This window comes from Stenotrophomonas sp. AR029 (genome assembly GCF_047520695.2).
Classification (GTDB): Bacteria; Pseudomonadota; Gammaproteobacteria; order Xanthomonadales; family Xanthomonadaceae; genus Stenotrophomonas; species Stenotrophomonas sepilia.
Genome location: NZ_JAXBQQ020000003.1, coordinates 92,153 through 205,926, shown reverse-complemented (window position 1 = coordinate 205,926; position 113,774 = coordinate 92,153). Strand labels below are relative to the sequence as shown.

At 67.7% G+C, this 113,774-nt stretch carries 97 protein-coding genes and 2 pseudogenes; 42 read left to right on the top strand and 57 right to left on the bottom strand.

What is annotated here, in order from left to right; genetic code table 11:
- The first annotated feature begins 76 nt into the window (after positions 1-76).
- On the top strand, positions 77-349 hold the full coding sequence (locus tag ACM0PB_RS13185; RefSeq protein ID WP_005420910.1) for a hypothetical protein: 273 nt from the start codon (positions 77-79) through the stop codon (positions 347-349).
- A 158-nt stretch (positions 350-507) separates the two neighbouring features.
- Positions 508-1,194 (top strand): murein L,D-transpeptidase, encoded by a 687-nt coding sequence (locus ACM0PB_RS13180; RefSeq protein ID WP_139726589.1) that lies wholly within the window; start codon positions 508-510, stop codon positions 1,192-1,194.
- Between the two features lie 15 nt (positions 1,195-1,209).
- On the opposite strand, the gene arsH is transcribed toward ACM0PB_RS13180, so the two are convergent.
- Positions 1,210-1,938, bottom strand: a complete 729-nt coding sequence (gene arsH, locus ACM0PB_RS13175; RefSeq protein WP_065185559.1) for an arsenical resistance protein ArsH — start codon at positions 1,936-1,938, stop codon at positions 1,210-1,212.
- Positions 1,939-1,955: 17 nt separating this feature from the next.
- Here arsH and ACM0PB_RS13170 point away from each other — a divergent pair, with 17 nt between their 5' ends.
- The 5 genes and pseudogenes from ACM0PB_RS13170 (at position 1,956) to ACM0PB_RS13150 (ending at position 5,146) form a co-directional block, all read left to right on the top strand.
- Positions 1,956-2,285: an ArsR/SmtB family transcription factor gene (locus tag ACM0PB_RS13170; RefSeq protein WP_065178712.1), complete on the top strand. Its 330-nt coding sequence runs from the start codon at positions 1,956-1,958 to the stop codon at positions 2,283-2,285.
- A 1-nt stretch (position 2,286) separates the two neighbouring features.
- A pseudogene (arsN2, locus tag ACM0PB_RS13165) lies at positions 2,287-2,706 on the top strand (arsenic resistance N-acetyltransferase ArsN2); the annotation flags it as partial.
- Between the two features lie 36 nt (positions 2,707-2,742).
- Positions 2,743-3,246 (top strand): arsenate reductase ArsC, encoded by a 504-nt coding sequence (locus ACM0PB_RS13160; protein WP_065178735.1) that lies wholly within the window; start codon positions 2,743-2,745, stop codon positions 3,244-3,246.
- A gap of 13 nt (positions 3,247-3,259) precedes the next feature.
- Positions 3,260-4,291 (top strand): ACR3 family arsenite efflux transporter, encoded by a 1,032-nt coding sequence (gene arsB / locus ACM0PB_RS13155; RefSeq protein WP_414604828.1) that lies wholly within the window; start codon positions 3,260-3,262, stop codon positions 4,289-4,291.
- Between the two features lie 480 nt (positions 4,292-4,771).
- Positions 4,772-5,146 (top strand): hypothetical protein, encoded by a 375-nt coding sequence (locus ACM0PB_RS13150; RefSeq protein ID WP_053497779.1) that lies wholly within the window; start codon positions 4,772-4,774, stop codon positions 5,144-5,146.
- 60 nt (positions 5,147-5,206) lie between these two features.
- On the opposite strand, the gene ACM0PB_RS13145 is transcribed toward ACM0PB_RS13150, so the two are convergent.
- Entirely contained in the window at positions 5,207-5,881 is a 675-nt protein-coding gene (locus tag ACM0PB_RS13145) for an Ivy family c-type lysozyme inhibitor (protein ID WP_235649691.1), read from the bottom strand.
- A 136-nt stretch (positions 5,882-6,017) separates the two neighbouring features.
- Here ACM0PB_RS13145 and ACM0PB_RS13140 point away from each other — a divergent pair, with 136 nt between their 5' ends.
- Entirely contained in the window at positions 6,018-6,473 is a 456-nt protein-coding gene (locus ACM0PB_RS13140; RefSeq protein WP_414604827.1) for a YybH family protein, read from the top strand.
- Between the two features lie 143 nt (positions 6,474-6,616).
- Here the strand turns inward: ACM0PB_RS13140 and ACM0PB_RS13135 are convergent, their stop codons facing one another.
- The 5 genes from ACM0PB_RS13135 to ACM0PB_RS13115 form a co-directional block, all read right to left on the bottom strand.
- Positions 6,617-7,642: an NAD(P)H-dependent glycerol-3-phosphate dehydrogenase gene (locus tag ACM0PB_RS13135; RefSeq protein WP_005420929.1), complete on the bottom strand. Its 1,026-nt coding sequence runs from the start codon at positions 7,640-7,642 to the stop codon at positions 6,617-6,619.
- A gap of 20 nt (positions 7,643-7,662) precedes the next feature.
- On the bottom strand, positions 7,663-8,181 hold the full coding sequence (gene secB / locus ACM0PB_RS13130) for a protein-export chaperone SecB (RefSeq protein ID WP_005407596.1): 519 nt from the start codon (positions 8,179-8,181) through the stop codon (positions 7,663-7,665).
- Between the two features lie 100 nt (positions 8,182-8,281).
- Positions 8,282-8,719, bottom strand: coding sequence for a rhodanese-like domain-containing protein (locus ACM0PB_RS13125; protein WP_049416566.1), 438 nt, complete (start codon positions 8,717-8,719; stop codon positions 8,282-8,284).
- A 57-nt stretch (positions 8,720-8,776) separates the two neighbouring features.
- Positions 8,777-9,202 (bottom strand): hypothetical protein, encoded by a 426-nt coding sequence (locus ACM0PB_RS13120; RefSeq protein ID WP_061479368.1) that lies wholly within the window; start codon positions 9,200-9,202, stop codon positions 8,777-8,779.
- A gap of 32 nt (positions 9,203-9,234) precedes the next feature.
- The gene (locus tag ACM0PB_RS13115; protein ID WP_005407593.1) at positions 9,235-9,702 is read right to left on the bottom strand and encodes a YiiD C-terminal domain-containing protein; all 468 of its coding nucleotides are present in this window, start codon (positions 9,700-9,702) and stop codon (positions 9,235-9,237) included.
- A 35-nt stretch (positions 9,703-9,737) separates the two neighbouring features.
- Between ACM0PB_RS13115 and ACM0PB_RS13110 the strand changes: the two genes are divergently transcribed.
- The 3 genes from ACM0PB_RS13110 (at position 9,738) to ACM0PB_RS13100 (ending at position 12,932) form a co-directional block, all read left to right on the top strand.
- On the top strand, positions 9,738-10,547 hold the full coding sequence (locus ACM0PB_RS13110; RefSeq protein ID WP_414604826.1) for a uroporphyrinogen-III synthase: 810 nt from the start codon (positions 9,738-9,740) through the stop codon (positions 10,545-10,547).
- Positions 10,548-10,652: 105 nt separating this feature from the next.
- Entirely contained in the window at positions 10,653-11,630 is a 978-nt protein-coding gene (locus ACM0PB_RS13105) for a uroporphyrinogen-III C-methyltransferase (protein WP_065178706.1), read from the top strand.
- 6 nt (positions 11,631-11,636) lie between these two features.
- Entirely contained in the window at positions 11,637-12,932 is a 1,296-nt protein-coding gene (locus ACM0PB_RS13100; RefSeq protein WP_414604825.1) for a heme biosynthesis HemY N-terminal domain-containing protein, read from the top strand.
- Positions 12,933-13,094: 162 nt separating this feature from the next.
- Here the strand turns inward: ACM0PB_RS13100 and ACM0PB_RS13095 are convergent, their stop codons facing one another.
- A complete protein-coding gene (locus ACM0PB_RS13095; RefSeq protein ID WP_005420942.1) occupies positions 13,095-14,390 on the bottom strand; it encodes an acetyl-CoA C-acetyltransferase in 1,296 nt (431 codons plus the stop codon).
- A 93-nt stretch (positions 14,391-14,483) separates the two neighbouring features.
- Between ACM0PB_RS13095 and ACM0PB_RS13090 the strand changes: the two genes are divergently transcribed.
- Positions 14,484-15,371, top strand: coding sequence for a hypothetical protein (locus ACM0PB_RS13090; protein WP_065178704.1), 888 nt, complete (start codon positions 14,484-14,486; stop codon positions 15,369-15,371).
- 121 nt (positions 15,372-15,492) lie between these two features.
- Here the strand turns inward: ACM0PB_RS13090 and ACM0PB_RS13085 are convergent, their stop codons facing one another.
- The 11 genes from ACM0PB_RS13085 to glnA form a co-directional block, all read right to left on the bottom strand.
- Entirely contained in the window at positions 15,493-16,119 is a 627-nt protein-coding gene (locus tag ACM0PB_RS13085; protein ID WP_065195985.1) for a superoxide dismutase family protein, read from the bottom strand.
- A 32-nt stretch (positions 16,120-16,151) separates the two neighbouring features.
- On the bottom strand, positions 16,152-16,721 hold the full coding sequence (locus ACM0PB_RS13080; RefSeq protein ID WP_049439225.1) for a superoxide dismutase family protein: 570 nt from the start codon (positions 16,719-16,721) through the stop codon (positions 16,152-16,154).
- 93 nt (positions 16,722-16,814) lie between these two features.
- On the bottom strand, positions 16,815-18,263 hold the full coding sequence (gene ntrC / locus ACM0PB_RS13075) for a nitrogen regulation protein NR(I) (protein ID WP_111127186.1): 1,449 nt from the start codon (positions 18,261-18,263) through the stop codon (positions 16,815-16,817).
- The gene (locus tag ACM0PB_RS13070) at positions 18,256-19,317 is read right to left on the bottom strand and encodes a two-component system sensor histidine kinase NtrB (RefSeq protein WP_005420952.1); all 1,062 of its coding nucleotides are present in this window, start codon (positions 19,315-19,317) and stop codon (positions 18,256-18,258) included. Before ACM0PB_RS13070 ends, ntrC begins: the two co-directional genes overlap by 8 nt.
- Before the next feature lie 171 nt (positions 19,318-19,488).
- Positions 19,489-21,534 carry a TonB-dependent receptor gene (locus ACM0PB_RS13065; protein ID WP_235649686.1) on the bottom strand — a complete coding sequence of 682 codons (2,046 nt, stop codon included), beginning with the start codon at positions 21,532-21,534 and terminating at the stop codon, positions 19,489-19,491.
- Between the two features lie 104 nt (positions 21,535-21,638).
- A complete protein-coding gene (locus ACM0PB_RS13060) occupies positions 21,639-21,953 on the bottom strand; it encodes a hypothetical protein (protein WP_005420957.1) in 315 nt (104 codons plus the stop codon).
- Positions 21,954-22,060: 107 nt separating this feature from the next.
- Complete coding sequence (gene mltA / locus ACM0PB_RS13055) at positions 22,061-23,227, bottom strand: murein transglycosylase A (protein ID WP_171956316.1); 1,167 nt, start codon at positions 23,225-23,227, stop codon at positions 22,061-22,063.
- A 67-nt stretch (positions 23,228-23,294) separates the two neighbouring features.
- Positions 23,295-24,041, bottom strand: a complete 747-nt coding sequence (locus ACM0PB_RS13050) for an N-acetylmuramoyl-L-alanine amidase (protein WP_053497808.1) — start codon at positions 24,039-24,041, stop codon at positions 23,295-23,297.
- A gap of 142 nt (positions 24,042-24,183) precedes the next feature.
- On the bottom strand, positions 24,184-25,614 hold the full coding sequence (amt, locus tag ACM0PB_RS13045) for an ammonium transporter (protein WP_065178700.1): 1,431 nt from the start codon (positions 25,612-25,614) through the stop codon (positions 24,184-24,186).
- Between the two features lie 22 nt (positions 25,615-25,636).
- Positions 25,637-25,975 (bottom strand): P-II family nitrogen regulator, encoded by a 339-nt coding sequence (locus tag ACM0PB_RS13040; RefSeq protein ID WP_004134334.1) that lies wholly within the window; start codon positions 25,973-25,975, stop codon positions 25,637-25,639.
- A 341-nt stretch (positions 25,976-26,316) separates the two neighbouring features.
- The gene (gene glnA, locus ACM0PB_RS13035) at positions 26,317-27,726 is read right to left on the bottom strand and encodes a type I glutamate--ammonia ligase (protein WP_414604912.1); all 1,410 of its coding nucleotides are present in this window, start codon (positions 27,724-27,726) and stop codon (positions 26,317-26,319) included.
- A gap of 223 nt (positions 27,727-27,949) precedes the next feature.
- Here glnA and ACM0PB_RS13030 point away from each other — a divergent pair, with 223 nt between their 5' ends.
- From ACM0PB_RS13030 to ACM0PB_RS13020, 3 genes are all read left to right on the top strand, one after another.
- Positions 27,950-28,744 (top strand): undecaprenyl-diphosphate phosphatase, encoded by a 795-nt coding sequence (locus tag ACM0PB_RS13030; protein ID WP_065178699.1) that lies wholly within the window; start codon positions 27,950-27,952, stop codon positions 28,742-28,744.
- A 74-nt stretch (positions 28,745-28,818) separates the two neighbouring features.
- Positions 28,819-29,646, top strand: a complete 828-nt coding sequence (locus ACM0PB_RS13025; protein ID WP_065185550.1) for an META and DUF4377 domain-containing protein — start codon at positions 28,819-28,821, stop codon at positions 29,644-29,646.
- A 143-nt stretch (positions 29,647-29,789) separates the two neighbouring features.
- A complete protein-coding gene (locus ACM0PB_RS13020) occupies positions 29,790-30,248 on the top strand; it encodes an META domain-containing protein (protein ID WP_065185549.1) in 459 nt (152 codons plus the stop codon).
- A gap of 176 nt (positions 30,249-30,424) precedes the next feature.
- Here the strand turns inward: ACM0PB_RS13020 and ACM0PB_RS13015 are convergent, their stop codons facing one another.
- The 9 genes from ACM0PB_RS13015 to ACM0PB_RS12975 all read right to left on the bottom strand — a co-directional run bounded on the left by ACM0PB_RS13015 (position 30,425) and on the right by ACM0PB_RS12975 (position 39,401).
- Positions 30,425-31,036, bottom strand: coding sequence for a YbhB/YbcL family Raf kinase inhibitor-like protein (locus ACM0PB_RS13015; RefSeq protein WP_065185548.1), 612 nt, complete (start codon positions 31,034-31,036; stop codon positions 30,425-30,427).
- Positions 31,037-31,046: 10 nt separating this feature from the next.
- Complete coding sequence (locus tag ACM0PB_RS13010; RefSeq protein ID WP_065185547.1) at positions 31,047-33,116, bottom strand: tetratricopeptide repeat protein; 2,070 nt, start codon at positions 33,114-33,116, stop codon at positions 31,047-31,049.
- Between the two features lie 56 nt (positions 33,117-33,172).
- Complete coding sequence (locus ACM0PB_RS13005) at positions 33,173-34,162, bottom strand: YheT family hydrolase (protein WP_050562730.1); 990 nt, start codon at positions 34,160-34,162, stop codon at positions 33,173-33,175.
- A 52-nt stretch (positions 34,163-34,214) separates the two neighbouring features.
- A complete protein-coding gene (locus ACM0PB_RS13000; protein WP_065185546.1) occupies positions 34,215-35,006 on the bottom strand; it encodes a lysophospholipid acyltransferase family protein in 792 nt (263 codons plus the stop codon).
- A 118-nt stretch (positions 35,007-35,124) separates the two neighbouring features.
- The gene (locus tag ACM0PB_RS12995) at positions 35,125-35,559 is read right to left on the bottom strand and encodes a hotdog fold thioesterase (protein WP_049414459.1); all 435 of its coding nucleotides are present in this window, start codon (positions 35,557-35,559) and stop codon (positions 35,125-35,127) included.
- Between the two features lie 10 nt (positions 35,560-35,569).
- Complete coding sequence (locus ACM0PB_RS12990; protein WP_065185545.1) at positions 35,570-37,627, bottom strand: phospholipase D family protein; 2,058 nt, start codon at positions 37,625-37,627, stop codon at positions 35,570-35,572.
- The gene (locus tag ACM0PB_RS12985; protein ID WP_005420984.1) at positions 37,624-38,241 is read right to left on the bottom strand and encodes a YceI family protein; all 618 of its coding nucleotides are present in this window, start codon (positions 38,239-38,241) and stop codon (positions 37,624-37,626) included. Before ACM0PB_RS12985 ends, ACM0PB_RS12990 begins: the two co-directional genes overlap by 4 nt.
- 4 nt (positions 38,242-38,245) lie before the next feature.
- The gene (locus tag ACM0PB_RS12980) at positions 38,246-38,722 is read right to left on the bottom strand and encodes a SixA phosphatase family protein (RefSeq protein ID WP_005420985.1); all 477 of its coding nucleotides are present in this window, start codon (positions 38,720-38,722) and stop codon (positions 38,246-38,248) included.
- 49 nt (positions 38,723-38,771) lie between these two features.
- Complete coding sequence (locus ACM0PB_RS12975; RefSeq protein WP_005420986.1) at positions 38,772-39,401, bottom strand: nucleotide-binding protein; 630 nt, start codon at positions 39,399-39,401, stop codon at positions 38,772-38,774.
- Between the two features lie 123 nt (positions 39,402-39,524).
- On the opposite strand from ACM0PB_RS12975, the gene ACM0PB_RS12970 reads away from it, so the two are divergent.
- Positions 39,525-41,009 carry an AAA family ATPase gene (locus ACM0PB_RS12970; protein ID WP_005420987.1) on the top strand — a complete coding sequence of 495 codons (1,485 nt, stop codon included), beginning with the start codon at positions 39,525-39,527 and terminating at the stop codon, positions 41,007-41,009.
- A 624-nt stretch (positions 41,010-41,633) separates the two neighbouring features.
- On the opposite strand, the gene ACM0PB_RS12965 is transcribed toward ACM0PB_RS12970, so the two are convergent.
- Positions 41,634-42,269, bottom strand: a complete 636-nt coding sequence (locus tag ACM0PB_RS12965) for a tetratricopeptide repeat protein (protein WP_014035497.1) — start codon at positions 42,267-42,269, stop codon at positions 41,634-41,636.
- Between the two features lie 172 nt (positions 42,270-42,441).
- On the opposite strand from ACM0PB_RS12965, the gene ACM0PB_RS12960 reads away from it, so the two are divergent.
- Positions 42,442-46,128 (top strand): indolepyruvate ferredoxin oxidoreductase family protein, encoded by a 3,687-nt coding sequence (locus ACM0PB_RS12960; RefSeq protein WP_414604888.1) that lies wholly within the window; start codon positions 42,442-42,444, stop codon positions 46,126-46,128.
- A 72-nt stretch (positions 46,129-46,200) separates the two neighbouring features.
- Here the strand turns inward: ACM0PB_RS12960 and ACM0PB_RS12955 are convergent, their stop codons facing one another.
- Positions 46,201-46,815 carry a DUF938 domain-containing protein gene (locus ACM0PB_RS12955; protein WP_005420993.1) on the bottom strand — a complete coding sequence of 205 codons (615 nt, stop codon included), beginning with the start codon at positions 46,813-46,815 and terminating at the stop codon, positions 46,201-46,203.
- Between the two features lie 695 nt (positions 46,816-47,510).
- Here ACM0PB_RS12955 and ACM0PB_RS12950 point away from each other — a divergent pair.
- The 9 genes from ACM0PB_RS12950 to ACM0PB_RS12910 are packed head-to-tail and all read left to right on the top strand — an operon-like array spanning position 47,511 to position 59,862.
- On the top strand, positions 47,511-49,142 hold the full coding sequence (locus ACM0PB_RS12950) for a TldD/PmbA family protein (RefSeq protein ID WP_164230202.1): 1,632 nt from the start codon (positions 47,511-47,513) through the stop codon (positions 49,140-49,142).
- Positions 49,143-49,172: 30 nt separating this feature from the next.
- Positions 49,173-50,807: a TldD/PmbA family protein gene (locus tag ACM0PB_RS12945; protein WP_065185542.1), complete on the top strand. Its 1,635-nt coding sequence runs from the start codon at positions 49,173-49,175 to the stop codon at positions 50,805-50,807.
- Between the two features lie 21 nt (positions 50,808-50,828).
- Entirely contained in the window at positions 50,829-52,163 is a 1,335-nt protein-coding gene (locus ACM0PB_RS12940; protein WP_065178690.1) for a TldD/PmbA family protein, read from the top strand.
- On the top strand, positions 52,163-52,870 hold the full coding sequence (locus ACM0PB_RS12935) for a DUF4159 domain-containing protein (RefSeq protein WP_005421001.1): 708 nt from the start codon (positions 52,163-52,165) through the stop codon (positions 52,868-52,870). The genes ACM0PB_RS12940 and ACM0PB_RS12935 overlap by 1 nt, the downstream gene beginning before the upstream one ends.
- A 16-nt stretch (positions 52,871-52,886) precedes the next feature.
- The gene (locus tag ACM0PB_RS12930) at positions 52,887-53,870 is read left to right on the top strand and encodes an AAA family ATPase (RefSeq protein WP_065178689.1); all 984 of its coding nucleotides are present in this window, start codon (positions 52,887-52,889) and stop codon (positions 53,868-53,870) included.
- 7 nt (positions 53,871-53,877) lie between these two features.
- The gene (locus ACM0PB_RS12925; RefSeq protein ID WP_065178688.1) at positions 53,878-54,774 is read left to right on the top strand and encodes a DUF58 domain-containing protein; all 897 of its coding nucleotides are present in this window, start codon (positions 53,878-53,880) and stop codon (positions 54,772-54,774) included.
- Positions 54,771-55,892, top strand: coding sequence for a BatA domain-containing protein (locus tag ACM0PB_RS12920; RefSeq protein ID WP_164230200.1), 1,122 nt, complete (start codon positions 54,771-54,773; stop codon positions 55,890-55,892). The genes ACM0PB_RS12925 and ACM0PB_RS12920 overlap by 4 nt, the downstream gene beginning before the upstream one ends.
- A complete protein-coding gene (locus ACM0PB_RS12915; protein ID WP_164230198.1) occupies positions 55,889-58,057 on the top strand; it encodes a hypothetical protein in 2,169 nt (722 codons plus the stop codon). Before ACM0PB_RS12920 ends, ACM0PB_RS12915 begins: the two co-directional genes overlap by 4 nt.
- Entirely contained in the window at positions 58,054-59,862 is a 1,809-nt protein-coding gene (locus tag ACM0PB_RS12910) for an amino acid adenylation domain-containing protein (protein ID WP_164230196.1), read from the top strand. The genes ACM0PB_RS12915 and ACM0PB_RS12910 overlap by 4 nt, the downstream gene beginning before the upstream one ends.
- Before the next feature lie 110 nt (positions 59,863-59,972).
- Here the strand turns inward: ACM0PB_RS12910 and ACM0PB_RS12905 are convergent, their stop codons facing one another.
- Together ACM0PB_RS12905 and ACM0PB_RS12900 are read right to left on the bottom strand one after the other, a co-directional pair.
- On the bottom strand, positions 59,973-60,647 hold the full coding sequence (locus ACM0PB_RS12905) for a hypothetical protein (protein WP_065178684.1): 675 nt from the start codon (positions 60,645-60,647) through the stop codon (positions 59,973-59,975).
- Positions 60,648-60,687: 40 nt separating this feature from the next.
- On the bottom strand, positions 60,688-61,206 hold the full coding sequence (locus ACM0PB_RS12900) for a hypothetical protein (protein WP_065178683.1): 519 nt from the start codon (positions 61,204-61,206) through the stop codon (positions 60,688-60,690).
- 215 nt (positions 61,207-61,421) lie between these two features.
- Between ACM0PB_RS12900 and ACM0PB_RS12895 the strand changes: the two genes are divergently transcribed.
- From ACM0PB_RS12895 to ACM0PB_RS12885, 3 genes are all read left to right on the top strand, one after another.
- On the top strand, positions 61,422-63,911 hold the full coding sequence (locus tag ACM0PB_RS12895) for a DEAD/DEAH box helicase (RefSeq protein WP_139726570.1): 2,490 nt from the start codon (positions 61,422-61,424) through the stop codon (positions 63,909-63,911).
- Positions 63,908-64,936 (top strand): ribonuclease H-like domain-containing protein, encoded by a 1,029-nt coding sequence (locus tag ACM0PB_RS12890; RefSeq protein WP_065178681.1) that lies wholly within the window; start codon positions 63,908-63,910, stop codon positions 64,934-64,936. Before ACM0PB_RS12895 ends, ACM0PB_RS12890 begins: the two co-directional genes overlap by 4 nt.
- Before the next feature lie 80 nt (positions 64,937-65,016).
- Positions 65,017-65,331 (top strand): I78 family peptidase inhibitor, encoded by a 315-nt coding sequence (locus tag ACM0PB_RS12885; RefSeq protein WP_053497987.1) that lies wholly within the window; start codon positions 65,017-65,019, stop codon positions 65,329-65,331.
- Positions 65,332-65,371: 40 nt separating this feature from the next.
- On the opposite strand, the gene ACM0PB_RS12880 is transcribed toward ACM0PB_RS12885, so the two are convergent.
- The gene (locus tag ACM0PB_RS12880; RefSeq protein ID WP_414604514.1) at positions 65,372-67,363 is read right to left on the bottom strand and encodes a M56 family metallopeptidase; all 1,992 of its coding nucleotides are present in this window, start codon (positions 67,361-67,363) and stop codon (positions 65,372-65,374) included.
- A 3-nt stretch (positions 67,364-67,366) separates the two neighbouring features.
- On the bottom strand, positions 67,367-67,753 hold the full coding sequence (locus ACM0PB_RS12875) for a BlaI/MecI/CopY family transcriptional regulator (RefSeq protein WP_005421039.1): 387 nt from the start codon (positions 67,751-67,753) through the stop codon (positions 67,367-67,369).
- A 188-nt stretch (positions 67,754-67,941) separates the two neighbouring features.
- Between ACM0PB_RS12875 and ACM0PB_RS12870 the strand changes: the two are divergent.
- Positions 67,942-69,002, top strand: a pseudogene (locus ACM0PB_RS12870) (serine hydrolase domain-containing protein).
- Positions 69,003-69,079: 77 nt separating this feature from the next.
- On the opposite strand, the gene ACM0PB_RS12865 reads toward ACM0PB_RS12870, so the two are convergent.
- The 4 genes from ACM0PB_RS12865 to ACM0PB_RS12850 form a co-directional block, all read right to left on the bottom strand.
- Positions 69,080-70,324, bottom strand: coding sequence for an HlyD family secretion protein (locus ACM0PB_RS12865; protein WP_065178678.1), 1,245 nt, complete (start codon positions 70,322-70,324; stop codon positions 69,080-69,082).
- Positions 70,321-72,441 carry a peptidase domain-containing ABC transporter gene (locus ACM0PB_RS12860; RefSeq protein WP_414604513.1) on the bottom strand — a complete coding sequence of 707 codons (2,121 nt, stop codon included), beginning with the start codon at positions 72,439-72,441 and terminating at the stop codon, positions 70,321-70,323. Before ACM0PB_RS12860 ends, ACM0PB_RS12865 begins: the two co-directional genes overlap by 4 nt.
- 489 nt (positions 72,442-72,930) lie before the next feature.
- Positions 72,931-73,092 carry a hypothetical protein gene (locus tag ACM0PB_RS12855; protein WP_155760601.1) on the bottom strand — a complete coding sequence of 54 codons (162 nt, stop codon included), beginning with the start codon at positions 73,090-73,092 and terminating at the stop codon, positions 72,931-72,933.
- 235 nt (positions 73,093-73,327) lie between these two features.
- Entirely contained in the window at positions 73,328-74,434 is a 1,107-nt protein-coding gene (locus ACM0PB_RS12850; RefSeq protein ID WP_414604512.1) for an SDR family oxidoreductase, read from the bottom strand.
- Between the two features lie 196 nt (positions 74,435-74,630).
- Between ACM0PB_RS12850 and ACM0PB_RS12845 the strand changes: the two genes are divergently transcribed.
- Positions 74,631-74,939, top strand: a complete 309-nt coding sequence (locus tag ACM0PB_RS12845; RefSeq protein ID WP_065178674.1) for a hypothetical protein — start codon at positions 74,631-74,633, stop codon at positions 74,937-74,939.
- On the opposite strand, the gene ACM0PB_RS12840 is transcribed toward ACM0PB_RS12845, so the two are convergent.
- On the bottom strand, positions 74,927-75,985 hold the full coding sequence (locus ACM0PB_RS12840) for a DNA topoisomerase IB (RefSeq protein ID WP_065178673.1): 1,059 nt from the start codon (positions 75,983-75,985) through the stop codon (positions 74,927-74,929). The genes ACM0PB_RS12845 and ACM0PB_RS12840 overlap by 13 nt on opposite strands.
- A gap of 111 nt (positions 75,986-76,096) precedes the next feature.
- On the opposite strand from ACM0PB_RS12840, the gene ACM0PB_RS12835 reads away from it, so the two are divergent.
- From ACM0PB_RS12835 to ACM0PB_RS12825, 3 genes are all read left to right on the top strand, one after another.
- Positions 76,097-76,486, top strand: a complete 390-nt coding sequence (locus ACM0PB_RS12835) for an I78 family peptidase inhibitor (RefSeq protein ID WP_032954733.1) — start codon at positions 76,097-76,099, stop codon at positions 76,484-76,486.
- 173 nt (positions 76,487-76,659) lie between these two features.
- Positions 76,660-81,114: a glutamate synthase large subunit gene (gene gltB, locus ACM0PB_RS12830; protein WP_414604511.1), complete on the top strand. Its 4,455-nt coding sequence runs from the start codon at positions 76,660-76,662 to the stop codon at positions 81,112-81,114.
- Positions 81,115-81,199: 85 nt separating this feature from the next.
- Positions 81,200-82,645, top strand: a complete 1,446-nt coding sequence (locus ACM0PB_RS12825) for a glutamate synthase small subunit GltD family protein (RefSeq protein ID WP_065185527.1) — start codon at positions 81,200-81,202, stop codon at positions 82,643-82,645.
- Here the strand turns inward: ACM0PB_RS12825 and ACM0PB_RS12820 are convergent.
- Positions 82,631-85,039, bottom strand: coding sequence for an ATP-binding protein (locus tag ACM0PB_RS12820; RefSeq protein ID WP_414604515.1), 2,409 nt, complete (start codon positions 85,037-85,039; stop codon positions 82,631-82,633). The two genes, ACM0PB_RS12825 and ACM0PB_RS12820, sit on opposite strands and share 15 nt — an antisense overlap.
- A gap of 167 nt (positions 85,040-85,206) precedes the next feature.
- Here ACM0PB_RS12820 and ACM0PB_RS12815 point away from each other — a divergent pair, with 167 nt between their 5' ends.
- Entirely contained in the window at positions 85,207-86,073 is an 867-nt protein-coding gene (locus tag ACM0PB_RS12815) for a methylglyoxal synthase (protein WP_065178669.1), read from the top strand.
- Between the two features lie 297 nt (positions 86,074-86,370).
- Here the strand turns inward: ACM0PB_RS12815 and ACM0PB_RS12810 are convergent, their stop codons facing one another.
- From ACM0PB_RS12810 to ttcA, 3 genes are read right to left on the bottom strand one after another with little or no spacing between them, the layout of a single operon-like run.
- Complete coding sequence (locus ACM0PB_RS12810; protein WP_065178668.1) at positions 86,371-87,150, bottom strand: M48 family metallopeptidase; 780 nt, start codon at positions 87,148-87,150, stop codon at positions 86,371-86,373.
- A 59-nt stretch (positions 87,151-87,209) separates the two neighbouring features.
- The gene (locus ACM0PB_RS12805; RefSeq protein WP_005421064.1) at positions 87,210-88,115 is read right to left on the bottom strand and encodes a recombination-associated protein RdgC; all 906 of its coding nucleotides are present in this window, start codon (positions 88,113-88,115) and stop codon (positions 87,210-87,212) included.
- 36 nt (positions 88,116-88,151) lie between these two features.
- Positions 88,152-89,072: a tRNA 2-thiocytidine(32) synthetase TtcA gene (ttcA, locus tag ACM0PB_RS12800; RefSeq protein WP_172412120.1), complete on the bottom strand. Its 921-nt coding sequence runs from the start codon at positions 89,070-89,072 to the stop codon at positions 88,152-88,154.
- 91 nt (positions 89,073-89,163) lie between these two features.
- Here ttcA and ACM0PB_RS12795 point away from each other — a divergent pair, with 91 nt between their 5' ends.
- Positions 89,164-89,367: a YdcH family protein gene (locus tag ACM0PB_RS12795; RefSeq protein ID WP_005421068.1), complete on the top strand. Its 204-nt coding sequence runs from the start codon at positions 89,164-89,166 to the stop codon at positions 89,365-89,367.
- 122 nt (positions 89,368-89,489) lie between these two features.
- On the opposite strand, the gene plsB is transcribed toward ACM0PB_RS12795, so the two are convergent.
- From plsB to ACM0PB_RS12770, 5 genes are all read right to left on the bottom strand, one after another.
- Positions 89,490-92,126 carry a glycerol-3-phosphate 1-O-acyltransferase PlsB gene (gene plsB, locus ACM0PB_RS12790; RefSeq protein ID WP_414604510.1) on the bottom strand — a complete coding sequence of 879 codons (2,637 nt, stop codon included), beginning with the start codon at positions 92,124-92,126 and terminating at the stop codon, positions 89,490-89,492.
- Complete coding sequence (locus ACM0PB_RS12785) at positions 92,126-93,079, bottom strand: hypothetical protein (protein WP_414604509.1); 954 nt, start codon at positions 93,077-93,079, stop codon at positions 92,126-92,128. The genes plsB and ACM0PB_RS12785 overlap by 1 nt, the downstream gene beginning before the upstream one ends.
- A 316-nt stretch (positions 93,080-93,395) precedes the next feature.
- Positions 93,396-94,217 carry a S1 family peptidase gene (locus ACM0PB_RS12780; protein WP_262220133.1) on the bottom strand — a complete coding sequence of 274 codons (822 nt, stop codon included), beginning with the start codon at positions 94,215-94,217 and terminating at the stop codon, positions 93,396-93,398.
- A gap of 218 nt (positions 94,218-94,435) precedes the next feature.
- Positions 94,436-95,161 carry an orotidine-5'-phosphate decarboxylase gene (gene pyrF, locus ACM0PB_RS12775; RefSeq protein WP_005421084.1) on the bottom strand — a complete coding sequence of 242 codons (726 nt, stop codon included), beginning with the start codon at positions 95,159-95,161 and terminating at the stop codon, positions 94,436-94,438.
- Entirely contained in the window at positions 95,158-96,081 is a 924-nt protein-coding gene (locus ACM0PB_RS12770) for a 5'-nucleotidase, lipoprotein e(P4) family (protein WP_005421086.1), read from the bottom strand. Before ACM0PB_RS12770 ends, pyrF begins: the two co-directional genes overlap by 4 nt.
- A 101-nt stretch (positions 96,082-96,182) precedes the next feature.
- On the opposite strand from ACM0PB_RS12770, the gene ACM0PB_RS12765 reads away from it, so the two are divergent.
- Positions 96,183-96,836, top strand: a complete 654-nt coding sequence (locus ACM0PB_RS12765; RefSeq protein WP_414604508.1) for a YceH family protein — start codon at positions 96,183-96,185, stop codon at positions 96,834-96,836.
- Between the two features lie 124 nt (positions 96,837-96,960).
- Here the strand turns inward: ACM0PB_RS12765 and ACM0PB_RS12760 are convergent, their stop codons facing one another.
- Positions 96,961-97,485 carry a GNAT family N-acetyltransferase gene (locus ACM0PB_RS12760; protein ID WP_065178664.1) on the bottom strand — a complete coding sequence of 175 codons (525 nt, stop codon included), beginning with the start codon at positions 97,483-97,485 and terminating at the stop codon, positions 96,961-96,963.
- A gap of 260 nt (positions 97,486-97,745) precedes the next feature.
- A complete protein-coding gene (locus ACM0PB_RS12755) occupies positions 97,746-99,722 on the bottom strand; it encodes a UvrD-helicase domain-containing protein (protein WP_053498020.1) in 1,977 nt (658 codons plus the stop codon).
- A gap of 99 nt (positions 99,723-99,821) precedes the next feature.
- On the opposite strand from ACM0PB_RS12755, the gene ACM0PB_RS12750 reads away from it, so the two are divergent.
- Together ACM0PB_RS12750 and ACM0PB_RS12745 are read left to right on the top strand one after the other, a co-directional pair.
- Positions 99,822-100,493 carry an SEL1-like repeat protein gene (locus ACM0PB_RS12750; RefSeq protein WP_005421099.1) on the top strand — a complete coding sequence of 224 codons (672 nt, stop codon included), beginning with the start codon at positions 99,822-99,824 and terminating at the stop codon, positions 100,491-100,493.
- A gap of 124 nt (positions 100,494-100,617) precedes the next feature.
- Positions 100,618-101,238 carry a thymidine kinase gene (locus ACM0PB_RS12745; protein WP_005421101.1) on the top strand — a complete coding sequence of 207 codons (621 nt, stop codon included), beginning with the start codon at positions 100,618-100,620 and terminating at the stop codon, positions 101,236-101,238.
- A 520-nt stretch (positions 101,239-101,758) separates the two neighbouring features.
- On the opposite strand, the gene ACM0PB_RS12740 is transcribed toward ACM0PB_RS12745, so the two are convergent.
- The 4 genes from ACM0PB_RS12740 to ACM0PB_RS12725 all read right to left on the bottom strand — a co-directional run bounded on the left by ACM0PB_RS12740 (position 101,759) and on the right by ACM0PB_RS12725 (position 105,832).
- Positions 101,759-103,363: an OpgD/OpgG family glucan biosynthesis protein gene (locus ACM0PB_RS12740; protein WP_065179774.1), complete on the bottom strand. Its 1,605-nt coding sequence runs from the start codon at positions 103,361-103,363 to the stop codon at positions 101,759-101,761.
- Positions 103,364-103,468: 105 nt separating this feature from the next.
- Positions 103,469-104,281 (bottom strand): bifunctional DNA-formamidopyrimidine glycosylase/DNA-(apurinic or apyrimidinic site) lyase, encoded by an 813-nt coding sequence (mutM, locus tag ACM0PB_RS12735; RefSeq protein ID WP_005421105.1) that lies wholly within the window; start codon positions 104,279-104,281, stop codon positions 103,469-103,471.
- 19 nt (positions 104,282-104,300) lie between these two features.
- On the bottom strand, positions 104,301-104,633 hold the full coding sequence (locus tag ACM0PB_RS12730) for an EF-hand domain-containing protein (protein ID WP_061480454.1): 333 nt from the start codon (positions 104,631-104,633) through the stop codon (positions 104,301-104,303).
- Positions 104,630-105,832, bottom strand: coding sequence for a DesA family fatty acid desaturase (locus ACM0PB_RS12725; protein WP_188248845.1), 1,203 nt, complete (start codon positions 105,830-105,832; stop codon positions 104,630-104,632). The genes ACM0PB_RS12730 and ACM0PB_RS12725 overlap by 4 nt, the downstream gene beginning before the upstream one ends.
- A gap of 151 nt (positions 105,833-105,983) precedes the next feature.
- On the opposite strand from ACM0PB_RS12725, the gene ACM0PB_RS12720 reads away from it, so the two are divergent.
- Positions 105,984-106,805, top strand: a complete 822-nt coding sequence (locus ACM0PB_RS12720; protein WP_053496707.1) for an ABC transporter ATP-binding protein — start codon at positions 105,984-105,986, stop codon at positions 106,803-106,805.
- A gap of 124 nt (positions 106,806-106,929) precedes the next feature.
- On the opposite strand, the gene ACM0PB_RS12715 is transcribed toward ACM0PB_RS12720, so the two are convergent.
- Both ACM0PB_RS12715 and ACM0PB_RS12710 read right to left on the bottom strand, forming a co-directional pair.
- Positions 106,930-108,132: a DUF4785 domain-containing protein gene (locus tag ACM0PB_RS12715; protein ID WP_414604507.1), complete on the bottom strand. Its 1,203-nt coding sequence runs from the start codon at positions 108,130-108,132 to the stop codon at positions 106,930-106,932.
- 11 nt (positions 108,133-108,143) lie between these two features.
- Complete coding sequence (locus ACM0PB_RS12710) at positions 108,144-109,022, bottom strand: hypothetical protein (protein ID WP_188239573.1); 879 nt, start codon at positions 109,020-109,022, stop codon at positions 108,144-108,146.
- Positions 109,023-109,283: 261 nt separating this feature from the next.
- On the opposite strand from ACM0PB_RS12710, the gene ACM0PB_RS12705 reads away from it, so the two are divergent.
- The gene (locus ACM0PB_RS12705) at positions 109,284-110,129 is read left to right on the top strand and encodes an acid phosphatase (RefSeq protein ID WP_414604506.1); all 846 of its coding nucleotides are present in this window, start codon (positions 109,284-109,286) and stop codon (positions 110,127-110,129) included.
- A 112-nt stretch (positions 110,130-110,241) separates the two neighbouring features.
- On the opposite strand, the gene ACM0PB_RS12700 is transcribed toward ACM0PB_RS12705, so the two are convergent.
- The gene (locus ACM0PB_RS12700; protein ID WP_164230492.1) at positions 110,242-112,512 is read right to left on the bottom strand and encodes a TonB-dependent receptor; all 2,271 of its coding nucleotides are present in this window, start codon (positions 112,510-112,512) and stop codon (positions 110,242-110,244) included.
- Positions 112,513-112,671: 159 nt separating this feature from the next.
- Here ACM0PB_RS12700 and ACM0PB_RS12695 point away from each other — a divergent pair, with 159 nt between their 5' ends.
- Positions 112,672-113,688 carry a TIGR00266 family protein gene (locus tag ACM0PB_RS12695; RefSeq protein WP_171956344.1) on the top strand — a complete coding sequence of 339 codons (1,017 nt, stop codon included), beginning with the start codon at positions 112,672-112,674 and terminating at the stop codon, positions 113,686-113,688.
- The last annotated feature ends 86 nt before the right edge of the window (positions 113,689-113,774 follow it).

Sequence of the window (113,774 nt, the reverse complement as noted above, 5' to 3'; positions counted from 1 at the left end):
TCAGCTGAAAGCGCTTGTCAGCGTGGGGAACAAACGCCGCTATATTCCAGCTTCCCCAGACGAAGGAGGGAGTGCAATGAACCTGAACCCGCAACACATGAAGACGGCCCGCGCACTTGCTGTCGCGCTCATCGCCACCGTGAGCCTTGGCGCTTGTGCCACCTACAAGGACGAGTTCGCAACCATCAACTCGCGCCTCGATCAGCTCGATGTAAAGGTGCAGGGCGCTGCACAGAGTGCCGAGTCCGCCAACCAGTCGGCACAGCAGGCCAACCAGCGCCTGGACCAGATCGAAGGCCGCGTGCAGCAGCTTGAAAGGGCACCCGTCGGACGCAAGCCGCGCGGCTGATCGCTCCCTCACTGTTTGAATTGATCCACCTGTGTATCGGGAACCAGTGGCCCTCGCCGGCCACTGGCGTCCTTCCACCTCAGATCTGCATTGCCAGGAGCCGTCCCATTCGTACCTCCTCCTCCCCTGCACACCGCGCCCTGCACGCCACTCTGGCCGTGGCACTGGCCGTTGCATGCAGCGGCGTAGCCAACGCCAGGGACAAGGACGCACCCGCACCACAGGCGGCCGCCGTTGATGAACTTCCGCCCGACCAGAGCGTCTCCGAAACAGTGATCGAGCTGGCCGGCTGGGTGGTCGCCAGCAAGGACAATCAGGGTTATCCGTTCGCGATCATGGACAAGGCCGCCGCGCAGGTCCTGGTCTTCGGCGGCGACGGCAAGCTGCGCGGCGCCGCGCCGGCACTGTTCGGTTCGGCCATCGGCGATCATTCCGCACCGGGCGTCGCCAAGCTTGCTCTGAGCGCGATTCCCGGCCACGACCGCACCACGCCTGCGGGCCGCTTCATTGGCGCCTATGGCCCCTCCGACGATGCCGGGCGCGTGCTGTGGGTGGACTACGATTCCGCCGTCTCGATGCATCCGCTGCCACCGGGCAGCCCGAAGGAAAAGCGCGCCGAACGACTGGCGACGCCGACGCCGGACGACAACCGCGTCACCCACGGCTGCATCAACGTTTCGCCCGGCTTCTACGAACAGATCGTGCAATCCACGTTCCAGAAGGGCGGTGTGTTCTACATCCTGCCGGACAAGGATTCGATCGCGAAGACGTTCCCGGCGTTCGCGCAGAGCCGTGGCGATGCAAAGGACGAGAACAGCAAGGGCGCGCAGCGCGCGAGCAGGTAGCGCGCGTGCTGGAACTCAGGAAGCCGTCGCCCCTGCAGCCCGCGCCAAGGCCGCGGCGTGCGCGTCGCCCTTCCGCTCGCTGTAGCGGTCCACCAGGTAGTCCGACCGGCCCCGCGTCAGCAGCGTGAACTTCACCAGTTCTTCCATCACGTCCACCACCCGATCGTAGTACGGCGAGGGTTTCATCCGGCCGTCGTCATCGAATTCCTGCCAGGCCTTGGCCACCGACGACTGGTTGGGGATGGTCAGCATGCGCATCCAGCGGCCGAGCACGCGCAACGTGTTGACGGTATTGAACGACTGCGAGCCGCCGCTCACCTGCATCACCGCCAGCGTCCTGCCCTGCGTGGGCCGCACGCTGCCATCTTCCAGCGGCAACCAGTCGATCTGGTTCTTGAACACGCCGGTGACCGTGCCATGCCGCTCGGGGCTGACCCAGACCTGCCCTTCCGACCACTGTGACCATTCGCGCAGTCGCTGCACTTCGGGGTGATTCCTGTCCACGCTGTCCAGCATCGGCAGCGCATGCGGATCGAACACCCGGGTTTCGCACCCCAGGTGGCGCAGCAGCCGCTCGGCTTCCAGCGCAAGCTTGCGGCTGAACGACTGGGGCCGCAGCGAGCCGTAGAGCAGGAGAATGCGTGGCGGCCCCAGATCTGCCGCGGCGAGCTGGTGATGATTGGGCTGGGGCAATGACGATTCCAGCAGGTTGGGCAGGTCCAGGCTTGTGATTGGCTCATTCATTCGACTATTCTAGAAATATGGAAACATCTAATGCAATCACCGCCCTGACCGCCCTCGGCCATGCCACCCGCCTGGCTGCCTTCCGACTGCTGGTGGAGGCGGGCCCGGCAGGGCGCATGGCGGGCGACATCGCCACGGCCCTGCAGGTACCCCCAGCCACGCTCAGCTTCCACCTGAAGGAGCTGGTGCAGGCCGGGCTGGTGGAGAGCGAAAGCCAAGGCCGCCACGTCTGCTACCGCGCCAACTTCGATGCGATGAACGGCTTGGTCCAGTACCTGACGCACAACTGCTGCGCGGGCTCCCCGGATGAGCGGTGCACGGTGAACGAACCGGCATGCAGGTGCTGAGATGAAACCCGATCCGATGATTCGTACCGGCACACGCGACGACCTGTCCTACATCCGGGACCTTCTGCAGCGGGCGCAGTTGCCCGTGGCCGATCTGGAAAGCAGCGAGGTGGCGTTTCTCGTCGCAGACCTCGAAGGTGTTCCCGTGGGTGCCGTTGGATTGCAGATCTTCGGCGCGTCGGCCCTGCTTCGCTCGCTGGTGGTGTCCGACGACCAACGCAATACCGGCCTTGGGCGCGCGTTGCTGTCAGCGGCCGAGGACATGGCCCGCCGCATGCAGGTCTGGGAACTGGTGCTGCTGACGACGTCGGCAGGCCCATGGTTCGCGCGGCACGGCTATGCCGGATGCGATCGCGCGCAGATAGCGGAGGCGATCCGCAGCTCTGCCGAGTTCACTGGTCTCTGCCCGGCCAGCGCGCTGTGCATGTCCAAGCCACTCACTGACCACGGAAGCCACATGACCCGCAATGTCTTGTTCCTCTGCACCGGCAACAGCGCGCGCAGCGTGCTGGCTGAAGCCACCCTGCGCGCCTGGGGCGGCGATCACTTCAGCGCATTCAGTGCGGGCAGCCAGCCCACTGGCCAGATCAATCCCTTCGCGCTCGCCCAGTTGCAGGCCGAAGGAATGCCCATTGAAGGGCTGCGCAGCAAGTCGTGGGATGAGTTCGTGGACGCAGCCCCGATGGACCTGGTGATCACCGTGTGTGACGCGGCCGCTGCCGAAGCCTGCCCTGTGGTGTTCGGTGACTTCATCCGCAGCCACTGGGGCCTGCCCGATCCCGCCGCCGTGGCAGGCAGCGATGCCGACAAGGCCGCGGCCTTCGCACTGGCCCATGCCATCGTGAAAACGCGCCTGCGTGCGCTGCTCGCACTGCCCGAATCGGTGTGGTCCGAACGCGAAGCGCTGCAGCACGCGCTGGACCGGATCGGCCAGCTGCTGCCGACCGACGGCGCACAATGACGGTGCCACTGCCATGAACCTGTTCGAGCGACACCTGACGCTGTGGGTTGTGCTGTGCATTGCGATGGGCACGCTGCTGGGCCACGTCCTGCCCGATGCCTTCGCGGTGCTGGCCTCCGCCGAAGTGGCCAAAGTCAACCTGCCGGTTGCGGTGCTGATCTGGCTGATGATCATCCCGATGCTGCTGAAGGTCGACTTCACTGCGATGCGCCAGTTGCAGCAGCACTGGAAGGGCATCGGCGTGACGCTGTTCATCAACTGGGCCGTGAAGCCGTTCTCGATGGCGCTGCTGGGCTGGCTGTTCCTGCGCCATGCCTTCGCGGACTGGTTGCCTGCAGCACAGATCGACAGCTACATCGCCGGGCTGATCCTGCTGGCGGCCGCGCCCTGCACCGCCATGGTGTTCGTGTGGAGCAACCTGTGCCGCGGTGATGCCAACTTCACCCTGAGCCAGGTGGCGTTGAACGACGCGATCATGGTGGTTGCCTACGCGCCGGTGGTTGCGCTGCTGCTGGGCCTGTCGGCGATCAGCGTGCCGTGGGACACCCTGCTGTTGTCGGTTGGCCTCTACATCGTGGTGCCCGTGCTGGTGGCCGCGTTGCTGCGGCGCTGGATCCTTTCGCGCAGCGGTGAGACGGGGCTGCAGCGTGCGCTTCGACGGCTGGGGCCGCTGTCGTTGTCCGCCCTGCTGCTGACGCTGGTGCTGCTGTTCGGGTTCCAGGGCCAGCAGATCGTGAAGCAACCGCTGGTGATCGCGCTGATTGCCGTGCCGATCCTGATCCAGGTCTATTTCACTTCGGGCCTGGCCTACCTGCTCAACCGCCGCCTGGGCGTGGCACATTGCGTGGCCGGCCCGTCAGCACTGATTGGCGCTAGCAACTTCTTCGAACTGGCGGTGGCCACCGCGGTGGGACTGTTCGGCGTGCATTCGGGGGCGGCGCTGGCCACCGTGGTGGGTGTGCTGATCGAGGTACCGGTCATGCTGTCCGTGGTGCGGATCGTGAACCGTACACAAGCCTGGTACGAGAGACGCGAAGAGCACTGACAGATCAAAGTGTGTGGGAGTCGAATTGCGTTCTTCGCCCCGCACTGTCGTCATCGACTTGGTGGGGTGCCCGTACGCCACGTCATCAACTTCGACCCATGTCGCATATTCCCCATGCCGCTACGGCCGTTGCGGCGCCTGCGTCTGCGACAGCTTAACAGCGTGCAAAAATGCCAAAAGCGTCTTTGATCAAGCGTTGAATGCAACTGTTCTGATTGGCACCGCGCAGCAGCACGCGTACAGATGACGTGCCATCGAAAAAGGATGGCCGGGCTTCGAAAACCCGTGCGCTTGTTTAACAACGCTTGCCCGTCGGCGTCACCCCTCGTGGCGCCGGCGGGCAATCCGTCTGCCGGCTATGGCGGGCGGAGCGTGGAGGCCCTGTGCCTGCCGGTTTCAACAAGCGCCCGGTTTTCGAGCCACGTCTCCGCCCGCCACCTTTGCGTGGCGGCTGCCGTCTGTCCTGCACGGAGCATTGCCATGAGCACACCCGAATCCTCCCGACTACGCACGCAATACGTGCCCGCCAACGCGGACGCGCCTTCGGAAGCACCGCACCAGCAGGATCCTCTCGGTTTCATCGCCACCCTCGACCGCATCGGCAAGGGCGCCGCCGCCGACGGCCAACCCTGGCCCGAACGTCATCAGATGCCGGGCCGCCGCATGGCGCTGGCCGACGCGGATTGCGCATTGACCGGCCTGCGCGTGGCGCTGGAAATGCTGCTGGCTGCCGAGCGCGTGCGCCAGAACGGTCCCGACGAGGAGTACGTGGGCGACCGCGTGATGGAGGGCCTGATGATGGCCAGTCTGTCGCTGACCGCACAGGTCAGCGCACGCATGCGCCCGGAAGGGTGACACGGGGAACAACGCTCACTGCAACGCCGGGCACGGCCCGGCGCTGCGGCGCGCGCCACATCACTCGCAAAGCGCGCTGTCTTCCTTCAGCGCGGCATCCTGCAGTGGCTGGCGCTGTTCGATCTGCTCACGTTGTTCCGCCGTCGGCTCGCCCAGCCACCACACACGGCAGCGCGCGGTAAGACGGCCGACCATCTTCGCCTGCGTGGGTGAGTACAGCATCGCCAACGCGGTGCCGGGGCAGTCGTGGGCCTGGCAGGCGGTGTAGAACCACCACGGCTCGCCCTGCAGCACTACCAGCTCGCCAGGGCCGCTGGGTCCGCTCAACAGGCGCTCGCGCAGCGTGGGAATCTCCTTGTCGCTGGATTCGGCTGCCGCGGTGTCCTTCATCAGCGCGTTGAAGGCCGCCAGCACCTTCGGGTCCTTGCGGCCGCAGTCGTCCACGGTGTTACCGCCCACCAGGGTGAAGAAATGCGTCGCCAGCGGATTGTCCGCGCAGGTGAGTTCGCCGCCGGCGCCCGGGTCTTCCGGCTCGCCTTCGTTGTCCCACACCGCGGGGTCCACACCGTCTTCGACGGACGGTTCCTTTTCGACCACCGTCGCCGCGGCGGCCGGTGCTTCGGTGGTCGGCGCTGGCGCCGCAGCAGGTGCGGTCCCGCCAGTCTTCTCCGGTGCCTGTCCGCAGGCTGCCAGCAGCGCGGCCATCATCGCCATCCCTGTGATTCGCATCTTCATCGCGTGTCCTTGTCTGATCTGCGCTGCATCCACCGAATCGGCGGCCGCGTGATTCTAACCAGCGGCGCGCTAGGATGCGTCTGAAGCCTTCCCATCATCGCCAGGGCCTGGACGCATGCGCCGCACACGACTCGCCATGATCTTCTGCAGTGCCCTGCTGCTGGCATCGCCGGCAATTGCCCACGATGCAGAGAACGCGAAGCCTGCGCAGCCTCTCCCGGATGCAGCCCTGCCCGCACCGCTGGACCGTGTGCTGCGCAACTACGAGCAGGCGTGGCGCGGGGGTGATGCCAGGGCACTGGCTGCGCTCTTCGCCGAGGATGGCTTTGTGCTGCAGAGCAACCAGCCACCCGTGCGCGGGCGCACTGCGATCGAGGCTGCATATGCCGGACAGGGCGGCAGTCCGTTGCGGTTGCGTGCCTTGGCGTATGCGGTGGAAGGGAACACGGGTTACATCGTCGGTGCGTACAGCTACGGCAACAACGTGGGCGATACCGGCAAGTTCACGCTCACGCTGAAGCGTGAGCGTGATGGGCCGTGGCTGATCTTTTCGGACATGGACAACAGCAACGCGCCGCCGCGGGCGCGGTGAGGGATTCCGCAGGGCATGGCCCGGCGCTACTGGGCGCCAACCAAGGTTGGCCGCTACCAGAAGCGGGTTCCGTCCTGGATCCACGCCATGCGTGGATGAGGCGCACAAGAAAAAACCCCGGCACCTGGCCGGGGTTTTTCGATTCACTTGAACAGCGTGTCCGGATACTCCGGTTTCTGTTCCCGCGCCAGCAGTGCGCGCAAGCCTTCTTCGGGGGTCTGCTCGCCATGCAGCACGGCACGCACACCGTCGGAGATCGGCAGGTCGATGCCATGGCGGCGTGCCTGTCGCATCACTTCGTCGGCGGTCTGCACCGACTCGACCACCTGGCCGATCTCGCGCACGGCATCCTGCAGCGTCTGGCCGCGGCCCAGGGCCAGGCCCAGGCGGCGGTTGCGCGACAGGTCGCCGGTGCAGGTCAGCACCAGATCGCCCAGGCCAGCCAGGCCCATCAGCGTTTCCGGCTTCGCGCCGATGGCAGCGGCCAGGCGCAGCATCTCGTTGAGGCCACGCGTGATCAGGCCGGCACGGGCGTTCAGGCCCAACTGCATGCCATCGGCCACGCCGGTGGCCACCGCCAGCACGTTCTTCATCGCGCCGCCCAGCTCGGCACCGACCATGTCGTCGCCGGTGTAGGCGCGGAACGCCGGGCCATGCATCGCCTCGGCCACCGTCTGCGCGAACTCGGGCACGTCGCCGTGCACGGTGATCGCGGTCGGCAGGCCCTGGGTGACTTCCTTGGCGAACGACGGCCCGGTGACGACGGCCAACGGCACGTCCTCACCCAGCACTTCGCGCGCCACTTCATGCAGGAAGCGGCCCGAACCGGGTTCGAAGCCCTTGGTGGCCCAGGCCACGCCGGCACCGGCAGGACGCAGCGGCGCCAGCGCACGCACGGTTTCGCCGAAGGCATGCGAGGGGGTCACCACCAGGATCCAGGCCGCGCCTTCCACCGCCGACGCCAGGTCGGTGGTAGCACGCAGGCTGTCCGGCAGCGGGATGCCCGGCAGGTAACGCGGATTCTCGTGGCGCTGGTCGATGGCCTCGACCACGGCAGCATCGCGCCCCCACAGCACGGTCGGGTGACCGTGCCGTGCGAGCAGGCTGGCCAGCGCGGTTCCCCAGGAACCGGCGCCGAGCACGGCGATCTTGTCAGCGGGAGTGCTCATCCGTGACGTCGCGGCAGGAATCAGGCGTTGCCGGCCGGCTCGGAGTCAGCCAGCGACGGTGCGTCGCCCTGCTCCTGGCGCTGGCGCAGGGTTTCTGCGTACAGGCCTTCGAAGTTGATCGGCTGCAGGAAGAACGGCGGGAAGCCGCCGGCCTGGATCAGGTCGCTGATCAGCTGGCGCACGTACGGGAACAGGATGTTCGGGCACTGGGTGCCGAGCAGCACGTCGATCGACTGCGGGTCCAGGCCGACCAGGCCGAACACGCCGGCCTGCTTCACTTCGGCCACGTAGGCGGTGCGCTCACCGGCCTGGCAGGTCAGGGTCACGGCCAGCACGACTTCGAAGGCGTTCTCACCCAGGCGCTGCACCTGCTGGTTCAGGTTCAGCTGCAGCTCCGGCTGCACCTGGTCATTGAAGATGGTCGGTGCGTTCGGCGACTCGAAGGAGACGTCCTTGACGTAGATCTTCTCGACGGTGAAAGCGGGGCCGGTAGCGGCATCGACCGGCGCAGCGGCGCCGTTGGTGATCTCTTCGGACATTTCCAGTAACTCCAGGTGAATGCAATGAAAACGATGGTCGAACTACTGCGATGGGGGCGGGACCCGGCCCAGACAAGGCCGGATCCGCCACCTGCGGCAATCAGTTGCGGCCCTTGACCAGCGGCAGTTCGGCCTGCTGCCAGGCGGGAATGCCGCCATCGAGCACGTAGACCTTCTCGAAACCGGCCTTCTTCAGCGCCTTGGCGGCGGTTTCCGAAGCGTTGCCGCTGCGGCACACCAGCACCACCGGCGACTGCTTGGCATTGGCCACCAGCTTGTTTTCCGGGCCGAAGGCACTGGCCTGGGCATTGCGGCTGCCGGCAATGTGGCCCTTTTCGAAGTCACCGCTGGCCGACAGGTCGACCACCACCGTGCCGCCCGCGTTGATCAGCTGGGTCAGTTCGGCGGGCTTGATGCCCTTGAAGCCCCGGAACAGGCGGCGGATCTCGGTGACGATGATGGCCACGGTCAGGCCGACCAGGGCCGCGGACAGCATCGGGTTTCGGCCTGCAAAGGCCAGCAACTCTTCGTAATTCACTCAGGTCACGGGTCGATTAAGCGGGCGCCGATTGTCGCACAAGCCGGACGCGGCCCGTCACTGCCCCTTCCACAGGTCCGGCAGGCCGGCGGTCTGCCACCAGCGCTTGGCCTCCGGATCCCAGCGCCAGCGCTCGACCACGACCACGGTGCGCTCGGCCTGGGTGTTCTGGTTGATCACCCCGATTTCGACCCGGCGCTCGACCAGGCCACCGTCCAGCGAGGCGCTGCTGCGCTCGCGATAGGACGACACGCGCAGCTGCGCGTAACGGTTGAGCTCGAACTCGGTCGGCGGCTTTTCCTTGCGCAGCTTGGGGTCGAGGTAGCCGATGGCATCGTCCATGCTGCCCCAGCGGATGGTCGCCCCGTAGGCGATCTGGGTCTCTTCCAGCAGCTTGCGCTGCTTGCGGCTGAGGTCGTCGGCCGAGGCCACGGCACTGGCCAGCAGCAGGGAATACATCAGGAACTGGATGAGGCGGCGCATCGGTGGTTTCCCCAGAACGTCAGCCTGCCATCCTACCCTTTGGCGAAGGCAACAAAGCGACCGCTGAATTCGGCGGCGGGCTTGCCATCGGCACCGGGCTGGGTGGCGATGATGCTGATGCGGGCCTTGCGGCGCTGCCGGAAGGTATTCAGGAAGGCGTCCCAGCCGGTGGCTTCGGCCGCTTCGGCGTGGGCGTGCAGGTCCTCATAGACCGGCGCCAGATAGCGCAGGTTGCTGTCGGCCACATAGACCTCGGCATCGTGGCCGGCCAGGCGCAGGCGCAGGCTGACCAGCGCCCAGCCGGACAGGGTCAGCACCGAGGCCAGGCTGCCGCCGAAGGCGTTGCCCTTGTCGTTGACGTTGGCCGCCAGCGGCGCGGTGATGCGCAGCACGCCATCGGCATAGCCGTCGAGCTGGATCTGCATGGCGCGGACCGCCGGCATGCAGTCCAGCACGTCCTGCAGGGCGGCCAACGAGGAAGTCAGGGCATCAACGGACATCGGAGCAGCGACCACGACAACGAAGGGCCCGCATAATGCAGGCAATGGTCGACCATACGATACCCACTGGCGCCACCCGTTCCGGCCCACGCTGGACCCTGATCTCGCTGCGCCCGCGGGGCCAGAACGTGGCGCTGCGCCGCGCCGTTGCCGGGCTGGGCGGGAATGTCCTGGCCCTGGCGCCCTGGCGCCTGCAGCGCCTGCATGGCACGGCTGTGGTGCGCCAGCTGCAACGCGCGCTGAACTGCGACCGGGTGGTGTTCACCAGCCCGGCCGCCGTTGCCGCAGCCGCGTCCCTGCTGCCGCTGGCCGGCGTGCAGCGCAGCCCGTGGCTGACCGTGGGCGAAGGCACTGCGCGCGCATTGCAGGCACATGGCATCACCGAGGTGCACGCGCCGCAGCGGATGGACAGTGAAGGCCTGCTGGCGCTGCCGGTGCTGGCCGACGTACGCGGCCTGCGCATCGGCCTGGTGACCGCCCCCGGCGGGCGAGGCCTGATCGCTGCGCAGCTGCACGCAGCCGGCGCCACGATCGAACGTGCCGACGTCTACCAGCGTCGCCTGCTGCGACTGCCCCCGCGAACGCTGGCGCGATTGGCGCATTCAGCACAGCCGTGGGTGCTGGCCGTGAGCAGTGGCGAAGCCCTGCAGCATTTCTGGCAACAGCTTCCGCCGGCCGGGCAGCAGCGCCTGCGGGCGTCTGCCCGCGTGGTGGTTGCCAGTGACCGCCTCGGCGAACAGGCGCAGGCGCTCGGCCTGCAGCGCATCACACGCAGCGCCGGCCCCACCGCTGCGCAGCTGGTGGCCGCTGCACACGCCACGCTCACCGTCCCGGCAGCGACCTGAACAGGGACGTGGATCACGCTTGCCGCTGTCGTCGGCAACGGTGATGCTGTGCACAACGCAGCCTGCCGGCACCCCGACCGGCGCCGTTGCCGACAAGGAAGCCCGATGAACGATACTCCGCCCGCACCCCCACCCCGTCGACCCGTGCGCTGGCTGCTGCCGCTGGCCGCCGTGGTCGTGCTCGGCGCGGGCGGCTATGCCGGCTGGTACGTCTGGCAACAGCAACAGAACGAACAGGCAGCGCAGGCACAGACCACCGCCGTACAGCTGAAGGGCCTGGAGGCCACGCTGGATGCGCTGCGCCGTGACCAGCGTGCGACCAGCCAGCGCCTGCAGGACGCGGCGACCACCAACCGCGTGCTGCGCGACGAGATGCTGGGACTTTCGCAGCGCAGCGCTTTGCTGGAAGAGAACCTGGCCAAGCTGGCCGACAGCGCCAACCAGGGCCGCCAGGCGGTGCAGCGCGACGAGGCCGAGCTGCTGCTGACCCAGGCTGCGCAGCGTCTGAACTACGCCGACGACGTGGACGGCGCACGCCGCCTGTATGCACAGGCCGCCACCGCGCTGGCCGATCTGCCCGACGCCGACGGCCTGAACCTGCGCCAGGCGCTGGTGCAGGAGCGCGAGGCACTGGATGCGCTCGGCAGTGGCCCGCGCGTGCAGTCGCTGCAGCGTCTGGATGCTGTGGCCCGGGCGCTGCAGGGCCTGCCCTCGCAGATCACCGGCACGACCGGCAGCAGCACCGCCAAGCCCTGGTGGCAGGCCACGCTGGCACCGTTCGTGGACATCACCCCGAGCCGCCAGAACGGCCCACTGACTGCCGCCGAACAGCGCAACGCCGACGATGCCCTGCAGCTGGAACTGACCTTGGCGCGTGCCGCGATCGAGCGCGGCGACAGCGCGGGCCGAAACACCGCATTGGACCGCGTGGAGCAGTGGGCACAGCGGCGCTGGCCGGATTCACCGGCCCTGCGCGCACAACGTGCTGAACTGAAGGCCCTGCGCGAACTTCCGCTGCAGGCCAGCGACGCTGTTCTTGGCAGCACCCTGCAACAACTGCGCACCCAGACCGACCGGAGGTAAGCCCGCATGAAACCCCTGCAATCCCTGGTCGTGCTGTTGCTGGCCGTGGCCATCGGCGTGGTCGCCGCGCAATGGCTCGGCGCCGATGACCTGAACCGCTTCGGCGAAGTGACCCTGCGCTACGGCGGCTACGACTATCACAGCAACCTGCCGAAGGTAGCGCTGCTGGCAGTGATCACGGTGCTGGTGCTGTGGCTGCTGTGGAGCCTGATCGCTGCACCGTTCCGTGCCTGGGGCCGCTACCGCCGCAAGCAGGGCCGGGTGCGCCTGATCGACGGCCTGCAGGCCTACGAGCATGGCCAGTGGCAGCGTGCGGAGAAGCTGCTGGACGGCGCCGCCAGGGACCCGGAAGTGAGCGCGGTGGCACTGGCCACTGCCGTGCGCAGCGCGCAGGCACGGGCCGACGGCCCCGCCGGAGACGCGCTGCTGCAGCGCCTGGGTGAAAGTGACGCCACCCTGCAGGCACTGCTGCGCGCCGAACAGCTGCTGGCGCGCGATCTGCCGGTCGATGCGATCAACGCGCTGGACGTAGCGGCGATCCAGCCGCTGCCACCACGCGGCCTGTGGCTGCGTACCGAAGCGCTGGCACAGGCCGGCCGCGCCCACGAAGCGTATGGCCAGCTGGGTGCGCTGCGCCAGAGCAAGGTGCTGCCGGCCGACGCGAACAGCGAACTGGAGGCACGCCTGGCCGCACAGGCGCTGCTGGAAGCGGCCGACGTCAACGCGCTGGCCGCACAGTGGGAGGCCACCCCGAAGGCGCTGCGCCCCACCCCGGACGTGGTGGGCGCCTATGCCAGCCGTGCGGTGGCGCTGGACTGGGATGAGCCGGCGCTGCTGGCGCTGGAACAGGCACTGGACCAGCGTTGGAATGACGATCTGGTGGCGCTGTATGGCCGCCTGCCCGCCGAGCGCCTGGCCACCCGCCAGGCCAATCTGGCGCGCTGGCGCAACGTGCACTATGACTCGGCCGCCCTGCGCCTGGCCCAGGGCCGCGTGGCCCTGGGCCAGCAGCAATGGGATGCCGCCGATGCGTTCCTGCACGAGGCCATTGCCGCTGGCGCCGGTGCACCGGCGTGGGAAGCGCTGGGTGAAGTGTTCGCGCAACGTGGCGAACACGCGCTGGCCGCGCAGTGCCTGGCCAATGCGCTGCGCCTGCAGCGCGGCGAGGACAGCGTGGAACTGGTGCGTGGCACCGAGACGCCGCTGCGCGCCACGGTGGAGGAGCAGCCCATCGTTGCACAGCCGCCGGTGTATGACGCCAACGAAGAGCGCGACGAATTCGGCAACCCGCGGTTGCCCTGATGGGTAGTGCCGGCCGCTGGCCGGCATCCACCGGTGAATTTGGCACCCACCAGAGCAACAATCCGAACAAAAAAAAACGCCGCCCGATGGGCGGCGTTTTCAGTTCCAGGAGTGCCGGCCGGATCGTGCGGACCAACGGTCGGCACCCACCGATGGATGCGATCAGCGCTCGACGATCGCCACCACGCCCATGCCGCCGGCGGTGCAGATCGACACCAGTGCGCGGCCACCGCCACGTTCGGCCAGCTGCTTGGCTGCCGTGGCGATCACGCGTGCGCCGGTAGCGGCGAACGGGTGGCCGGTGGCCAGCGACGAGCCCAGCAGGTTGATCTTGTCCGGGTCGATGCGGCCCAGCGGCGCGTCCAGGCCCAGGCGGTTGCGGCAGTAGTCCTCGCTCTCCCACGCACGCAGGGTGCACAACACCTGTGCGGCAAAGGCTTCGTGGATCTCGTAGATGTCGAAGTCCTGCAGGGTCAGGCCGTTGCGCTTGAGCATCTCCGGCACCGCGATGGTCGGTGCCATCAGCAGGCCTTCGCCATGCACGAAGTCCACTGCCGCCACGTGTGCGTCACGCAGGTAGGCCTGGGGTTCATGGCCATGCGCGCGTGCCCACTCTTCGCTGGCCAGCAGCACTGCAGCGGCACCGTCAGTCAGCGGGGTGGAGTTGGCGGCGGTGAGCGTGCCACGCCCGGAAACCTTGTCGAACGCCGGCTTCAGCGTGGCCAGCTTTTCCAGCGAGGTGTCCGGGCGCAGGATGTTGTCGCGCTCGACGCCACGGAACGGTGCGATCAGGTCGTTGAAGAAGCCACGCTCGTAGGCGGCGGCCAGCTTCTTGTGCGACGACACCGCCCACTCATCCTGCGAGTCGCGCGAGATGTTCCACTCCTTCGCCATGTCCTCGCAGTGGTCGCCCATGCTCTTGCCGGTGCGCGGCTCGGCCACGCCCGGGAACTCGGGCTTGAGCTCGGAGAACTTGAAACCGGCGGTGAGCGCACGGATCTTGTCGCCGGTGCTCTTGGCGCGGTTGGCCGCCAGCAGGCGTGCACGCAGTTTCTTGCCGTAGACGATCGGCACGTCGGAGGTGGTGTCCGAACCACCGCCGATGCCCGATTCGATCTGGCCCAGCGCGATCTTGTTGGCCACGGTGATGATGCTGTCCAGCGAGGTACCGCAGGCACGCTGCAGGGTGATGCCCGGGGTCAGCGGCGACAGGCCGGACGACAGCGTGGCTTCGCGGCCCAGGTTCCAGTCGCTGGAATGCTTGATCACCGCGCCCATCGCCACTTCACCCAGCTGCTGGCCATGCAGGCCGAACCGTTCGACCAGCGCACCCAGCGTACGGACCGACATGCCGAGGTTGCCGACATCCGAATACGCGGTGTTCTGGCGGCAGAACGGAATGCGGACGCCACCGAGGATGGCGACGGGACGAGCGTTGGGCATGGAGATACCTGGCATGGATGAGGGTGTCTGCAACATGGCCTGCACGACGGAGCAGGCATAATGGAGCCAAGTGTAGCTGCCGCCCTGTGATGGGCCAACCGTGGAACCATGAGCAAACCCGACCCCGCGATGAATGCCCTTGGCGTGCTGGCCCTGGAACTGGCCGGCGGCGAAATCCCCCGCCAGGCGGTGCTCAGCGCTGAACAGGCCGGTGAACTGGCCGAACGCGTCGGCCGTGACCTGGCCAAGCTGGTGCCACAGGTGGCCGAGCTGGACCTGGTGTTCGCCGCCGCGCATTTCGACCCGGCCGAAGTGCTGCGTCCGGGCTGGCCGATCCATCGCCGCCTGGAAGAACTGCAGATGCGTGCCCCGGGCCGCAACCAGGGCCCGCGCCTGCTGGCCTTCGGTACCGATGCCGAAGGTGACGTGCCACTGCCGTTCCAGGCCGATGCCACGCTGGTGGGCGGTGGCCTGCGCGTGGTGCCGTTCCTGCTGACCGGCAGCGACGTGGCCACCACCAGCGCGGTCGCCGATGCGCTGGAAGAAACCTTGCTGGCCAACGGCATGGCGCACGCCGACACCGCGCTGATGGCGCAGAACACCTTCGGTGCCCGCATCGAGCACGCGCGCTATTTCACCGTGAACGACCTGGCCGCGATGATGTCGATGCAGTACGACAACCAGGGCCTGGCCGCACTGTGGCCGCTGATCGAGACCGCGATCATGGCGCCGGGCGAGGACGAGTGGCTCAATGCCGCGCCCGAGCCGCTGCTGCGCTATACGCATGGCGAAGCACGCATGGCGCTGTTCGACCCGGCCGGTTGGTGCGCGCACTACAGCCACAGCAAGAACGACTGCGATCGCCTGAAGGGCATCTACGAGCAGTTCCTGATGCGCCAGCGACAGATGGCCGCGGTGCTGGAAGCACATGGCGTGCCGGTACTGTTCGTGCACTGCGAGGCCGGGCAGGACGCGCGCGAACTGCTGGCGCGCTGATCCGGGTGATCTGTGGGTAGTGCCGGCCGCTGGCCGGCACCCTCCGGATCTGTGATTGCCGGCCAGCGGCCGGCACTACCCATCAGGAAAAACGCCGGCTTGTGCCGGCGTTCTTTGTTTCTTACGGGGCCTTCTGGATCACCGCACAGGCCAAGCGCGCGCCGGCATTGCCGGTCGGCTGGGTCTTGTAGTCGTCCGCATCGGCGTGGACGATCAGGCCGCGGCCGATGATGTCGAAGTCATCACCCTTGCCGATGTTGACGTTGCTCGACACCGGGCCGTCGATGGTGGCCACGCCCTTGTCGTCGGCCTTGATGTTGGGCATGTCGCCGCCGTGGTGCGGATCGGTGGCGACGTTGCCGTGATCCTGCTTGCCCGGGTTGAAGTGACCGCCGGCGCTCATGCCGTCCGGCGCGCTGCAGTCGCCCTTCTCGTGGATGTGGAAGCCATGTTCGCTGCCCGGCTTCAGGCCGGTGATCTGGCCGGTCACGTGGACCTTGCCATCAACCACCTTGAAGGTGACGCTGCCCTTGGTTTCGTTGCCCTGGGTCGGTGCCAGTTCGGCCGTTGCCGAAGCATCGCCCGTCGGTGCAGCCGCCGGTGCCGGCGCTGCAGCCGGCTCGGTGGTGGCGCCGTCAGCCGGCGCGGCCGGCGGGGTTTCAGTCTGCGGCGCGGCGGGCTGCTGGCTGCAGGCCGCCAGGCCCAGCGCGGCGATGGCCGCAAACAGCGAAGTGTGGATCAGACGCATTGGAATCTCTCCCTCGATGATGCCTGCAGTGATCAGCGGACGACCCGGATCACGCCACAGGCGATGCGGACGCCGGCATTGCCGGCGGGCTGGCTGCGATAGTCGTCGGCGTTGGCATGCACGACCAGTGCGCGTCCGGCGATATCGGTGGCGGCGCCTCCGCCAAGGGTAACCCCCTTGAGGTGGATATCGACGTTGGCGCGGCCCTGGGCATCGGCACGCAGATTGTCCATGTCGCCCAGGTGGTGCTTGCCGGTGCCGGCGCGGCCATGCGCAGCGCCACCGGGATTGAAGTGATTGCCGGCACTGCTGGCATCCACCGCACTGCAGTCGCCGCGCTCATGGATGTGGAAGCCGGCCTGCTGCATCGGCTGCAGGCCACCGACCAGGCCGGTGATGTGGATGCCACCGGGCTCCACCATCAGCGCGATGCGGCCACTGACGATGCTGGCCGAGGCCGGCGCGAGATTGGCCTCGCCCTGCTTCGCAGCACTGACCACGGTCGGCGGTGGCGGCGTGGGTTCGGCCTTCTTCGGTGCACTGCCACAGGCAGACAGCAGCACGGCGGCGGACAACGGCAGGATGGCAAAGGACAGACGCATCGAAGACTCCTTGCAGGTGACACTAAGCATTGCATCGTCCATGAACGATCAACGGTTCGGCAAGCCGGTGCGAGGATCGCGTGCAGGGACCGTTCAATGGCCCCCGCGACGGCGCCCGGCGCCCAGCTTGCGGGTAAGGGTATTGCGGCCGAGGCCGAGACGGGCAGCGGCTTCGGCGCGGCGGCCGTGGGTGATCTGCAGCGCGGCCTCCAGCAGGGCATGGTCGACCCGCTCGCGCACCTGCGCGTGCAGCCCTTCCACGCCTTCGGCCAGCTGACGGCGCGCCCATTCGGCCAGCAGCGCTTCCCACTGCCCCGGATCGGCTGCGCTGGTACTGCTGCGGCGCCCGCGCGCGCGGTTCAGCGCGGTATCGACATCGGCCACGCCGATGGTGTCGGCGGCGGCCAGCGCGGCCATCCGCCAGCACACGTTCTCCAGCTCGCGCACATTGCCCGGCCAGTCGTGCTCGCGCAGCGCCTGCAGGGCCGCGGCGGTCAGGCGCTTCGGCGGCGTATCCAGCTTGCGTGCGGCGGCAGCCAGGAAGGTGCTGGCCAATTGCGCGATGTCCTCGCGGCGCTCGCGCAGTGGCGGCAGCTGCAGGCGCACCACGTCCAGGCGGTGCAGCAGATCTGCGCGGAACTTCCCCTGCGCGACCAGTCCCTCCAGATCCTGGTGGGTGGCGGCCACCACGCGCACGTCGACGCGGATCAGTTCGCGGCCACCGACGCGGAAGAACTCGCCCTGCGCCAGCACGCGCAGCAACCGGGTCTGCAACGGCAGCGGCATGTCGCCGATCTCGTCAAGGAACAGCGTGCCACCGTTGGCCTGCTCGAAGCGGCCGATATGGCGGCGCTGCGCACCGGTGAAGGCACCGGCCTCATGGCCGAACAACTCGCTTTCCAGCAGCTCGGATGGGATTGCAGCGGTATTGAGCGCGACGAACGGACCCTGCGCGCGCGGCGATTCGCGATGCAGGGCATTGGCCACCAGCTCCTTGCCGGTGCCGGTCTCGCCGGTGATCAGCACCGCCAGCGGTGCCTGCGCCAGGCGACCGATGGCGCGGAACAGCGCGCGCATCGGCGGCGTATCACCCACCAGTTGCGGCGGCTGGTCGCTGGGCGCTTCGGTGGCGGGGCTGGGAGCGGCCAGCGCGGGCGCCACCGCCGGCAGTACCCGCTGCGCCAATGCCACCGCATCGTCCAGATCGAACGGCTTGGACAGGAATTCATGCGCGCCACCGCGGAACGCACCGGCCGTGCTGGCGACATCGGTATAGGCCGACATCACCACCACCGGCAGCTGCGGCAGCGCGGCCTTGAGCTTGTCCAGCAGCACCAGGCCATCGTCGCCGGGCATGCGCACATCGGTGAACAGCAGCGCCGGCGGCGCGCCTTCGCCCAGGGCCTGCAGGGCAGCCGCAGCGCTGTCGAAATCGACAACCTGGTAGCCCGCCTCGCGCAGCGCGGTGCACAGCACGAAGCGCACCGCACGATCGTCATCGACCACCCAGATGCGCTGCGCGGTGGTGGGGAACTCAGACATCGCGCGGGGCCTCCTCGGCCGGGGCGGCGCCGTTGCCGATCGGCAACAGCAGGGTGAACACGGTATGGCCCGGACGCGAGCGGTAGGTCAGCGTGCCGCGATGCTCGCGCGCCACCTGCTGGGCGAGCGCCAGGCCCAGCCCGGTGCCTTCGGCGCGGCCACTCACCAAGGGCAGGAACAGGTGTTCGGCCAGTTCCTCCGGTACGCCACGGCCGTCGTCGGCGATCTCCAGGCGCAACGCCAGCGTGTGCAGCTGCTCGGCGATGCGCACGCCATGCTCCACGCGGGTGCGCAGGGTGATGCTGCCGGCACCGGCCTGGATTGCGTTGCGCACCAGGTTCCACACCGCCTGGGTGAGGCGGTCGGCATCGCCATGGAATTCGGGAATGCTGGGGTCGTAGTCACGCTGCAGGCGTACCGCCCAGCCGGCCTCGTTCTCGGCCAGGCGCAGCACGCGTTCGAGCGCGGCATGGATGTTCAGTTCGGCGTGCGGTGCGGCCGGGGCCGGCGACAGCAGCTGGTCGAGCAGGCCGTTGAGACGTTCGATCTCCGAGCCGATCAGCTCGATCAGCTCGCGTTCGCTGGCCTCGCGCTGTGCGGCGCGCCGGGCCAGCAGCTGGGCCGCACCCTTCAACCCGGCCAGCGGGTTGCGCAGCTCGTGGGCCAAGCCCTTCAGCGCCGCGCTGAGCGCGCTGGGCAGGGCCTGGGTCGGGTCCAGCCCGGGGAATTCATCGACCGGATGCGCCTCCAGCAGCCAGCCACCATCGTCGCGGCGGCTCATCCAGCCCTCGGCGAAGCGCGGCGCTTCGCCGGGCACCGCCAGCGCCAGCCGGTTCAGGCGCAGGCTGTCGCGCTCATCGCGGGCCAGGAAATGGGCCAGTGCCTCGCCCTGCACTTCCAGCGCGGCCAATGGGCGACCCAGCAGTCGCCGGGCGCTGACGCCCAGCCAGCGGGCGAACGCCGGATTGCAGCCGGCGATGCAGCCATCGGCCCCGGCCCAGGCCAGCGGCGTGCCCAGGGCATCGAGGGACGGCGGGGGAGAGGGGTCGGACATTGCACCAATGTAGTGCAAAACGCGGGGTTCGGGGTCAGAGCCCTTTCCTCGCGGAAAGGGATCTGACCGCATGCGCTGCGGGGTCCGGGGTCGGATCCCTTTCCGCCTGGAAAGGGCTCTGACCCCTGCCGCAGGTCGAGCAGGCTCGACCACTACCGGGTGCGTGGCCGATTACAGCTTCATGTTCAGGCCGACGAACACGCTGCGGCCCGGCGCCGGCGAGAACATCGGGCGGGCGCTGTCCCAGAAGAAGCTGTCGTACCAGGCGTAGGCGTACTCGCGGCCGGTCACGTTCTTCAGCTGCAGGTCCACGCTGAAACGCGGGGTGAGCTGATAGGCAGCACTGAGGTCGAGCACGGCGAAACCACCGAACTTGCCGGCCACGTTGCGTTCTTCCAGGTAGTAATCGCCCTGTGCACGTGCCTGCAGGCCCAACCGCAGCGCATCACGGGCGCGGTAATCCACGCCCAGGTTGCTGATATGGCGCGGGGTGGCGGCCACTTCGCGGCCCTGCAGTGAAATGCTGGCATCGCGGTCGTCGCGGGTGATCTTCGCTTCCTGGTAGGCGTGCGACGCCCACACCGTCCAGTCTTCGCCCAGCTGCAGGCTCAGCTGCGCATCCACGCCGCGCCGGCGGGTCTTGCCCAGGGTGACCGTGGTGCCGGTGGCCGGCATGTTGGACACCTCGTTTTCCGCGTCCTGCTGCCACACCGCCAGGCGTGCCTGGCTGCCGGCAAACGGCTGGAATTTCAGGCCCAGCTCCAAGCCGGTGTTGGTGGACGGCTGCATCGGTGCCTGCCCTGGGGTGAGGTAGGCCGGTGCGGTGGAGCCGGTCAGTACCTGGAAGGTGCGACCCCAGTTCGCGTAGACATGGGTGGTCTGGCCCAGGCTGTGGATGACGCTCAGCTTGGGCTGGCCGATGCTGCCGTAGTCCTGCAGGCGGCCGCTGACGCCGTTCATCAGGTGCGTGCTGCCACTGAAGCGATCGATACGATAGGCCGGCACGATCTTCCAGGCCTCGACGGGCTGGTAGACGGCCTGCACGTAGGCGCCCCAGTTGTCGAAGCTGTGGCGATCGTTGTTCTGCACCCGCGCCGGCGGCTGGCTGAAATCAGTGGGTTCGGCGTAGGCGTAGCGCTCGCGGAGGTAGCCGTTGTCCTGCTGCTCGTAGTTCAGGCCGCCCTCGACAGTAAGCGCGGGGCTGGCCTGCCAGGTGAGCGTGCTGAGCAGGCCATGCTGCCGCTCGTCCCACACGCGGCGCTGGCGCGGCAGGTTGCCGGTGGGCAGGTCGCTGAAGGTCACGCGGCGGTCGTCTTCGTAGCGGTTGTAGTACAGCCGCGTGCCAAGGGTGAGTGCGTCGGACAATTTCATGTCCAAGTGCGCGGCAAGCTGGCGCATGTCGCGGTCATCACCATCGTTGCCGTTGCGCAGCTCGCTGCCACGGCGGTGCGTGCGCAGCTCGTCGGCGGTCATGAAGCCGGGTTCGTCGGCTTCGTGGTGGTACGCACGGGCGGTCAGGCCCACGCGCAGGCCGTCGTCCAGCGAGCCGTAGAACCACTTGCCGCCCAGCGAATATTTCTTCGAGGTGTCGTGGTCGCGGTAGCCGTCGCTGGCCTGGGTGCCGACGAAATAGTTCTGCGCGAAGCCATCGGCTTCGCGGCCAATCGCCACCTGCGCATCACGGGTGTTGTAGCTGCCGTAGGCCAGGCGCGCATCGGTGTAGCTGCCCCCCTGGCGCGTACCGAAGTTCACGTTGCCGCCGATGTTGTGGAGGCCGTAGCGCGGGTCGTTGGTACCGCGCACCACTTCGATGTAGCTGATATCCAGCGGGAACAGCATGTCGATGAAGCGCTGGTTGCCGCTGTTGACGTTGCTGGGGATGCCATCGATCAGCGTCTTGATGGCATTGAGGTAGCCCTCACCGTTGAAGGCGCGGAAGCTGACCTTGCCCGATTCGGCGCCCTGCCGGGTTTCGGTGAGCTGGATGCCGGGCATCTGCCCGAGCAGTTCCCAGCTGTGCGAGACGTTGCGGTTTTCGATCTGGTCTGCACCCAGGACATCCACCGAGGTCAGTACCTGATGCGCACTGAGCTGGCCTTCGCCGTGCTGGTGCACCTGCACCTTGCCGAGAGTGAGCGCGGCGTCGGCCGACTGTGCGAAGGCTTCAGGGGCGAACGGTGCGGCCGCGAGGGCGGCCACCAGGGTAGGAGTCATCATGGGAAGGGGCGGATACGGTGAAATGTAATCATATAACATTTCACGCGCCCGATTTTTGCGGCGTCGAGCAAGGCTCGGCGTTACAAGGGCGGGTGCCGGGGGGATTACACCGGGTAGCCGGTGGCTTCCCGTGCCTTCTTCCAGGCGGCTTCGAATTCACGCGCGGAAATTTCGTCGTCCTCGTCGAAATCCAGGAACGACACTGGCTGGTCGGCCAGCAGGAAGCGGTCGTCGCTGTGGGCATGCTCGTCGGCCCAGACCATCTTGGTCCCGTAGATTTCCACCTGCCGCACGATCTTCTCGCCGCGCGCTTCCATCAGCACATTGCCCTTGCCCAGGCCCGATTCGGCCCAGTGCTTGTAGTACTTCTTTGCGGCCGATTTCGCGCCGGATTTTGCGGTGTGCTTTGCGTAGGTCATTGCAGGAGCCCTGGCCGCAGGCGCGGCCGGAAATTGCGGAATGGCGCCATTATCAGGCATCCGGGGTCAGAGCCCTTTCCTTTGGAAGGGATCCAACCCTTGCCGGTTCAGTTGGGCAGGGGCACGCCCTTCGGCCACAGCATCCAGATGTTGCCCTTCTGCTTCATGTCGCCAGCCAGCTTGCCGGCGGCATCGCCGCTGCCCCAGTACAGGTCGGCGCGCACTTCGCCGGCGATGGCGCCGCCGGTGTCCTGCGCGGCCACCGGGCGCACCACCGGACTGCCGTCCGGGCGCGTGGTGGAAAGCCACAGCAGGCTGCCCAGCGGCACCACGGTGCGGTCCACCGCCACGCTGTAGCCCGCAGTGAGCGGCACGTTCAGTGAACCCCGTGGCCCCTCCGGGCTGTCCGGGTTGCGCACGAAGAACACGTAGCTGGGGTTACTGCGCAGCAGTTCCGGTACGCGCGCGGGATGGGCCCGGGCCCAGGCGCGGATGGCGTCCATGGTGACGTCTTCCTTCTTCAGCTGGCCCTGGTCCACCAGCCAACGGCCGATCGCACGGTAGGGGTGGCCGTTCTGTTCCGCGTAGGCCAGCCGCACCTGCTTGCCATCGGCCAGGCGCACGCGGCCAGACCCCTGGATCTGCAGCAGCTGCAGGTCCATGGGGTCGGTCAGCCAGGCCAGCACCGGCGCCTTGGCGCCCTTGGCCGCGATGGTGCCGGCGTCGTCATAGGGCTTGAGTACTTTGCCTTCGACGCGCCCGCGCAGGCGCTTGCCCTTCAGTTCCGGGTAGAGGCTCTCCAGCTGCACCACCACCAGATCATCCGGCGTGCCGTACACCGGCACCGTGGCCTTATCGGTACGGGTAAGACTGCCGGGGTAGATCGGCTCGTAGTAGCCGGTAATCAGCCCGTCGGCCTGATGGCCACCGGCACGTAGCGCGTAGGCATCGAGGTCGCGCTGCAGGAACTGGCGGATCGCGGCCGGGTCCTTGTCTGACACCGCGGCGGCGGTGGCGCAGGGTTTGGCCCAGACAGCGTCGTTCTTCAGGCGGGCGCAGCTGCTGCGCCAAGCCACGAAGCCGGCCTGCAGATCAGCATCGGAGACTGCGGGCAGGGCTTTCCAGTCGACCTTGGCGTAAGTGGCCGCCGGCGGCGAGGTCGGCGCGGGCGCTTCGGAGCCTGCGCGCGGAGCGGTGGTGGAGCAGCCTGCGAGCACCACCGCTGCCAACAGGGTCCAGTGCATGCGCTTGAAGAAGGTAGCGGAATCGATCATGCCGCCATGGTGGAGTGCCGGCTGCTGGGCGGCAACCCAGCGCGGGGTCAAGCGTTCATGCGCGGGGTCACGGCATCTGCAGCAGCAACGAATGCAGGATGCGGGCGTCCTCGGCATCCAGCGTCTTCGGCAGGTCGTCGCGGCCACGGAAGCGGCGGTGGAAGGCGGCGACGGTGGCTTCGCGGTTGTCGAGCGGATAACCGAAGCGGGCCAGCGCATTCCACCCATCGAAGCCTTCCGGTGCGGCACCATCGGCCGCGCGCGGCCACACGCCGAACCCGGCCTCGGCCAGCTGCTGCCATGGGAAGAAGCGGCTCGGATCCTGCTTGCGCGTCGGCGCCAGGTCGGCATGGCCGATCACCTGGCGCGGCGGGATGTTCAGGCGCGTGGTGAGATCACGCAGCAGCACGATCAGCGATTCGATCTGTGCCGCACTGAACGGGCTGCGGCCATCGTTGTCGAGTTCGATGCCGATCGAGGCCGAATTGAGATCGGTGATGGTGCCCCAGCGCCCGGCCCCGGCGTGCCAGGCACGGCGCTCATCGGCGACCAGCTGGTAACGATGGCCATCGGCGCCGATCAGGTAGTGCGCACTGACCGGCCCACCGCTGTTGGCCGTGCGCAACGTATGCAGGCTCTGCTGCACCGATTTCTGCTCGGTGTGGTGGATGACGATGATGACCGGCGTGCGCGCGTTCTGGTTGGGTGACGGCACCCAGGTGGCGAGCGGGTTGCGGGTTTCCTGCGGCGTGGAGGCGCAGGCGGCCACCAGCAGGCAGGCCGAGAGCATCAGGGACGTGCGGATCGGGTGCATGGCCCGATTGTGCGCGATCAGGCGCGATGATGCATGCCGCCGTGCGACCAACGGTCGGCACCCACCAGAGCAGGAGCAGTGCCAGGCAAGCCTGGCACCGACCAAACGCAAAAGGCGGCCCCGCAGGGCCGCCCGTCATGCATCAGGCCTCGTAGGCAGACTCGCCGTGCGAAGTCACATCCAGGCCGGTGCGTTCGGCCTCTTCGGTCACGCGCAGGCCGACCACGACCTTGACCACCAGCAGGATGACCGCGGTCATCACCGCCGACCACGCCACGGTCAGGCCGACGCTGACCACCTGCACCCACACCTGATGGGCGATATCCAGATCGGCCTTGGTACCGCCCAGCGACTGTGCACTGAACACGCCGGTGAGAATCGCGCCGACGATGCCGCCGACACCATGCACACCGAACACGTCGGCCGTGTCGTCCACTTTGAGCAGGCGCTTGAGGCCGGTCACGCCCCACACGCAGACCACGCCGGCGACGAAGCCGATCACGATCGCGCCAAGCGGGCCGACCGTGCCGCAGGCCGGGGTGATGCCGACCAGGCCGGCCACCGCACCCGAGGCCGCGCCCAGTGCCGACGGCTTGCCCTTGCCGATCGCTTCCACCAGCGTCCAGCCGAGCACCGCGGCAGCGGTGGCCAGCACGGTGTTGAGGAAGGCCAGCGAGGCCACCGTATCGGCTGCGGCGGCGGAACCAGCATTGAAGCCGAACCAGCCCACCCACAGCAGCATGGCGCCGATGTAGGTAAACGGTACGTTGTGCGGCTTCAGCGCGGTCTGGCCGTAGCCCAGGCGCTTGCCGACGAACCACGCGCCGACCAGGCCGGCCACGCCCGCGTTGATATGGACCACGGTGCCACCGGCGAAGTCGATCGCGCCCAGTTCACCCAGGTAACCGCCACCCCAGACGATGTGTGCCATCGGGATGTAGCTGAGGGTGAACCACAGTGCCGAGAACAGCAGTACCGCACGGAACTTGATGCGCTCGGCAAAGGCTCCGACGATCAGCGCGGTGGTGATGCCGGCGAAGGTCGACTGGAAGGCGACGAACAGGTAGTCCGGCAGGCCCTTGATCGGCGTGTTGCCCACCGAGTCGGGCGTGAAGCCCTTGAGGAAGGCGAATTCGGTGAACGAACCGAAGAATGGATTGCCCGCACTGAACACCGCGCTGTAGCCGTAGGCCACCCACAGCAGCAGCACCAGCGAGAACACCACCAGGATCTGGCTGAGCACCGACAGCACATTCTTCGAACGCACCAGTCCGCCGTAGAACAGGGCCAGACCGGGCACCACCATCAGCAGCACCAGCAACGTGGAGGTAAGCATCCAGGCGACGTCGCCACGATCATAGGCGGCGGCCGCTTCGGCCACGGCCGGCGCAGCGGCGCTGGCGGCCGGATCGTGCAACGGCTCGACCGCCACGCTTTCGCTGGGCAACGGCGAGACCTGGGCCTGGGCGTGGGCGCTGCTAGGCCAGGCGCCGGCGGCCAGCGCGCTGAGCAGCATCAGCAGGCACACCAGGTGGAACCGGGCTTGCCACCCGGTGAGAAGGCGCATCTTCATGGGGGGAATCTCCGGAAGGGGGTTACAGCGCGTCGGCACCGATTTCGCCGGTGCGGATGCGGATGACCTGTTCAACGGCGGTGACGAAGATCTTGCCGTCACCGATCTTGCCGGTGCCTGCCGACGACTGGATCGCTTCGATCACCGCGTCGGCACGCTCGTCGGTGACCACCGTTTCGATCTTGATCTTGGGCAGGAAATCGACGACGTACTCGGCGCCGCGATACAGCTCGGTGTGGCCCTTCTGGCGACCGAAACCTTTCACTTCGGTCACGGTGATGCCCGACACGCCTGCATCGGACAGGGCCTCGCGGACCTCGTCGAGCTTGAACGGTCGGATGATGGCGGAGATCAGTTTCATGCGCATGTCCCGAGGGTGGATGGGGCCAGCGCGCCAGCGCGCGTTGGCATCGGGCAACCACGGGTCATCAGGTGATGACCGTGGCTGTTGCACCGGACACGTACAGGGCCGGGACGGCCGTGCCTCTCTCCTTGCACGACCGACGCGGGAGGGAGGGCGGCCCTGGTCGCGTATCCGGTCTCTCTTGCCCCTGTTTCAGCGGACCGGCAGTCCGCTGTACTGCAGCGGGCCAGCGACCCGCTCTACAACGGCGGGCCTGCGCCCGCCTTGCGGCTCCCCAGCCGCGAGAACGGAAGCGATGGCGGCGGGTGGGAGGGGGGACCCACCGCCATCGCGCCCGGTCAGCTGGCGTAGTACAGCTGGTATTCCAGCGGGTGGGTGGCCGCGCGGAACTTGGTCACTTCCTGCATCTTCAGCGCGATGTAGCCGTCGATGAAGTCATCGCTCATCACGCCGCCGGCCTTGAGGAACTCGCGGTCCTTGTCCAGTGCTTCCAGCGCCTGGTCCAGCGAGGAGCAGACCTGCGGGATCAGCTTCTCTTCTTCCGGCGGCAGGTCGTACAGGTCCTTGTCGCTCGGTGCACCCGGGTCGATCTGGTTCTTGATGCCGTCCAGACCGGCCATCATCAGCGCGGTGAAGGTCAGGTAGCCGGACTGGATCGGATCCGGGAAGCGCATTTCGATGCGGCGCGCCTTCGGGTTGGAGACCCACGGAATGCGGCACGACGCCGAACGGTTGCGGGCCGAATAAGCCAGCATCACCGGGGCCTCGAAGCCCGGCACCAGGCGCTTGTAGCTGTTGGTGCCCGAATTGGCGAAGGCATTGATGGCCTTGGCGTGCTTGAAGATGCCGCCGATGTACCACAGCGCCAGCTGGCTCAGGCCACCGTAGCCGTCACCGGAGAACAGGTTGGTGCCGCCCTTGGACAGCGACTGGTGCACATGCATGCCGCTGCCGTTGTCGCCGACGATCGGCTTGGGCATGAAGGTGACGGTCTTGCCGTTGCGGTGCGCGACGTTCTTGATGACGTACTTCATGCGCAGCAGCTCGTCGGCCTTCTGCACCAGGGTGCTGAACTTGGTGCCGATCTCGCACTGGCCCGCAGTGGCCACTTCGTGGTGCTGCACTTCCACTTCGATGCCGACCTGTTCCAGGATCTTGCACATTTCCGCGCGCAGGTCGTGCAGGGTGTCGGTCGGCGGAACCGGGAAGTAGCCGCCCTTCACGCCCGGACGGTAGCCGCTGTTGGCGCCGTCATACTTGGCGCCGCTGTTCCACGCCGCTTCTTCCGAGTCGACCTTGAAGAAGGTGTTGCCCATTTCGTTGGCGAAACGGACCGAGTCGAAGATGAAGAATTCCGGCTCCGGGCCGAAGAACGCGGTTTCGGCGATGCCGGAGGACTTCAGGTAGGCCTCGGCACGCTTGGCGATGCCGCGCGGGCAGCGGCCATAGGCCTGCATGGTGGCCGGATCGAGGATGTCGCAGCTGATCACGATGGTCGGATCGGCGTAGAACGGGTCGACGTAGGCGCTGGACGGGTCCGGCAGCAGCACCATGTCCGATTCGTTGATGCCCTTCCAGCCGGCGATCGAGCTGCCGTCGAACATCTTGCCTTCTTCGAACAGCGACGGTTCGACGATGCTGACCGGGAAGGTGACGTGCTGCTCGACGCCACGCATGTCCACGAAACGCAGATCGACGAACTCGATCTGGTTGTCCTTGATCAGCTTCTCAACGTTTTCCACGGACATCGGTACGACCTCGGATGGGGATGAATGCCTGCTGAGGTACAGCAATGACCGTGCCAACTTTTCGATACCCGCAAGTCGTTGATTTCAATATAGCTGCCCCGCGCCGGTGCAGAACGGTGCGCACCAAACCGGTGCGCCCGCCAACAGACGCACCCGTTTGGTGCAGCAGGGATCGTCTATCCTCTCGACCTTCTTCCTTCCGCCGCGCGTGCCCGCACCGTCCATGTCCGACCTGCTCTCCGCCCTGCTGCTGGGCATCCTCGAAGGCTTGACCGAATTCCTGCCGATCTCCAGCACCGGCCACCTGCTCATCGCCCAGCACTGGCTGGGTGCCCGCTCGGACTTCTTCAACATCGTCATCCAGGCCGGCGCGATCGTGGCCGTGGTGCTGGTGTTCCGCCAGCGCCTGCTGCAGCTGGCCACCGGCTTGAACCAACGCGAGAACCGTGAGTACGTGTTCAAGCTGGGCGCTGCGTTCCTGGTCACCGCCGTGGTCGGCCTGGTGGTGCGCAAGGCCGGCTGGTCGCTGCCGGAGACGGTCAGCCCGGTAGCCTGGGCACTGATCATCGGTGGCGTCTGGATGCTGCTGGTGGAGGCCTACACCGCGCGCCTGCCCGACCGCGACCAGGTGACCTGGACTGTGGCGATCGGCGTCGGCCTGGCGCAGGTGGTGGCGGGCGTGTTCCCCGGTACCTCGCGCTCGGCCTCGGCGATCTTCCTGGCCATGCTGCTGGGCCTGAGCCGCCGCGCCGCTGCCGCCGAGTTCGTGTTCCTGGTTGGCATTCCCACCATGTTCGCCGCCAGCGCCTACACCTTCCTGGAACTGGCCAGGGACGGGCAGCTGGGCAGCGAGAACTGGACCGAGGTGGGCGTGGCCTTCCTTGCCGCGGCCATCACCGGCTTCGTCGTAGTGAAGTGGCTGATGGGCTACATCAAGTCGCACCGGTTCACCGCCTTTGCGATCTACCGCATCGCGCTGGGCGCTGCGTTGCTGCTGTGGTTGCCCTCCGGCAGCTGAACAGCGCCGGCCGCACGGTAACCCCATTGCCGGCCCCACCCCGTTTTCCCCACGGTTCCCCAAGGAGAATCACCATGAACCGCAAGCTCACCCTGCTCCTCCCGCTGGCCCTGATGGCCGCCTGCAGCCAGACCCCGGCCCCGGCCGGCAATGGCGGCGACGACGTGGCCCCGGCCGCGACCAAGGCAGCGGACCAGCAGACGCTGGCGCACCTGGATGCGCAGCGCCTGCAGAGCCAGCACTGGCTGCTGCAGCAGGCCACCGGCGCCGACGGCAAGCGCATCGACGCGCTGTTCGCCCGCGAAGACAAGCCGGTCACCCTGGACTTCGCTGATGGCCGCCTGTCGGTCAGCAACACCTGCAACCGCATGGGCGGCGGCTACACCCTGGCCGACGGCAAGCTGACGGTCAGTGCGATGGCCTCGACCATGATGGCCTGCACCGACAAGGCGCTGATGGCGCTGGACGAAGCCGTGTCGAGCCGCCTGCAGGGCGAACTGAAGGCCGAGCAGGATGCCGATGGCAAGCTGACCCTGACCAACGCCAAGGGCGACGTGCTGGTGTTCAACCCGGAACCGACCGCTGAAACCCGCTACGGCGGCGCCGGCGAAACCGTGTTCCTGGAAGTGGCCGCGAAGACCGAGAAGTGCTCGCACCCGCTGATCCCGGACTACCAGTGCCTGCAGGTGCGCGAAGTGAAGTTCGACGACAAGGGCCTGAAGCAGGGTGAGCCGGGCAAGTTCGAGAACTTCTACGGCAACATCGAGGGCTACACCCACGAAGACGGCGTGCGCAACGTGGTGCGCGTGAAGCGCTACGAAGTGAAGAACCCGCCGGCCGATGCGCCGTCGCAGGCGTATGTACTGGACATGGTGGTCGAGTCGGCCATCGAGAAGAAGTAAAACCACAGGAGGGCGGCCGCGAGGTCGCCCTTCTTCGTGGTGGGTAGAGCCGGCCGCTGGCCGGCTGCCTTGCGGAGCACCGCCAACACACGGATGTTGCCGGCCAACGGCCGGCACTACCCGCATGCATCAGGGAGATCGGCATGAAGCACGTCCCCGCCCTCATCATTGCCGCGCTGCTGGCCATGTCTACGGATGTGGCCGCTGCCAGCACGCCCACCACCGGGCAGCTCGAGGCACATCCGTGGCAACTCGCGCGCGCCACCGACGCGCAGGGCCGGCGCATTGATGCGTTGTTCGTGCGCGGTCGACCGCCCTACACGCTGCGCTTCCAACCCGGCTACATGAGCGAGTTGAACCTGTGCAACCAGTCAAGCAGCACCTATCACCTGCAAGGTGACCGGCTGGTTCTTGAGGGCGGCATCATCACCACAGCCGCTTGCATGCGGGCCGAGGTGGCCGAACAGGAACGTGTCGCCGGCACGCTGGTGAATGCACGCGCAGAGATGACGCTTGCGCTGGATGAGCGTGGCCGCCTGCTGCTGCGCAATGCGCACGGCGATGTGCTGGTGTTCGCGCCGGTAGCCGGTACGGACGAATGAAAAGGGCGGCCGCAGGGTCGCCCGTCTTCGTCAGCGGTAGAGCCGGCCGCTGGCCGGCTGCCACGGGCGAATGCAGCAGCACACGGGCGTTGCCGGCCGCTGGCCGGCAACGCCCGTGTGCTGCTGCATTCGCCCGTGGCAGCCGGCCAGCGGCCGGCACGACCCGTTATGCCGCCTCAGCCCAGCGCCGGATTCAACGTGTAGGTGCCGTGCAGTGCCGCTTCGGCCAGCACGTGGCCGTGCATGGTCCGGTAGGCGTCGGCGGCGGTAAAGCGTTCCGGCAGCTGCAGCGATGCCACGTCCAGCGCGAACACGCGGAAGAAGTAGCGGTGCACGCGCTCGTCGTTGAACGGCGGATAGGGGCCGTCGTAGCCCAGGTAGTCACCGGCCATGTCCGGGTTGCCGGCGAACCAGCCGGTGAAGTCGTTCAGGCCCTGGCGGCTGCCGGCCGGCCCGGCCGGCGTGGTCTTGCCCTTCACCACGAAGCCGTCGCTGCAGCTGCCTGCGGCAATCTCGCGCACCGAAGCCGGAATATCGGCCATCACCCAGTGCACGAAATCACAGCGGGGCTGGTCGCGCGGCACGCTCATGTCGGTGCGGCCGACCGTCTCCGGCACGGTCGGCACGTCCGGATCGACGCATACCAGCAGGAACGAACGGGTGCCCTCCGGCACATCGCTCCAGGCCAGGTGCGGATTGCGGTCCGGTGCGAAGCCCGCGGCATCGCCTGCGGCGAATTCGCGGTCGATCGGTGCACCGTTGGTCAGGCTGTGGCTGCTCAGTTGCATCGGCGTGTCCTCACTCTTCCGGGTAACCCAAGCGCACCGCGATCGGGGTGAGCTTGGCGAAGGCGGCGCTCATCACGTCGCGGTAGTTGCGCCAGTGGCCCGGCGGGAAGCGCGGCGCGCCCAGCTGCGCGGCCGGCGGCATCGGCCGCTCGAACAGTCGGCCCAGCAGTTCGGCCATCGCCTGCGGATCGTTGCCGATCTGGTCGATGCGCAGCAGCACCTGCGGGTACAGATCGTCCTCGTGCAAAGCGGCGACCTGGGCCAGCGCGCGCGCCAGCCATTCGCTGGCTTCGGCCAGCGAGGTCATCGCCAGCGGCGCGGCGGCACCATAGGCCACCCAGTCCAGCAGCATGTCGCGCGGGTCGCGCAGCACCACCAGCAGGCGGCCCTGCGGCAACTGCGGGCGCAGCGCCCACAGCAGCGCGTTGTCCCACCACAGCAGCCAGTCGATGATCGCGTCGTCCTGCACGCCGCGCGACGGCAGCTGTTCGCGCCAGCGCTGCACCAGCCGCTCCGGCGTCAGCACGCCCGAAGCGAGGTCCTGCAGCGTGTGGTAGTTCTGGAAGGCGTCGTCGGGTGCGTTGGAGGTATAGCGGTCGCTGCGCAGCACCGGGCTGGCCGCGGCCAGGCCGGTCGCCACGCGCTCCACGCCCGACCCTGGCGCGCCCCACAGGAAGATCGGCGCGGAGGTGGCATCGCCGTCGATCTCGCCCTTGTCCGGCCAGCTCGGCGGTGCCTTGGCCTGCGGCGGCAGCGGCAGGCGCTGCGGGGCCTGGTCGGCCTGCAGGGCCAGCCAGGTCTGCAGCGCATCTTCGTGCTGCCCGGCGCGATCCTGGATCTCACCCAGCCAGGTGCGCAGGTCGGCGCGGTGGCCTTCCGGTGCCATGCCGATCAGCGCCTGCACGCGGGCGACCGCAGCGGCCGGATCGCGCTGCAGCAGGCCTTCGACCAGGCGGGTTTCGCCGCTGACGCGGCCCGGTTCGAGGCTGACGATGCGCTCGGCGATCGCTTCGGCCTGGGCGTGTTCGCCCACCATGTCGTGCAGCCGCAGGCGCGCTTCCAGCGCCGGCAGGTGGCCCGGCATCGCGTCCATCCAGCGCTCGACCGTGGCGGCGGCGGTGGCACTGCCGACCTCCTCCACCGCCAGGCGTGCCAGCCACAGGTCGTGCAGCTGCGGGTGCTGCTCCAGGGCTGCATCCAGGCGGGCGCGGGCCTCGTCTTCGCGGCCCAGGCGCTGCCAGGACATCAGCAGCAGCTGCAGCACGTCGCGGTCATCAGGCAGCGATTCCAGCAACGGCAGCAGGTGCTCCAGCGCCTGCAGCGGCTGGCCGCTGCGCAGTGCCAGTTCGCCGGCCAGGCGGCGCATCGAAGGCGTATCCAGGCCTTCCTGCTGCAGCGCGATCTGCATCGCCTCTGCCGCAGCTTCCAGGTTGCCCTGGCGCATGGCCAGCTGCACCACCAGGCCATGCAATGAGGCGATGGTCGGGTTCAGTTCCAGCACGCGCCGGAACGCCTGCTCGGCGAAGGCCAGCATGTTCTTGCCCAGGTAGGCGAAGCCCAGTGCGTAAAGCACGCGGATGTCGTTGGGCAGGGCCTGGTTGGCGGCCGACAGCAGCGTCAGCGCGCGATCGGCATCATCGCGGCGCAGCGCGATCATGCCATCGATGGTCAGCAGCTCCGGGTGGTCCGGTTCGACACGCGAGGCCAGCGTGGACAGGCGCTGCGCTTCATCGAAATCGTTGCGACCGATCGCCAGGTGGGCCTGCATCAGGTACGCGGCGAATGCGTTCGGGTCCAGCCCGGTGGTGCGCGTCAGTGCTTCGCCTGCGCCGTCGAACTGGCGCAGGGCCAGCAGCAGGCCGGCGTGCTGCAGGTGCAGCTGGGCGTTGTCCGGGGCCAGCTGCAGCGCCTGCTGCAGGGCCTCCATCGCGTCCTCGGCCTTGCCCTGCTGCTGCAGCGCAAGCGCCAGCCAGCGGTGGGCCTCGGCCTGGCCGGGTTCATCACGGGTCCACGCCTGGGCCAGCTGCACGGCCCGGTCGGCCTCGTTCTGGCGCAACGCTTGGATGATCTGGTCTTGCATGGCGGTCCGGTTCAAGGGCAAACCCGCATTGTAGCGGCCTGCGCGCCCGTGCCGGTTCAGCCTTGCAGCACGCGCTGCAGGCGCTGCGCCACCCAGCGCTCGGAGAAGCCGTCACCGCGCCAGTTTTCCAGGAAGCCACAGTGTCCGCCCCAGCTGGCGGTTTCCAGATGCGCCTGGTGCGGCAGCTGCCAGTCGCTGAAGGTCGCGTAGGGGATCACCGGGTCGTCCTGCGCCATCAGGATGTCGGCCGGCACCTGCAACGTGGACAGGCGATCACCGGCAATCGAGTAGCCATCGAAATAGGCCTGCAACGAACCGAAACTGGTGTGGCGCTCGACCAGCCAGGCGGTCAGCGCGCGGATGTCCAGTTTCAGTACGCGGTCGTCGCAGTCGCTCAGTTCGGGGAACAGGTCGCGCTTGCGCCGCAGCGAACCGGCCCACTTGCGGCGGAAGTACCAGTCGTACATCGCCGGGCCGTTCTCGATGCTCTCCATGGTCAGCGCCGGGTCCAACACCGGGCATACCGAGGCCACGCGCAGCAGCGGCACGCCGGCCGCTGGCGCGCGCAGGGCCAGGCGCAGCACGAAGTTGCCGCCCAGCGAGTAACCGGCGGCCACCAGCGGCAACTGCGGCCAGCGCTGGGCGATATCGCCCGCGGCATGCACCACTTCGTCGATCAGGTTGGAGTGGAAGATGCCAGGGTTGAGATGATGGGTATTGCCGTGGTCGCGGAAATTCAGCCGCACCACGTCGAAGCCCTGTTCGAGCATGCGCGCGGCCGCCATGCGCATGTAGCTGGATTCGGCGCTGCCTTCCCAGCCGTGCAGCAGCAGGGCCATGCCTTTGGGTTCGCGGCCTTCGATGTGGCTGTGCCAGCCTTGCAGGCGCACGCCATCACCGCCGTCGAGGATCAGTTCTTCGCTGATCGCACCGGTCGCGGCCAGCAGCAGCAGGCCGCGCTGCAGGCGCATGCGGCTGGAGCTGAGCATCGACTGCAGGTGCGGATTGCGCAGCCAGCGCGGGGGCTGGTAGTCAGCCGCGTGCAGCGTCGGCGTGCCGGCGTCCAGGACGGGTGGCGGGATCAGGGCCACCGCACCCTCACTCGGTGCTCATGGCCGCCACGATGCGCGCGCGCGACGTCTCCGCGATGCGCCGACGGCCTTCCAGGTCCTGCGCACCGATCGGTGTCAGGAAGTGCACTTCTGCACGCCGCGCCGGCTCACCGAGCAGGCGCAGGAAATTGGCGAAGAAACTCTCGCCGGGGCCGAACGCGACAATGGTCTGCGCATCGCCCTTGAGCCCGTACACCAGTGCCACCGGCTGCACCGGCACGCCGGTTTCAACCGCAGCCTGGAAGATGCGGGCATGGAACGGGCCTACTTCGTGGCCGCCGCGGGTGCGCCCTTCCGGGAACACGCCCACCGCCTTGCCTTCGCGCAGGCGGTCAGCCATCACCTGCATCACGCCACCGAGCGATTCGGTGTTGCCGCGCTGGTGGAAGATGGTCTGGCCACGCGCGGCCAGCCAGCCGACCAGCGGCCAGCTGGCGATCTCGCGCTTGGCGACGAAGCCCATCATGCGCTGGCTGTGCAGGATGCAGATGTCGACCCAGCTGACGTGGTTGGCGACGAACAGCACGGCGCCGGGCAGCGGCGTGCCGATCTGCACCAGGCGGAAGCCGAAGATCCACATCAGCCCGCCCTGCCACCAGTTGACCACTTTGGCCCCCAGGGTCGCCTCGCCCACGCGCAGTTCGCCCCACGGCCGAAGCATGCCGATCAGGATGAGCGGCAGGAACACGATGATGTGGACCAACAGCAGCGGTACGCGGTACAGGTAACGGCACACACGCGCCACGCCGCCGCGGGGGGCCGGAGTGGGGGAAGTCATCCGCGCACGATACCGGAGGGCCGTCATCGCTGCCAGCCGATTTAGGCCATAACACCCATCGACCGGGGCAATCGGCGGGGAACGCTGGGTTCCGCTGCCGTCACCGGCCGTCCGGGACTCAGCCGTGGCCGGCCGCCACCACCGCCAGGGTCAGCCGCGAGATGCACACCAGGCGGCCCTGCTCGTCCTCGATGCGGATCTCCCACAGCTGGGTGCTGCGGCCGACGTGCAGTGCACGAGCGGTGCCGGTCACGGTGCCCGAGCGCACGGCGCGTACATGGTTGGCGTTGATCTCCAGCCCTACGCAGATCTGTTTGGCCGTATCCACGCACAGGTTGCCGGCGCTGCTGCCCAGGGTCTCGGCCAGCACCACCGACGCGCCGCCATGCAGGATGCCGTAGGGCTGGCGGGTGCGCTCGTCCACCGGCATGGTGGCCTGCAGCCAATCGTCGCCGGCCGCGCTGAAGACGATGCCCAGCGACTCGATCGCGGTGTTGCGGCTGAGCGTGTTGAGCTGCTCGAGGGAAACGGCTTCGCGGAACACCAGGGTCATGCGGGCACCTTCAGAGGATGGGAACGAGGCCGGCGCCGAATGCGGTCAGCATTCGGACCAGCAGCCATTTCGGGCCGACATTGACCTCGGGGAAATCGCCCACGGCGACATAGCAGCGGTGGAAGTCCGGGTCCTGCCGGGGCAGCGGCTGCGGGCAGTCCGGGCCGGGCTTGAACTCGTAGTCGGTGGCATAGCGCCACGGCCAGAAGTCGAGGATCGGCAGTGCCTCGGAGGCCTTGCCGACGCTGTAGTTGAGCCCGGACAGCACCGGCGGCTTGGCCCGCGGCGCCACCGTCCACGAGTTCTGCGGGTGGGTATCGCGCAGGATGCTCTCGGCCAGCTGCTCGGCGAAGGCCGGGTCGTCGATGATCACCGCACCTTCGGTGTTGTAGTTCTCGCTGCGCGGATCGAAGTTGTGGGTGCCGACCACGCCGATGCGGCGGTCGACCACCAGCGACTTGGCATGCAGGCCCATGCGCGCGCCCTTGCGGGTGACCGGCAACGGCTTGTTGACCGCCTTGCTGCCCAGGAAGGAGGGCCGGGTCTCGGTGCGCAGCAGGCGGGTCTCGACCTCGCTGCCGGCCGCGCGGCGGCGCTCGCGCGCGTTCTGGTAGGCACTGCCGGTGCGCGGGTGGTTCACCGGCCCCTGCTTGCCGGTGGGTGCCGGATGCTCATCGCGATCGCGGCTGTCGCCGGCATTGCTGCCCGCGGCGCTGCCGCCAATCAGCGGATTGCGCCCGCCGTCGTCGTCACCTCCGGGCGCGGCCATCGGATCAGGCAACAGGTTGCGGTAGTCGACCGGTGCATCCAGCGGGAACGGCTTGTATTCGAAGATGTTGAAGCCCAGTTCGCGCATGTTGCGCCGCTTGTACTTGTACGACAGCGCATACACGATCGGGTTGTCGGTGGCCGCCAGGCTGTTGCTGGACACCACCACCCGCGGCGGCTGCGGGCGCTTGCGCAGCTCGCGGAACAGCTTCTGCGCCGGCTTGGACAACACCAGGTACGGCGTCTGCAGGATCACCTCCTCCTGCGCGCCGGCGATCAGCGCATCCAGCTGCGGCTCGGTCACGTGCTGGCCCGCCAGTGGCGCATCGGCCTTCTCGCGCCGGTGCTTGCGCGGCAGGTCGGCGACATAGCGCACCGAGGCCACCGGCAAGGCGGTATCGACGAAGGAACGGCTGACGAAGTCCATGTCATTGGCTTCGGCACTGACCCGCTGCACCCGCTCGGGGCGGCGGAAGCTGGCCGGCGGCAGGGTCGGCACGCCCTCGCGCAGCAGGGTGCGGCCGACATCGTTAAGGCGCTCGGCCGGCACGCTGCGCCTGGCATGCCAGAAGGCATCGAAGTTGGCGGCCATCGCCCGCGCCTCCGGGCCGGCGATCAGCACGTCGCGGTCGCGGAAGTTGTACTCGCGGTCCCAGTCGTAATAGTCGTCCTGGTAGTTGCGGCCACCGACCACGCCGATCGCATCGTCGATCACCAGCAGCTTGTTGTGCATGCGCTGGTTGAAGCGGCGGAAGCAGCACAGCACGCTGCCGGCATAGTCGAAGTAGTTCAGCCGGGCCTTGCCGAAGGTCGGGTTGTAGACCCGCAGCTGGAAGTTCTGGTGCGCGCCGGACAGCGCGCCGAGGATCTGCAGGTCGGAGATCGCCGAGAGCTGATCGATCAGCACGCGCACCTTCACCCCGCGCCGCGATGCAGCCAGCAGCTCGTCGATGACCAGCCGGGCGCTGTCGTCCTTGTCGAAGATGTAGGTCTGCAGGTCGATGCTGCGGGTGGCGCTGCGCAGCAGGTTCAGGCGCGCCACCAGCGCACCTTCGCCCTCGTCGAGCAGGGTGGCGTAGTGGCGCGGCTGTTCCGGGGTGGATTCGGTGAACGCCCGGCCGGCCAGCGCACGCAGCGGTGAGTCCTGCGCGCAGCGGTCGGCGCGCTGGCAGCCGACCACGGTCGAGCGCGCCTGCACGGCGATCGCTTCGGCGCGGTCGCGCTCGGCATGCGAAAGCGATGCACAACCGCTGCCCAGCAACACCGTTGCCAGCGCCAGTAAACGCAGCAGGAGGTTCACGGTTTCGGCGCCTCGCTCAGGCGCGCACGCAATACGAAGGTCACTCGGTCACTCAGGGCTAGCTGCCAGCTGTCCATTCCATACCGGCCTCGCTGCACGGTACCGCGGCTGACGACATCGCAATCATAGCCGGGTCGGGCGCACTCCGCCTTCTCGACCCGCAGCGACTCGGGATGGCTGACGCCGCGCAGGGTCAGCCGGCCGTTGATGTCGCCACCCTGTTCCACCGTCTCCGGCCAGTATGGCAGCGAGTCGAACTCGACCACCGGATGGCGCCCTGCATCGAAGAACTCTTCGCCGCGCATCCAGCCGGTGTAGCGCGCCTTGCCAGGGATCTCCACCGAACGGGTGAACATCTTCAGGTGCACCTGGTGGCGCCCGTCGGACAGGATCTCGATGCGCCCCTCGAAGTGCGGGAATACGCCTTCGATGCGCTGGCCGAAACGGGTCCGCACCTCGAAACCGATCCGCGAGCGCTGGGTATCCAGGCGCAGTACCCGCGGCGCTTCGGCGGACACCGGCGGCAACGGGGTTGGTGGGGGCACAGCGGCCCAGGCCGGGCCAAGCGCCAGCAACGCGGGCAGCAGGAAGCGGCTGCGCCGCGCCTGGCTCATCGGATCACGGCCACCAGAACGCGTTCAGGCTGGCCACGCCCGGCTCGATCGAGACCTCGCGCGGGAAGCCGAGGACGGCCACGCCGCCCGGCGGCATGCCCCGGTAGTCGCTGCTGGTGCCGTCGGTCATCAGGGCCACCAGCTGCTCCAGGCCCGGGTTGTGGCCCACGATCAGCACCCGGTCCAGGTCGCGACGTTCGTCCACCAGCGCCGCCAGGGTGCCCGGGGTGGCTTCGTAGATCCGGTCTTCCAGGCGCTTCTCGACATAGCCGATGGCCGTCATCACCGCTTCCAGGGTCTCACGGGTACGTCGCGACGGCGAGCACAGCACGCAGTCCGGCAGCAGGTTGTTTTCCTTCAACCACTTGCCGGCGGCTTCAGCTTCGGCCAGCCCCACCGGCGACAGCGGCCGGTCGAGGTCGGCCTGGCCGGAAACGGCGGGTTCGGCATGGGCATGGCGCAGCAGGATCAGTTCACGCATCGCGGGTTTCCATGGAGAAGAGGATGCAGCAGGAGAAGTGAGGCAGGCATCAAAGCTTGAGCCAGGACAGCAGCGGTTCCCAGTCCGCCTGGTGTTCGCGCACCTGGGCGGAGCGATAGTCGAACAGGCTGCGGCCCAGGCCGGTCATGACCACGTAGCTCTGGCTGTCACGCAGCTGCGCGACCACCGGGTACGGCCATTCGGCCAGCATCTGCAATGCCTGCTGCGAGGTCTGGGTCCAGGGTTTGGTGCGGTTGAGGACCAGCCCTACCGGCAGCTTGCGGCTGTGCACGCGCGGGTTCTGGGCCAGGCTGTTGAGGAAGCCGACGATGGCTTCGATATCCAGCGCCGAGGGCAGCACCGGCACCACCACGGCGTCGGCCGCGTCCAGGAAATGGGGGATATCGTCGGCCAGCGCACCGGCGGGTGCATCAATGATGACGGTATCGGTACCGTCGGGCAGCTTCTGCGCCCACTGCTTCTTCCGATACACATCGATGGGGAGCACCGCGCTTTCCAGCCCGGCACGCCGTTGTGCCCAGCGGGTGCTGGAGCCCTGCGGGTCGGCATCGGCGATCACCGTGGCCTTGCCCTGCAATGCCGCGTACGCGGCCAGGTGGGTGGCGACGGTGGTCTTGCCCACCCCGCCCTTGGAACCGGCCACCAGGATCGTCTTCATGCCAGCCTCGCTTCCGGGTACGTGCCCCGAGCGTACACCGGCGGTGGTGACGGGAGGTAGCGCCGTGCTGAACCCGTGGCCATCGCCTTTGCTATCGTGGCGCCCCCGAAGGATCGAACCGGCATGAGCGAACTGCAGGACCTGAGCGCACTGATCCGCGCCAATACCCCCCTGATCGTGATCGAGACCCAGGATGAGGGGCGCATCGTTGAACTGTTCCGGCAGACGCTTATGCACGTGTGGCGGGCCCTGCACCGCTGGTCCATCACCGAGGGCCTGCGCCGCATCGACCTGGACCGCGAGGATCCGCCGGTCGGCCCGCCCGATGCCAGCGCCGCGCTGCAGATGATCCGCCAGGCTGATCAGCGCGGTGTCTACCTGCTGCTCGATTTCCACCCCTACCTGGGCTATGCCAGCCACCAGCGCGCACTGCGCGACCTGATCCAGCGCCGCCACAGCGAACCGCACGTGCTGGTGCTGATCGGCGCCAAGGTCGAGCTGCCGGCCGAGCTGGAAGCACTGGCGGTGCGCTTCAACCCGCGCCTGCCCGATGCCAACGCCCTGCTGAAGATGCTGCGCGAGGAGGCCGACGCCTATGCGCGCGAACACGGCGGCCGCCGCGTCGAGGTCGACAGCGAGGCGGTGAAGAAGATCCTGAAGAACCTGCAGGGCCTGAGCCTGGTCGATGCCCGCCGCATTGCCCGCCAGCTGATCTACGCCGATGGCGCGCTGCGCGACGACGACCTGCCGCAGCTGGCACGGCTTAAGTTCGAGCTGCTCAACCGCAGCGGCCACCTGTTCTTCGAGCACGACAGCGCACGCTTCGGCGACGTGGCCGGCGCCAACCGGCTCAAGCGCTGGATCAGCCAGCGCCGGGTGGCCTTCATCGCCGGCTCGGCACCGGCCGGCCTGGACCCGCCGCGCGGCATGTTGCTGCTGGGCGTGCAGGGCTGCGGCAAATCGATGCTGGCCAAGGCCACCGCCGCCGGCTTCGGTGTACCGCTGCTGCGCCTGGACGTGGGTGCGCTGTACAACAAGTACCACGGCGAGACCGAGGCCAACCTGCGCCAGGCGCTGGCCTCGGCCGAGCAGCTGGCGCCCTGCGTGTTGTGGATGGACGAGATCGAGAAGGGCCTGGCCAGTGGTGGCGAGGACGGTGGCGTATCGCGCCGCGTGCTCGGCTACCTGCTGACCTGGATGGCCGAACGCAAGGCGCCGGTCTTCATCGTCGCCACCGCCAACCAGGTGCACGAACTGCCGGCCGAGCTGCTGCGCAAGGGCCGTTTCGACGAGATCTTCTTCGTCGACCTGCCCACCCCCGAAGTGCGCGTGGAACTGCTGCGGCTGCATCTGGGGCGACGCCAGCTCAATGGGGACGACTTTGCACTGCCGGCGTTGGCGGCCGCGGCGAATGGTTTCTCCGGCGCGGAGATCGAGCAGGCGATCGTGGCCGGACTGTACGCAGCGCACGCCGAAGGCCGGCCGCTGGACACCGAGCTGCTGATGAACGAGATCCGCGCGACGAGGCCGCTGTCGGTGCTGATGGCCGAGCAGGTCGAGGCCTTGCGCGCGTGGGCGTCGGGGCGGACGGTTTCCGCGGACGATTGAGGTTTCCCGCGAACGGCGCAGCCCCTCGTGGTTGGGCGCTCAAAGCGACAGTCGTGGTTGGCCGGGTGGGTAGGCTGCGCAGGGGGCGCTGCAAGTACGTCCCTGTAAGCTCGGTCGCCGCATCCATGCGGCTCACGCCCCTGCGCAGCCTACCCACCCGCCCCCTGACAGTTTCCGGGGGCGTCCGCCACGGAGAAGAAAAAAGATGATCAAAAGCAAAAGCCGGTCGGCTGGCCGCTTTCTGTAGAGCCGAGCCCACGCTCGGCTGCATTTCGATCAGATATCGAATAGTTGATTCCGATGCGGATTCATCCACGCATGGCGTGGATCTACCCACCGCCGCCGATAACCTGTCGGGGTCGAGGTGGTCTGGGGCTGCAGGACCGATGGCGCCATGGATGGCGCCATCGAGCCCCCATGGGTGAGGGCGCTTTGCTTGCGAAGCACTGCTTCGCAAGCGCCCGAACGCCCAGCCTCCAGCGGCTGGGCCGGGCCGCGGAGCGGGGTTTACGGCGTGTCCTGCCAACCCACACCACCCCGCCATCCCGCGGATTGCCCGCTGTTGCTGTTGCTTCGGCTGTTGCCTCTGCGGGTGCCGGGTGCAACCCGGCGCAACCCCCTCCCTCAGGGCCAGGCCGGCGGCGCGGCCGCCCAGGCCTGCTGCACTTCGGCCAGCGAGGCACGCTCGTCGTCGCGCCACAACGGCAGCAACTGCGCATAGCGGCTGCTGTCGCTCCATTGCGTCGGCTCGGTACGCACTGCGGCGGCATACCACTGCACCGCCTCCTGCTTCTGCCCGGCCCGCCACAGCGCCAGCGCATAGGTCGGTGGCAACCAGCCCGGCTTGCTCAGCGAACCACCGGCAGCGGCCTGCCATTGCTCCAGGGCGGCTTCGGGCTGGCCCTGACGCAGCAGGTCCCAGCCGTAGTTCCAGCGCACGCCACGGCCCAGGCTGCCCTGCACCGGGGCATCCTTCAGCGCTTCGCGATACAGCTGTTCACCCAGTTCGGTACGGCCCTGGGCAATGGCCACCGACGCCAGCTGCACGGTGGCCTCCACGGTCCGCCGGCCGCGCTCGCGCTGCTTGAGCAGCTGCGCCACCAGCGCATCCCCGTCGGACTGGACCACGATCATGGGCACGGCGGCCGCATCGCTGTCGAAGTAGAACTCCTGTGGTGCCGGCACCGCCGGCGCGGCCCACACCGGGGCCGTTCCCGAGACCAGCAACATGCTGCCCAGGATCTTTCCTGCAACTGACATCCCTTCTCCCCAGGCCGCAACCGCAGCCCCCTCTCTCTCTCTCCCCGATCCTAACCCCAGCATGGCCGCCGGCGCGAGTGCCGGGGCGGCCGGACCTCGCTGCTACAATTCGCGCCTTTCCCGCCGCGTGCCTGCACGCGGCCGGTGCCAGCCGATCCTGACCGGGCCAGCCATGACCAGTACCGCGCAACTCACGTCGCCCTCCTCCACCGACCTGATCGACCGTGACTACACGCTCGACCACAAGTACACCCGCAACGAGGGGCGGATCTATCTGAGTGGCGTGCAGGCGCTGGTGAAGCTGCCGCTGATGCAGCGGCTGCGCGACGCACACGAAGGCATCGACAGCGCCGGCTTCGTCAGCGGCTACCGCGGCAGCCCGCTGGGCGGCTTCGACCTGGAGCTGTGGCGCGCACGCAAACACCTCGACGCGGCCAAGGTGAAGTTCACCCCCGGCCTGAACGAGGACCTGGGCGCCACCATGGTGTGGGGCACCCAGCAGACCAACCTGTTCCCCGGCGCCAACGTGCAGGGCGTGTTCGGCATGTGGTACGGCAAGGGCCCGGGCGTGGACCGCTGCGGCGACGTGTTCAAGCACGCCAATGCCGCCGGCACCTCGCGCTACGGCGGGGTGCTGGCACTGGCCGCCGATGACCATGCCTGCCGCAGTTCAACCCTGCCGCATGGCAGCGAGGACGAGTTCGTCAGCGCGATGATGCCGGTACTGAATCCGGCCGGTGTGCAGGACATCCTCGACATGGGCCTGCTGGGCTGGGCGATGAGCCGCTATACCGGGCGCTGGGTCGGCTTCAAGACGATCGCCGAGACAGTCGAATCGTCGGCCTCGGTCGAGGTCGACCCGATGGCGCGCCGCATCGTGCTGCCGGAAGACTTCGAGATGCCGACCGGCGGGCTCAACATCCGCTGGCCGGACCCGCCGCTGGACCAGGAAATGCGCCTGCACCGCTATGCGGTGAAGGCCGCACAGGCGTTCGCCCGCGCCAACGGCATCGACAAGGTGGTGATGGACGCGCCGCGCGCGCGGCTGGGCATCGTCACCACCGGCAAGAGCTACCTGGACGTGCTGCAGGCGCTGGAATACCTGGGCCTGGACGAAGCCGCCTGCGCCGACATCGGCATCCGCGTGTACAAGGTCGGCATGACCTGGCCGCTGGAGCCGCAGGGCATCGCGCGCTTCGCGCAGGGCCTGGAAGACATCATCGTGGTGGAGGAGAAGCGTGCCTTCATCGAGCGCCAGATGAAGGAACAGTTCTTCAACTGGCCGGCCAGCTGGGGCCAGCGCCCGTCCATCGTCGGCAAGTACGACGAGAGCGGCGAATGGATCCTGCCGTCGACCGGCGAGCTGACCCCGGCCACCATCGCCGGCGTGATCGGCCGCCGCATCCAGAAGTTCTTCAACAACGCATCGATCGAGCAGCGGCTGCAGTGGATGCAGGAGAAGGAAGCCGAGCTTGCGTTGCCGCGCGCCAGCTTCCCGCGCGTGCCGCATTACTGCTCGGGCTGTCCGCACAACACCTCCACCAACGTGCCGGAAGGCTCGCGTGCGCTGGCCGGCATCGGTTGCCATTACATGGTGACCTGGATGGACCGCAGCACCGACACCTTCACCCACATGGGCGGCGAAGGCGTGACCTGGGCCGGGCAGGCGCCGTTCACCGATACCCCGCACGTGTTCCAGAACCTGGGCGACGGCACCTACTTCCACAGCGGCTCGCTGGCGATCCGCCAGGCGGTCGCCGCCGGCGTCAACATCACCTACAAGATCCTCTACAACGATGCGGTGGCGATGACCGGCGGCCAGCCGGTGGACGGTCCGCTGAGCGTGCCGGACATCGCACGACAGATGCGTGCCGAAGGCATCCACACCATCGTGGTGCTGTCGGACAACATCGGCAAGTGGACCGGCCAGCGCGAGCACTTCCCCAGCGACGTCGAGTTCCATGACCGCAGCGAGCTGGACGAAGTGCAGAAGCGCCTGCGCGAAGTGAAGGGTGTTTCGATCCTGATCTACGAACAGACCTGCGCCACCGAGAAGCGTCGCCGCCGCAAGCGCGGCAAGCTGGAAGACCCGCAGAAGCGGGTGATGATCAACTCGCTGGTCTGCGAAGGCTGCGGTGACTGCGGCAAGAAGAGCTTCTGCGTGTCGGTGCTGCCGAAGGAAACCGAGTTCGGGCGCAAGCGCGAGATCGACCAGTCCAACTGCAACAAGGACTATTCCTGCGTGAACGGCTTCTGCCCCAGCTTCGTCACCGTGCACTGTGGCCAGCCGCGCAAGGGCAGCAAGCGCGATGCGTCCACGCTGCTGGACAACCTGCCGGCGCCGACCCTCCGCGACAGCCTGGAACAGCCCTGGAACATCCTGATCACCGGCGTCGGCGGTACCGGCGTGGTGACCATCGGTGCGCTGCTGGGCATGGCCGGCCACCTGGAAGGCAAGGGTGCAACCGTGCTCGACCAGACCGGCCTGGCGCAGAAGGGCGGCGCGGTGACCACGCATATCCGCATTGCCCGTCGCCCTGAAGACATCCATGCCGTGCGTATCGCCGCTGGCGAGGCCGACCTGGTGCTGGGCTGCGACATGGTGGTGGTCAATGACTACTGGGCACTGTCGAAGGTGCGTGCCGGCCGTTCGCAGGTGGTGCTGAACACCTACGAAGCGATGCCGGGCACCTTCACCACCCGCCCGGACATGCAGTTCCCCGCCGCCGACATCATCGCCGGCGTGCGCGTGGCACTGGGCGGCCAGGAGCCGCTGCTGCTCGATGCCACCCAGCTGGCCACCGCGCTGCTGGGCGACGCCATTGCCGCCAACCTGTTCATCCTCGGCTACGCCTGGCAGCAGGGCCTGGTGCCGCTCTCGTTCGATTCACTGATGCGCGCCATCGAGCTCAATGGCGCCGCCGTGGCGATGAACCAGCAGGCCTTCGCCTGGGGCCGCCTGGCCGTGGTCGATCCGCAGGCCGTGCAGCAGGCGGCCGGCCTGGTGCGCAACCGCCATACCGATACCGAATCCACCCCCGGCCCGCTGCATCCGCTGCCGCCAGGCGAGTGGGAGGGCAATGAATGGGGTGCCACTGCGGCACCGCGCAACACCGGCGACGAACGCGAACTGCGTGGCCTGCCCTCGCACGGTGGCGAAGTGGCGTTCCTGCCGCTGGACGACGCCCGCCTGTCGCGCTCGCTGGATGAAATGATCGAGCGCCGCGCCGCGTTCCTGGTCGAGTACCAGGATGCCGCCTACGCCAAGCGCTACCGTGACCTGGTAGCGCGCGTACGCGCCACCGAAGCCGACCGCATCGGCGGTTCCACTGCGCTGACCGAGACCGTGGCGCGGTACCTGTTCAAGCTGATGGCCTACAAGGACGAGTACGAAGTGGCGCGCCTGTACACCAGCGGTGACTTCCAGCGCCGCCTGCAGCAGCAGTTCGAGGGCGACTACCAGCTGCGCTTCCATCTGGCACCGCCGCTGTTCGCGAAGAAGGACGAGCAGGGACGGCTGTTGAAGAAGGAATACGGCCCGTGGATGTTCAAGGTCTTCGGTCTGTTGGCGAAGCTGAAGTTCCTGCGTGGCGGCCGCTTCGATGTGTTCGGACGCACCGAGGAGCGCCGCATGGAGCGCAAGCTGATTGCTGATTACGAGGCGACGGTGCAGATGCTGCTGGACGGGCTGGAGGATGACCGTCTGTCGCTGGCGGTGGAGATTGCCAGCATTCCCGAGCACATCCGCGGCTTCGGCCATGTCAAGGAAGCGCATTTCGAGCAGGCCAAGGCGCGCGAAGCGGCCCTGCTGGCGCAGTGGCGCAATCCGAAGGCGCTGCATATCGTGCAGGTGGCCTGAAGGTGGTGCCGGCCGCTGGCCGGCATCTTCCTGGCAATCGGTTGCCGGCCAACGGCCGGCACTGCCGGTGGTTCACCCCAACCGCCACAGCAATAGCCGGTTATTGGCCGGCATCGCCACGTCACCCAACCGGGTAAACCCGTTGTCGGCCGCCAGCGCCTGCACCGCTTCGCTGTCACGGATACCGCTGCGCGGGTCGCGCGCCTTCAGCCAGGCATCGAACTGCGCATTGCTGTCACTGGTATAGCGGCCGCCATAGTTGAACGGACCGTAGATCGCCAGCAGCGCACCGTGACGCAACAGTGGCGGCAGCGCGCCGAACAGCACCTGCACGTACTCCCAGCCCATGATGTGCAGCGTGTTGGCGCTGAATGCGGCGTCGAACGTGCTGCTTTCTGGAAGGTCCAGGCCCGTTGCCGGTGGCAGCTCCACCTGCAGCGCCACCGGCGGCAGCAGGTTCAGCAGCGCGGCCTCCGCACGCCAGGCTTCGATGCCGGGCAGATGGTCCGGATGGTCGCTGGGCTGCCAGCGCAGCCACGGCCAGCGCTCGGCGAAGAAGGCTGCGTGCTGGCCGGTACCACTGCCGATCTCCAGCACCCGATGGCGGTCGCCCATCCACGGGTCGAGTGCGGTGGCGATGGGTTCGCGGTTGCGCTCGCAGGCTTCTGAATACGGCTTGCTCGACATCAGGACGGTGTCCAGGCGGGGTCGGCCCCATTGTGCACGAGGGGGTGTCTGCAGGGCTTGCAGCCCTGCACCCGCCGGAGCCAGAGCCAGAGCCAGAGCAACGTCAAAAGCTGGCATTCCGTGGGATGGCAGGGTTGGTCCGGTTGCGGGGGACGCCGTAAACCCGTCCTTGGGGGCTTGGCCGCGGCATCCATGCCGCAGCCAAGCCCGCAGCCGGACCCACCCCGCCTTCGACAGTTTCCAGCGATCTGTTGGAACGGCTCTTGGGGTCAGATCCGTTTTCCGCAGGAAAACGGATCTGACCCCGGATTCATTTCGATATCTGACAGAAAAATCGTGTCGACCAAGGTCGACACCTACCAACAGCCGCAGGAATCTGTCAGAGGTGGGGCGGTGTCGGATTGCGGGGTGTCAGCCGCATGGATGCGGCTGCCAAGCCTCCATGGACGGATTCACGGCGTCCCCGCAATCCGACACCGCCCCGCCCACCCACGGAATGCCGCTCTGGCTTTGGCTCTGGCTCTGGCTTTGGCCGTTGCCGTTGCATTGAGCAGGTGCAGGGCTGCAAGCCCTGCCGAAACCCTCCCCAACCATGACTGCAGTCACTTGCCCGGTTGCGCCGCGCTGGCGAAAGTCGAGGAGTGGACGTGATCGGTCCGGCGCGTTGCCGACCGCAAGCGAGAGAGAGAAACGCTGTGCAACGACGTGAGTTCCTGGCTTTTTCCGGCCTGGGCCTGGCCGGCCTGCTGCTGCCGCATTCCCGTGCCATCGCCGCCGAGCAGCTGATGGCGCCGGTCGATACCGCCCAGCGCCGGCGCTTGGCCGAGGTCGCGCTGGCCACCGCACGCACGGCCAAGGCCAGCTACTGCGATGTGCGCATCGGCCGCTACCTCAACCAGTCGGTCATCACCCGCGAGCACCAGGTCGGCAATGTGACCAACCGAGAATCGTCCGGCGTGGGCGTGCGGGTGATCGTCAACGGTGCCTGGGGCTTTGCTGCAACCCATCAGCAGACCGAGGCCGCCGTGCGCGCGGCAGTCGAGCAGGCGGCGGCAATCGCCCGCGCCAACGCCAGCATCCAGACCCGCCCGGTGCAACTGGCACCCACGCCGTCCGTCGGTGAAGTACGCTGGCAGACCCCCGTCCGCAGGAACGCGATGGCGGTGCCGATCCAGGACAAGGTCGAGCTGCTGCTGGCACTCAATGCCGCCGCGCTGAATGCGGGCGCCGACTACATCAATTCCACCCTGTTCCTGGTCAACGAGCAGAAGTACTTTGCGTCCAGCGACGGCTCGTTCATCGACCAGGACATCCATCGCATCTGGCTGCCGTTCACCGCCACCGCCATCGACAAGGCCAGCGGCAGGTTCCGCACCCGCGCCGGCCTGTCCTCGCCGATGGGCATGGGCTACGAGTTCCTCGATGGCGATGCGCGCGGCAAGGTGCACCTGCCCGGCGGCATCACCGCCTACCGCGATTCCTATGACCCGGTCGAGGACGCCATTGCGGCCGCCCGCCACGCGCGCGAGAAACTGAAGGCGCCGTCGGTGAAGCCCGGCAAGTATGACCTGGTGCTGGACCCGTCCAACCTGTTCCTGACCATTCACGAGAACGTCGGCCACCCGCTGGAGCTGGACCGCGTGCTCGGCTACGAAGCCAACTACGCCGGAACCAGCTTCGCCACGCTGGACAAGCGAGATGCCGGTTTCCGCTGGGGCAGCGACATCGTCACCTTCTTCGCCGACAAGACCCAGCCGGGCAGCCTCGGTGCGGTCGGCTACGACGACGAGGGCGTCAAGACCCAGCGCTGGGACCTGGTGCGCGACGGCATCCTGGTCGACTACCAGGCCACCCGCGATGAAGCCCACATCCTCGGCCGCGATGCATCGCATGGCTGCAGCTATGCCGATTCCTGGTCCAGCGTGCAGTTCCAGCGCATGGCCAATGTCTCGCTGGCGCCGGGCAAGCAACCGCTCAGCGTCGCGGACATGATCAAGGACGTGGAGAACGGCATCTACATCCACGGCCGCGGTTCGTATTCGATCGACCAGCAGCGCTACAACGCGCAGTTCGGCGGCCAGCTGTACTACCAGATCAAGGACGGAAAGATCGCCGGCATGGTAGAGGATGCGGCCTACCAGATCCGCACGCCGGAATTCTGGAATGCCTGCACGGCCATCTGCGATGAACGCGACTTCCGCCTGGGCGGTTCGTTCTTCGACGGCAAGGGCCAGCCTGGCCAGGTCTCGGCGGTCTCGCACGGTTCGTCCACCACCCGCTTCAACGGCATCAACATCATCAACACCGCGCGCAGTCTCGGCGCTTGAGCCACCCATCCTTCGATATGGAGAGCAGCCTTGCAAAGACGTGACTTCCTGGCCCTGACCGGGCTTACCGCGGGCGGGCTGATCGTGCCCTCCTTCTTCGGCAAGGTGATCGCCGCCGAGCAGCTGCAGAGCACGCTGGACCTGGGGCTGAAGAAGCGCCTGGCCGATGCGGCGCTGGCTGCCGCCCGCCAGGCCGGTGCCACCTACTGCGACGTGCGCATCGGCCGCTACCTGCGGCAGTTCGTGATCACCCGCGAAGACAAAGTGCAGAACGTGGTGAACACCGAGTCCACCGGCGTGGGCATCCGCGTGATCGTCAATGGTGCGTGGGGCTTTGCCGCCACCAATGCGCTGGGCACCGCCGACGTGGCCAAGGCGGCGCAGCAGGCGGCCGCGATCGCCAAGGCCAATGCCGGCGTGCAGACCGCGCCGGTGCAGCTGGCCAAGGCGCCGGGCGTGGGTGAGGTGAGCTGGCGCACGCCGATCCGCAAGAATGCGATGGAGGTGCCGATCAAGGACAAGGTCGGCCTGCTGCTGGACGTCAACGCCGCCGCAATGGGCGCCGGTGCCAGCTTCGTCAACTCGATGCTGTTCCTGGTCAACGAGCAGAAGTACTTCGCCTCCACCGATGGCTCCTACATCGACCAGGACGTGCACCGCATTTGGGCGCCGATGACGGTCACCGCCATCGACAAGAGCAGCGGCAAGTTCCGCACCCGATCGGGCCTGTCCTCGCCGATGGGCCTGGGCTACGAATACCTGGACGGCGCCGCCGCGGGCAAGGTGGTCAGCCCGAATGGCGTGGTCAACTACAGTTCTTCCTACGACATGAAGGAAGACGCCATCGCCGCCGCCCGGCAGGCGCAGGAAAAGCTGAAGGCGCCGTCGGTGAAGCCGGGCAAGTACGACCTGGTGCTCGACCCGTCGCACACCTGGCTGACCATCCACGAGTCGATTGGCCACCCGCTGGAACTGGACCGCGTGCTCGGCTACGAGGCCAACTACGCCGGCACCAGCTTCGCCACGCTGGACAAGCGCGAACAGCGTTTCCAGTACGGCAGCGAGCTGGTCAACATCTTCGCCGACAAGACCCAGCCGGGCAGCCTCGGCGCAGTGGCATACGACGACGAAGGCGTGAAGTGCAAGCGCTGGGACCTGATCAGCAACGGCAAGCTGGTGGACTACCAGACCATCCGCGACCAGGCCCACATCCTCGGCAAGACCGAGTCCGACGGCTGCTGCTATGCCGACTCGTGGTCCAGCGTGCAGTTCCAGCGCATGGCCAACGTGTCGATGGCACCGGGCAAGAAGCCGCTGAGCGTGCCGGACCTGATCAAGGACGTGGAGAACGGCATCTACATCATCGGTGACGGTTCGTTCTCGATCGACCAGCAGCGCTACAACGCGCAGTTCGGCGGCCAGCTGTTCTACGAGATCAAGAACGGCCAGATCACCCGCATGCTGGAAGACGTGGCCTACCAGATCCGCACGCCGGAGTTCTGGAACGCCTGTACCGCCGTGGCCGACGAGCGTGACTACCGCCTGGGCGGTTCGTTCTTCGACGGCAAGGGCCAGCCGGGACAGGTCTCGGCAGTCTCGCACGGTTCGTCGACCGCGCGCTTCAACGGCATCAACGTCATCAACACCGCACGCAGCCTCGGCTGACCGGTCAGGAGCCCTTACACCATGAGTATCTTCACCGAAGCCCAGGCCAAGGCCATCCTCGACAAGGTCATCGCCCTGTCCAAGGCCGACGAGTGCACCGCCGTGCTGGCCGGCGCGATCAGCGGCAACATCCGTTTCGCGCTGAACAATGTCTCCACCAGTGGCATCGTCGACAACACCGAGCTGGCGGTCACCGTCGCCTTCGGCAAGCGCGTCGGCACTGCCTCGATCAACGAGTTCGACGACGCCGCGCTGGAACGTGTGGTACGCCGTGCCGAAGACCTGGCCCGCCTGGCACCGGAGAACCCGGAGTTCATGCCGGCCATCGGCAAGCAGAGCTACCGCGCCAGCCCGACCTTCAGCGAATCCACCGCCGCGATCGATCCGGCCTTCCGTGCCAAGGTTGCTGCCGATTCGATCGCCCCGTGCCGCGGCCACGGCCTGGTCGCCGCCGGCTTCCTGGAGGACGGCCAGGGCTTCCAGGCCACCGCCAACAGCAACGGCAACTTCGCTTACCAGCGCACCACCAACTTCGATTACACCTGCACTGTGCGCACCGAAGATGGCCGCGGTTCGGGCTGGGTCGGCCGCAACCTGAAGGACGCGGCGGACTTCAAGGCTGACCAGGACATCCGCATCGCCATGCGCAAGGCCACCGAATCGGCCGAAGCCAAGGCACTGGAACCGGGCAAGTACACGGTCATCCTGGAGCCGGCCGCAGCGGCAGGCCTGATCAGCTTCATGATGAATTTCTTCAGTGCACGCTCGGCCGATGAAGGCCGCAGCTTCCTGTCGAAGAAGGGCGGCGGCAACAAGCTGGGCGAGCAGGTCTACGATCCGCGCGTGACCATGATCGCCGACCCGTGGCATCCGGATGCACCGGTGCTGCCGTGGGACAACGAAGGGCTGCCGCGCGAACGCATGGCCATCATCGAGAACGGCAGGATCGCCAATCTGGACTACTCGCGCTTCTGGGCGCAGAAGCAGGGCAAGACCGCCAAGGCCTCGCCGGGCAACCTGCTGATGAGCGGTGGCGACAAGAGCACCGCCGAGCTGGTGCGCGGCACCCAGAAGGGCATCCTGGTCACGCGTACCTGGTACATCCGCATGGTCGATCCGCAGACCGTGCTGCTGACCGGCCTGACCCGCGACGGCACCTTCTACATCGAGAACGGCCAGATCAAGTACCCGGTGAAGAACTTCCGCTTCAACGAGTCGCCGGTGATCATGCTCAACAACATCGAAGAGCTGGGCAAGCCGGTGCGGGTGGCCGGTGATGAATCCAGCTACGTGATGATGATCCCGCCGATGAAGCTGCGCGATTTCACCTTCACCTCGCTGTCCGACGCGGTCTGATGGATCGCCGGGCCTGCCTGCGCTGGTTGGCCGCTGCCGCTTCGGCGGCGGCGCTGCCGGCCTGGGCACAGGCAGGCCCGCGCAGTTCGCGCTATGACTTCTGGTTCACCCGCCTGCAGTACGACTCCGGTGACTGGGACGTGGACGCGCGCATGCCATCCAACCTGATCACCTCGCTGATCGACTACACATCGCTGCGCGTGGACCCGCAGGAACACGTGGTGGCCCTGGCCGACCCGCGCATGCTGGAAGCGCCGTTCTGCTACCTGGCCGGGCACACGCTGGTGGAGTTCAACGCCGCCGAACGGCAGAACTTCGTGCGCTACGTGCGAAATGGCGGCTTCGTCTTCGTCGATGACTGCAACCATGACATCGACGGGCTGTTCGCCACCTCGTTCGAGGCACAGATGGGCCGCCTGTTCGGTCCGAAGGCATTGCAGAAACTGCCCAACAGCCACGCGCTGTACCGCAGTTTCTTCCGCTTCCCGGACGGTCCGCCCGCCACCAGCTTCGAACTCAACGGCTGGGGCGACGACCTGGTGCACGACTATCTGAAGGGCATCGAGGTCGATGGTCGGCTGGGCCTGCTCTACAGCAACAAGGACTATGGCTGCGAGTGGGACTACGACTGGCGCAACAAGCGCTTCCTGGCCGAAGACAACACCCGCTTTGGCGTCAACATCGTGATGTACGCGTTGAACAATTGACAGGACCTGCACGCCCATGAATTCCTCCGACCTCGATTCCCTGCTGCCGCGCCTGGATGAACTGCGCGCCGCGCTCGCACGCGCGGTGGTGGGCCAGCACACCGTGGTCGAGCAGCTGCTGATCGGCCTGCTGGCCGGCGGCCACTGCCTGCTGGAAGGTGCGCCCGGGCTCGGCAAGACCCTGCTGGTACGCTCGCTCGGCCAGGCATTGGAACTGCAGTTCCGGCGCGTGCAGTTCACCCCCGACCTGATGCCCAGTGACATCCTCGGCACCGAGCTGCTGGAGGAAGACCATGGCACCGGCCATCGCCATTTCCGCTTCCAGCAGGGCCCGATCTTCACCCACCTGCTGCTGGCCGACGAACTCAACCGCACCCCGCCCAAGACCCAGGCCGCACTGCTGGAGGCAATGCAGGAACGCACCGTCAGCTACGCCGGAACCACCTACGCGCTGCCCGCTCCGTTCTTCGTGCTGGCCACGCAGAACCCGATCGAGCAGGCCGGCACGTACCCGCTGCCAGAGGCACAGCTGGACCGCTTCCTGCTGCACGTGCTGGTGGATTACCCCAGCGAAGACGAGGAGCGGCGGATCCTGGAACAGACCACCGGCGGTGCCACCGACGCGGTGCCGAAAGTGATGGATGCCGAGGCGGTGATCGCCCTGCAGGCGGCTGTGCGGCAGGTGCATGTCAGCCCCGACGTGCTGGCCTGGATCACCCGCCTGGTGCGCGCCAGCCGGCCAGGCGAAGGCGCCCCGGCGGCGATCAACCAATGGGTGAAGTGGGGCGCCGGTCCGCGCGCCGGCCAGTCGCTGGTGCTCGCGGCAAAAGCGCGCGCACTGCTGCAGGGCCGCTTCGCCGCCACCCGCGAGGACGTGCAGGCACTGGCCGCACCGGTGATGCGCCATCGCCTGCTGCTGTCGTTCGCCGCCGAGGCCGAGCAGAAGCGTGCCGACGACGTGGTCGCCGCCCTGCTGCAGGCCGTGCCGTTCCCGGGTTGAGCCACGCGTGAACGCCGGTACCCCGCTGACCTTGCCTCCGGAACTGCGTGCGCGCCTGCGCCTGCTGCGGCTGCGGCCGCGCCTGGCCAGCGGCGCCAGTGGCATCGGCCAGCACGCCAGCCGCAGCCGCGGTGCCGGCCTCGAGTTCGCCCAGTACCGGGCCTACGAACCGGGCGACGAGCTGCGCCAGATCGACTGGAAGTTGTATGCGCGTTCGGACCGCTTCTTCGTGCGCGAATCCGAACGCGAAAGCCCGATCACGGTCTGGCTGCTGCTCGATGCCACCGCCTCGGCCGGCCAGGCCGATCGCGCGGCACCGCAGCGCACGCGCCTGGATCACATGCGCGGCGTGGCCGCCTGCGTGGTGGAACTGGCGCTGCAGCAGGGCGACCGTTTCGGCCTGCTGGCGATCAATGGCGATGGACTGCAGTTGGTGCCCGCAGCGAACGGCGCACGCCAGCGTGACCGCGTGCATCTGCAACTGCATGCCCTTCAGGCACGCGGCGGCTGGCCCGTGGCCGATCGCCTGCGCCCGCTGTGGGAGCGTGTGCGTCCGGGCGACCTGCTGCTGGCGATGGGTGATGGCTTCGACGCGGCCTGCATCGTGCTGCTGGAGCAACTGGCCAGCGCACGCCGTGAAGTGGCACTGCTGCAGATCCTCACCGCCGACGAGCGCGATTTCCCGTTCGACGCCGGCCATCGCTTCCGCGATCCGGAAACGGGCGAGGAACTGCTGGGCGATGGCGCGGCGATCCGCGCCGATTACCTGCAGCGCTTCGCCGACGCACGCAACGCATTGCAGTCGCGCCTGCAGGCCAGCGGCATCGCCAGTGCCACCGGCTGGCTCGACCAGCCGCTGGATCATCCACTGCAGGTGCTGTTCGGTCGTGGGGGCGGTGCATGACCCTGCTGTTCCCGTTGGGCCTGGCCGCGCTCGCTGCGTGGTTGCTGCCGCTGCTGATCCATCTGGCCCGGCGCCATCCGTACACGCCGCTGGATTTCGCCGCGCTGCGCTGGCTGCGTGCACAGATCCGCCCGCGCCAGCGCATCCGCTTCGATGACTGGCCGTTGCTGCTGGTGCGCCTGTTGCTGCTGGCTGCATTGGCCTTGCTGCTGGCACGCCCTGCATTGACCGGCCCCGCTCCCATCCCCACCGCGTGGACGGTAGTGGCTCCCGGATTGGACGCCGCCGCACTGCGCGGGAGTGCCGAAGCGGGCAACTGGCACTGGCTGGCACCCGGCTTCCCCGCTATCGATCACGCACCACCTGCGTCCAGCGCATCGCTGCCCAGCCTGCTGCGCGAGCTGGACGCACAGCTGCCCACGGGCACCGCGTTGACCGTGCACGTTCCCGATCCCCTGCCCGGTCTGGATGGCGCCCGCCTGCAGCTGTCGCGCGAAGTGCAGTGGCGGCCGCAACCGATACCGGCCACTCCGCAACCGAGTGCCGCGACGATGCCGCGTCTACGCGTGCACAGCGATGCGCCGGCCGCCGCCCAGCACTGGGTGAACGCACTGCAGCGCGCGTGGGGCATGCAGGCGCCGCTCGCTCCTCTGTCGGCCGATGCCCTGCCCGAACGCGGCGAGATCGGCGTATGGAGCCGCAGCGATGCACTGCCGGCGAGCTGGCAGGCGTGGCTGCGCGACGGCGGTCGTGCAGTGAGCGCCGGCAAGCCTGCTCGCGGCGCCGGCATCCTGCTGCGCAACGCCGACGGCACACCACTGCTGTGGCAGCAGCGCATCGGCCACGGCGTCCTGCTGTCACTACCCGGCGACTGGGATGCCTCAGGCAACGCTGCGCTGCGCGACCCGCAGTTGCCGCGTGCCCTGCTGCTGGCCCTGCAACCGCCAGCGTCACCGCGCCTCGGCGATGCACAGGACCAGGCACCACGCCGGGCCGCACTGCCCGCCATAGCGCCCCCAGCGCGTGAGCCAACCACGTGGTTGCTGCTGGTCATCGTGGTGCTGTTCGCGCTGGAGCGCTGGGTGGCCAGCAGTCGCCGGCGCAGGGGGGCCGCATGAACACCCTGCAGTACGCCTGGCAACGCGCACGCCGTCGCCGTGCACTCGTTACCCTGCTGCTGGGCCTGCCGTGGGCGCTGGCCGCGACGACGCTGGCGCTGCGCCTGGCGGGCTTCGATATCGCCTGCGTGGTCGGCACGGTCAGCGTGCTCGCCTGCGCAGCGCTCGCCACGGCACGTGCCCGCCAGCTGGACCCACAGTGGGTGCAGCGTCAGCTCGATGCCGGCGGTGCCAGCGAGGACAGTGCCGACCTGCTGTTCGCCGATATGGCAACGCTCAATCCGCTGCAGCAGCGCCAGCGCGCGCATGTGCTGGCCACGCTGGAGCGCGCGACACCGGACCTGCGTCCGCGCTGGCCGCGCAGGGCGTTGGCCCTGAGCTGGGTCGCAGGCCTGGCGATCACTGCGCTGGCATTCGGCTGGCCACGTTCCGGCCCCGGCTCCGCGCCGGCGCGCACATCGGCGCCTGTCAGCATGGCTGCCGCCGGCCCGCTGCACCTTCAGTCCACCCGCCTGCGGATCGACGCGCCGGCCTATACCGGCCAAGCCACGCGCACCCAGAACGCGTTGGATGCCAAGGTCGCCGCGGACAGCCGGCTGTCGTGGTCGTTGCGCTTCGATCGCGCGCCGGACAAGGCATGGCTTCAGTTCCACGACGGCCGCCGGCTGCCGCTGAGCGAGCAGGATGGGCAGTGGCTGGCGCAGGATGTGGCGCGCGTGCCTGTGCTGTACCGCGTGGTGAGCGAACCTGCACTGGCCCAAACCCACCTGCATCGCCTGGATGTGGTCGCTGATCGTGCGCCCAGCGTGCGCGTGCTGGAGCCCGCCGCGACCCTGGTGCTGGGCACGCCCGGGCAACGCCAGTGGTCGTTGCGCTTCGAAGCCAGCGATGACTACGCCGTGGCCACGCAGGCAACGCTGTCGATCACCATTACCCAGGGCAGCGGCGAGAACATCACCTTCGTTCGCCGCAGTGTCGGCCTCACCGGCAGCGGCGAAGCGACTGCACGGCGTTTCGCTTACACCCTCGACCTGGCTGCGCTGGGCGCGCAGCCCGGCAGCGATGTCATCGCCCAGCTGGAAGTACGCGACAACCACGCGCCAACACCGCAGGCCGGGCGCAGCAGCAGCGTGATCCTGCGCCTGCCCAGCGCCGAGGTTGCACTCGGTGCCGAACTGGAAGGCCGCATCAAGAAGACGCTGCCGGCCTACTTCCGCAGCCAGCGGCAGATCATCATCGATGCCGAAGCGCTGATCCGGCAGCGACGCAGCCTCACTGCCGAGGACTTCGTGAAGCGCAGCGATGCGATCGGTGTCGACCAGCGCATCCTGCGCCTGCGCTACGGCCAGTTCCTGGGTGAGGAAAGCGAAGGCGCACCGAAGCCGCCGCCGACCAGCGACCTGCCCACCAGCGATGCGCCAGCTGCAGGCAGCCACGACACCGAGCACGAGCACGACCATGGCACCGAGGCCGGGGCACACGATGAGCATGGCCACGATCACGGCGGCAAGGCGTCCAATGCCGATTCGCCACCGGTGTTCGGCAGCGCCACCGATGTGCTCTCCGAATACGGCCACACCCATGACCATGCCGAGGCCGCGACCCTGCTCGACCCGCAGACCCGGGCCACGCTGAAGGCCGCGCTGGACCAGATGTGGTCGGCCGAAGGCGAGCTGCGCCAGGGCCGGCCAGAGCAGGCGTTGCCGTTTGCCTACAAGGCGCTGGGTTTCATCAAGCAGGTGCAGCAGGCCGAACGCATCTATCTGGCGCGGGTCGGGCCAGAGCTACCACCGATCGATGAAGGCCGTCGCCTCGGCGGTGATCGCGCCGGACTGGCCAGTCGTGAACTGCCGTTGGCCGCCCGAACCCCGCCCGACCGGGCCATCGTTGAAGCCTGGCAGCGCCTCGGTGATGACACCAGCGTGCCCGACCTCAATGCACTCGCTGCCTGGCAGCAGCACAATGCCGCCTACCTGCCCGATGCACTGGATCTGGCCGCCGCCATCGAGCAGCTGCGCATCGAGCCCGGTTGCCACGACTGCCGCCTGCGCCTGCGCGCACAGCTGTGGCGGGCACTGCAACGTCCACTGCCACAGGCGATGCGGCGCAGTGCGGCCGATGCGATGGGCCAGCGCTACCTCGATGCGCTGGAGGCGCAGCCATGACCCCCTCCAGCCCGAACCTGTGGATTGCGCTGGCACTTGCTGTGGTCGTGGTCATCGCCAGCGTGCGCCAGTTGCGTGGAAGCACAGCGCACCGAGGTCGCCGCTGGATCGGCATTGCGCTGCAGATCGCCGCTGCCATGCTGCTGTATGTCTGCCTCGTACCCCTCAATCGCCAGCAGCCCGCAGGCGGGTTGGTCGTGCTGGGAATCGATGCCGACCGGGCTGGCGCACTCCCGGCCAGCGAAGGCCCACTGTTGCTGTTGCCCGAAGCTGCCGATGTGCCCGGCGCACAGCGCGTACCCGACCTGGCCACCGCGCTGCGCCAGCATCCAGCCTCCACGCTGACGCTGGTCGGTGCGGGCCTGGCCGCGCGTGACCGCGACGCAGTACTGCCACGCGACGTACGTTGGCAGCCGACAGCACCGCCGCGCGGCTGGGTCGCCTTGCAGCCACCGGCCGACGCCGCGCCCGGCGCACGCTTCGAGGTACAGGCACAGGCGCGTGGCGTTGCCAGGGCAAAGGCGGAACTGCTCGACCCGGCCGGCAGCGTGGTCGATCGCGCGGATGTTGCCGAAGACGGCCACGTTCAGTTGAGTGGCATCACCCGCGCCGAAGGCCGCAGCGTATTCCAGCTGCGCCTGCTCGATGCCGACGGCCATGTGGTGGACAGCGCACCGGTGCCGCAGCAGACCCTGCCGGCGGCGCCGTTGCGCCTGCAGGTGCGTGCCAGCGCGCCGGGCCCCGAACTGAAGTACCTGCGCCGCTGGGCAGCCGATGCCGGCATCCGCGTGCAGGTGCAGGCCGATACCGGTGCCGGCCTGAGCGTTGGCGACGGGGCCTTGCCGCTGGACGCGGCGTCGCTGGCGCGCAGCGATCTGCTGCTGCTGGACGAGCGCAGCCTGGCGGCATTGAATGCCGCCCAGCTGGCCGCTGTGCGGCAGGCGCTGCGCGAAGGACTGGGCGTGCTGGTACGCAGTGCGGGCGCCCCTTCGGCCAGCGCGCGCCAGCGCCTGCACGATCTGGGCCTGCCGCTGCGGGGTGATGGCAGCAGCCAGGTCCTCGAACTTCCCGGCGACGGCGAGAGCGCGGTCCTCGCCGCACGACGTGGCCCGCTCGCCGCGGGTACGCTGCCGACCGGCTACGGCGAAGAGGCAGACCGCAGTTCGCACGACGCCGCGCTGCCCACACTGGAAGCACTGGCGCTGCAGGTACCTGGCAGCAACGCGCTGCTGCACGATCGCATTGGCAAGGCTGTCGGTGGCTGGCGCGCTACCGGCAAAGGCCGCATCGGCCTGCTGCCCATCACCGACAGCTGGCGCTGGGTACTTGCCGGCCGCGATGACCGCCACGGCGAACTGTGGAGCGGCGTGGTTGCCACGCTGGCGCGGGCGCAGGGCAGCGCTGAGGCGTTGTGGTCGCCACAGCCGATCAGCTGGGCGGGCGAACGGCAGGCGCTATGCGGCGTGCAGGCGCCGCTGCAGGCCTTCAACGCACGCGGCGAAGGCACGCCGCTGATCGTCGATGGCGCGACGTCAGACCTGCGCTGCGCGGGCTGGTGGCCGCGCGAGGCGGGCTGGCAGCGCCTGCAGCACGGCGACGCTACCCTCTGGCGCTATGCATTCGACCCGAAGGACGCGCCCGCGCTGCATCAGCAGGCAATGATCGATGCAACCACGCAGGCGCTGGCGGGCAGCTCCCCGGCAACCGCGTCGCTGATGCAACCCGTGCCGGGATCGCGCTGGCCGTGGTGGCTGGCGTTCGTGCTGTGCGCATCGCTGCTGTGGTGGCTGGAGCGACGGCGCTGATCCTGGGGTCAGAACCCTTTCGCCAGCGAAAGGGTTCTGACCCCACCGATCGGATCGCGAACGGCATCCACGCATGGCGTGGATCTACCAGCCCCACCCTCATGCGTCCTTCAACGCGTTCCCGCGCGCCGATACACGCCATTGAAGCGCACGTTCATGCCACCGCATTCGCTGTTGTCGGCCACGATCAGCACCTCACCCAGCGAGTGCACACGCACCCGGCACGTATCCTCGGCGAACTCGACATCGGCACCCTGCGGTGTGGCACGCGCTTCCACCTGGCCCAGGTTCGGCCCATACGGGCGCTGTTCCGGCGTGGGGTTGGCGGAGGGCCAGTAGGCGTCGCCATCCACGTGCAGTTGCCCCCCCTGCACGGTGATGCGCAGGCCGTTGTCGCCATCTTTCCAGTGGCCCGTCCAGTCCTGCAGCGTGGGCACGGCCACCGGCAACGGCTGCAGCTTGCTGCGGTCGACCCAGCCGGCGCTGCCGCCCACCTTGTTGGGGAAGAACGCGCAGCGGTAGCGGCCCAGGTCGCGACCGGTCACCACCGTATCGCCGCTGACCACATAGCTGCGCTGGCGGCAGGCCGGTTCGCCCTTGGCGGGGCAGCCCTCCATGTCGCCGAGCAGGTACAGGCGCGGTGCATCGACCACCCGCGCCAGCGCGAACCGGCTCTGTTGGGAGGGGAACGCGCCATTGCGGCAGGCGCCGCCATCGGCGATATCGGACGCGAACGCGGAGGCCGGCAGCAACGCGGCCAGCAGGCAGAATGAACGCAGGGACATGACAGCATTACCGGTGGGGGAGCCCGCAGGATATACCGGCCTACTTCACTGGCGCTGTGTCGCCGGCATCCTGCTCCTGTGAGAACCGCAGCGCGCGCTGCTGCTGTTCGGCACTGAGCTCTGGCGGTGGCCGCGCCACGGCCGCCTGGATCTGGTCGGGACCCCCGGTGAGTTTGTTGATGCCTTTGGCTGCCGCCAGCACACCCTTGACCACGCCCATCATGATGTAGCCACCGCCCATGCTGACCTGCTCCGGCGATGGCGGTTCGCTCCAGTCGCGGCTGAAACGGTTATCGCCGAACTTCACCGGGTTCTTGAAGCGGTACAGGTCCAGCGGCTCGTCATCGGGCTTGAGCGCACGCACTTCGCCGAGGGTGGTGACGTTGTCCTGCGGCAAGGTGGTGGAGATCGGTGCGGTGGGGGCAGACGGCGCATCTGCGGGGGGAACGGGTGCAGGATCGGGCACCGCCACCGGCGCGGCCTGCTGCGCCTGTGCGATGCCGGCCAGCAGCATGCCGGCCAGGAGTGCTCCCTGCGTTCCACGTCGTGCCACAGCCATCCACCCTGTTGGTTGTGTCCAGCGCCCAAGCATACGGATGCCGGCTTCAGATTTCGTTGCTGCACTGGCCGCTGTTCAGCCAAGGGAGATGCGGCCACACCACGGGACGCGAGCACTGAACGGTTCACGTCTCCGTGTGTGGTGTCTCACATCCTGAGACACGGATGTGGTGCCATGTGACCCCTCGCAATCCGTCCCGGCTCCCTCCCTCTTCCATGGCCTACGAACTCGCCAAGCGCACCGCCGATGCCGAGCAGAAGCTCGCCACCCGCGATGGCCTGCCCGCCCGCGATGGCGCGCTGCTCAGCGCGCGCCTGCAGCGCCGCTACCAGGACCGCATCACCGGCAGCTTCGCCATTCCCGGCCGTGAAGGCCGCTACGCGCCCGTTCCCGACTCGGTACCCCCGGCGCTGGCCGCTGCACTGAAGGCACGCGGCATCGAGCAGCTCTACAGCCACCAGGCCGAAGCCTGGGAGGCCAGCCAGCGCGGCGAGCACGTGGCCATCGTCACCCCCACCGCCAGCGGCAAGTCGCTGTGCTACACCCTGCCGGTGGTCAGCGCGGCCATGCAGGACAAGGCCAAGGCGCTGTACCTGTTCCCGACCAAGGCACTGGCCCAGGACCAGGTGGCCGAGCTGCTGGAGCTCAATCGTGCCGGCGATCTCGGCGTCAAGGCCTTCACCTTCGACGGCGACACCCCCGGCGATGCGCGCCAGGCGATCCGCCTGCATGGCGACATCGTGGTGTCCAACCCGGACATGCTGCACCAGGCCATCCTGCCGCATCACACCAAGTGGGCACAGTTCTTCGAGAACCTGCGCTACATCGTCATCGACGAGGTGCACACCTATCGCGGCGTGTTCGGCAGCCACGTCACCAACGTGCTGCGCCGGCTCAAGCGCATCTGCGCGTTCTATGGCGTGCAGCCGCAGTTCATCCTGTGCTCGGCCACCATCGGCAACCCGCAGGCGCATGCCGAGGCGTTGATCGAGGCACCGGTCACCGCCGTCACCGAATCCGGCGCGCCCACCGGGCCGAAGCAGGTGCTGCTGTGGAACCCGCCGGTGATCAACCCCGACCTGGGCCTGCGTGCCTCGGCGCGCTCGCAGAGCAACCGCATCGCGCGCATCGCGATCAAGTCCGGGCTGAAGACCCTGGTGTTCGCGCAGACCCGCTTGATGGTCGAGGTGCTGACCAAGTACCTGAAGGACATCTTTGACCACGACCCGCGCAAGCCGCCCCGCATCCGCGCCTACCGCGGCGGTTATCTGCCGACCGAACGCCGCGAGACCGAGCGTGCGATGCGAGCCGGCAACATCGACGGCATCGTCAGCACCTCGGCGCTGGAACTGGGCGTGGACATCGGCAGCCTGGACGTGGTCATCCTCAATGGCTACCCCGGCAGCGTGGCCGCCACCTGGCAGCGTTTCGGCCGTGCCGGTCGCCGCCAGCAACCCGCACTCGGTGTGATGGTGGCCAGTTCGCAGCCGCTGGACCAGTACGTGGTGCGGCACCCGGACTTCTTCGCCGAAGCCTCGCCCGAACATGCGCGCATTGCGCCGGACCAGCCGCTGATCCTGTTCGACCACATTCGCTGCGCGGCCTTTGAACTGCCGTTCCGGGTCGGCGATGGCTTCGGCCCGATCGACCCGGAAGTGTTCCTGGAAGCGCTGGCCGAAACCGAAGTCATCCACCGCGAAGGCGAGCGCTGGGAATGGATCGCCGACAGTTATCCGGCCAACGCGGTCAGCCTGCGCGCGGTGGCCGATGGCAACTTCGTGGTGGTCGACCGCAGCGACGGCCGCCAGCAGATCATCGCCGAGGTCGATTACTCCGCCGCTGCGCTCACGCTGTATGAAGGCGCCATCCACATGGTGCAGTCCACGCCCTACCAGGTGGAGACGCTCGACTGGGAGGGCCGCAAGGCCTACGTCACCCGTACGCATGTGGATTACTACACCGACAGCATCGACTTCACCAAGCTCAAGGTGCTGGACCGCTTCGATGGTGGCGTGGCCGGGCGCGGTGATTCGCACCATGGCGAAGTGCACGTGGTGCGGCGCGTGGCCGGCTACAAGAAGATCCGCTACTACACCCACGAAAACATCGGCTACGGTCCGGTGAACCTGCCCGACCAGGAACTGCACACCACCGCAGTGTGGTGGCAGCTGCCGCAGGCACTGCTGCTGCGCGCCTTCGCCAGCAGGCAGGATGCGCTCGATGGCTTCCTCGGTGCGGCGTATGCGCTGCACATCGTCGCCACCGTGGCGGTGATGGCCGATGCGCGCGACCTGCAGAAGTCGGTCGGCAACGGCGATGGTTCCTGGTTTGCGATCGCCGACCAGAGCGGCCGTGGCCAGTTGCGCGGCAGCGAGGGTGATCCTGGCGTGGTCGAACTGCTGCAGGAATTCGTGCCCACTGTGTATCTGTATGACAACTTCCCCGGTGGCGTTGGCCTCAGCGAGCCGTTGTGGCAGCGTCAGGCGGAGCTGGTGCAGCGCGCGCGTGAACTGGTGCAACGCTGCGACTGCAAGGCCGGCTGCCCGGCCTGCGTCGGCCCGGTGCTGGCTGCACAGGAAGAGGATGAAACCTCGCCACGTGCGCTGGCATTGCGCGTGCTCGACCTGTTCGACGCCGAGGCCTGCCGGCACGTGCCCGACGTGGTGGCGTCCGCGCGCGACCCGATGGAGCTGCTGGCACCGTGAGCCTGAGCCTGGACAAGCTGCGCCTGCTGCGGAAGCAGGCCGGCGACCCTAAAGCGGCCACGCCGGCGGCGTCGGACGTTGCCCCTGCGCCACCGGCACCACCGGCCGCCAACGATGCGCAGCAACCACCGGCCGAGCGTTCGGTGTTCGCCTGGGTCGAGCAGGAGATCCGCCACAAGCCCACAGGTGCTGCGGCAGCCACATCGGCACACACACCGGCCCAACTGCGGCGGCCGGAAGTGGGCAGCCTGCATCGCCTGCTCGGCATGCGCTCGCGGAGCGGCGCCACGCCGGCACGTGCCAGCGCACAGGATCGCCAGCTGCCGGGCGAGGAAATCGCGCCGGGTCTGTTCCTGATCGAATCGCTGCAACCTCAGCCGATCCCAACTGCCCCGCTGTCGCTGGCCTTCGCCAAGCGCGAAGACCAGCACGTGGCTGCACGCGATCTGCTGTTCTTCGACACCGAGACCACCGGCCTGGCCGGCGGCACCGGCACCCGTGCCTTCATGATCGGCGCGGCCGATTGGCATGTGTGCCCGCAGCGTGGCGAGGGCCTGCGCATCCGCCAGTTGCTGATGGCCACCATGGCCGCCGAGGACGCGATGCTGGCCACCTTTGCCCGCTGGCTCCAACCGTCCACCGTGTTCTGCAGCTACAACGGCCGCAGCTACGATGCGCCGCTGCTGAAGGCGCGCTACCGGCTGGCCCGGCAGCCGGACCCGATCACCGCACTGGACCATGTCGACCTGCTCTACCCCACGCGCCGTCGCTATCGCGGCAGCTGGGAGAACTGCAAGCTGTCCACCATCGAACGCCAGCTGCTGCGCGTGGTGCGCGAGGACGACCTGCCCGGCTCGGAAGCACCCGGTGCATGGCTGCGCTTCCTGCGCGGCGGCGATGCGGTGAACCTGCGCCGGGTGGCCGACCACAACCACCAGGACGTGGTGACCCTGGCCCTGCTGCTGCAGCGGCTGGTGCGCGAGGAACAGCGCGAGCGCGAGACACTGGCGCTGGTCGGGCGGTAATGACACACGGGGCCGCGTTGACATGCCCTGACGGTGGCAGCGGTGACACTGCCACCACCATCCACGCCTGGAGCCCGACGATGCGCCTCAATCCGCTTGCCCTGCTTGCCATTCTGCCACTGGCCGCCTGCAGTCACGCCGGCGGCAGCACCGCCCCCGATCCCACGCCGGCGCCCGTGGCCGACGCCGCGCACGAATGCAAGCCGGAGGCGCTCGAGGCCTTCACCGGCAAGACGGCTGACGAAGCCACCATCAAGAAGCTGGTGGCCGCCAGCGGCGCGCGCGGTGCACGGGTGGTCAAGCCGGGCATGGCGGTGACCATGGACTTCCGCCAGGACCGCGTGACGGTGCAGGTGGATGCGCAGAACCGGATCGAGCGCGCCAGCTGCGGTTGATCGCCCCAGGGTAGTGCCGGCCGCTGGCCGGCACTACCGATCAGAGTCGCTCGGCCTTGCCACTGGCCAGGGCGCGCGCGATCACCTGCTGCGCCTGCTGCGACGCCTGGGCATGCACGCGTGCCTGGCGCTCGCCCAACGCGGCCTGCTGGCTGCCCAGCGCAGCCTGGCGGCTGGCCAGTTCAGACTGCTGGCTGGCCAGGCGCTGCATCTCGCGGGTGTCGCTGGCGCGCGCGGTTTCGTTGTCCACGTCCTGCATCGCACGACGTGCCTGTGCGGCGGCCTCACGTGCCGCCTCGCGGGCAACGGCCACATCGTAGGTCGCGCCCCGCGCCGCCTTCGCCGCTTCCGCAGCCGCCTCACGGTTGATGTCGTGGGCGGCCATCGCGCTACGCGCTACCTCGGCGGCGGCCAGTGCGATGCGGCGCGATTCCTCGCCCTGCAGGCGGCCCATTTCGCCCATCTGCCTGCCGAGTTCACCCTGCTGGCGACCCAGCACGCTTTGCTGCCGGCCCAGTTCGCTCTGCTGGCGGCCCAGCTCTACGGCACCGCTGTAGGCACGCTGCAAGGTCTGGATCAGCATCGGGTCACGCACCACGTAGCGCTTGTGACCCTGGCGGAACCACAACGCCGGGCCCTTGCCGAGCTGCCTGCGGGCCACCGTCACGTCGTCCATGCCGCCGTTGGCGAAGGTCGAATCACCATAAACCAGAACGAAGGCCTCCCGGGGCGACCTGCCCAGGTCGAGGCGACCGTAGGTGGTGATGGAGGTGGCGGCCGACGTCGTGCCTTCATCGTCTTCGGCCATGCCCGTGGCATCGTCGACATCGGCCACATCGGCATCGTCGGGCCCGGTCGCGTCAGCGGGTTCGGCCGGCGTGGCCGGTGCTGCAGGCGCGGCCGGGGCCGCCGGCACGCCCGCGGCGGATGGCGGTGCGGCCGGAGCCTTGGGAGCCTTCGGCGGTGCTGGCGCCACGACCTTGGGTGCCGCCGGTGGCGCGGGCGGTGCCGGCGGCACCGGCGCTGCGACCAGTCGCATCGGCGCCACGCCCACCACCACCACCACAGCAGTCAGCGCCATCGCCAGGATGCGGGGGCAGGCCCGGCGCGGCTGCAGCGAGAGCAGGCGACGCTTGAGGCTGGTGGCATCCGGTGCGGCACTGGCCACGCCCAGGTGCGGCTGCGGTGCCACCCCCAGCTGCAGCAACAGACGGCCATAGGCCTGGCGGCTGGCAGCGTGCTGGCCCACCACCGCTGCGTCCACCGCTTCTTCGCGCGCTTGTGCATATTCACGCACCGACAGGCGCAGCAGCGGATGGAAGAAGAACAGGTGCTGGGCCAGCGCAGGCAGCAGGCCCCACTGCAGGTCCCGCCGCTGCAGGTGCTGCAGTTCATGGGTCAGGGCCAGGTCCAGTGCGTCGCCCTGCAGGGCGTTGTCGCCAGCCGGCAACAGCAGCACCGGGCGGAACGGACCGACCAGCTGCGGTGCGTCCACCTGCGTGCTCATCCACAACCGCGGCGCAGGCCGCACGCCATGTGCATCGGAAGCCAGCTGCAGGGCCTGCACCAACGCCTGGTCCTCGCAGGGATAGGCCGCTGCCAGCAGCGCGCGGCAGCGACGCCACTCACCAAAGGTACGCAGCGCCATCAGCAGCACGCCGGATGCCCACAGCGCGGCCAGTGCGACGGCCCACCACGCCACTGCCGGTGCGTCCGCTGCAGGCATCGGCATCGCGGCCAGCAACTGTGCCGAGGCCTCCGGGGCCAGCGGGTAGACGATATCAGCGGCCACGTCGGTCGCGGTCGTCGCCACCGCCTGCGGGGCAGGCAGCCAGGCCAACTGCAACGGCTGGCTCCAGAACAGGCCGAGCACGGCCTGCAGCGAGACCAGCCACCACAGGCGGCAGCGGGTCGCCGCCGACAGCGACGGCAGCGCGCGGCACAGGCCGTACACCAGCGCCACCAGCAGCACGGTCTGCAGGCTGGTCCAGCCCAGGCGTTCCAGCATCGGGATCAGCATCGTGGTGTCCATGGCTCAGCCCTCGTGGCGACGCGATTGGAGTTGGGCGACCAGCGCTTCCAGTTCGGCCAGCTCGTTGTCGCTGACCTTCTGCCGCTGCGACAGATAGGCCACGAACGGCGACACCGAGCCCTGCAGGGTGTTGTCGACAAACTGCGCCACCGCGCCCTGCAGCACGCTCTGCGGGCCGCGGGTGGCCTGGTAGCGGTAGATACCGTCCTGTTGCCGGCGCTGAAGATACCCCTTCGCCCGCAGGCGCTCCATCATCGTCAGCACAGTGGAGCGGGCCAGCCCGCGGGCCTCGCCGTAGCCACTGGCGACCTCGCCGACACTGGCCGGCGCATGTTCATCGATGTACTGCAGCAGGGCCAGTTCCTGGTCCCCGATGGTCTTGCCGCGCATGACACCACTCCCTTGACTACACGTGTCGCCACTGTCAGCTTGACGACAGCTGTAGTCAACCCCCCGGAAGTCACGGGCCGACGAACGGTAGGGCACCGAGCGCTTAAACCTTCGACGCGCTGTCTGCATCCGATTCGCAACGCCCGCTGGAATTCCGCATGTTCCGCCCAACGCTCCGAGTCGTGCTCATGCTCATCAGTGCCCTGCCCTTCGCAGCCGTCTCTGCCAGCCAGGACCAGGCCAACGACCAGACCCGCCGCCTGATCCGCCAGATCATGCTGGAGCAGCGCATCCCCGGGCTGCAGGTCGCGGTGGTCAAGGACGGGCAGATCGTGCTCTCCGAAGCCTACGGCCTGGCCAACGTCGAGAACGGCGTGCTTGCCTCGCGGGACACCCGCTTCCCGCTCAATTCGGCCACCAAGGCGTTTACCGGCGTGGCTGCCGCACAGCTGGCACAACAGGGGCAACTGGATCTGGACGCGCCCGCCTCACGTTACCTGGATGATCTCCCGGCCACATGGAGGGAGGTGCGCGTGCGTCAGTTGCTGGCACACACCTCGGGACTGCCGGACATCCTCGATGCCAACGGCCTGCTGGGCGGGGGCTCCGAAGCGCAGGCATGGACGGCGGTCAGCGCGCGACCGCTCGAAGCGGCACCCGGTCAGCGCTTTGCCTACAACCAGACCAACTACGTGCTGCTGTCGCGGATCATCGCGCGGCAATCCGGCATGTCCTACGAACGCTTCGTTGCCACCGGCCAGTTCAGTGGTGCACGCATGGCCCGCACCACCTTTGGCGACAGCTATGACCTGATTCCGGATGTGGCAACGATGTACAGCCTGGCGCCGCGCGCCACCGATGCGGCCGACATGCCGCCGCGCCTGTCGCACTGGTTCTACGACATGCCGCCGAGCCTGTGGGCTGGCTGGTCGCGCTGACCGAAGGCCGGCTGTTACCGGAGACGGCCATGCGGCGGATTTGGAGCGCAGAGCGCCTGGCGGATGGCCGTGCCGGCCCGTGGGCGGGTGGCTGGGCGGTACTACGCGCATCGCCCGACCTTCAGGTGGCCGGCATCGGCGGTGCGCGCTCGGCCTTCGTGGTCTATCCCGAGCGCGGCGTGGCGGTAGTGGTGCTGACCAATCTAGTCGGTGCCAATCCGCAGCAGTTCATTCCGCGCATTGCCGACTTCTATGCGACTGCTGAAACAGCGCTCAGACGCGGCAGGCAGCGGCAACACTGCGAGGGGTAGCGCATGCCGCTCCTGGAGTATCTCCATCCATGTTGGCGGCAATGAGCGCACCGTGTCCGCGATGTGCGCATCATCAACTATCTCGTAAATTTTCCCGTGACAGAGTAGAGCGGCTCGAGTAACCACTCATAGAGCTTTCGGCGCTCTCCCATAATATCTGCTTCAAGCTGCATACCTGGACGCAGTGGCTCGCGGTTCCCATATGCCAGAACATCCTGGTGGTCCAGCGAAACGAAGACACGATACAGGGACTGATTTGGATCGTTGCTCTCCTTACTTTTCATCATTGCGCTTCTGGAGATGCGAATTACGGTGCCCTCATGAGTACCGAACTTTTGGTAGGGATATGCTTGGTACCTCAGCAAAACTCGATCACCCACTTTCACGAAGCCTATCGCGGAACTCGGGACAAGCAACTGCGCTCTTAGCTCGGACCCTTCGGGTAGCAAGCTAAGAATCGCCTGACCTGGCTGTACGGCCTGTCCGGCCTCGACCAACCGGTTCGCGACAAGTCCGGCTACGGGAGCCCGAAGAAGGAGTTCGCCATCGGCCTCCATCCGAATAGTTTCCTGGCTCAGTGCCGCCAAGTCCCGCTCAGACGCGGCCTTAGTCGACAGCCTCTGCTGAGGAATCTCCGCAAGGCGCTGCTCCAGTTCAGCCAGACTCCTACGAATTGACGTCGCTTGGCGTTGGAGCGCCTGCTGTGCGTTCACCATCTCAAGTGTCGATTGCTCTTGCTGGTTGATCTGAACGAGACTCACATAACGCTGATCCTCCACGCTTCTATAGCGAGCTACGGTTTCGCGCCCGATCCTTACCTGCTCGCCGCGTGTCTGGATCTCAGACTCAATCTGGGCTAGCTCTTGCAACATCGCGCTGCGCTGCGCTTTGGCGCCGTCCTGCTGGGCTGCAAACTGTCTGTCCTGAAACTCGCTGATCGCGCTTACGCTTGCAATTCGGCTCCTCTGGGCATCGAGCAAGGTAGACACAGAATCGCGACCGGAGGACGTGACTCTTGGAACATTCACTGTCAGCAGTCCATCTTGAACACGAACATGGTCGCCCTCTTCCACATTCAACCTTGACACGACACCTGCAGAGGGAGCGACGACTGTGGACAGCCCGAGATCTGGCACAAGTTCACCCAGTACCCGCGATCTGCGCGAGTACTCGCCCAGGTACAGGAAGCTGACAATTGTCGAGGCAGCTATCGCTGCGAAGAGCCCCAGAATCCAGAATCGAACAGGTTGCGCGAGAGATATCGCCCCGAGCCAGCTGCGCCGCTGTGCGTCCACTGCCTCCTTTCGGAACAAATCGCTCATGAAACAGTGACCTTTTCACGCTGTTCTCCGTTCGCCAAAGGACCCGAAGGGCTTCGCTTCAGTTCCGGAGCAATCGTCCCCGCATGCATAACGAGGACTCGGTCGGCACTAGCGATCGTCTCGGGACGATGAGCAATGATCACTCGGGTGAGGTCAAGCTTCCGCACCGCGTTGCTGACAAGCCTCTCTCGATCCACGTCCAGATGGCTGGTTGCCTCGTCAAGAAAGAGAAAACGAGGCTTCCGATACAAGGCTCTAGCAAGGATTACCCCCTGCCTTTGGCCTCCCGACAAGGAGGTTCCCATGTCTCCGATCAGGCTGTTATACCCCATTGGCATCGCAGAGATATCGTCGTGGACTGCAGCTAGGCGAGCTGCCTCACGCACTCGATCTTCGTCCCAGTCCTGATCCTCGAAGGCAATATTTTCACTCACACTTCCCGCGAAGAGCTGATCATCCTGCATTACAGCTCCGATCACTCGGCGATAGGCATCCATGTCGAGCTTGGAAAGCGGCACGCCCCCGACTCGAACCTCGCCTTCGGAGGGTTGCAGAAGGCCAAGCAGAATCTTCAGTAATGTTGTCTTTCCGCAACCCGAGGGACCGATGATGGCCACCGATTCGCCGGGCTCAATCACCAGGCTACAGTTCCTGAGTACCCACGGCTCACCACGAGCATAGCGAAAGCCAAGTCCATCGGCCTCGATACGCAGATCATCAGGGGGCAGACCACCTGACCTTAAAGAAGGGCTCTCCGGCTCCGTGAGAACAATGTCAGAAAGCCGCTCACCATGTAAGCGAAGCATGCGGAGTTCCACCCACTTGTCGATCAAGGCGCCCACGCGCTGTGAGAACTGATCCTTGTAGGCAAGGTAAGCGATCAGCATACCCACTGAGAACACGCTCTCCATTGCGAGAAGCGCTCCAATCCAGATGACCGCGATGCGTTCCAGACCAAACACAAATTGGCTTGCGCCACTGAAACCCAGGCCAAACTTCGAAAGCCAAATGTCTCGGTTGATGGCATCGTTCAAAAGGTTGAAGTAGCCAGCTTGGCGAATCGACTCGCGGCCCGCGACCTTCACTGACTGAACTCCGCGGATTGACTCAAGCAGATGACTCTGCTGTTTTGCCCCCGCGAGCAACTGCGCCTCGGTTCCGCGCCGAAGAGGATTAAATGCTAACGCGCGCGCGACGGCATACAGGGCGACGGCGATTAGGGTGACGAGAGCGAGCTTCCAGCTGTACAGCAACATCATGCCAAGCGTCACTGTCATCATGAGACCGTCGATCAGCGCTTCAACAAAACTTGTCGTCAGCGTTCGCTGAATGGCCTGAACACTCCCCATGCGCGAGGTGACGTCACCCAGATGGCGCTTCTCAAAGTAATCCAAGGGCAAGTGCATGAGATGTCGAAAGACGTTGCCGGTCCACTGCAGGCTCAACCGATTCGACAGATAAATCACCGCTCTGCCGCGAATCTGTCCGATGCATACCTGCAGTACAAGTGCCAGACCAAAGCCGAGGCCAAGTACAGTCAGAAGGTCTCTATCGGAAGCGACTAGTGCCTGATCAACTGTCCATTGCATGAAGAATGGCGCTATCAGCACGAATATTTGAAGAGCAACTGACAACATCAGCAGCAAGCCGAGGGATCGCCATAGCCCTTCGATCTTTCCGGTCAATTGCTTCAGCGAGACTGCGGCTGGAGGCGGCGTGACCTGGAACTCTGCGGTTGGATGGAGCTCAAGAGCGATGCCCGTAAAGTGCCGCGAGACCTCTTCGAAGGATAGCTTGCGCTTGCCAAATGCCGGGTCCAGGACAGTGACGCTGCTTCGATGGAGCTTCTCAATCACCACGAAGTGATTAAGGTCCCAATGCGCGATGCAGGGCAGTTGCAGCTGGCTCAGATGCTCCATGTCCAAGCTCAACGGGCGACAACGAAAGCCAAGCTTTGCCCCAACGTCAATGATGTGAGCCAGCGTAGCGCCTTTGAGCGAGAGCGGATACCGGCGACGAAGTTCCCGAAGCCCGGCCTTGTTGCCATGGTGCGCCGCGACCATGGCCAAGCATGCAAGACCACACTCAGCCACCTCAGACTGTATAGGGGCGTCCATGCGTCGCCCTCCTAGTCGTGAAAATACTTCATCGATTGCGTTCTCAATTGCGGTGGATCTCCAGACTAAGCGGACGCCCGCTGCAAAATGCTTTCAAAGAACTTTGAGAATAGGATGTAAATTTCGCCACCTTGACTCCAAAGGAACCACAGCAATGCAATCGCACCAAGAACATGAGCGTCCCGCCTTTTGACTCTGAAAACATAGAACTTGCCCCGCTCACCTCCACCTTTTGAATCATCTGATTGCACAAATGGCTCCACGACGAAAAATGGAAGATGCCGGGTAGAAGCACCCGGCATCCAAGGTAATAGGAAGCAACTAGACTATGACGTCAGTGGAAGAATCGGGAGAGGCCGCGTACTCCTTCATCGCGCCCCAAGCACTACCTAGAGCTGAACCCACCATCCTTCCCCAGTTCCAAGTCTGCCAATCTCCACCTGAAATTTCTCCGATTTCATCGCAATGTAGCTCTCGAAATCCCCTCATTTACTTTGGCTCCATATAGCTGGTTCCATTGAACCCGTCCAAGACGCCGCCTACAAAGTCCGCGATTTCATTTCGTTCGTAGTAGACAAACGCGGCCACAGCGGCCCAAGGCAGCCATCCTCCTGAGATGCTATCGATCTGATCTGCAGAAATCTCTTTCATGGAATGCTCCTTATCCTTGATGAAGGGACCATCTTCTTTAACGAATACAACCAACACGGCGGCAGTTCAGGACTCCGCATTCACGCCGCAGGTCAACGATGTGCTTGAATTTGCATTCACATCCATGAGGAAAGTTGCAAATCGCCTGGCACTTAGTAGGCAGGCAATGACACTAGCCTCACGTGAGAATATTGGGTTGGCGATCCCGTCTTGGGTGGACCCGAACAGGTTCCCCCTACCCGCGTGGCCCACCCATCACCGGCAGGATCGCCCCGCTGATGTAGCTTGCACAGACCGGCGAAGCCAGGAACACATACGCCGGTGACAGCTCTTCAGGCTGTGCCGGCCGGCCCATGTCGCTGTCCTTGCCAAACTCCGCCACGTCTTCGGCCTGCTTGTCGGCGGGGTTCAGCGGCGTCCATACCGGCCCCGGCGCCACGCAGTTCACGCGGATGCCGCGCGGCAGCAGCTGGCTGGCCAGCGCCTTGGTGAACGCATGGATCGCGCCCTTGGTGGCCGAGTAGTCGATCAGCGCCTTGCTGCCGAAGATCCCCGTTTCCGAGCCGGTGTTGATGATGCTGGCGCCTTCGCCCAGATGCGGCAGTACCGCACGCGCCATCTGGATGTAACCGCCGATGTTGGTCTGTAGGGTTTCCTGCAGGTGCGCATCCTCCAGATCTTCCAGGCGCTCGCAGTGCAGTTGGAACGCGGCGTTGTTGACCAGGATGTCGATGCCGCCGAACGCCTTGGCCACCTGCTTGACGGCCTTGTTGCAGAAACGCGGATCGCGCACATCGCCGGCGATCACCACGCAGCGGCCGCCTTCGCGTTCCACGTGCTGGCGGGTGATGTCCGCGTCTTCGGCCTCGTCCAGGTGCAGTACCGCCACATCCGCACCTTCGCGCGCGAACAACACTGCCACCGCACGGCCAATGCCGGAGTCGCCACCGGTGACGATCGCACGCATGCCCTGCAGCTTGCCGCTGCCCTTGTAGTCGGGCGCAAGGAAACGGGGCGCCAGCTCCAGTTCGTGCTCGTGCCCGGGCTTGGCCAGCTGCTGTGCCGGCATCGCCTCCGGCTGCCGGCGTGCGCCGGCCTGGGTGGCGGTCTTCTTCGTTGCCTTCTTGGCCGCGCGGGCGTCCTTGGCCTTCTCCTGGTCCTGCAGGCGCCGCTGCCGTGCAGCGACGCGTGCCGCCCGTGGATCACTGGCGGCTGCCTTGCGGGTTGCGGTCTTCACCACGCGCGGGCGATCAGGGTCGGCGACCGTCTTGGTCGGGGTGCTGCCTTTGCGCACTTTCGGCGATGCCTTACGGCGGGCGGGGGTCTTCCTGGTGGTGGCCATGCAGGTCTCCTCGGGAGGGAAAGGGGCTGCCGGCCAGCGGCCGGCACTACCGGGGGGCGGCCCATGCCGCTCCTGCAGTGTCTCCACCCACGCTGTTGGCGGCGGTGAGCGCGCCGTGTCCACGATGTGCACGGCATTCATTCCGCCACCACGTCTGACGTCGCACCCTGCACGCAATCACACAAGGAGTGCCTCCATGAAACATGCCATCGCCACCGCCGCCGCCTGCTTTGCCCTTGCCGCCTGCAGCAGCACACCGATGGCCCAGGTGCAGCCGATCGACGGCGTGATTTCCGGCCAGTGCCACAGCGACAAGGTGCGCGGCGCGGTGGGCCTGGCCGCCTCGGACGCCACCGTGGCCCGCGCACGCGTGGACAGCGACAGCCTGCACGTGCGGGTCTTGCGCCACGACGGCCCGAGGGTGCCGCCGGCCAGCGAAGGCGGCGACCGCCTGATCATCGAGAAGGGCCGGACCAACAACATCGTTGCGATCTACTGCGGCTGACGACTGCGACTGAGCCGCCGCGCCCGGCGCAGCACTTTCAGGGTGGCCTGCTCCCACTGCCGCGGGCCGCGCAGGCCGGCCAGCGAGGCCAGCTCACCGCGCTCCCAGCCGGCAAACACGCACGGGTCGATGTAGGCCTTGCGGCACACGGCCGGCGTGTTGCCCAGCCGTGCCGCCACTTGGCAGACCACTTCGCGCTGCGCCTTGGCCAGCGCGCGCTGGCTGGCCGGTTCCGGCAGTTCGGTGGCGGCCAATGCCTGTACCGCCGCCAGCGTGCCGCCCCAGGTGCGGAAGTCCTTGGCGGTGAAGTCTTCGCCCATCACCTCGCGCAGGTAGTCGTTCACCGCGCCGGAATCCACCGGCTGCAGCGCGCCTTCGTCGTCGCGGTACTGGAACAGCGCCTGCCCGGGCAGCTGCTGGATGCCGCGCACCAGCGTGCCCAGCCGCCGATCGCCCACCACCACCTCGTGCAACTGCCCGGATTTGCCCCGGAAGCGCATGCGCACGCGACCACCGCGCAGCAGGTCCAGGTGGCGGTTGCGCAGCGTTGTCAGCCCGTAGGATTTGTTTTCCTGTGCATAGCTTTCGTTGCCCACCCGCATCAGGGTGTCGGCCAGCAGGGCCACCACCACCGCAAGCACCTTGTCGCGCGGGAAGCCGGGCTGCTTCAGATCGCGCGACAGCCGCCGCCGCAGCGTGGGCAACGCCTCGCCAAAGGCGATGATGCGGTCGAACTTGCCGGCATCGCGCTCCTTCGCCCAATCGGCATGGTAGCGATACTGCTTGCGTCCACGCGCATCGCGGCCGGTGGCCTGCAGGTGGCCATTGGCGTGGGCGCAGATCCACACGGCGGTATACGCAGGTGGAATCGCCAGCGCACGGATGCGCTGCAGGGTGGCGGCATCGCGAACCGCGTGGCCATCGGCATCGCGGTAACTGAAGCCCTTGCCGGCGCGACGCCGGCTGATGCCTGGCTGGGTGTCATCGACATAGCGCAGGCCGGCCGCGCGCGCGGCCTGTCGTTCGGGGGTAGAGGAGGTTGGCATGACCGCAGTGTCGCCGTCGCGATGCCGCGAACCTGTCGATAACAGAAGACAAACACGTGAGGGTCGGTTCGCCGCTATGCTCGGGCTTTCACAATCCCTTCCGGAGTCATGATGTCGTTCCCGATTCGCGCCCGTTCGCTCTCCGCCCTGCTGCTGCCGGCCGTGCTGGCCCTGACCGCCTGCCAGGCTCCGGCGCTGGATGAACAGGATTCGGCCACTGCCCATGCCCAGCAGGCGGCCGAAGCCGCCAAGGCACCGGCCGACGAAACCGGCAAGGCCACCGAGGCACCGCCGGTCGGCACCTGCGATGCCAGCCAGGTGCAGAGCCTGGTCGGCCAGGCCTACGCCGACGCGCTGGGCAAGCAGGCGCAGGAAGATGCCGGTGCCCACCAGCTGCGCGTCATGAAGCCCAATGACGTCGCCACCATGGAGTTCCTCGGCGACCGCCTGAACATCGAAGTGGACGACAAGGGCCTGGTCAGCGGCGTGCGCTGCGGCTGAGCCCGACCGCGCGCCGGCACGGGATGCCGGCGCGTTCTGTTGCACCTGCAACCGTGTATTGCGGCGCTGCAGCAACCTGTGATCTAGTCGAGGCATCCGGTGGCCTCACGATGCGCTCCAGGGAATGAGCGGGGACGAGTGTCGCCGCCAACCCTATACGCATCGAGGTAGAGATGGCCCCCCGCAACCGCCAAGGGCTTTACGACCCGCGCTCCGAGCGCGATGCCTGTGGATTTGGCATGGTCGCCCAGCTCGACGATCAACCTTCGCGCCTGTTGGTTGATACCGCCATCGCCGCGCTTTCGCGCATGACCCACCGTGGCGGCGTCGCCGCTGATGGCCTGACCGGCGATGGCTGCGGCCTGCTGCTGCGCCGCCCCGATGCGTTCCTGAAACTGCTGGCCAGTGAAGCCGGCATCGCCGTCGCCGCACGCTTCGCTGCCGGCCTGGTGTTCCTGCCGCACGATGCCGAGGCTGCACACGCCTGCCGCACGCAGCTGCAGGCGCAGGTCGAAGCGGTCGGCTGCAAGGTCGCCGGCTGGCGCGAGGTACCCACCGACGACAGCGTCTGCGGCCAGCTGGCGCGCGACACCCTGCCACGCATCGAGCAGGTGTTCGTCGATGCCGGCGTCGGCCAGGATGATGCCGGCTTCGCGCTGGCGCTGTTCCTGGCCCGTCGCCGCAGCGAACAGCAGCTGCGCGACCATGCCGACTTCTACGTCACCACCCTCACCCCGGATGCGATCAGCTACAAGGGCATGGTGCTGCCGGACAAGCTCAGCCGCTTCTTCCCCGACCTGCAACGCCGCGAACTGGCCTCCAGCGCGATCGTGTTCCACCAGCGCTTCTCCACCAACACGCTGCCGCGCTGGCCGCTGGCGCACCCGTTCCGGATGCTCGCCCACAACGGCGAGATCAACACCATCGAAGGCAACCGTCGCTGGGCGCAGGCGCGCAGCAAGGTGTGGAAGACGTCACGCTTCGACATCGCCGAATTCGATCCGGTGATCTCCATGCACGGTTCGGATTCGCAGAGCCTGGACAACATGCTGGAGCTGATGGTTGCCGGTGGCATGGAGCTGATCCAGGCGCTGCGCATCCTGGTGCCGCCGGCCACCCAGTCGCTGGAGTTCAAGGACCCCGACCTGGCAGCCTTCTACGAATTCCACGGCCTCAACAGCGAGCCGTGGGACGGCCCGGCCGGCATCGTCGCCTGCGACAGCCGCTATGCGGTTTGTACATTGGACCGCAACGGCCTGCGCCCGGCGCGCTGGATGCTCACCGCCGACCGCCACTTCCTGGTCGCCTCCGAAGCCGGCGTGTGGGAAGTGCCGACCGAGCGCGTGGTGCGCAAGGGCAAGCTCGGCCCCGGCGAAATGGTGGCCATCGACCTCAAGCGCGGCGACCTGCTCGATTCGGACGCGGTGGACCGCATCAACCGCGGCCGCGCGCCGTACAAGCAGTGGCTGCAGCAGGGCGTGACCTACCTGCAGACCGAACTGATCGACCCGTCGCTGGTGGAAGAGCCGTTCGACGAAGCCACCCTGCGCAGCTACCACAAGCTCTACCAGCTCAGCAGCGAGGAAGTGGAACAGGTGCTGCGGCCGCTGGCCGAGACCGAGCAGGAAGCCACCGGCTCGATGGGCGACGACACACCGATGGCGGTACTGAGCCAGCGCAGCCGCCCGCTGTACGACTATTTCCGCCAGGCCTTCGCGCAGGTCACCAACCCGCCGATCGATCCGCTGCGCGAAGACTGCGCGATGTCCCTGTCCACCCAGCTCGGCAAGGAGACCAACATCTTCCATGCCGGCCCGGAGACGGTGAACCACGTCATCCTCAACTCGCCGGTGCTGAGCCAGCGCAAGCTGCGCCAGCTGCTGAAGATGGACCAGTACGTGCAGGCCAACCGCCTGCTCGACCTGTCCTACAGCGAAGACGAGGGCCTGCGTGCCGGCATCGAGCGCATCTGTGCCGAGGCCGAGCAGGCCGCGCGCGAGGGCATGGTGATGCTGCTGCTGTCCGACCGCTACCCGGTGGCCGGTCGGCCGATGGTGCATGCGCTGCTGGCCACCAGCGCCATCCACCACCACCTCTCGCGGCTGGGGCTGCGCTGCGACGTCAATCTGATCGTCGAAACCGGCACCGCGCGCGACCCGCACCACATGGCCTGCCTGCTCGGCTTCGGTGCCACCGCGGTGTATCCGTACCTGGCCTACCAGACCCTGTTCGACCTGGGCCGACGCGGCATCCTCAAGCTCAGCAAGGGCGGCGAGCAGTCGCAGATCGGCCGCCGCTACCGCAAGGGCATCTACAAGGGCCTCTCGAAGATCATCTCGAAGATGGGCATCTGTACGGTGGCCAGCTATCGCGGCGCGCAGCTGTTCGAGATCATCGGCCTGGAACCCGAGGTTGTGGACATGTGCTTCCCGGACACCGCCTCGCGCATCGGCGGCGCCGGCTTCGCACGCCTGGATGCCGACGCGCGCGAGCTGTGCGCGCAGGCCTGGGATGCGCAGCAGGGCGTGGACGTGGGCGGCCTGCTGAAGTACGTGCACGGCGGCGAGTACCACATGTACAACCCCGACGTGGTCACCACCCTGCAGCGCGCCGCGCGCAGCGGTGACCCGCGTGCGTGGCAGCAGTACTGCGATGCGGTGCACGCGCGCCCGCCATCGGCGCTGCGCGACCTGCTGGAACTGGTGCCGGCCGCAATGCCGGTGCCGCTGGACGAGGTCGCCCCGGCCAGCGCCCTGTTCCCGCGCTTCGATACTGCAGCGATCAGCCTGGGTGCGCTGTCACCTGAGGCGCACGAGGCGCTGGCGATTGCGATGAACCGCCTGGGTGGCCGCAGCAATTCCGGCGAAGGCGGAGAAGATCCCGCACGCTATGGCACCGCCAAGCGCAGCAAGATCAAGCAGGTGGCCTCGGGCCGCTTCGGCGTCACCGCCGAATACCTGGTCAATGCCGAAGTGCTGCAGATCAAGGTCGCGCAGGGCGCCAAGCCCGGCGAGGGCGGCCAGCTGCCGGGGCACAAGGTCAACGAGCTGATCGCACGCCTGCGCTATGCGCGCCCGGGCATCGGCCTGATTTCGCCGCCGCCGCACCACGACATCTATTCGATCGAGGACCTCGCGCAGCTGATCTACGACCTCAAGCAGGTCAACCCGACCGCGCTGGTGTCGGTGAAGCTGGTCAGCCATGCCGGCGTCGGGACGATCGCGGCGGGCGTGGTCAAGGCCGGTGCGGACCTGATCACCATCTCCGGCCATGACGGCGGCACCGGTGCCTCGCCGGTCAGCTCGATCCGCTACGCAGGTGTGCCGTGGGAACTGGGCGTGGCCGAAGCGCACCAGGCGCTGCTGGCCAACGACCTGCGCGGGCGCACCCTGCTGCAGACCGATGGCGGCCTGAAGACCGGCTTGGACGTGGTCAAGGCCGCATTGCTGGGTGCGGACAGCTTCGGTTTCGGCACCGCGCCGATGATCGTGCTGGGCTGCAAGTACCTGCGCATCTGCCACCTCAACAACTGCGCCACCGGCGTGGCCACCCAGGACGAGCGCCTGCGCGAGAACCACTTCACCGGCCAGCCCGAACGCGTGGAGAACTTCTTCCGGCTGCTGGCCGAGGAAGTGCGCGGCTGGCTGTCGTACCTGGGCGCGCGTTCGCTGGAAGAAATCGTGGGCCGTACCGACCTGCTGCGGCAGATCGACGCCGCACCGCGCGACGGCGTGCGCGTGGACCTGTCGCGGCTGCTGGCCGATGCCCGCTACGAAGGCAGCCACTGCGCCGCGCAGCGCCTGTACGAATCGCCGGACAGCCTGGCCACGCAGATGGATGGCCTGCTGGCCCCGGCCATCGAGCACAAGCGCGGTGGCGAGCATCGCTTCCTGATCCACAACACGGACCGCAGCATCGGCACCCGCCTGGCCGGCGCGGTGGCGCGCGCGCACGGCAACCAGGGCATGGCCGAAGCACCGCTGGAACTGCGCTTCCGCGGCAGTGCCGGGCAGAGCTTCGGCGCCTTCAACGTCGGCGGCCTGCACCTGGAAGTGGAAGGCGAGGCCAACGACTACGTCGGCAAGGGCATGGCCGGCGGCCGGCTGGTGGTGCGTCCGCCGCGTGGCGCCCGCTTCGAGGCACGCAGCACCGCCATCATCGGCAATACCTGCCTGTATGGCGCTACCGGTGGCGAGCTGTTCGCCGCGGGCCGCGCCGGCGAGCGTTTCGCGGTGCGCAATTCGGGCGCGCTGGCAGTGGTGGAAGGTGCCGGTGACCACTGCTGCGAGTACATGACCGATGGCGTGGTGCTGGTGCTGGGCAAGGTCGGGCTGAACTTCGGCGCCGGCTTCACCGGTGGCCTGGCTTACGTGCTGGACGTGGACCGCGATTTCGTCGACCGCTACAACCACGAGCTGATCGACATCCATCGCGTCTCCGCCGAAGGCTTCGAGAACTACCGCCAGCACCTGCACCGCCTGATCGGCCGCCACCGCGAGCTGACCGGCAGCATCTGGGCACAGCAGATCCTGGACGAGTTCCGCGACTACATCGGCAAGTTCTGGCTGGTCAAACCCAAGGCCGCCAGCATCGAGTCGCTGACCGAAACCCTGCGACGCGCCGCATAACGGTAGTGCCGGCCGCTGGCCGGCATCCCAGGATCACGTAGTGCCGGCCGCTGGCCGGCATCCGTAAAACACCACAGAGTCCGCCATGAGCCGCAAGCACGCCTTCCAGTTCCTCGACCTGCCCCGCACCATGCCGCAGCGCATCCCGGTGGAACTGCGCACGTCCGGCGACTGGGGCGAGCTGTACGGCAAGTTCGGCAAGGAAGACGCCCAGTACCAGGCGGGCCGCTGCCTGGACTGCGGCAACCCGTACTGCAGCTGGAAGTGCCCGGTGCACAACGCCATTCCGCAGTGGCTGCAGCTGGTGCAGGAGAACCGCATCCACGAGGCCGCCACGCTGTGCCACAGCACCAATCCGCTGCCGGAAGTGTGCGGCCGGGTCTGCCCGCAGGATCGGCTGTGCGAAGGCAGCTGCACGCTGGAGGAATTCGGCGCGGTCACCATCGGCGCGGTGGAGAAGTACATCGTCGATACCGCACTGGCCAGTGGCTGGCGCCCGGACCTGGGCGCGGTGCAGCCGACCGGCCACAGTGTGGCGGTGATTGGTGCCGGCCCGGCCGGGCTGGCCTGTGCCGACCGCCTGGCACGCGCCGGCATTGCCGCCGTGGTCTACGACCGCTACGAGCAGATCGGTGGCCTGCTGCAGTTCGGCATTCCCAGCTTCAAGCTGGACAAGGACGTGATCCATCGCCGCCGTGACGTACTGGAAGGCATGGGCGTGCAGTTCCGCCTCGGCGTGGAGATCGGCCGTGATGTCAGCGTGCAGCAGTTGCTGGACAGCCACGATGCGGTGTTCATCGGCACCGGCGCCTACCGCTATACCGATGGTGGCCTGGTCGGCCAGGACCTGAAGGGCGTGCTGCCGGCGCTGCCGTTCCTGGTGCAGAACAGCCGCATCGTCGGCGGCGATGATCCGAAGGGCCGGCCGATCGCCGGCTGGGAAGACACCATCGCCCTGCCCGACCTCAACGGCAAGCGCGTGGTGGTTCTGGGCGGTGGCGATACCGGCATGGACTGCGTGCGCAGTGCGGTGCGGCTGGGCGCGGCCAAGGTCACCTGCGCCTATCGCCGCGACGAAGCCAACATGCCCGGCAGCGCGCGCGAAGTCGCCAATGCACGCGAGGAAGGGGTGCGCTTCCTGTTCAACCGGCAGCCGCTGTCGATCGAAGCCGGCGCCGACGACGAGGTGATCGGCGTGACCGTGGTCGAGACCCGGCTGGGCGAGCCCGATGCCAATGGCCGCCAGAACGCGGTGCCGATCGAAGGCAGTGAGTCGCTGCTGGAAGCAGACGTGGTGATCATCGCCTTCGGCTTCTCGCCGAGCGTGCCGGCGTGGCTGGCGGAACTGGGGGTGGAAGGCCAGCCCAATGGCCGCATCCTCGCCGGTGGCAAGGACCGCCTGCCGTTCCAGACCGCGCATCCACGCCTGTTCGCCGGTGGCGACGCGGTGCGTGGTGCCGATCTCGTGGTAACCGCGGTGGCCGAAGGCCGCGACGCCGCTGCCAGCATCGTCCGCCTACTGGCACACTGAGTCCGGCAACAGCAGCACTTCCAGCAGCGCGCGCAGTTCGTGCACCTCCAGCGGCTTGGCCAGGAAATGGTCGATGCCCGCATCACGGCAGGCCTCACGGGTGCGCTCCAGCACGCTGGCAGTCAGCGCAATGATCGGGACCCGCGCACGGGTGGCGCAGGCGTCGCTCCGGATCGCCCGGGCCAGCGCGAAGCCATCCATGTGCGGCATGTGGCAGTCGGTGATGACCAGGTCGAACGGTTGCGCCTGCCAGGCCTCCCATGCCTGCAGGCCGTCGCTGCAGGCGTGCACCTGCAGTCCCAGCTCGCACAGACGTTGTGCCAGCAACTGCAGGTTGGTCGGATGATCCTCGGCCACCAGCACCCGCGCCGGCGGCAACGGTCGTTGCGCGGGCCGTGCCGTCGCCGGGCACGCAGCGGGGGCCGCACAGGCCGCCAGGTCCAGCTCCAGCCACACGGTGGTGCCCTTGCCGGGCACGCTGCGCAGGTGCAGACGCCCGCCCATCGACGTCGCCAGCTCGCGGCAGATCGACAGCCCCAGGCCACTGCCGCCGAAACGGCGCGTGGTCGACGCCTCGGCCTGCTCGTAGGCGGCAAACACCGCCTGTTGCCGCTCCACGCTGATGCCCACGCCCGTATCGGTCACCTGCAGGCGCAGTCGCTGGCCGCCGTCGCGCTGCTGCAGCACGCGGACCTGCAACACCACGCTTCCCTGCAGGGTGAACTTGAGCGCATTGCCGGCCAGGTTGAACAGGACCTGCCGCAGGCGCAGCCCGTCAGCCAGCGACCAGGGCTGCAACGTCGGGTCGATCTCGCTGCACAGGTGCAGCCCGCGGCTGGCCGCGACGGGCATCAACAGCTGCTGCACCGCGCCCACCAGCGCCGCCAGATCGGTCGGACGCAGCTGCAGGGGCGCCGGTTGCAGGCGCTGGCTGTGCAGCACATCGTCGAGGATCTGCCGCAGCATCTGCGCAGCGTCACCGACGGTGGTCAGCACCTGCCGCTGGCCCGCATCCAGGTCCGTGCCAGCCAGCCGCTCCAGCATGCCCAGCAGGGTGCTCATCGGCGTGCGGATCTCGTGGCTCATGGTCGCCAGGAAATGGCCCTTGGCCAGTGCCGCCTGCTCGGCCGCGCGGCGCGCCTCGGCCAACGCCGTTGCACGCGCCTGGGCTTCGCTGACGTCCATCCAGTAGCCGCTCCACTCCACGCTGCTGTCATCGCACGGCAACGGTCGTCCCTGTGATCGGACCCAGCGCCAGCCCTGTGCCGACCGGGTGCGGAAGGTGACGTCGATCGGACCGCGCACGAGCGCGGCCGCTTCGATGCTCGCCATCACCCGGCTGCGGTCACCGGCATGCACGGCCGCCAGCAGCTGCAGATGGTCGATCCGCTCAGTCTCCACGGCTACGCCGAACAGCGCCTGCACGTCGCCGGCGATCTGCGCCAGGCTGTAGTGGCCGGTTGCCGAACGGCGCGCCTGGTAGACCACCGCCGGCAGGTTCGCGGTGACTTCATGCAAGCGCTGCTCCAGCACCCGGCGACGCACGCTCTCGCGATGCACGCGCCAGTAGCCGAAGGCATGCAGCAGTATGAGCGCGAGCAGGATCAGCGACACCGGCACCAGCCAGCGCAGTGCCGAACCGGCGGGACGCGCACGTGGCAGTTCCGGCAGCCAGGCACTGCGAACCGATGCCCGACGCGCATCGCCCTCCCGCTGCAGCTCCCGGTCGAAGGCAGCGACCACCGCGGCACAGGCCGGTACAGCGGCCAGCACCAGTGCATCGCCGAAGCCAGCGGGTGCTGCGATCACCAGAGGGTCACCCGGCACGGCGCGAAGCGCGGCTTCGACTTCGGCGAGATTGGCCACCACGGCATCGACCAGCCCGGCGCGCAGCAGTGACAGCGCGTGGTCCAGCGGCGCCGGTGCCAGCAGCTGCGCACCCGGGGCCTGTTCGGCCAGCAATGCGTCCAGCGGCAGCCGGTCCGGGCTGGCCATGCTGCGGCCACGCAGTCCCTCCAACCCCAGCACTGGCGCTGCACCCTCGCGCCGCACGATCACCTGTGGCACTTCCAGGTAGGGGCTGCTGGCCACCCAGCCGGTCGGCAGCTGTGCGCGCGGCCAGCCCAGCAGCACCTGGGTGCCAGCCGGCAGCGGGTCATCGGTGAGCACCGCTGCGGGCAACGGCCGCGCATGCTGCACCGCCTGCGGGCCCAGCAGCGGCAGGTAATCCGCAGCCAACCCCGCAAGGTCGCCCTGCGCGTTGTATGACAGCGGCGGCCGATCGGAACGCCATGCCACCTGCAGTGGACTCGCACAGCCGGACGCAGCAGCGATGCCGGGCAGCAACAGCGATGCCATGACAGCGGCGACGGCGCGGCGGCCGGCGACATTCACGGTAGACATCCTCATTTCGCGGGCAGGAACCACGGCCGCGCAGCGGTACCGCTGCCAGCCACGCTAGCGAGGCGCGCTTCCGCGACAATGAGAAAAATTGGAAAAACATCCCTATCGGCGAATGCCGACATACACTGCCGCTTCTACCCGTCCCTACGGAGCGCTCGATGCGTATCGGCCTGGCCGCCAACCGTCTCCATCACCACGATGCGCGCGCCGCGCTGTTCCGCTGGCTGCGTGCCAGCGAGGCCGGGCTGCGTGAACTGGGCGTATCGCTGCACGCGGTCGGGCGCACCCACGATGCGATCGAACGGCAGGGCTTCCTGGCCGGCTACGGCGGCCTGCACCGCTACCCCTACGGGCGCGAGGGTGGCCTGATGAAACTGGTGGCCGAAGTGGTTGGCATGGGGCCGGATCGCACCCTGGACGGTGCGATCTACCTGATCGACCCGGTCGATCCTTCCTCGGTGTTTCCGGAGGCAACCGCGCTCAAGCGGCAGTGCGTGATCCACGGCAAGCCGTTCATTTCAACCGTGGCCACTGCGCGTGACTGGATCGAGGTGGAGCGCATCCACGCCGGGCTGGCTGCTGATGCCGGTGCCGACGATCTGCATGCCTTCCAGCACCAGACGCTGGCGCTGATCGCGCACGACGCGATGAAGCCGGCGATGCTGGCCTTCGCTGACGAGCACTTCGATGTGCTGGCACGGTTCGGCGAGCGCGTGGCGACCGGCACCACCGGCCAGCGCTTGAACGAGCTGGCCTGGAGCCGCGGCTGGCCCAGCGATACGCCGTGGGTGACGCGCTACCAGAGTGGCCCGATGGGCGGCGATGCGCAGATTGCTGACCGTGTGCTGGAGGGGCGCTGCCAGCGCGCGATCTTCTTCGAGGACCCGCATGTGGCACGCCAGCACGAGGCCGATATCCAGCTGCTGGAGCGCGCGGTGACGACGGTGACCGACCAGGCGGTGTGCCTCACCGCGCCGCGGGTGGCGGCACGCTGGGCGGCCGCGGCGGCATTGCGGGCGGGGTGAGGGTTTCGGCCAACGGCTGCGCCCCTCGTGGTCGGTCGTTCAAACCAGAAGCCGTGCTCGGCCAGGCGGGGTGGATTGCGCAGGGGTCGCTGCAAGTACGTCCCTGTAAGCTCGGTCGCCGCATCCATGCGGCTCACGCCCCTGCGCAACCCACCACGCCCGGCCACGGACAGATTCCGGTGTGCCCACCACGGAAGAAAGAAAGAAGAGCAGGAGCGGGTCGCGCGCTGCGCGCGCTTGTGTAGAGCCGAGCCCATGCTCGGCTGCATTCAACGGCAGCCGAGTGTGGGCTCGGCTCTACAGCAGCTGGCGTAGCATGGCTTTCAGGCGCCGACCTTCCAGCTGGAAGTAGTCGCGCTGTTCGCGCCAGGCAGGGAAACGTTGTTCGACTTCATGCCAGAACGCGGCCGAATGATTCGGCTGGATCAGGTGGCAGAGTTCGTGCACCAGCACGTACTCGAACGCTTCCGGACGACCCAGCACCAGGGCCAGGTCCAGGGCCATGCTGCCATCGGGGGCCAGCGAGCCCCACTGCGAGGACATCACCTTCAGGCGCAGGCGGCTGGGAGCGCGCGGCAGGGTGGGCAGGTACTTCGGCAGCCAGCGGCCGACGTCGGCGCGGGTCTGCGCTTCATAGAACTCGCGCAGCAGGCGGCGCAGGGTGGCGTCACCACCACGGGTCGGCCACTGCACGCAGGCACCGTGCCCGTCGATCTCCAGCCGCGCGTAGCGGCCTTCCTGCCAGCGCAGCGGCAACAGTTCACCGCGCAATGGCAGCACGCCGTCTTCGCCGGGCTGCAGCGATGCCGGCAGGCCCTGCCCCTGGTACTGCCGCAGCTGCAGCGCCAGCCAGTCGCGGTGCTGTTCCAGGAAGCGCTCGCCCATTACCAGGCTTGCGCGCGGTGGCAACGTCAACCGCGCGCCACGCTCGTCCACGCTCAGCTTGATGCGGCGCGCGCGCGGATCGCGCACGCGCAGCACCTCGATCTCGGCGTCCTCCAGGCGCAGGCGAACGGTGTCGCGCTGTACGGTGGCGGGCAGGGTCGGCGTGATCAGGCGGCGCAGCAGACGGCTCATGCGCCCAGCATAGCGCTGCTTCGGGCCGCCGGATGACCGGCGACCGTCGAGCTGCCTGTTCAGTCAGCCTTGCTGAGCTTGAACGCTTCTTCCAGCAACAGGAACAGGCGGCGGATCTCGGCGCTCTGCAGGGCGAAGCGGGCATCGAACTCGGCACGGCGGCCGTCTTCGTCGGCATGCTCCAGCTGGTCCAGGGCGCCGTCGAGGAACTTCAGCTTGCGCACGATCAGGTCGTCGCCGATCACGAAGGACAGGTTGTCCTCGAAGATCAGCGCCAGCTTGGTCACCTGCTTGCCGGCGTCCAGGTGCTTGTCAATCTCGTCGCAGCGCAGTTCCTGGTGCTGGCACTTGACCACCGCGCCGCCTTCGACCGGATCCTTCATCTCGCACTCTTCGCCCAGGCTCAGCCCGGTCGGCAGCGGCTCTCCGGCGATCCAGCCGGTCAGGATCGAGCGCGGCGCGACTTCGGCGTTCAGCGGCATCGCCGGGAAGCTGCCGAGCAACCCGCGGATGTCGGACATGAAGTATTCGCCGGTCTTGCGGCTGGAGGTATCCACCGCCACGTAGCCGTGCTGCAGGTCGATGAAGGCGTCGTTGCGCGAGGACTTCACGAAGGCGCGCGGCAGCAGTTCATGCAGCAGGTCGTCCTTCATGCGCTTGCGCTCGCGGCCACCCGGGCGCCGCCCTTCCTTCTCCTCGATCTCTTCCAGCTTGCGCTCGAGCAGGTCGTTGACCACCGCCGCCGGCAGGATCTTGTCCTCGCCGCCCACGGTCAGCCACAGGTGTTCGGCGATGCGGTGGGACAGCAGTTCCTTCTCCTCGCGGCCGAACGGCGAAATGAAGCCGCGCGAATTCATTTCCAGCGCGCCAACAGGCTTGAGCACGGCGTGCGGCAGCAGGGTATCGACTTCGGAAAAATCGGTGGTGGTCGGGAAACGGAAGAACGTCAGGTTGCGAAAGAACATGGAATTCCGGATGGCGAAGAGGAAGGGCGACCGACCTTAAACGGTGGGCGTCTCGGGATCTGCGTCGGCATCGGCCGGGGAGCCGGCCAGCCAGGCATGGGCGTCGGGCAGCGGCGTGTCGTCGCGACGGCCCAGCGCCATGAAGTCGAACAGGGTGGTGTCGGCCAGCTGCGAGGGCCGGACTTCACCCATGGCGCGCGCGATCTGCTCGATGCGGCCCGGATGGTCCTTTTCCCACTGCTTGAGCATCAGGCCGACCTGGCGGCGCTGCAGGTTCTCCTGGCTGCCGCACAGGTTGCAGGGAATGATCGGGAACTGGCGTGCCTGCGCGTAGTCGACGATGTCGCGCTCGCGCACGTAGGCCAGCGGCCGGATCACCACGTGCCTGCCGTCGTCGCTGCGCAGCTTCGGCGGCATGCCCGCCAGCTTGGCATGGTGGAACAGGTTCATGAAGAACGTGGCCACCATGTCGTCGCGGTGGTGGCCCAGCGCGATCTTGGTGAAACCGTGGGTCTCGGCGTAGTTGTACAGCGCGCCACGACGCAGGCGCGAGCACAGCGAACACATCGTCTTGCCCTCCGGGATGACCCGGCTGACCACCGAATAGGTGTCCTGCTCGATGATGTGGTACGGCACGCCCAGCCCTGCCAGGTACTCCGGCAGGATGTGCTCGGGGAAGCCCGGCTGCTTCTGGTCCAGGTTCACCGCCACCAGCTCGAACGGCACCGGCGCCTTCTTCTGCAGCTGCAGCAGTACGTCCAGCAGGGTGTAGCTGTCCTTGCCGCCGGACAGGCAGACCATGACCTTGTCGCCGGCCTCGATCATGCCGAAGTCGGCAATCGCCTCGCCGACCTGGCGGCGCAGGCGCTTGGCCAGCTTGTGCTGCTCGCGCTCGGCCACGCGTGGATCGCGGGCGGCGCGCGGCTGGGGATCGGGAAGGGAAATCACGGCACTCATGGGTTCCATTCTAACGGCTCGGAGCCGCCCCGGCCGGGGATCGGGTTTCCCCTCTCCCGGCAGTCATCAACGCTGTGTATGCTCGGAGGCTGTGGATACCTACAGCCCCGCCGAGATCGTCGAGCACCTCGCCGCCCTGCGCGCCGAGCACCGCCTGCTGGATGAACAGATCACCCGCATGGCGGCCAACGGCGAGGACGAACTGGAAGCCAAGCGCCTGAAGCGGCGCAAGCTGCAGCTGAAGGACTGCATCGCCAGGCTGGAAAGCCTGCAGATTCCCGACGAGCCGGCCTGAGCCGGGTCCGGGTGGGTGCCAACCTTGGTTGGCCTCCCTCTCCGGTAGGTGCCAACCTTGGTTGGCACGGGTGGAAGTGTGCGGACCAAGGTCCGCACCCACCGCATTGTCCGGCGCGACCTTCAATCCTGCGGCGCAGGCTCGTCCGGGCGCGCTGCTTCCGGGCTGACCCGCTCGATGGTGTGGCGCAGCTCGCGCCCCAGGATGAACTTGGCGTCCTTGGCCCAGGCATCCAGGCGTTCGTCGAACAGCAGCTTGCTGTTCTCGTCCGGCCACACCAGGCGCAGTTCGCGCAGCTTCTGGATGAAGCCGCGGAACAGGGCCTTGTCGAAGAACTCGGGAGCGGCCGGCGCATAGAGCAGGCTCAGGCGCTGCGCGGCCTGCTGGCACAGGCTTTCCAGCTCGGCCGCACCGAGCACGCCCGGGCCGTTCTTCACCAGCACCGAGATGGCGATGTAGTAGCGCTCGAACGCCTGCTGCAGCGAATGGCCGATCGCCCGCAGGCGGAACACCTCGTCGGTCTGCCCGGTGTTGCGCGCCAGGATGCCGCCGTCGTCATCGTTGACGTTCTGCAGCAGGCCTTCGCGCACGAACACGTCGATGGTGCGGTCAATGCGCTGCGCAAACTCGTCCTCGCTCCACGGCAGGAACAGCTCGGCCTGCAGGAACGGGTACACCGTGCGGCCCAGCTGGACCAGGCCGGTACGGCTCATGCGGCGGTTGTTCTGGAAGCAGCAGGCCACCCACGACGATGCGGTGAACAGGTGCACCACGTTGTTGCGGAAGTAGCTCAGCAGCACCGCGGTGTCGCCGCTGACGCTGAGCACATCGCCGAGCGGATGCTTGATGCGGGTGAGGACGTTGATCTCCTCGGCATGGGCGATGATCCGCTCCGGCGAGTGCGGGGTCACCGTCACCCGGTCCGAGTACGGCATCTCGACCAGCAGCGTCTTGCACAGCTCGATCTGCGCGATCAGGTCGGCCTCGCCCATCGCGTGCTTCGGCGTGGACAGCAGGGCCAGCGCCAGCAGGTTGATCGGGTTGACGTCGGCAGCGCCGTTGATGCGTACCTGGATGCGTTCGGCCAGCGTATCCACCGTGGTCGACAGCCAGGCCGGCTTCTCGTCCTCGGGCACCGCCTCGCCCTTCCACTCCGGGGCCTTCTCGGCCAGCACATCGTTCAGCGCGATCGGCTCGCCGAAATTCACCACCACCTGGCCGTAGTTCTGCTTGAGCACCTTGGGGATGCCCCACAGCAGCGACCAGATCGACTCCTTTTCCTTCGGCCGGCCGGACAGTTCGTCCAGGTAGCTGCCGCCCTCCATCAGCTTCTCGTAGCCGATGTAGATGGGCTGGAACAGGACCGGCTTGCGCGGCTGGCGCAGGAATGCACGCAGCGTCATCGAGATCATGCCGCCCTTGGGCTGCAGCAGGCGCCCGGTACGCGAGCGGCCGCCTTCGACGAAGTACTCCAGCGAATAGCCACCGGCCACCAGCTGCGCGACGTACTCACTGAGCACCGCAGAGTACAGCGCATTGCCACGGATCGAACGGCGGATGAAGAAAGCACCGCCCTTGCGCAGCAGGGTGCCGACCACCGGCAGGTTCAGGTTGATGCCGGCCACGATGTGCGGCGGCACGATGCCACGGTCGTACAGCAGGTAGGACAGCAGCAGGTAGTCCATGTGGCTGCGGTGGCTGGGCACGTAGACCACTTCGTGGCCCGGCGCGGCGGCCTTGAACTTTTCCAGGTGGTGCACCAGCACGCCCGCATAGATGCGGTTCCACACGTGGCTGAGCATGAAGCTGGCCGAGCGCACCACCGGGCTGGAATAGTCCGCAGCGATTTCCCAGGCGTAGGCGTGCGCCTTCTTCCAGGCATCGGCCGGCTTCGAGTTGTCGCGCTTGGCCTGTGCGGCGATCGCTTCGCGGACCGGCTCGGCGGCCAGCACCTGGTCCACCAGCAGGCGCCGGGTCGACAGGTCCGGGCCGATCACCGATTCACGGATGCGGCGGAAATGGGTGCGCAGCACGCGCTGCAGCTTGCGCACCGTGCGCTCCGGCTCCAGGCCTTCGTCGACGGTGCTGCGCAGCGAGATCGGCGGGGCGAAGCGCACGATGGTATTGCGCCCGTTCAGCAGCAGCCCCAGCAGGCGGCGGAAGCGGCCCACCAGCGCCCAGTTTTCCGAGAACAGCACCGCGAACCAGCCGCTCTGCTTGTCCGGCGCGCGGCCGACGAAGATCGACACCGGCACCAGGTGCACATCCAGGTCATCGCGCACGCGGTGCGCCTGCAGGACCTTGGCCAGCGAATCGGAGTGGGTCTTGGCGCCGCGCTGCTCGGGAATCAGCGAGTTGCTGGAGCTGCGCCGCGACAGCGCCAGATAGGCGCGCTTGCGGCCGGTCGGATCACCGGCCAGCGGCACCAGCGGCGACGGCAGGCCGGCCTGGCGGCAGGCCTTGTCCAGGATCAGCGCGTTGGACAGGCCGTAGTCTTCCAGCACGTACATGACCGGGCGGCCATCGTTGTACTGGCCCGGGTCTTCCGGTTCGATCTTCAGCGACAGCCACGGCTCGACCAGGCGACCGAGCAGGCGGGCCCACAGTGGACGGCGTCCGGCCGGACGCGCGTGCGCGGGCGGCGGTACCGGGTTCGGGCCGGTACCGGTCGAGGGGGACGCCGGCACCGTATCGGCGGGCGTCGACTGGGATTCTTCGCCGGGGAACGGCAGCGGGTTCTGTTTCGACATCGGCGCCATTATGGCTTAGCCGGCGGTGTTGCCGCTTCCCCACCCTTGGCGGGGGCTTCGGCCGGTGCTGGCGACGCAGCCGCGCGGGCCGCATCGGCCTTGCGCAGCAGCGCGTCGGTGTCGGCCAGGGTGCGGGTCAGGTACCAGTGGCCCTCGCGCCGGCTCAGTGGCAGCTGCAGGGTCATCTCGCGACCGGCCAGGTCGTAGTGCAGGCGCACCAGCGCATTGTCGCCCTCTACCGAGAGCAGCTCGCCGCGCACGCTGCGCAGCGCGTCGTCCACGCCCAGCCCGTAACTGCCCAGCACCGCCTTGAGGGTGTGGATGAACGGCGCCAGCTGCTGCAGGCTGCCTTCCATGCCGGCCGCCTGCAGGCCGGCTTCATCATCGAAGCCGACCTTGCTGGCGGCGCCGACCAGCGCGGCGATGGTACTGCGGGCACGTGCGCGGTCGCTGATCGGGGCAGCCTGCGCCCAACCCGCCAGGGTCTCGACCAGGGCGATGTAGTGGGCCTGCTGGCTGGGCGTGTAGCCCTTCTGGTGGCGCAGGTACTGCACGCCGAAGTTGCCCATCGACTGTGCGGCCTGGCGCACGGCGCCGGCCTGGCCAGCCAGCTGGCGATCGAAGCTGCGCTGCAGTTCGGCGCTGGCACCGGGCTTGCGCAGTGCGGCCAGCATCGGCAGCAGCTGGTCGCCCAGTGGCAGCTCGGTCAGCGGCCACTGGCTGTGGCCCTCCGCCCAGGCCTGCTGCAGGCGCTGGTACTGGCCCGGCGGCACCGACAGCTTTGCGTAGCCGACCAGATCATCCTCGGCCAGGCGCAACGCCATCGCCTGTACCGCAGCCACCGGCTCGGCCGCCGGCATGGCCGGATCGTTGGCAGACTCGCGGCACGCCGCCACGGCCAGCAGCAGCACGGCCGCCAGCCCCCATCCACGCGCAGACTTTCCTCGCACCGCCACGCTCATGCACTCGGACTCCCCGGACCGGCCCGCATCTTGCGGCCTGCGACGTGACAGCGGCAAGCCGGGACGTCACGGTTTCCAGCCGAGGGGGGTCAGATCTCCTCTGCTGCGGCAGAAGGGATCTGACCCCAGCGCCGCCACCGGGATAAAAAAAGAGCCCGGATCACGGGGATCACAGGCTCTTCAAGCCGGCGCGGGGCCGGAGGACAGTGTTGTGGCACATGTCCGGCCCGAGGACCGGATGGCGGCGATCCTACGCTGCCGTTCAAGTTAAGGCAACACTTCACGTAATGCTATGTATGTATTTGATTTTATTGCTTCAATCGCGTTGCCAAACCGCTTCGATGAAATCTACGGCATGTTTTTCGGCGATTCGGGCATAAATCCCCGGATAGCCGGCCAGCGCACAGCCCTCGCCCCAGCTGACGACACCGAACTGGGTCCAGCCTTCACGCAGGCGCAGCAGCAGCGGGCCTCCGGAATCCCCCTGGCAGCTGTCGATGCCCTCGCGGCCGGCGCAGATGACCTTTCCACGTGACAGTTCACCGCCGTAGGCCTGCTGGCATTCGGTGAAGGAAACGAACGGCACCTGTGCGGTCTGCAGCTGAGTCGGATAGACCCGGCCATCGCCGATGTCGGTGTCTCCCCAGCCGATCACCGTGAATTCACGGCCCGGCTTGAGATAGCTGGCGTCGGGCCGCAGCCGCAGTGCTACCGGCTGTGCGCCGACCAGCGGTGCGCTGAGCTGGATCAGGGCGACGTCGTGCTCCAGCGAATTGCCGCTGTTGAATGCCGGATGGACGTGGATCGCCTTGACGTTGGAGGGTCGTGGTCCGGCGTCAGTGGACAGGGCCGTGACCTTGCCGACAACGGCGATGCCACCAGGCGCTTCGCCCTGCATGCAGTGCGCGGCCGTCAGCACCCACGAGGGTGAGATGAGGGTGCCCCCGCAGAAGTGGCGATCATGGTCCGAATCGCCGTCGAAGATGCCCTGGATGCTGACCATGAACGGGTACTCGTCGGCCGGCGCCGCTTCGCCGCCGATGATGCGCGGCGCATCGCGCAGCTGCGGCGCAGCGATGGCGGGTACGGCAGACGCGGCCAACAGCAGGCCGATGAACAAAGAGGTGCTGCGATACATTTCCCTGTACTCCTCTGTCGATGGTTGGAACCGGCGCGGCCGCGGTCCGTACCGGTGCATCGATTGGGGAGCAGTGGAGAGGCCCACAGCGCGAACCTGCGCACAGTTCTCATGGCTGGCGCCGCCTGCGACAACTGCAGACCCACAAATGCGAACGCCATCCCGCATGGATCGGGATGGCGTTCGTGGTGCCGGCGTGACCGGCGTCGGCTGTGGGCTCAGCGTGCAGCCAGAGCCGACGCGATTTCCTGCTGGATCGCCCGCGCTGCGGCCTGCGGATCGGCGGCCAGGCGGATCGGGCGACCGACCACGATGGCATCGGCGCCATCGGCAAAGGCCTGCGCTACGCCAACGGTACGCTTCTGGTCATCGCCGACCGGGCCACCGGGGCGGATGCCCGGGCAGACGATCGAGAATCCGCTGCCGGTGGCAGCGCGGATCGGGCCGGCCTCCTGGCCCGAAGCGATCACGCCATCGATGCCGGCGGCCTGGGCGGCCAGCGCGCGCTCGACCACCACGTCCACCGGTTCGCGGTCGATGCCCATCTGTGCGAGGTCGGGGCGACCCATCGAGGTCAGCACGGTCACTGCCAGCAGGCGCATGTCGCCGCTGTTGGCGGCGGCGCACGCCTCCATCATGGCCGGGTGCCAGCCATGGATGGTGGCGTAGCTGACCGGCCACTGCGACAGGCGCTTGATCACCGCCGCAGCCGTGGCCGGGATGTCGAAGAACTTCAGGTCGACGAACACGCGCTTGTCGCGGCGGGCCAGCTCATCGAGCACCTGGAAGTACTCGCCGGAGGCGAGCAGTTCCATGCCGATCTTGTAGAACGCCACGCTGTCGCCCAGGCGGTCGACCCACGCCAGCGCCTGCGCGCGGTCAGGCACGTCCAGCGCGAAGATCAGGCGCTCGTCGTCGCGCAGCGGCAGTGGCGCGCGGCTCATGGTGCGTAGTCCAGGGCGGCGCGCTTGGCGTCGTGGCGGGCCTGGCGCGACTGGCTGTAATCGTTGTTGAACTGCGCCGGCTCGAAGCCGCCGTAGGTCGGGTTCGGCAGCATCCACCAGCGCTCGCCGAACCAGTCGTGGTACTGCTGCAGCAGGGCGTCACGGCCTTCGTTGGTGTTGGCGGTCACTTCCACGAAGTCACCCAGCTGGTCGCCGAACTGCATCAGCACGCGGTACTTCTGCCCGGCCAGGCGGCGGCGGCAGTTCTTCTCGCTGCCAGCCTGCTCGCAGCCTTCGACCACGGTGCCCAGGCCCAGGAACACGCTGTCATCGGCCACCGGCAGGCCCTGCTCGCGCAGGTTGGCCAGGGTCGCGTCCTTCAGGTGCACGGCACGGTTGGAGATGTACAGCAGGGTCACGCCCTTGGCGTTGGCCGCCTTGGCGAAATCAACCACGCCCGGGATCGCCTTGGCCTTCTTTTCGGCCACCCACTGGTCCCAGCTCAGCTCGTCGTATTCCTTGCCGTCGCGCACCAGGCGCGCCTGGTAGGGCGAGTTGTCCAGCACGGTCTCGTCCACGTCCAGCACCACGGCCGGCTTCAGGCCCTTGGCCTCGTTGCCGCGTTCTTCCGGCACCAGAGCATCCCAATGGGCTTCCTTCAGCGCCACGTCCAGGTGGTCGGCGGCGGCGCGGTAGGTCTGCTCGGTGATCGCCCTGTACTCCTGCGCACGCTGCATCCACAGCACGGCGTTGAGGTTGTCGTTGGCGGTGGCATCACGCGCGCCATCGGCCTTGGCGGCGGACGCCGGGGCCTGCGGCGCCGCGGCTTCAGCGGCAGGCGCGTCCACGCGCTTGCAGGCGGACAGGCCCAGCGCCGCGGTGGCGAGCAGGGTCAGGGACAGGGAAACAGGACGACGCATGGATTCACCGGCAATCAGATATACCGGCGCATTTTACCGGCAAAGCCGGCCCTGGGACGGCTATGCTTGGTGGTTGACCCGCTGCTCTTCCGGAGGCCGCCATGACCGATTCCACCCAGACCCCTGACGTCCCCCTGCTCGATGCGGTGCAGGCCCGCCTGCTGGGCTGCCTGGTGGAGAAGGAGGCGACCACCCCGGACACCTACCCGTTGACCGTCAATGCCGCCCAATCGGCGGCCAACCAGAAGACCGCCCGCGAGCCGGTGATGAACGTGGACGCCGGCAGCGTGCAGCACGCGCTGCGCCAGCTGGAATCACTGGGCCTGGCCCGCCAGCACTTCTCCTCGCGCGCCGACCGCTACGAGCACCGCCTGCAGGCCGCGCTGGACCTGACCCGGCAACAGACCGTGCTGCTGGCGCTGCTGCTGCTGCGCGGCCCACAGACCCTGGGCGAGCTGGTGTCGCGCAGCGAGCGTCTGTACCGGTTTGCGGATATCGACGAAGCCCGCCACGCCGTCGAGCGCCTGCAGCAGCGCGCGCTGCTGGTGGTGCTGCCGCGCGCCAGCGGCCAGCGCGAAGACCGCTACATGCACCTGCTGTGCGGTGAAGTGGATGGTGCCGCGCTGGCGGCCAAGTACGCCAGCAGTGGCGGGGGCAGCAGCGATGCGGCCGATCCGGGCCTGGCCGAGCGCGTGGCCCAGTTGGAAGCGGCCGTGGCCGAGCTGCAGGCGCAGCTGGCAGAACTGCGCGGTTAAGGTCCACATCCGGTAGTGCCGGCCGCTGGCCGGCATCCAGGCATCACCGGGTTGCCGGCCAGCGGCCGGCACCCCGGTGATGCCTGGATGCCGGCCAGCGGCCGGCACCTACGATCATCAGGGATCAGACCTCCGCCGCTCCCGGCGTGGCATACAGCCGGCTCGGACTGTCCACGCCCGGCAGCTGGATCACTCCGCGCTCCTGCATGCCCAAGCCCAGCAGGATCTTCCCGGACACCACGTTGTCCAGATCGGTAATGCCATACAGATCCCGCAAGCCCAGCGCTCCGCGTGCATGCGCGAACACCGCACGCGCCGCCTCACCGGCGTAGCCCTGCCCGGCAAATTCCGAGAGCACCGCATAGCCGATGTCCGGCCCCGGCAGGCCATCACGCCGCACCAGCCCGGCATTGCCCAGCCACGCGCCATCGGACAAGCGCTCGATGGCATACATGCCGAACCCGTTCAACGCATAGCTGTGCAGCACCCGCAGCGCGATGTACTCCCGCGCCTGCTCCTCGCTGCGTACGTTGCGGTCGCCGATGAAACGCAAGAAGCCCGGATCATTCAACAGCGCCAGCATCGGCACCGCATCGCGATCAGGCTCGATCGCACGCAGGCGCAGACGTTCACTCTCGATCGGTTGCACAGGCAGACCTCCAGCCGAAACCCCGATTCTGCCTCAACCCCGGCTGCTGCTTTTGATTTTCTTTTTTCTTTCCGTGGCTGGCGCGCACGGACACTGTCAGGGGCCGGGCGGGTGGGCTGGGCGGGACCGTCCGCGGCATGGATGCCGCGGCCGAGCCCCCATGGATGGGTTTACGGCGTGTCGCGACCGGCCCACCCGCCCGGCCCCCCACGAGTGCATTGCGAACGGCGCCAACCACGAGGGGCCGCGCCGTTCGCCGATCAGTCGAACAACGCCTCGATCGCCGCCAACCCCGCGCTCGCCCGTTCCTTCTTCCGCGCTGCATCGGCCACCGGATCGGCACCGTCGCGCTGGATCTCCTCGGCCGGGATCTCATCGAAGAACCGGCTCGGCTTCAGCCGCACATGCTCGCCGAACTTGCGCGTGAGCTTGCTGTAACTCATCCACAGCTGGATCTTGGCGCGGGTGATGCCCACGTACAGCAGGCGACGTTCTTCCTGCAGGTTGCCCTCATCCAGGCTGACCTGGTGCGGCAACACGCCGTCCTCGCAGCCGACGATGAACACGTACGGGAACTCCAGGCCCTTGGAAGCGTGCAGGGTCATCATGCGCACCTGGTTGCCGCCCTCGTCCTTGTCGCTGCGCGAGAGCAGCGCCAGCTGGCCGGCCAGGTCGGCGGCGGTGGCACCGCGCGGGCCGCCCTCGAACCACTGCGCCAGTTCCTCGATGTTGTTCGCCCGGCGCTGGTAGCTGGCCTCTTCCTTGGCCTGCTGGCGCAGCTCGCTCAGCAACCCCGATTCCTTGGCCACCTTGCGGATCATGTCGCCGGACGTCACCTGGCGCATCTGCGCCCGCAGGTCGCGCAGGATGTCGGTGAAGCGCGCCAGGCTGTTGGCCGCGCGCGGCGGCAACTGCTGCAGGGCGCCGATGGTCTCGGCCACATGCGCCATCGGCATGTCCTTTTCCTGCGCCAGCTCGGCCAGCCTGGCCAGCGTACCGGCACCCACATCGCGCTTGGGCGACTGCACCGCCCGCATGAACGCGGTGTCATCGTCCGGGTTCACCAGCAGCCGCAGCCAGGCCAGCGTGTCCTTCACTTCCTGGCGTTCCAGGAACATCGTGCCGCCGGTCAGGTGGTAGGGGATGCGCAGCAGCTGCATCGCCTTTTCCAGCGGCCGCGACTGGAAGTTGCCACGGAACAGGATGCAGAAATCACTCCACGGCACGTTGCGCGACTGCGCCACGAAGGCGATTTCGGCGGCGACCTTTTCCGCTTCGTGCTCACTGTTGCGGCACTCCCACACGCGGATGCGCTCACCGTCGGCCTGGTCGCTCCACAGCTTCTTCAGGTGTTCGTGCGGGTTGTTGGCGATCAGCGCATTGGCTGCACGCAGCACGCGGTTGGAGCAGCGGTAGTTCTGCTCCAGCTTGATGATTTCCAGCGTGGGGTAGTCACGCCCCATCTGCTGCAGGTTCTCCGGGTTGGCGCCACGCCAGGCGTAGATCGACTGGTCATCGTCTCCCACGCAGGTGAAATTGCCCTTCTCACCAGCCAGCTGCTTGAGCAGGCGGTATTGCGCGTCGTTGGTGTCCTGGCATTCGTCCACCAGCAGGTAGCCGATGCGCTCGCGCCAGGCCAGGGCGATCTCGGGGTTCTCTTCCAGGATCTGCACCGGCAGGCGGATCAGGTCATCGAAATCGACCGCATTGAACGCGGTCAGCCGCAGCTGGTAGCGCTCGTAGACGCTGGCCGCTTCCTTCTCGCGGTTGCTGCGTGCGGCGGCCATCGCCTGCTCGGGCGACAGCCCGGCGTTCTTCGCGCGCGACACCAGGTTCTTCATGTCCTCGATGTCATCGGGCTTGGCGCCGTGCATCAGGTCCTTGATCTGCGCGGCGGCATCATCGGCATCGAAGATGGAGAAGCCGCGCTTCAGGCCCACGGCGGCATGTTCGATCTGCAGGAACTTCAGGCCCAGCGCATGGAAGGTGCAGATGGTCACCTCGTCGGCGTCCTGCTCGCGCAGGCGCTTGGCCACGCGCTCGCGCATTTCCTTGGCCGATTTGTTGGTGAAGGTGATCGCCGCGATGCGGCGCGCCGGATAGCGGCCACTGCCGATCAGGTGGGCGATCTTCTCCACGATCACCCGCGTCTTGCCGCTGCCGGCGCCGGCGAGCACCAGCAAGGGGCCTTCGATGTGCAGGACGGCGGCGGCTTGGGGGGGATTGAGACCGTGCATGGGGACAGGATTGTAGCGGGGTGCCGGCGGGCCGACCTGACTTGCATGACGCCTGGCCCTAAGGTATTGAGTCGACTCCGGAACACAGGAGCGTGGTCCATGTCCTTGAACATCATCGCCCGCCCGCTGGTGGCTACCCTGCTGGGCCTGCTGGCCGTGCCTGCGGCCGGGTCCAGCCCGGCACCGCCTGCCGACGCCTATGAAACGATCGTGCTGCAGTCGCACGAGTTCCTCGTCTACCATCCGGACCTGCGCTTCCGTGGGCTCGGCATGCAGGCCCGCGAGCGGGGCCGCCACGAAGAGGCCCGCAACGACTTCCGCAATGCCGCGCGCTACGGCGACAAGCTCTCACAGGCAGCGCTGGCCGACATGCTCTGGAACGGGCAGGGCGGTCCGGTCGACCGCGCCCTGGGCTATGCATGGATGGACCTGGCGGCCGAGCGCGGCACCGAGTGGCTGGTGGTACAGCGCGAACGCTTCTGGGAGGCGCTGTCCGCCGACGAGCGCGAGCGCGCGGTACGCGAGGGCCGCGCGCTGTATGCCGAGTTCGGCGACCCGGCCGCGACGCCGCGGCTGGAACGTGAACTGCGGGCCGGCAGCATGCGGCAGACCGGCAGCCGCGCCGGCTGGAACGGCGCCATGCGCAGCCAGGGCCGTGGCGATGCGGGGGCCCGTGTGCTGCAACCGGAAAAGCACCAGTTGGCGCGCTACTGGGACCCGGTGGCCTACCGGCAATGGCAGGACGAGGAGCTGGCCAGATCGGGGCGATGAGCCACGCCTGCCAGGCCATCGTTGCCTCGGCGCTGCTGGCACCGGGGTACGCGACAGCCGGCACGTGATCGCCCGGCCACGGCCGATCCGCGACGGCGGGCCGGGTGGCGACTAGAATTGGCCGATGGCCAAGCTCTACTTCTACTACTCGGCGATGAACGCCGGCAAGACCACCACCCTGCTGCAGAGCGCGCACAACTACCGCGAGCGCGGCATGCGGGTGGCGATCCTGACCCCACGCCTGGACGATCGTGCCGGCGCCGGCGTGGTCGCCTCGCGGATCGGCCTGCGCGCTGACGGCATGGCCTTCGACCGCGATACCGACCTGCAGCGCTGGGTGGAGCAGGATCTGGCAGCCAACGGCCCGATGGGCTGCGTGCTGGTGGACGAGGCGCAGTTCCTGACCCGCGCCCAGGTCTGGCAGCTCAGTGAGGTGGTCGACCAGCTGCGCATTCCGGTGCTGTGCTACGGCCTTCGTACCGACTTCCGCGGCGAGCTGTTCGAAGGCAGCCAGTACCTGCTGGCCTGGGCCGACGAGATGCAGGAGATCAAGACCATCTGCCACAGCGGCAAGAAGGCGACGATGACCGTGCGCGTGGACGAGCATGGCCACGCCGTGCAGGACGGCCCGCAGGTGGAGATCGGTGGCAACGAGCGCTACGTGTCGGTCAGCCGTGCCGAGTTCAAGAAGATCACCCGCGGCGAAGGCCGGATCGATCCGGCGCAGGCGCCCCTGCCGCTGTAAGGGGTGTTCGGCAGGGCTGCGCCCTGCACCTGCAGAGGCAACAGCAACGTCAACAGCGAAAGCTGGCATTCCGTGGGATGGCGGGGCACTGTGGGTGTGCGGGGACGGCGCAAGTACGTCCATGTAGCCTTGGTCGCCGCATCCATGCGGCTCACACCCCGCAAACCCACAGTGCCCCGCCTTCGACAATTGGCCGGCGGCCAGTAGATCCACGCCATGAGTGGATGAAATCTGTCAGATATCGAATGAAATTCCGGGGTCAGATCCGTTTTCCTTCGGAAAACGGATCTGACCCCATGAGCTGTTCCGACAGATCGCGGAGATCTGTCGAAGGCGGGGTGGGTCCGGTTGCGGGGGCGTGAGCGCCATGGATGGCGCGACCGAGGCTACATGGACGTACTTGCGCCGTCCTCCTCAACCGGACCCACCCCGCCTTCCTACAGGAAACCAGCTTCTGCCGTTGCTTCGGCTCTGGCCTCTGCAGGTGCAGGGCTGCAAGCCCTGCAAACCCAATCCCCACTTAGTACAGCGTGCGCTCCGGCGCACCGGCCGGCGGCGGGGTGTACTGGTACAGCCAGGTCTCGGTGAGGGTCTTGCCACCACTGCGCAGGAACAGGCGGATGTCGATCTGCTCGGTACTGCCTTCCGGCGGCACCAGGTCGAACATCGCGCGATAGCCGTTGATCTCGCGCAGCGGGCGCGCCGACACGATCTCGACCCGGCCACGGCTGGCTTCCACCACCGCTTCGACCTCGGCCTTGTCGATCAGCCTGGCCAGTTCGCCACCTTCGAAGTCCACCGCGAAGCGCCAGCTGAAGTACTCACGCTTCTTGCCGACCACACCGCCCAGGCCGGTGCGGCTGGCCACGCAGTGCGCCAGCGGCGGGCGCGCCGGCGGTTCGGCGCCCCAGTACAAGCGGTAGCCTACCAGCAGCTCCTGGCCCGGCTGCGGCTTTTCCTTCGGGTTCCAGAACGCCACGATGTTGTCGAACGTCTCGTCCACGGTGGGAATCTCCACCAGCTGCACCGAGCCCTCGCCCCATTCGCCCTTCGGCTCCACCCACAGGCACGGGCGCTTCTCGTAGAACACGCCGTCGTCCTGGTAATGGTCGAAGTTGCGGTCGCGTTGCAGCAGGCCGAAGCCGCGCGGGTTGCGGTCCACGAACATGTTGAAGCGCAGGTTGCGCGGGTTCAGCAGCGGGCGCCAGATCCATTCGCCGGCACCGGTCCACAGCGACAGGCCATCGGTATCGTGGATCTCCGGGCGCCAGTCCCAGCCCATGCGGCGGTCGTTCTCGCCCACCTGGTACATGCTGGTGCACGGGGCGATGCCCAACCGCTCGATCGCCTTGCGCGGGTACAGCGCGCTGTCGATGTCCATCAGCAGCACGTCACCGTTGGTGATCGCGAAGCGATAGGCACCGGCCACGCTGGGCGAATCCAGCAGGCCATAGACCACGATCGTCTCCGAATCAGCCGACGGCTGTTCCAGGTAGTAGGCGATGAAATCCGGGAATTCCTCCGGCTTGCCCATGCCGGTGTCGATCGCCAGGCCACGCGCGGACTGGCCGTACTGGCCTTCCTTGCCGACCGCGCGGAAGTAGCTGGCGCCCAGGAAGGCGGCGAAGTCGCGGTCGGTATCCTTGCGGGTGTTCAGGCGGAAGCCGGCGAAGCCGAGGTCGGCCGGCAGCTCGCCGTCCTTGATGCCGCTCTTGCCGTAGTTGAACGCCGCGCCGTCATAGGCCAGTTCCTGCGCCTTGCCGTCGACCACGTCGAACATGCGCACCGGCGAATGGAAGTACAGGCCCAGGTGGAAGAACTTGGCCTGGAACTTGCCGGGCTGGTCGGCCCACAACGCATGGTCCTGGCGGTAGCCGATCGACTGGTACTGGTCCCAGTCCAGTCCTTCCAGACGGCCCGGCAGCACCCGCTTGTGGCTCTTGTAGGGCGCCTGTGCCAGCGCGCGCGCCTGGCCCTTCAGGGTGGCGAAGTCGAACGGTTGCGGCTGGCCGAGGCGGCGCAGGCCCATCTGGCCGCGCCGGCTGGCCGCGCACGCGGGCAGGGACGGCAGGCCGAATGCAGCCAGGGCGAGGGAGGCATTGCGGATGAAGTCGCGTCGTTGCATGCAGGCGCGTCAGGCACAGGGAGGAAGGTCGGCCATCATAGGCAGACAAACGTTAACGGGCAGCGGAGACGCGCCCTGCCCGTTCAGCTGCCGCTGGCCGCCGGCTCAGCGCTGGCAGTGGCTGCACCAGACACTCGCGCGCTGGCCGATGGTGGCGTGCTTCAGCGCGCGGCCACAGTTCGGGCACGGCAGCCCGTCGCGGCCGTACACCAGCAGTTCCTGCTCGAAGTAGCCCGGCGCGCCATCGGGGCTGATGAAATCGCGCAGGGTGGTGCCGCCGCGGGTGATGGCGTAGCCCAGGATCTCCTTCACCGCGTCGGCCAGCCGCTGGTAGCGTTCTCGCGAGATCTTTCCTGCCTCGCGCAACGGGCTGATGCCGGCCTTGAACAGGCTCTCGGCTGCGTAGATGTTGCCCACGCCCACCACCACCGCCTGGTCCATCAGGAAGGTCTTCACCGGCGCGCTGCGGCCCCGGCTGCGGGCGAACAGGTAGTCGCCGTCGAACGCGTCGTCCAGTGGCTCCGGGCCCAGCCCCTGCAGCAGCGGGTGGATCTCCCCAGCCGGCTGCCAGAGCAGGCTGCCGAAGCGGCGCGGGTCGTTGAAGCGCAGCAGGCGGCCGTTGTCCAGGCTGATGTCGACGTGGTCATGCGCCCGCAGCGGGGTATCACCGGGCAGCACGCGCAGGCTGCCGGACATGCCCAGGTGCAGCACGGCGCTGCCGATGGCGGTATCCAGCAGCAGGTACTTGGCGCGCCGGCGGATGTCCTCGATGCGCTGCCCCGGCAGCAGCTCGGCCACTTCCGGTGGAATCGGCCAGCGCAGGTCGGCGCGGCGCAGGATCACGCCATGCACGCGCCGGCCCTGCAGGTGCGGCGCCAGGCCGCGGCGGGTGGTTTCGACTTCGGGCAGTTCAGGCATGGGGCGATTCTACGCCCGCTCAACGCGGCGGCGCGGACAGCTCGCGGGCATCCAGGAAGCCATCACCGTTGGCATCCTGCTTGTGGAAGCGCTGCACGATCACCTGCCGCTGCTGCTCGCGGCGGATTGCCCTGCCCTTGCCGCCGGGCAGCTCGTCGGCGCTCAGCACGCCATCACCATTGCGGTCCATGCGGTCGAAGGCATACAGCATCCACTGCACGTACTCGGCCTCGCTGACCTTGCCGTCGCCATCGCTGTCCATCCGCTGCAGATAGCTGGCGGTGTCGGTGACCTGGGCCAGCGCCGCACCCGGCAGCAGCGCCGCCAGCAGAAGCCCGTACCCTGCCCTCACGCGCCCACCAGACTGTAGCCCTTCAACCGTGCGGCGTAGGCCTGCAACGCCGCGATACCGCTTTCCTCGGCCTCGCGGCACCACGCCTGCAGCTGATGCAGGCGCTCGGCGGCGTCGTGGCCACGGGCTTCCAGCAGCGCAGCCAATCGCCCGCGGTACTCGACCAGGGTGCGGATGCGCGGCCGCTGCGCCACCCATGCGCTGAGCTGGGCGCGGCTGTCCGGCTTCAGCCAGCGGCCATCGTTGACCAGGCCACGGCGCAACCGGCGTGGCAGCAGGCGGCGCAGCTTGGCCCCGGCCTGCGCGGCCTCCTCGCGCAGGGCTGGCATGAACACGTTGCGCTGGTAATCGGTCATCGCCTGGAAGCGGTGCGACAGCAGCGCCTTCAGCGTTTCGGCATCGGGCACGGCGATGTTCGGGCGCACGTCCATGGCCGGCGCCACCCGCAGCACCCTGGCCAGGCGCAGCGCCTGCAGCAGGCGGATCGCACTCCAGCCGATATCGAACTCCCAGCGCCGCATCGCGAAGCGCGCCGAACTGGGGAAGGCATGGTGGTTGTTGTGCAGCTCCTCGCCACCGATCCAGAACCCCCACGGCGTGAGATTGGTGGAGGTATCGGCCGACTCGTAGTTGCGGTACCCCCACCAGTGGCCCAGGCCATTGACTACGCCCGCCGCCCAGAACGGGATCCACGCCATCTGGATCGCCCACAGCGCCACGCCGGGCAGGCCGAACAGCACACTGTTGATCGCCAGCAGCACTACCGGCCCCAGCGTGGCGTGCGGGGTATACAGGTGGCGCTCGATCGCGTCGTCCGGCGTGCCGCGCCCGTACTGCTCGATGTCCGCGCGCATGCCGCGCGCTTCGCGGTACAGCTCCACGCCATGCCAGAACACCTTGCCGATGCCGCGGGTGACCGGGCTGTGCGGATCGTCCTCGGTCTCCACCTTGGCGTGGTGCTTGCGATGGATGGCCACCCACTCGCGGGTGATCATCGACGTGGTCAGCCACAGCCAGAAGCGGAACACGTGGGCCAGCGCCGGGTGGAAATCGACCCCGCGATGGGCCTGGCTGCGGTGCAGGTACAGGGTCACCGAGAAGATGGTGATCTGGGTGAAGACCAGCAGCACGCCCAACATGGCCCACCAGCCGAGGCCGAGCACACCACCGGTCAACAGGGACATCAGGGCATCAGACATGGCAGCTCTCCGGATCGACGCGGGGATGGCAGACATGATGGGCGCTTGCGTTGCAAACTGCATCCCTGCGGCGATGTATCGCATCGCCATCCGTGGCACCGTTCACAGTTGGGGACCTGAGTTGTCGAGCCTTGATCCACGCGCCAGCACCATGACTGCCGCCCCGCCCGTTGCGGAGCTGCCCCCCTTGATCGAACTGGACCGCGCCACCGTGGTGCGCGGCCAGGTGAAGGTGCTGCACGGGCTCAGCCTGCGCATCGCGCAGGGCCAGCACACCGCCCTGCTCGGCCCCAACGGCTGCGGCAAGTCGACCTTCATCAAGCTGATCACCCGCGAGCTGTACCCGCTGGCGCAGGTCGACGGCTCCGTGGCGGTAAGGGTGCTGGGGCAGAACCGCTGGCAGGTGGACCGGCTGCGATCGCAGCTCGGCATCGTCACCGGCGATCTCAGCAGCAATCTGGCCGACATGCCGGGCCTGACCGTGGAACAGGCAGTGCTGTCCGGCTTCTTCGCCAGCTACGTGGTGCCGGCCTTCCGCGAAGTGACCGCCGATATGCGCGCACGTGTGGGCGAGACACTGGCGATGACCGGCGCCCTGTCCCTGCGCGACCGCGCCTACGCCGAGTTGTCCGCTGGCGAGACCCGCCGCGTGCTGATCGCCCGCGCGCTGGTCAACCGGCCGCAGGCACTGCTGCTGGACGAACCCTCCACCGGGCTGGACCTGGTCGCCCGCGAGCAGCTGGTGGCGACCATGCGGGTGCTGGCGCAGCAGGGCATCACCCTGGTGCTGGTGACCCACCACATCGAAGAGATCATTCCCGAGATCGAGCGCGTGGTACTGCTGCGCGATGGCCGCGTGCTGGCCGACGGCACCCGCGCCGAGCTGCTGCGCAACGAACCGCTGTCTGCGGTGTTCGGCGGCGCGATCACCGTCTGCGAGCAGGAAGGCCGGCTGACCGCATACGCGGGGTGATCGGCATGCCGTTGTAGAGCCGAGCCGATGCTCGGCTGCTCCTGATCACGGCAAACGGCCGCCGAGCATGGGCTCGCCTCTACACAGGAGCAGCGGGCCGGACCCCGGCCCGCTGCACGCAACCTCAGAACCGCAACGCCAGCGCGCGCGACTCGATCGGTGCCATCCGGCTCTGGTCCTGCAGCTGCAGGTCGCGCAGCTCGTACGGTGCGCCAAAACCGGCCGGCAACGCGGCCTCGCCGAACGGCAGCACCAGCTGGCCGGCGCCTGGGCCATCGAACCACGCGGCTGCATGTGCCTGCGCGACCGGCTTCATCCGGCCATCGCGGGCCGTGGCATACAGCGTGCCGCGTGCCTCGTAGCGGCCTGCCGCAGCCACCTGCAGCGGCAGCGCCACCTGGCGGCTGGACGGGTCCGGTGCTGCCTGGCCACTGAAACGCGCGGTCGGCCGTGCCACCGCGAAGGCCACCTTGCCATCGCGCAGCACGCCATCGGCCTGGGCGAACACCTGCAGCTCCCACAGCCCCTGCACGGTGCCGATGTCGGTCGGGATCCGCACCTGCGCGCGCAGGCTGCCATCGGTGGTGCGCAGCAGGCGCTGCGGCCAGCTGCGGCCATCCGGTGCGACCAGCAGGGCTTCACCCCCCAGGCCGCCACGACGCGATGCCAGCTGCGCGGTGGTGGCGCCGTCTTCCAGCAGGCGTGCCTGCAGCTGCACGTTGCCACCGGCCAGCACCTGCGCCTGGTTGGCCTGGACTTCCAACCGCAGCGGGCTGTTCGGCTCCAGCACCTGCACCACATAGCGGCCCTGCGCCTGCGTGCTCTGCAGGGTGTACGCACCGGCGGCACTGGTCGCGCCGGTGCGCAGCATGCTGCTGCCATCACTCACCGGCATGCCGGCATCCTGAAGCGCGCGCGCATCGACACTGCGGGCCACGCTGCTGCGGCCAGCCGGGTCGCGCACCTGCAGGGTATTGGCCGGCAGCGCGCGGGCTCCTGCGGCCGGACTCAGCTGGATCACCGCATCGGGCGCCGTCAGCGGCAGGTCCAGGCCGCGCTGCAGCTGCGTGCCATCGACCTGCTGCCAGTAACTGCGGCTGACCGAGGCATATGGCGTGGCCGCCTGCAGCGGCTGTGCCGGGTCCAGCGCCCAGGCAAACGACAACGGCGCGTGTTCGCTTTCATCGGCAGGCAGCGGCGCGGCCATCAATGCGGCAGGCACCTGATCGCCCGCGCGGGCCGCCTGCAGAGGCTGCGCGGCCTGCGCGGCGGAAAGGGACAGTACTGCCAGCACCGCACTGGCCAGCAGGGTGGAATGGGTCGTCATGGTCATCTCCCTCACTGGGTCAGGTCGTTGCGCAGCAGGGTGCCAAGGCCGAAGCACTCGCGCCGGCTCTGGTTGTGGCTGAGCGGTTCTGCGCCCTGGGTGCGCGCTGTGTCGGTGAACCAGGTGGTACCGGCCGCCTTCTGGCTGCTGCACTCCAGGAAGCCATCGGAGCAGGACGACAACCAGTTCTGGGTGAACTCCAGGCCAACGTTGGCGGCATAGCCACCGCAGTAGCTGTTGCTGTCCCACACCGCCGATTCCACGTCACTGCCGACCACCGCGCGGAACGGCCTGGGCAACGCCGGGCGACCGGCAGTGCCGTACAGGTTCTGCGCGTTGTAGGTGGCCATGCTGGCCACCTGCTGCTGGCGTACCGCGTCGTTCTTGTAGCCCAGCAGCCAGCCCAGTGACGTTTCGAAGGTATTGCCGTTGAGCACCGCATCGGCCAGTGGCGTGCCCGCCGAAGACGGTGCCAGTGCGTTGACCTTGCGCACCGTGCGGATGATCTTCGGATAGCGGCTGTCGTACGTCGGATTGGACAGGATCCAGCGCATCACGTTGCCGCCGTTGGAATGGGTAATCACCACCAGCTGGGTGATGCCTCGGCTGTCGATGAAACTGGTCAGCTGGTTGGCCAGGCAGCCGGCGGCCTCCGGTTTCCACATGTACTGGGTGAAGTCACAGTTGATGACCACATAGTTGCTGCTGTTCGGCAGGCCCTGGCGCACGGTGTCGATGATCGCCGGCTGCCAGTAGTCCTGGGTGGCATTGGTCTGCGCGCCGGTGCCATGCACGAAGGCCACGCCGACCACGTCGGCGGCCTGCGTCGGTGCTGCTGCCAGCCCCAGAAGCAGGGCCAGGACGGTACTTCCTGTTGCGGTGCTGCGCATCGCTTCTCTCCCTCTGTCTTCGGATCCCCCCGACCCGGCTGGAACTGGACGGCCCCTGGTGACTGCCGATGTGCCGATGCTCACGGTGCGGCCGCGTGAAAGTCCGTGCGCTGCGCCCGGATTCAGCAGACTGGCACGCTTCGATGACGTTCTTCATCTCCTGTGATGACCATGCCGGGTCTGGCCGTATGACCGATGGCCACTGCGGTGCCGCATACGGGCTGCGATCATGACGCGGTGTTTTTCCTCCGGAGCCCGTCCATGTCGTTGATTTCCCACCCCGCCCGCCCGCTGCTCGGCCTCGCCGTTGCCGTGGCCCTGGCCCTGGCCGGCTGTGCTGCCACGGCCACCAAACCGACCGCCGTCGAAGCCAACATCACCACCAAGGCCGTGGGCTATCTGGACAAGAGCGCTGTTCCGGCCAGCCTCGATCTGGTGCCGGCACCGCCGGTGGCCGGTTCGGCCGCCCTCGCCCTGGACGAACAGGTCAGCCGTGAAGCCCGCGCGCTGCGTGGCAGCCCGCGCTTCGCCCAGGCCGGCATCGATGCGGAACTCGGCTTCCCCGAAGGTGCAAACCACTTCTCCTGCGCCGCCGACATCGACGTCGATGCGGTGAAGACTCCGGCGCTGTATCGACTGCTGGAGCGCAGCCGGATCGACGCCAGCGCCGCTACCAAGGCAGCCAAGAACCACTACCAGCGCCCGCGCCCGTTCATGGTCAACGGTGAGCCGACCTGCTCGCCGAAGGACGAGGATGGCCTGCGCAAGAATGGTTCCTATCCATCCGGCCACACCTCGATCGGCTGGGCCTGGGCACTGATCCTGTCGGAGATCGTGCCGGACCGCGCCGATGCCATCCAGGCCCGCGGCCGCAACTACGGCGAGAGCCGCCTGGTATGCAACGTGCACTGGCAGAGCGACATCCTCGAAGGCCGCTTCATGGGTGCCGCCGCCGTGGCCCGCCTGCACGACAACGCCGCGTTCAACAAGGACCTGCTGGCCGCACGCAAGGAGATCGCTGCCGCGCGCACGGCCGGCCTGCACTCCAGCCGCGACTGCACCACCGAGAACGCGGTACTGAAGGTGCGTCCGCAGAGCGCGCTGTAGGCGCCTGCGCGATCGGTCATTGCCGGCCAGCGGCCGGCACTACCGGTGGGTGCGAAGCAGAAGGGCCGGCATTGCGCCGGCCCTTCTTCATTGCACTACCGCAGCGACCGCATCAGAACTTCGCGGTGAACTCCACGCCCCAGGTGCGCGGCTCGTTGAGGAAGCCGGTCAGGTTGTTGAAGTCGATCGCACCGACCACGCGGGTCTGGTTGGTCAGGTTGCGGCCGAACACCGCCACGTCGTACTGGCCATACTCCCAGTTGTAGCCCAGGCGCAGGCCGCCTTCCAGCGAACTACGGCCGCGGAATTCCGGCGACTCGTAGATGAAGAAGTTCACCGCGCTGCGGTAGGCCCAGTCGGTGTAGGCGTACAGCTCGCTGCCATCGCTGAGCGGGAAGCCCACGCGCAGGGTCGCGTTGTGGATCCACTTCGGCGCCTGCGGCAGCGGGTTGCCGTTCACCAGCGCGTAGGTCTGGCCGTTGATCACCGTGGTCGGGTCGGTGATGGTGCAGCCGCCGCCGCAGATCGCCACCGCCAGGTTCTTGTCCTTGATCTCGGTGTCGTTGTAGCTGCTGCCAAAGGTCAGCAGGACGTTGTCGGCCAGGTAGGCCTCCAGGTCCAGCTCGACGCCCTGGCCGATGGTCTTGTCGGCGTTGAGCAGGGTGGCGGTGTTGTTGGCACCGCCCACGGCGATCAGCTGCTGGCCATCGACGTCGTAGCGGAACACGCTCAGGCCCAGGCGCGCGCGGCGCTCGAACAGGTCGGCCTTGATGCCGGCCTCGTACGAGATGACCTTCTCCGAATCGGCCTGCGACAGACCCGGCGCAAAGGCCAGGCGGCCCTGGATCGACGGCGCGCGGAAGCCCTTGGCCACGCGGGCGTAGGCGTTGATGTCGTCGGTGAGCTTGTAGACGCCGCTCAGGTCCCAGCTGACGTCGTTGACGTCGGTGTTGGCCAGGTACGGGCCACTGACCGGGGTGCCGAACGGAACCGCCTGCAGCACGCTGGCGCTGAAGTCCTTCTTGTCCTGGGTGTAGCGCACGCCGGCACGCAGCTTGAAGCGGTCGGTGACGTCGAAGTCACCCGAGGCGAACACTGCCCAGGCCTTGTTGCGCTGGTTCTGCACCACGTGGCCGGTCTGCGGATTGCCCGGGGCCAGCGAGTCGTAGTTGAAGTTGTTGATGGTCACGTCTTCATCGAAGTAGAAGACGCCGGCCTGCCAGTCGAAGCGGCCCCACTCGTTGGACTCGACGCGGAATTCCTGCGTCCACTGGCGATGGTGCGGCAGGCCATCAGCCGACTCCGAGGAGAACGGAATCAGGCCCGGGCCGTAGTTGCCGGCACCGAGGAAGGCCGCACCGTAGCCACCGTCGATGTCACCGCGGTTGAGCGATTCGGCGGTCTCGTAGCCGGTAATCGAGTGCAGGGTCACCGAGCCGAGGTTCCACTGCAGGCGCGCGCTGCCCCCCCAGGTCTCCAGGTCGGAGAAGTTGACGCCGTCGTTGGCCACCTTGTCGCGGTCGAAGTTCTCGACCAGCGAATTGCCACCCTTCTGGATGATGTTGGCGCGGAACAGGCGGGCGGTGCCGTTGAGCTTGCGCTTGTGCAGGTTGAACAGCGCTTCGAAGTCATCGCCTTCGTACAGGAACTGCACGCGGCCTGCCGCTTCGTCATAGCCTTCGAAGCCGCTGTTGGGCGCGCCCACACGGGTGTTGTCGACCCAGTCGTCACGACGCTGGTAGATCGCCGAGACGCGCGCCGACCAGCGGTCGGTCAGCGGGCCGCCGTAGGCGCCCTGCACGTTCCAGCTGTTGTAGCTGCCGTAGCCGACGCGGATATAGCCGTCGGCATCCTGCGACGGGCGGGCCGAATCGAACTTGACCACGCCGGCCGGCGTGTTGCGGCCGAACAGGGTGCCCTGCGGGCCACGCAGCACTTCCACGTTGGCCAGGTCGAACAGCGGGAAGCCCTTCAGCAGCGGGCTTTCCTGCACGACGTCGTCGTATACCAGCGACACCGGCTGCGAGGCATTGAGATCGAAATCGGTGTTGCCCAGGCCGCGGATGTAGAAGCGCGGGAAGGCACGACCGTAGGACGACTCGATGTTGAGGCTGGGCACGCGTGCGGCCAGGAAGCGGATGTCATCGCCGGCCGAACCGAGCACATCCAGCTTCTCGCCCTGGATCGCGCTGACTGCGACCGGTACGTCCTTGGCGTTCTCGACACGGCGCTGCGCGGTGACCTGCAGGGTGTCGAGGGCAACCGGATCCTTGGCGGCAGGGGTTTCCTGGGCGGCTGCTACCAGCGGCAGCAGGGCGGAAAGAGCGGCAACGAGAGGGCGCGCGACCGGGAAGCGGCCACGGGAAGTGCGGGTCGGGGACATGGCGGTAGGCTGTGTTTGGAGGGGTGGTAAAACGGCGCTACCAGATAATTGTTGCAATACAGCACCTGCCCCGCAAATGCCGGCCGTTCATGGCCCCGTCGCCCTGCCCCCGGGGCGCTCGCTAGACTCGGGGTTTTCCAGCGCCGCGGAGCCGCCGCAATGACCCAGTGGTACTTCCATGCCTCGGCCCAGGCCGACCGAATCGGACCGCTCGATGACCCGGCCGCGCGCCGTTACGCGCAGGCCAACCCGCGCGCGCTGGCCTGGTGCCAGGGCATGAGCGGATGGACCTCGATTGCCGAAGTGCCTGAACTGCAATCCGCGGCCCCGGGCATGCCCCACACCCCACCCCCGGTCCCCGCCGCCGCCAGCGGCCGCGCCGACGACATCGAATTCCGCATCGTCGGCCATGAAATGCAGTTCGTGGAAATCGAGCTTGATCCCGGCGAGAGCGCCATTGCCGAGGCCGGCGCGCTGATGTTCAAGGACGCCACGGTGCAGATGGATACCGTGTTCGGCGCCGCCAATGGCGACCAGGGCGGCGGCTTCATGGGCAAGGTGATGGCTGCCGGCAAGCGCGTACTGACCGGCGAAAGCCTGTTCGCCACCGTCTACACCCAGAGCGGCCATGGCAAGGGCAAGGTCGCCTTCGCTGCGCCCTACCCTGGGACGGTGCTGGCGATGAAGCTGGACCAGCACGGCGGCCGCCTGATCTGCCAGAAGGACAGTTTCCTGGCCGGCGCGCGCGGCGTGCAGATCGGCGTGCAGTTCCAGCGCAAGATCATGACCGGCCTGTTCGGGGGCGAGGGTTTCATCATGCAGAAACTGGAGGGCGACGGCTGGGTGTTCATCCACGCCGGCGGCTGCGTGGTGGAGCGCGAGCTGGCCGCCGGCGAACGCCTGGACGTGGATACCGGCTGCGTGGTGGCCTACCACCCGACGGTGGACATGGACGTGCGTCGGGTGGCCGGCATCAAGAGCATGCTGTTCGGCGGCGAAGGGGTGTTCCTGGCCACGTTGACCGGCCCCGGCAAGGTCTGGCTGCAGTCGCTGCCGTTCTCACGCCTGGCCGGCCGCATGTGGATGGCCGCACCGCAGGGCGGCGGCCAAGGCCGCGGCGAAGGCTCGGTGCTGGGCGGCCTGGGCCGGATGCTGGATGGCGATAACCGCTTCTGACCGCCTCCGGTCGTGCCGGCCGCTGGCCGGCAACCTCATGGACCTTGGCGCGCATCCCGGTAGTGCCGGCCGCTGGCCGGCAGCCC

Excerpts from the sequence above, each read along its gene's own strand:
- ACM0PB_RS13140 (WP_414604827.1), top strand. The coding sequence starts at position 6,018 with ATGATCTTCTGCAGTGCCCTGCTGCTGGCATCGCCGGCAATTGCCCAC.
- ACM0PB_RS13000 (WP_065185546.1), bottom strand. The coding sequence starts at position 35,006 with ATGACTTCCCCCACTCCGGCCCCCCGCGGCGGCGTGGCGCGTGTGTGC.
- ACM0PB_RS13080 (WP_049439225.1), bottom strand. The coding sequence starts at position 16,721 with ATGCGTCTGTCCTTTGCCATCCTGCCGTTGTCCGCCGCCGTGCTGCTG.
- ACM0PB_RS12955 (WP_005420993.1), bottom strand. The coding sequence starts at position 46,815 with ATGTCGAGCAAGCCGTATTCAGAAGCCTGCGAGCGCAACCGCGAACCC.
- ACM0PB_RS13095 (WP_005420942.1), bottom strand. The coding sequence starts at position 14,390 with ATGCCAGGTATCTCCATGCCCAACGCTCGTCCCGTCGCCATCCTCGGT.
- ACM0PB_RS12915 (WP_164230198.1), top strand. The coding sequence starts at position 55,889 with ATGAACACCCTGCAGTACGCCTGGCAACGCGCACGCCGTCGCCGTGCA.
- ACM0PB_RS12920 (WP_164230200.1), top strand. The coding sequence starts at position 54,771 with ATGACCCTGCTGTTCCCGTTGGGCCTGGCCGCGCTCGCTGCGTGGTTG.
- ACM0PB_RS12935 (WP_005421001.1), top strand. The coding sequence starts at position 52,163 with ATGGATCGCCGGGCCTGCCTGCGCTGGTTGGCCGCTGCCGCTTCGGCG.
- ACM0PB_RS12770 (WP_005421086.1), bottom strand. The coding sequence starts at position 96,081 with ATGCGTCGTCCTGTTTCCCTGTCCCTGACCCTGCTCGCCACCGCGGCG.
- ACM0PB_RS12965 (WP_014035497.1), bottom strand. The coding sequence starts at position 42,269 with ATGTCAGTTGCAGGAAAGATCCTGGGCAGCATGTTGCTGGTCTCGGGA.
- ACM0PB_RS13115 (WP_005407593.1), bottom strand. The coding sequence starts at position 9,702 with ATGTCCGTTGATGCCCTGACTTCCTCGTTGGCCGCCCTGCAGGACGTG.
- ttcA (WP_172412120.1), bottom strand. The coding sequence starts at position 89,072 with ATGAGTGCCGTGATTTCCCTTCCCGATCCCCAGCCGCGCGCCGCCCGC.
- arsB (WP_414604828.1), top strand. The coding sequence starts at position 3,260 with ATGAACCTGTTCGAGCGACACCTGACGCTGTGGGTTGTGCTGTGCATT.
- ntrC (WP_111127186.1), bottom strand. The coding sequence starts at position 18,263 with ATGTCTGAGTTCCCCACCACCGCGCAGCGCATCTGGGTGGTCGATGAC.
- plsB (WP_414604510.1), bottom strand. The coding sequence starts at position 92,126 with ATGGCGCCGATGTCGAAACAGAACCCGCTGCCGTTCCCCGGCGAAGAA.
- ACM0PB_RS12745 (WP_005421101.1), top strand. The coding sequence starts at position 100,618 with ATGGCCAAGCTCTACTTCTACTACTCGGCGATGAACGCCGGCAAGACC.
- ACM0PB_RS12985 (WP_005420984.1), bottom strand. The coding sequence starts at position 38,241 with ATGAGCCAGGCGCGGCGCAGCCGCTTCCTGCTGCCCGCGTTGCTGGCG.
- ACM0PB_RS12905 (WP_065178684.1), bottom strand. The coding sequence starts at position 60,647 with ATGTCCCTGCGTTCATTCTGCCTGCTGGCCGCGTTGCTGCCGGCCTCC.
- ACM0PB_RS13015 (WP_065185548.1), bottom strand. The coding sequence starts at position 31,036 with ATGCAACTGAGCAGCCACAGCCTGACCAACGGTGCACCGATCGACCGC.
- ACM0PB_RS12980 (WP_005420985.1), bottom strand. The coding sequence starts at position 38,722 with ATGCGTGAACTGATCCTGCTGCGCCATGCCCATGCCGAACCCGCCGTT.
- secB (WP_005407596.1), bottom strand. The coding sequence starts at position 8,181 with ATGTCCGAAGAGATCACCAACGGCGCCGCTGCGCCGGTCGATGCCGCT.
- ACM0PB_RS12940 (WP_065178690.1), top strand. The coding sequence starts at position 50,829 with ATGAGTATCTTCACCGAAGCCCAGGCCAAGGCCATCCTCGACAAGGTC.
- ACM0PB_RS12910 (WP_164230196.1), top strand. The coding sequence starts at position 58,054 with ATGACCCCCTCCAGCCCGAACCTGTGGATTGCGCTGGCACTTGCTGTG.
- ACM0PB_RS12705 (WP_414604506.1), top strand. The coding sequence starts at position 109,284 with ATGTCGTTGATTTCCCACCCCGCCCGCCCGCTGCTCGGCCTCGCCGTT.
- ACM0PB_RS13040 (WP_004134334.1), bottom strand. The coding sequence starts at position 25,975 with ATGAAACTGATCTCCGCCATCATCCGACCGTTCAAGCTCGACGAGGTC.
- ACM0PB_RS12780 (WP_262220133.1), bottom strand. The coding sequence starts at position 94,217 with ATGTATCGCAGCACCTCTTTGTTCATCGGCCTGCTGTTGGCCGCGTCT.
- ACM0PB_RS12765 (WP_414604508.1), top strand. The coding sequence starts at position 96,183 with ATGACCGATTCCACCCAGACCCCTGACGTCCCCCTGCTCGATGCGGTG.
- ACM0PB_RS12810 (WP_065178668.1), bottom strand. The coding sequence starts at position 87,150 with ATGAGCCGTCTGCTGCGCCGCCTGATCACGCCGACCCTGCCCGCCACC.
- ACM0PB_RS12885 (WP_053497987.1), top strand. The coding sequence starts at position 65,017 with ATGCGCCTCAATCCGCTTGCCCTGCTTGCCATTCTGCCACTGGCCGCC.
- ACM0PB_RS12960 (WP_414604888.1), top strand. The coding sequence starts at position 42,442 with ATGACCAGTACCGCGCAACTCACGTCGCCCTCCTCCACCGACCTGATC.
- glnA (WP_414604912.1), bottom strand. The coding sequence starts at position 27,726 with ATGTCCGTGGAAAACGTTGAGAAGCTGATCAAGGACAACCAGATCGAG.
- ACM0PB_RS13085 (WP_065195985.1), bottom strand. The coding sequence starts at position 16,119 with ATGCGTCTGATCCACACTTCGCTGTTTGCGGCCATCGCCGCGCTGGGC.
- ACM0PB_RS13120 (WP_061479368.1), bottom strand. The coding sequence starts at position 9,202 with ATGCGCCGCCTCATCCAGTTCCTGATGTATTCCCTGCTGCTGGCCAGT.
- ACM0PB_RS12695 (WP_171956344.1), top strand. The coding sequence starts at position 112,672 with ATGACCCAGTGGTACTTCCATGCCTCGGCCCAGGCCGACCGAATCGGA.
- ACM0PB_RS13025 (WP_065185550.1), top strand. The coding sequence starts at position 28,819 with ATGAACCGCAAGCTCACCCTGCTCCTCCCGCTGGCCCTGATGGCCGCC.
- mutM (WP_005421105.1), bottom strand. The coding sequence starts at position 104,281 with ATGCCTGAACTGCCCGAAGTCGAAACCACCCGCCGCGGCCTGGCGCCG.
- ACM0PB_RS12875 (WP_005421039.1), bottom strand. The coding sequence starts at position 67,753 with ATGCGCGGCAAGACCATCGGGGACCAGGAACTGGCCCTGCTGCAGTAC.
- ACM0PB_RS12835 (WP_032954733.1), top strand. The coding sequence starts at position 76,097 with ATGTCGTTCCCGATTCGCGCCCGTTCGCTCTCCGCCCTGCTGCTGCCG.
- ACM0PB_RS13160 (WP_065178735.1), top strand. The coding sequence starts at position 2,743 with ATGACCCGCAATGTCTTGTTCCTCTGCACCGGCAACAGCGCGCGCAGC.
- ACM0PB_RS12850 (WP_414604512.1), bottom strand. The coding sequence starts at position 74,434 with ATGGCCACCACCAGGAAGACCCCCGCCCGCCGTAAGGCATCGCCGAAA.
- ACM0PB_RS12995 (WP_049414459.1), bottom strand. The coding sequence starts at position 35,559 with ATGACCCTGGTGTTCCGCGAAGCCGTTTCCCTCGAGCAGCTCAACACG.
- ACM0PB_RS13010 (WP_065185547.1), bottom strand. The coding sequence starts at position 33,116 with ATGCAAGACCAGATCATCCAAGCGTTGCGCCAGAACGAGGCCGACCGG.
- ACM0PB_RS12900 (WP_065178683.1), bottom strand. The coding sequence starts at position 61,206 with ATGGCTGTGGCACGACGTGGAACGCAGGGAGCACTCCTGGCCGGCATG.
- mltA (WP_171956316.1), bottom strand. The coding sequence starts at position 23,227 with ATGATCGATTCCGCTACCTTCTTCAAGCGCATGCACTGGACCCTGTTG.
- ACM0PB_RS12880 (WP_414604514.1), bottom strand. The coding sequence starts at position 67,363 with ATGGACACCACGATGCTGATCCCGATGCTGGAACGCCTGGGCTGGACC.
- ACM0PB_RS13145 (WP_235649691.1), bottom strand. The coding sequence starts at position 5,881 with ATGAAGATGCGAATCACAGGGATGGCGATGATGGCCGCGCTGCTGGCA.
- ACM0PB_RS12860 (WP_414604513.1), bottom strand. The coding sequence starts at position 72,441 with ATGGACGCCCCTATACAGTCTGAGGTGGCTGAGTGTGGTCTTGCATGC.
- ACM0PB_RS13185 (WP_005420910.1), top strand. The coding sequence starts at position 77 with ATGAACCTGAACCCGCAACACATGAAGACGGCCCGCGCACTTGCTGTC.
- ACM0PB_RS13070 (WP_005420952.1), bottom strand. The coding sequence starts at position 19,317 with ATGTCCGACCCCTCTCCCCCGCCGTCCCTCGATGCCCTGGGCACGCCG.
- ACM0PB_RS12720 (WP_053496707.1), top strand. The coding sequence starts at position 105,984 with ATGACTGCCGCCCCGCCCGTTGCGGAGCTGCCCCCCTTGATCGAACTG.
- ACM0PB_RS13065 (WP_235649686.1), bottom strand. The coding sequence starts at position 21,534 with ATGATGACTCCTACCCTGGTGGCCGCCCTCGCGGCCGCACCGTTCGCC.
- ACM0PB_RS12755 (WP_053498020.1), bottom strand. The coding sequence starts at position 99,722 with ATGCACGGTCTCAATCCCCCCCAAGCCGCCGCCGTCCTGCACATCGAA.
- ACM0PB_RS12970 (WP_005420987.1), top strand. The coding sequence starts at position 39,525 with ATGAGCGAACTGCAGGACCTGAGCGCACTGATCCGCGCCAATACCCCC.
- ACM0PB_RS12975 (WP_005420986.1), bottom strand. The coding sequence starts at position 39,401 with ATGAAGACGATCCTGGTGGCCGGTTCCAAGGGCGGGGTGGGCAAGACC.
- ACM0PB_RS12845 (WP_065178674.1), top strand. The coding sequence starts at position 74,631 with ATGAAACATGCCATCGCCACCGCCGCCGCCTGCTTTGCCCTTGCCGCC.
- gltB (WP_414604511.1), top strand. The coding sequence starts at position 76,660 with ATGGCCCCCCGCAACCGCCAAGGGCTTTACGACCCGCGCTCCGAGCGC.
- ACM0PB_RS12840 (WP_065178673.1), bottom strand. The coding sequence starts at position 75,985 with ATGCCAACCTCCTCTACCCCCGAACGACAGGCCGCGCGCGCGGCCGGC.
- ACM0PB_RS13100 (WP_414604825.1), top strand. The coding sequence starts at position 11,637 with ATGAAACCCCTGCAATCCCTGGTCGTGCTGTTGCTGGCCGTGGCCATC.
- ACM0PB_RS12725 (WP_188248845.1), bottom strand. The coding sequence starts at position 105,832 with ATGTCTGATGCCCTGATGTCCCTGTTGACCGGTGGTGTGCTCGGCCTC.
- ACM0PB_RS13135 (WP_005420929.1), bottom strand. The coding sequence starts at position 7,642 with ATGAGCACTCCCGCTGACAAGATCGCCGTGCTCGGCGCCGGTTCCTGG.
- ACM0PB_RS12740 (WP_065179774.1), bottom strand. The coding sequence starts at position 103,363 with ATGCAACGACGCGACTTCATCCGCAATGCCTCCCTCGCCCTGGCTGCA.
- ACM0PB_RS12785 (WP_414604509.1), bottom strand. The coding sequence starts at position 93,079 with ATGAGCGTGGCGGTGCGAGGAAAGTCTGCGCGTGGATGGGGGCTGGCG.
- ACM0PB_RS12700 (WP_164230492.1), bottom strand. The coding sequence starts at position 112,512 with ATGTCCCCGACCCGCACTTCCCGTGGCCGCTTCCCGGTCGCGCGCCCT.
- ACM0PB_RS12750 (WP_005421099.1), top strand. The coding sequence starts at position 99,822 with ATGTCCTTGAACATCATCGCCCGCCCGCTGGTGGCTACCCTGCTGGGC.
- ACM0PB_RS12930 (WP_065178689.1), top strand. The coding sequence starts at position 52,887 with ATGAATTCCTCCGACCTCGATTCCCTGCTGCCGCGCCTGGATGAACTG.
- ACM0PB_RS13110 (WP_414604826.1), top strand. The coding sequence starts at position 9,738 with ATGCAGGCAATGGTCGACCATACGATACCCACTGGCGCCACCCGTTCC.
- ACM0PB_RS13150 (WP_053497779.1), top strand. The coding sequence starts at position 4,772 with ATGAGCACACCCGAATCCTCCCGACTACGCACGCAATACGTGCCCGCC.
- ACM0PB_RS13060 (WP_005420957.1), bottom strand. The coding sequence starts at position 21,953 with ATGACCTACGCAAAGCACACCGCAAAATCCGGCGCGAAATCGGCCGCA.
- arsH (WP_065185559.1), bottom strand. The coding sequence starts at position 1,938 with ATGAATGAGCCAATCACAAGCCTGGACCTGCCCAACCTGCTGGAATCG.
- ACM0PB_RS13030 (WP_065178699.1), top strand. The coding sequence starts at position 27,950 with ATGTCCGACCTGCTCTCCGCCCTGCTGCTGGGCATCCTCGAAGGCTTG.
- ACM0PB_RS12825 (WP_065185527.1), top strand. The coding sequence starts at position 81,200 with ATGAGCCGCAAGCACGCCTTCCAGTTCCTCGACCTGCCCCGCACCATG.
- ACM0PB_RS12805 (WP_005421064.1), bottom strand. The coding sequence starts at position 88,115 with ATGTTCTTTCGCAACCTGACGTTCTTCCGTTTCCCGACCACCACCGAT.
- ACM0PB_RS12815 (WP_065178669.1), top strand. The coding sequence starts at position 85,207 with ATGCGTATCGGCCTGGCCGCCAACCGTCTCCATCACCACGATGCGCGC.
- ACM0PB_RS12865 (WP_065178678.1), bottom strand. The coding sequence starts at position 70,324 with ATGAGCGATTTGTTCCGAAAGGAGGCAGTGGACGCACAGCGGCGCAGC.
- pyrF (WP_005421084.1), bottom strand. The coding sequence starts at position 95,161 with ATGAGCCGCGCGCCACTGCCGCTGCGCGACGACGAGCGCCTGATCTTC.
- ACM0PB_RS13020 (WP_065185549.1), top strand. The coding sequence starts at position 29,790 with ATGAAGCACGTCCCCGCCCTCATCATTGCCGCGCTGCTGGCCATGTCT.
- ACM0PB_RS13170 (WP_065178712.1), top strand. The coding sequence starts at position 1,956 with ATGGAAACATCTAATGCAATCACCGCCCTGACCGCCCTCGGCCATGCC.
- ACM0PB_RS13090 (WP_065178704.1), top strand. The coding sequence starts at position 14,484 with ATGAGCAAACCCGACCCCGCGATGAATGCCCTTGGCGTGCTGGCCCTG.
- ACM0PB_RS12855 (WP_155760601.1), bottom strand. The coding sequence starts at position 73,092 with ATGAAAGAGATTTCTGCAGATCAGATCGATAGCATCTCAGGAGGATGG.
- ACM0PB_RS12710 (WP_188239573.1), bottom strand. The coding sequence starts at position 109,022 with ATGCGCAGCACCGCAACAGGAAGTACCGTCCTGGCCCTGCTTCTGGGG.
- ACM0PB_RS12715 (WP_414604507.1), bottom strand. The coding sequence starts at position 108,132 with ATGACGACCCATTCCACCCTGCTGGCCAGTGCGGTGCTGGCAGTACTG.
- ACM0PB_RS13105 (WP_065178706.1), top strand. The coding sequence starts at position 10,653 with ATGAACGATACTCCGCCCGCACCCCCACCCCGTCGACCCGTGCGCTGG.
- ACM0PB_RS13050 (WP_053497808.1), bottom strand. The coding sequence starts at position 24,041 with ATGCACCCGATCCGCACGTCCCTGATGCTCTCGGCCTGCCTGCTGGTG.
- ACM0PB_RS12895 (WP_139726570.1), top strand. The coding sequence starts at position 61,422 with ATGGCCTACGAACTCGCCAAGCGCACCGCCGATGCCGAGCAGAAGCTC.
- amt (WP_065178700.1), bottom strand. The coding sequence starts at position 25,614 with ATGAAGATGCGCCTTCTCACCGGGTGGCAAGCCCGGTTCCACCTGGTG.